Annotated in this window: 98 protein-coding genes, 4 tRNA genes and 1 other RNA gene (2 of these 103 running past the window's edge); 37 read left to right on the top strand and 66 right to left on the bottom strand. The window is 39.5% G+C overall.

Features of this window, described 5'->3' with window-relative positions; genetic code table 11:
- The 4 genes from dapF to E6C50_RS06195 form a co-directional block, all read left to right on the top strand.
- On the top strand, positions 1-632 hold the 3' portion of the coding sequence (gene dapF / locus E6C50_RS06180) for a diaminopimelate epimerase (RefSeq protein ID WP_136402336.1). Its footprint begins 151 nt before the window's first position; the window shows 632 of its 783 coding nt (coding positions 152-783); its start codon lies beyond the left edge, outside the window; it ends in the stop codon at positions 630-632.
- A gap of 3 nt (positions 633-635) precedes the next feature.
- Positions 636-1,166 carry a GNAT family N-acetyltransferase gene (locus E6C50_RS06185; protein ID WP_136402337.1) on the top strand — a complete coding sequence of 177 codons (531 nt, stop codon included), beginning with the start codon at positions 636-638 and terminating at the stop codon, positions 1,164-1,166.
- Positions 1,167-1,179: 13 nt separating this feature from the next.
- Entirely contained in the window at positions 1,180-2,220 is a 1,041-nt protein-coding gene (mltG, locus tag E6C50_RS06190) for an endolytic transglycosylase MltG (protein ID WP_136402338.1), read from the top strand.
- 343 nt (positions 2,221-2,563) lie between these two features.
- Positions 2,564-3,205 (top strand): peptidoglycan-binding protein LysM, encoded by a 642-nt coding sequence (locus tag E6C50_RS06195; RefSeq protein ID WP_211089522.1) that lies wholly within the window; start codon positions 2,564-2,566, stop codon positions 3,203-3,205.
- Here the strand turns inward: E6C50_RS06195 and E6C50_RS06200 are convergent.
- From E6C50_RS06200 to dnaA, 3 genes are read right to left on the bottom strand one after another with little or no spacing between them, the layout of a single operon-like run.
- Positions 3,202-3,927, bottom strand: coding sequence for an SAM-dependent methyltransferase (locus E6C50_RS06200; RefSeq protein WP_136402340.1), 726 nt, complete (start codon positions 3,925-3,927; stop codon positions 3,202-3,204). The two genes, E6C50_RS06195 and E6C50_RS06200, sit on opposite strands and share 4 nt — an antisense overlap.
- On the bottom strand, positions 3,924-4,391 hold the full coding sequence (locus tag E6C50_RS06205; RefSeq protein WP_136402341.1) for a low molecular weight protein-tyrosine-phosphatase: 468 nt from the start codon (positions 4,389-4,391) through the stop codon (positions 3,924-3,926). The genes E6C50_RS06200 and E6C50_RS06205 overlap by 4 nt, the downstream gene beginning before the upstream one ends.
- Before the next feature lie 3 nt (positions 4,392-4,394).
- Complete coding sequence (gene dnaA / locus E6C50_RS06210; RefSeq protein ID WP_136402342.1) at positions 4,395-5,822, bottom strand: chromosomal replication initiator protein DnaA; 1,428 nt, start codon at positions 5,820-5,822, stop codon at positions 4,395-4,397.
- A 192-nt stretch (positions 5,823-6,014) separates the two neighbouring features.
- Between dnaA and E6C50_RS06215 the strand changes: the two genes are divergently transcribed.
- Positions 6,015-6,425 carry an acyl-CoA thioesterase gene (locus E6C50_RS06215; protein WP_136402343.1) on the top strand — a complete coding sequence of 137 codons (411 nt, stop codon included), beginning with the start codon at positions 6,015-6,017 and terminating at the stop codon, positions 6,423-6,425.
- A gap of 5 nt (positions 6,426-6,430) precedes the next feature.
- Here the strand turns inward: E6C50_RS06215 and E6C50_RS06220 are convergent, their stop codons facing one another.
- Genes E6C50_RS06220 through ribD form a run of 3 tightly spaced genes read right to left on the bottom strand, consistent with a single transcriptional unit; the run spans position 6,431 to position 8,684 of the window.
- Positions 6,431-7,039 carry an IMPACT family protein gene (locus tag E6C50_RS06220; protein ID WP_136402344.1) on the bottom strand — a complete coding sequence of 203 codons (609 nt, stop codon included), beginning with the start codon at positions 7,037-7,039 and terminating at the stop codon, positions 6,431-6,433.
- Positions 7,040-7,048: 9 nt separating this feature from the next.
- Positions 7,049-7,648, bottom strand: a complete 600-nt coding sequence (locus tag E6C50_RS06225; protein ID WP_136402345.1) for an HAD family hydrolase — start codon at positions 7,646-7,648, stop codon at positions 7,049-7,051.
- Positions 7,641-8,684, bottom strand: a complete 1,044-nt coding sequence (ribD, locus tag E6C50_RS06230; protein ID WP_136402346.1) for a bifunctional diaminohydroxyphosphoribosylaminopyrimidine deaminase/5-amino-6-(5-phosphoribosylamino)uracil reductase RibD — start codon at positions 8,682-8,684, stop codon at positions 7,641-7,643. The genes E6C50_RS06225 and ribD overlap by 8 nt, the downstream gene beginning before the upstream one ends.
- Before the next feature lie 137 nt (positions 8,685-8,821).
- On the opposite strand from ribD, the gene E6C50_RS06235 reads away from it, so the two are divergent.
- Together E6C50_RS06235 and prmC are read left to right on the top strand one after the other, a co-directional pair.
- Positions 8,822-9,307, top strand: a complete 486-nt coding sequence (locus E6C50_RS06235) for a GNAT family N-acetyltransferase (RefSeq protein WP_136402347.1) — start codon at positions 8,822-8,824, stop codon at positions 9,305-9,307.
- A 1-nt stretch (position 9,308) separates the two neighbouring features.
- Positions 9,309-10,175 carry a peptide chain release factor N(5)-glutamine methyltransferase gene (gene prmC, locus E6C50_RS06240; RefSeq protein WP_136402348.1) on the top strand — a complete coding sequence of 289 codons (867 nt, stop codon included), beginning with the start codon at positions 9,309-9,311 and terminating at the stop codon, positions 10,173-10,175.
- Here the strand turns inward: prmC and E6C50_RS06245 are convergent.
- Positions 10,166-11,407, bottom strand: coding sequence for an ABC transporter permease (locus E6C50_RS06245; protein WP_136402914.1), 1,242 nt, complete (start codon positions 11,405-11,407; stop codon positions 10,166-10,168). The genes prmC and E6C50_RS06245 overlap by 10 nt on opposite strands.
- A 226-nt stretch (positions 11,408-11,633) precedes the next feature.
- On the opposite strand from E6C50_RS06245, the gene hisS reads away from it, so the two are divergent.
- On the top strand, positions 11,634-13,004 hold the full coding sequence (gene hisS, locus E6C50_RS06250; RefSeq protein ID WP_136402349.1) for a histidine--tRNA ligase: 1,371 nt from the start codon (positions 11,634-11,636) through the stop codon (positions 13,002-13,004).
- 100 nt (positions 13,005-13,104) lie between these two features.
- Here the strand turns inward: hisS and E6C50_RS06255 are convergent, their stop codons facing one another.
- The 8 genes from E6C50_RS06255 to E6C50_RS06290 form a co-directional block, all read right to left on the bottom strand.
- The gene (locus E6C50_RS06255) at positions 13,105-13,788 is read right to left on the bottom strand and encodes a carboxylesterase family protein (protein ID WP_136402350.1); all 684 of its coding nucleotides are present in this window, start codon (positions 13,786-13,788) and stop codon (positions 13,105-13,107) included.
- A gap of 84 nt (positions 13,789-13,872) precedes the next feature.
- A complete protein-coding gene (locus tag E6C50_RS06260) occupies positions 13,873-18,396 on the bottom strand; it encodes a LamG-like jellyroll fold domain-containing protein (protein WP_136402351.1) in 4,524 nt (1,507 codons plus the stop codon).
- An 87-nt stretch (positions 18,397-18,483) separates the two neighbouring features.
- Complete coding sequence (locus E6C50_RS06265; RefSeq protein WP_136402352.1) at positions 18,484-22,518, bottom strand: M14 family zinc carboxypeptidase; 4,035 nt, start codon at positions 22,516-22,518, stop codon at positions 18,484-18,486.
- Between the two features lie 314 nt (positions 22,519-22,832).
- Positions 22,833-23,330, bottom strand: coding sequence for a molybdopterin-binding protein (locus tag E6C50_RS06270; protein WP_136402353.1), 498 nt, complete (start codon positions 23,328-23,330; stop codon positions 22,833-22,835).
- Positions 23,331-23,332: 2 nt separating this feature from the next.
- On the bottom strand, positions 23,333-24,067 hold the full coding sequence (locus tag E6C50_RS06275; RefSeq protein WP_136402354.1) for a sulfite exporter TauE/SafE family protein: 735 nt from the start codon (positions 24,065-24,067) through the stop codon (positions 23,333-23,335).
- Positions 24,068-24,224: 157 nt separating this feature from the next.
- Entirely contained in the window at positions 24,225-26,534 is a 2,310-nt protein-coding gene (locus tag E6C50_RS06280; RefSeq protein ID WP_136402355.1) for a leucine-rich repeat domain-containing protein, read from the bottom strand.
- Between the two features lie 303 nt (positions 26,535-26,837).
- A tRNA-Glu gene (locus E6C50_RS06285) sits at positions 26,838-26,909 on the bottom strand.
- A 42-nt stretch (positions 26,910-26,951) separates the two neighbouring features.
- Positions 26,952-27,025 (bottom strand) — tRNA-Met (locus E6C50_RS06290).
- Between the two features lie 147 nt (positions 27,026-27,172).
- On the opposite strand from E6C50_RS06290, the gene E6C50_RS06295 reads away from it, so the two are divergent.
- Both E6C50_RS06295 and E6C50_RS06300 read left to right on the top strand, forming a co-directional pair.
- Positions 27,173-27,565, top strand: coding sequence for an START-like domain-containing protein (locus tag E6C50_RS06295; protein WP_136402356.1), 393 nt, complete (start codon positions 27,173-27,175; stop codon positions 27,563-27,565).
- Between the two features lie 54 nt (positions 27,566-27,619).
- Positions 27,620-28,459 (top strand): aminotransferase class IV, encoded by an 840-nt coding sequence (locus E6C50_RS06300; protein ID WP_136402357.1) that lies wholly within the window; start codon positions 27,620-27,622, stop codon positions 28,457-28,459.
- On the opposite strand, the gene E6C50_RS06305 is transcribed toward E6C50_RS06300, so the two are convergent.
- From E6C50_RS06305 to E6C50_RS06325, 5 genes are all read right to left on the bottom strand, one after another.
- Positions 28,456-29,016 (bottom strand): YqgE/AlgH family protein, encoded by a 561-nt coding sequence (locus E6C50_RS06305; protein WP_136402358.1) that lies wholly within the window; start codon positions 29,014-29,016, stop codon positions 28,456-28,458. The two genes, E6C50_RS06300 and E6C50_RS06305, sit on opposite strands and share 4 nt — an antisense overlap.
- 118 nt (positions 29,017-29,134) lie before the next feature.
- Entirely contained in the window at positions 29,135-29,410 is a 276-nt protein-coding gene (locus tag E6C50_RS06310) for an HU family DNA-binding protein (RefSeq protein WP_136402359.1), read from the bottom strand.
- A 179-nt stretch (positions 29,411-29,589) separates the two neighbouring features.
- On the bottom strand, positions 29,590-30,537 hold the full coding sequence (fmt, locus tag E6C50_RS06315; protein ID WP_136402360.1) for a methionyl-tRNA formyltransferase: 948 nt from the start codon (positions 30,535-30,537) through the stop codon (positions 29,590-29,592).
- On the bottom strand, positions 30,537-32,429 hold the full coding sequence (locus tag E6C50_RS06320; RefSeq protein WP_136402361.1) for a RecQ family ATP-dependent DNA helicase: 1,893 nt from the start codon (positions 32,427-32,429) through the stop codon (positions 30,537-30,539). The genes fmt and E6C50_RS06320 overlap by 1 nt, the downstream gene beginning before the upstream one ends.
- Before the next feature lie 54 nt (positions 32,430-32,483).
- A complete protein-coding gene (locus E6C50_RS06325; RefSeq protein WP_136402362.1) occupies positions 32,484-33,020 on the bottom strand; it encodes an AAA family ATPase in 537 nt (178 codons plus the stop codon).
- 147 nt (positions 33,021-33,167) lie between these two features.
- Here E6C50_RS06325 and E6C50_RS06330 point away from each other — a divergent pair, with 147 nt between their 5' ends.
- The 4 genes from E6C50_RS06330 (at position 33,168) to E6C50_RS06345 (ending at position 36,343) form a co-directional block, all read left to right on the top strand.
- Entirely contained in the window at positions 33,168-33,452 is a 285-nt protein-coding gene (locus tag E6C50_RS06330; RefSeq protein ID WP_136402363.1) for a DUF493 family protein, read from the top strand.
- 12 nt (positions 33,453-33,464) lie between these two features.
- Complete coding sequence (locus tag E6C50_RS06335) at positions 33,465-34,181, top strand: DUF4290 domain-containing protein (protein WP_136402364.1); 717 nt, start codon at positions 33,465-33,467, stop codon at positions 34,179-34,181.
- Positions 34,182-34,195: 14 nt separating this feature from the next.
- On the top strand, positions 34,196-35,503 hold the full coding sequence (gene murA / locus E6C50_RS06340) for a UDP-N-acetylglucosamine 1-carboxyvinyltransferase (protein ID WP_136402365.1): 1,308 nt from the start codon (positions 34,196-34,198) through the stop codon (positions 35,501-35,503).
- 66 nt (positions 35,504-35,569) lie between these two features.
- Positions 35,570-36,343 (top strand): sulfite exporter TauE/SafE family protein, encoded by a 774-nt coding sequence (locus E6C50_RS06345; protein ID WP_136402366.1) that lies wholly within the window; start codon positions 35,570-35,572, stop codon positions 36,341-36,343.
- 41 nt (positions 36,344-36,384) lie between these two features.
- On the opposite strand, the gene E6C50_RS06350 is transcribed toward E6C50_RS06345, so the two are convergent.
- From E6C50_RS06350 to E6C50_RS06360, 3 genes are all read right to left on the bottom strand, one after another.
- The gene (locus tag E6C50_RS06350; protein ID WP_136402367.1) at positions 36,385-38,868 is read right to left on the bottom strand and encodes a DUF5686 and carboxypeptidase regulatory-like domain-containing protein; all 2,484 of its coding nucleotides are present in this window, start codon (positions 38,866-38,868) and stop codon (positions 36,385-36,387) included.
- Positions 38,869-38,934: 66 nt separating this feature from the next.
- The gene (gene aroQ, locus E6C50_RS06355; protein WP_136402368.1) at positions 38,935-39,348 is read right to left on the bottom strand and encodes a type II 3-dehydroquinate dehydratase; all 414 of its coding nucleotides are present in this window, start codon (positions 39,346-39,348) and stop codon (positions 38,935-38,937) included.
- 146 nt (positions 39,349-39,494) lie between these two features.
- Positions 39,495-40,049: a porin family protein gene (locus E6C50_RS06360; RefSeq protein ID WP_136402369.1), complete on the bottom strand. Its 555-nt coding sequence runs from the start codon at positions 40,047-40,049 to the stop codon at positions 39,495-39,497.
- Between the two features lie 173 nt (positions 40,050-40,222).
- Between E6C50_RS06360 and E6C50_RS06365 the strand changes: the two genes are divergently transcribed.
- A complete protein-coding gene (locus E6C50_RS06365; protein ID WP_136402370.1) occupies positions 40,223-40,813 on the top strand; it encodes an outer membrane beta-barrel protein in 591 nt (196 codons plus the stop codon).
- 150 nt (positions 40,814-40,963) lie between these two features.
- Complete coding sequence (locus E6C50_RS06370) at positions 40,964-43,411, top strand: T9SS type A sorting domain-containing protein (RefSeq protein ID WP_136402371.1); 2,448 nt, start codon at positions 40,964-40,966, stop codon at positions 43,409-43,411.
- A 57-nt stretch (positions 43,412-43,468) separates the two neighbouring features.
- Here E6C50_RS06370 and E6C50_RS06375 read toward each other — a convergent pair whose 3' ends face one another.
- Positions 43,469-44,056 (bottom strand): porin family protein, encoded by a 588-nt coding sequence (locus E6C50_RS06375; RefSeq protein ID WP_136402372.1) that lies wholly within the window; start codon positions 44,054-44,056, stop codon positions 43,469-43,471.
- Positions 44,057-44,143: 87 nt separating this feature from the next.
- Between E6C50_RS06375 and xerD the strand changes: the two genes are divergently transcribed.
- Entirely contained in the window at positions 44,144-45,046 is a 903-nt protein-coding gene (gene xerD, locus E6C50_RS06380) for a site-specific tyrosine recombinase XerD (RefSeq protein WP_136402373.1), read from the top strand.
- A 61-nt stretch (positions 45,047-45,107) separates the two neighbouring features.
- Here xerD and rny read toward each other — a convergent pair whose 3' ends face one another.
- The 4 genes from rny to E6C50_RS06400 form a co-directional block, all read right to left on the bottom strand.
- Positions 45,108-46,673, bottom strand: a complete 1,566-nt coding sequence (rny, locus tag E6C50_RS06385; protein WP_136402374.1) for a ribonuclease Y — start codon at positions 46,671-46,673, stop codon at positions 45,108-45,110.
- A 52-nt stretch (positions 46,674-46,725) separates the two neighbouring features.
- A non-coding RNA gene (gene ssrS, locus E6C50_RS06390) (6S RNA) lies at positions 46,726-46,831 on the bottom strand.
- Positions 46,832-46,884: 53 nt separating this feature from the next.
- Positions 46,885-47,178 carry a cell division protein ZapA gene (locus tag E6C50_RS06395; protein WP_136402375.1) on the bottom strand — a complete coding sequence of 98 codons (294 nt, stop codon included), beginning with the start codon at positions 47,176-47,178 and terminating at the stop codon, positions 46,885-46,887.
- 7 nt (positions 47,179-47,185) lie between these two features.
- Entirely contained in the window at positions 47,186-47,476 is a 291-nt protein-coding gene (locus E6C50_RS06400) for a hypothetical protein (protein ID WP_136402376.1), read from the bottom strand.
- A 187-nt stretch (positions 47,477-47,663) separates the two neighbouring features.
- Between E6C50_RS06400 and E6C50_RS06405 the strand changes: the two genes are divergently transcribed.
- From E6C50_RS06405 to E6C50_RS06415, 3 genes are read left to right on the top strand one after another with little or no spacing between them, the layout of a single operon-like run.
- Complete coding sequence (locus E6C50_RS06405; protein WP_136402377.1) at positions 47,664-49,382, top strand: M23 family metallopeptidase; 1,719 nt, start codon at positions 47,664-47,666, stop codon at positions 49,380-49,382.
- Positions 49,366-51,837, top strand: a complete 2,472-nt coding sequence (locus tag E6C50_RS06410; protein ID WP_230978967.1) for a TonB-dependent receptor — start codon at positions 49,366-49,368, stop codon at positions 51,835-51,837. Before E6C50_RS06405 ends, E6C50_RS06410 begins: the two co-directional genes overlap by 17 nt.
- 47 nt (positions 51,838-51,884) lie before the next feature.
- Positions 51,885-52,610: a hypothetical protein gene (locus E6C50_RS06415; protein ID WP_136402378.1), complete on the top strand. Its 726-nt coding sequence runs from the start codon at positions 51,885-51,887 to the stop codon at positions 52,608-52,610.
- Here E6C50_RS06415 and E6C50_RS06420 read toward each other — a convergent pair.
- From E6C50_RS06420 to E6C50_RS06440, 5 genes are read right to left on the bottom strand one after another with little or no spacing between them, the layout of a single operon-like run.
- The gene (locus E6C50_RS06420) at positions 52,607-53,308 is read right to left on the bottom strand and encodes a hypothetical protein (RefSeq protein ID WP_136402379.1); all 702 of its coding nucleotides are present in this window, start codon (positions 53,306-53,308) and stop codon (positions 52,607-52,609) included. The two genes, E6C50_RS06415 and E6C50_RS06420, sit on opposite strands and share 4 nt — an antisense overlap.
- Before the next feature lie 7 nt (positions 53,309-53,315).
- Entirely contained in the window at positions 53,316-55,142 is a 1,827-nt protein-coding gene (locus E6C50_RS06425; protein ID WP_136402380.1) for an ABC transporter ATP-binding protein, read from the bottom strand.
- 1 nt (position 55,143) lies between these two features.
- Positions 55,144-56,874, bottom strand: coding sequence for a phospho-sugar mutase (locus tag E6C50_RS06430; RefSeq protein ID WP_136402381.1), 1,731 nt, complete (start codon positions 56,872-56,874; stop codon positions 55,144-55,146).
- 26 nt (positions 56,875-56,900) lie between these two features.
- Positions 56,901-57,857, bottom strand: a complete 957-nt coding sequence (locus E6C50_RS06435) for a glycosyltransferase family 2 protein (protein WP_136402382.1) — start codon at positions 57,855-57,857, stop codon at positions 56,901-56,903.
- Positions 57,858-57,865: 8 nt separating this feature from the next.
- The gene (locus E6C50_RS06440; protein ID WP_136402383.1) at positions 57,866-58,393 is read right to left on the bottom strand and encodes a DUF4199 domain-containing protein; all 528 of its coding nucleotides are present in this window, start codon (positions 58,391-58,393) and stop codon (positions 57,866-57,868) included.
- 241 nt (positions 58,394-58,634) lie between these two features.
- Here E6C50_RS06440 and E6C50_RS06445 point away from each other — a divergent pair, with 241 nt between their 5' ends.
- The 3 genes from E6C50_RS06445 to aspA all read left to right on the top strand — a co-directional run bounded on the left by E6C50_RS06445 (position 58,635) and on the right by aspA (position 61,704).
- The gene (locus E6C50_RS06445) at positions 58,635-58,886 is read left to right on the top strand and encodes a type B 50S ribosomal protein L31 (protein ID WP_136402384.1); all 252 of its coding nucleotides are present in this window, start codon (positions 58,635-58,637) and stop codon (positions 58,884-58,886) included.
- 107 nt (positions 58,887-58,993) lie between these two features.
- A complete protein-coding gene (locus E6C50_RS06450; protein WP_136402385.1) occupies positions 58,994-60,163 on the top strand; it encodes a GlmU family protein in 1,170 nt (389 codons plus the stop codon).
- A gap of 149 nt (positions 60,164-60,312) precedes the next feature.
- Positions 60,313-61,704, top strand: coding sequence for an aspartate ammonia-lyase (gene aspA, locus E6C50_RS06455; protein ID WP_136402386.1), 1,392 nt, complete (start codon positions 60,313-60,315; stop codon positions 61,702-61,704).
- A gap of 88 nt (positions 61,705-61,792) precedes the next feature.
- Here aspA and gwsS read toward each other — a convergent pair whose 3' ends face one another.
- The 8 genes from gwsS to E6C50_RS06495 all read right to left on the bottom strand — a co-directional run bounded on the left by gwsS (position 61,793) and on the right by E6C50_RS06495 (position 69,695).
- Positions 61,793-62,845, bottom strand: coding sequence for a grasp-with-spasm system SPASM domain peptide maturase (gene gwsS / locus E6C50_RS06460; RefSeq protein ID WP_136402387.1), 1,053 nt, complete (start codon positions 62,843-62,845; stop codon positions 61,793-61,795).
- Between the two features lie 170 nt (positions 62,846-63,015).
- Positions 63,016-63,735, bottom strand: coding sequence for an ATP-grasp domain-containing protein (locus E6C50_RS06465; RefSeq protein ID WP_136402388.1), 720 nt, complete (start codon positions 63,733-63,735; stop codon positions 63,016-63,018).
- A gap of 289 nt (positions 63,736-64,024) precedes the next feature.
- Complete coding sequence (locus E6C50_RS06470; protein ID WP_136402389.1) at positions 64,025-65,020, bottom strand: hypothetical protein; 996 nt, start codon at positions 65,018-65,020, stop codon at positions 64,025-64,027.
- Positions 65,021-65,025: 5 nt separating this feature from the next.
- Entirely contained in the window at positions 65,026-65,289 is a 264-nt protein-coding gene (locus tag E6C50_RS06475; protein WP_136402390.1) for a hypothetical protein, read from the bottom strand.
- Between the two features lie 218 nt (positions 65,290-65,507).
- Complete coding sequence (locus E6C50_RS06480; RefSeq protein WP_230978968.1) at positions 65,508-65,960, bottom strand: PepSY-like domain-containing protein; 453 nt, start codon at positions 65,958-65,960, stop codon at positions 65,508-65,510.
- Positions 65,961-66,042: 82 nt separating this feature from the next.
- Positions 66,043-67,344 carry a sensor histidine kinase gene (locus tag E6C50_RS06485; RefSeq protein WP_136402391.1) on the bottom strand — a complete coding sequence of 434 codons (1,302 nt, stop codon included), beginning with the start codon at positions 67,342-67,344 and terminating at the stop codon, positions 66,043-66,045.
- A 2-nt stretch (positions 67,345-67,346) separates the two neighbouring features.
- Positions 67,347-68,018 carry a response regulator transcription factor gene (locus E6C50_RS06490; protein WP_136402392.1) on the bottom strand — a complete coding sequence of 224 codons (672 nt, stop codon included), beginning with the start codon at positions 68,016-68,018 and terminating at the stop codon, positions 67,347-67,349.
- 60 nt (positions 68,019-68,078) lie between these two features.
- Positions 68,079-69,695, bottom strand: a complete 1,617-nt coding sequence (locus E6C50_RS06495) for an ABC transporter substrate-binding protein (RefSeq protein ID WP_136402393.1) — start codon at positions 69,693-69,695, stop codon at positions 68,079-68,081.
- A 177-nt stretch (positions 69,696-69,872) separates the two neighbouring features.
- Here E6C50_RS06495 and mtaB point away from each other — a divergent pair, with 177 nt between their 5' ends.
- The gene (mtaB, locus tag E6C50_RS06500; protein WP_136402394.1) at positions 69,873-71,201 is read left to right on the top strand and encodes a tRNA (N(6)-L-threonylcarbamoyladenosine(37)-C(2))-methylthiotransferase MtaB; all 1,329 of its coding nucleotides are present in this window, start codon (positions 69,873-69,875) and stop codon (positions 71,199-71,201) included.
- Between the two features lie 70 nt (positions 71,202-71,271).
- Here the strand turns inward: mtaB and E6C50_RS06505 are convergent, their stop codons facing one another.
- Positions 71,272-71,553, bottom strand: a complete 282-nt coding sequence (locus tag E6C50_RS06505; protein WP_136402395.1) for a GNAT family N-acetyltransferase — start codon at positions 71,551-71,553, stop codon at positions 71,272-71,274.
- Positions 71,554-71,699: 146 nt separating this feature from the next.
- Between E6C50_RS06505 and E6C50_RS06510 the strand changes: the two genes are divergently transcribed.
- Together E6C50_RS06510 and E6C50_RS06515 are read left to right on the top strand one after the other, a co-directional pair.
- Entirely contained in the window at positions 71,700-72,386 is a 687-nt protein-coding gene (locus tag E6C50_RS06510; protein ID WP_136402396.1) for an alpha/beta hydrolase, read from the top strand.
- Positions 72,379-73,275 carry a lytic transglycosylase domain-containing protein gene (locus E6C50_RS06515; protein ID WP_136402397.1) on the top strand — a complete coding sequence of 299 codons (897 nt, stop codon included), beginning with the start codon at positions 72,379-72,381 and terminating at the stop codon, positions 73,273-73,275. Before E6C50_RS06510 ends, E6C50_RS06515 begins: the two co-directional genes overlap by 8 nt.
- On the opposite strand, the gene E6C50_RS06520 is transcribed toward E6C50_RS06515, so the two are convergent.
- Together E6C50_RS06520 and E6C50_RS06525 are read right to left on the bottom strand one after the other, a co-directional pair.
- Positions 73,272-73,967 (bottom strand): TlpA family protein disulfide reductase, encoded by a 696-nt coding sequence (locus E6C50_RS06520; RefSeq protein WP_168732763.1) that lies wholly within the window; start codon positions 73,965-73,967, stop codon positions 73,272-73,274. The genes E6C50_RS06515 and E6C50_RS06520 overlap by 4 nt on opposite strands.
- A 138-nt stretch (positions 73,968-74,105) precedes the next feature.
- Entirely contained in the window at positions 74,106-74,621 is a 516-nt protein-coding gene (locus E6C50_RS06525) for a DUF2892 domain-containing protein (RefSeq protein WP_136402399.1), read from the bottom strand.
- Between the two features lie 251 nt (positions 74,622-74,872).
- Here E6C50_RS06525 and rpmH point away from each other — a divergent pair, with 251 nt between their 5' ends.
- The 4 genes from rpmH to E6C50_RS06545 all read left to right on the top strand — a co-directional run bounded on the left by rpmH (position 74,873) and on the right by E6C50_RS06545 (position 81,307).
- On the top strand, positions 74,873-75,034 hold the full coding sequence (gene rpmH / locus E6C50_RS06530) for a 50S ribosomal protein L34 (RefSeq protein ID WP_026979292.1): 162 nt from the start codon (positions 74,873-74,875) through the stop codon (positions 75,032-75,034).
- Positions 75,035-75,133: 99 nt separating this feature from the next.
- On the top strand, positions 75,134-77,986 hold the full coding sequence (gene carB, locus E6C50_RS06535) for a carbamoyl-phosphate synthase large subunit (protein ID WP_136402400.1): 2,853 nt from the start codon (positions 75,134-75,136) through the stop codon (positions 77,984-77,986).
- 99 nt (positions 77,987-78,085) lie between these two features.
- Positions 78,086-79,042, top strand: a complete 957-nt coding sequence (locus E6C50_RS06540; protein WP_136402401.1) for an ion channel — start codon at positions 78,086-78,088, stop codon at positions 79,040-79,042.
- 63 nt (positions 79,043-79,105) lie between these two features.
- Positions 79,106-81,307: a B12-binding domain-containing radical SAM protein gene (locus tag E6C50_RS06545; RefSeq protein ID WP_136402402.1), complete on the top strand. Its 2,202-nt coding sequence runs from the start codon at positions 79,106-79,108 to the stop codon at positions 81,305-81,307.
- 3 nt (positions 81,308-81,310) lie between these two features.
- Here the strand turns inward: E6C50_RS06545 and E6C50_RS06550 are convergent, their stop codons facing one another.
- Together E6C50_RS06550 and E6C50_RS06555 are read right to left on the bottom strand one after the other, a co-directional pair.
- Complete coding sequence (locus tag E6C50_RS06550; protein WP_136402403.1) at positions 81,311-82,000, bottom strand: response regulator transcription factor; 690 nt, start codon at positions 81,998-82,000, stop codon at positions 81,311-81,313.
- Positions 82,000-83,259 carry a sensor histidine kinase gene (locus E6C50_RS06555; protein WP_136402404.1) on the bottom strand — a complete coding sequence of 420 codons (1,260 nt, stop codon included), beginning with the start codon at positions 83,257-83,259 and terminating at the stop codon, positions 82,000-82,002. The genes E6C50_RS06550 and E6C50_RS06555 overlap by 1 nt, the downstream gene beginning before the upstream one ends.
- A 171-nt stretch (positions 83,260-83,430) precedes the next feature.
- Here E6C50_RS06555 and E6C50_RS06560 point away from each other — a divergent pair, with 171 nt between their 5' ends.
- Positions 83,431-83,841, top strand: a complete 411-nt coding sequence (locus E6C50_RS06560) for a DUF1573 domain-containing protein (protein WP_136402405.1) — start codon at positions 83,431-83,433, stop codon at positions 83,839-83,841.
- 338 nt (positions 83,842-84,179) lie between these two features.
- Positions 84,180-85,643 carry an FG-GAP-like repeat-containing protein gene (locus E6C50_RS06565; RefSeq protein WP_136402406.1) on the top strand — a complete coding sequence of 488 codons (1,464 nt, stop codon included), beginning with the start codon at positions 84,180-84,182 and terminating at the stop codon, positions 85,641-85,643.
- Between the two features lie 88 nt (positions 85,644-85,731).
- Here E6C50_RS06565 and rimO read toward each other — a convergent pair whose 3' ends face one another.
- From rimO to E6C50_RS06580, 3 genes are all read right to left on the bottom strand, one after another.
- Positions 85,732-87,051, bottom strand: coding sequence for a 30S ribosomal protein S12 methylthiotransferase RimO (gene rimO / locus E6C50_RS06570; RefSeq protein WP_136402407.1), 1,320 nt, complete (start codon positions 87,049-87,051; stop codon positions 85,732-85,734).
- A 177-nt stretch (positions 87,052-87,228) separates the two neighbouring features.
- Positions 87,229-88,764 (bottom strand): OmpP1/FadL family transporter, encoded by a 1,536-nt coding sequence (locus E6C50_RS06575; RefSeq protein WP_136402408.1) that lies wholly within the window; start codon positions 88,762-88,764, stop codon positions 87,229-87,231.
- A gap of 32 nt (positions 88,765-88,796) precedes the next feature.
- Complete coding sequence (locus E6C50_RS06580; protein ID WP_136402409.1) at positions 88,797-89,876, bottom strand: hypothetical protein; 1,080 nt, start codon at positions 89,874-89,876, stop codon at positions 88,797-88,799.
- 101 nt (positions 89,877-89,977) lie between these two features.
- Here E6C50_RS06580 and proS point away from each other — a divergent pair, with 101 nt between their 5' ends.
- From proS to typA, 5 genes are all read left to right on the top strand, one after another.
- Complete coding sequence (gene proS / locus E6C50_RS06585; RefSeq protein ID WP_136402410.1) at positions 89,978-91,456, top strand: proline--tRNA ligase; 1,479 nt, start codon at positions 89,978-89,980, stop codon at positions 91,454-91,456.
- Positions 91,457-91,536: 80 nt separating this feature from the next.
- Positions 91,537-91,608, top strand: a tRNA-Glu gene (locus E6C50_RS06590).
- Positions 91,609-91,652: 44 nt separating this feature from the next.
- Positions 91,653-91,724 (top strand) — tRNA-Glu (locus E6C50_RS06595).
- A 40-nt stretch (positions 91,725-91,764) separates the two neighbouring features.
- Complete coding sequence (rpsT, locus tag E6C50_RS06600) at positions 91,765-92,019, top strand: 30S ribosomal protein S20 (RefSeq protein WP_136402411.1); 255 nt, start codon at positions 91,765-91,767, stop codon at positions 92,017-92,019.
- 147 nt (positions 92,020-92,166) lie between these two features.
- Positions 92,167-93,966, top strand: a complete 1,800-nt coding sequence (gene typA, locus E6C50_RS06605) for a translational GTPase TypA (RefSeq protein ID WP_136402412.1) — start codon at positions 92,167-92,169, stop codon at positions 93,964-93,966.
- A 78-nt stretch (positions 93,967-94,044) separates the two neighbouring features.
- On the opposite strand, the gene E6C50_RS06610 is transcribed toward typA, so the two are convergent.
- The 17 genes from E6C50_RS06610 to E6C50_RS06690 form a co-directional block, all read right to left on the bottom strand.
- Positions 94,045-95,937, bottom strand: a complete 1,893-nt coding sequence (locus E6C50_RS06610) for a DUF349 domain-containing protein (protein ID WP_136402413.1) — start codon at positions 95,935-95,937, stop codon at positions 94,045-94,047.
- 186 nt (positions 95,938-96,123) lie between these two features.
- Positions 96,124-96,882: a shikimate dehydrogenase family protein gene (locus E6C50_RS06615; RefSeq protein ID WP_136402414.1), complete on the bottom strand. Its 759-nt coding sequence runs from the start codon at positions 96,880-96,882 to the stop codon at positions 96,124-96,126.
- 72 nt (positions 96,883-96,954) lie between these two features.
- Positions 96,955-98,358, bottom strand: a complete 1,404-nt coding sequence (locus E6C50_RS06620; RefSeq protein WP_136402415.1) for a tetratricopeptide repeat protein — start codon at positions 98,356-98,358, stop codon at positions 96,955-96,957.
- A gap of 117 nt (positions 98,359-98,475) precedes the next feature.
- Positions 98,476-99,663 carry an aspartate aminotransferase family protein gene (locus E6C50_RS06625; protein WP_136402416.1) on the bottom strand — a complete coding sequence of 396 codons (1,188 nt, stop codon included), beginning with the start codon at positions 99,661-99,663 and terminating at the stop codon, positions 98,476-98,478.
- On the bottom strand, positions 99,660-101,261 hold the full coding sequence (locus tag E6C50_RS06630; protein ID WP_230978969.1) for an OstA-like protein: 1,602 nt from the start codon (positions 101,259-101,261) through the stop codon (positions 99,660-99,662). The genes E6C50_RS06625 and E6C50_RS06630 overlap by 4 nt, the downstream gene beginning before the upstream one ends.
- Positions 101,262-101,444: 183 nt before the next feature.
- A complete protein-coding gene (locus E6C50_RS06635) occupies positions 101,445-102,716 on the bottom strand; it encodes an adenylosuccinate synthase (protein WP_136402418.1) in 1,272 nt (423 codons plus the stop codon).
- Between the two features lie 55 nt (positions 102,717-102,771).
- Positions 102,772-103,221 (bottom strand): Fur family transcriptional regulator, encoded by a 450-nt coding sequence (locus tag E6C50_RS06640; protein WP_136402419.1) that lies wholly within the window; start codon positions 103,219-103,221, stop codon positions 102,772-102,774.
- A 186-nt stretch (positions 103,222-103,407) separates the two neighbouring features.
- Positions 103,408-105,627 carry a RelA/SpoT family protein gene (locus E6C50_RS06645; protein WP_136402420.1) on the bottom strand — a complete coding sequence of 740 codons (2,220 nt, stop codon included), beginning with the start codon at positions 105,625-105,627 and terminating at the stop codon, positions 103,408-103,410.
- 128 nt (positions 105,628-105,755) lie between these two features.
- Positions 105,756-107,300 (bottom strand): serine hydrolase, encoded by a 1,545-nt coding sequence (locus E6C50_RS06650; RefSeq protein WP_136402421.1) that lies wholly within the window; start codon positions 107,298-107,300, stop codon positions 105,756-105,758.
- Positions 107,301-107,323: 23 nt separating this feature from the next.
- Complete coding sequence (locus E6C50_RS06655; protein WP_136402422.1) at positions 107,324-108,112, bottom strand: TrmH family RNA methyltransferase; 789 nt, start codon at positions 108,110-108,112, stop codon at positions 107,324-107,326.
- Between the two features lie 111 nt (positions 108,113-108,223).
- Positions 108,224-109,435 carry an outer membrane beta-barrel protein gene (locus E6C50_RS06660; RefSeq protein ID WP_136402423.1) on the bottom strand — a complete coding sequence of 404 codons (1,212 nt, stop codon included), beginning with the start codon at positions 109,433-109,435 and terminating at the stop codon, positions 108,224-108,226.
- Positions 109,436-109,467: 32 nt separating this feature from the next.
- A complete protein-coding gene (locus E6C50_RS06665; protein ID WP_136402424.1) occupies positions 109,468-110,799 on the bottom strand; it encodes a DUF58 domain-containing protein in 1,332 nt (443 codons plus the stop codon).
- A gap of 32 nt (positions 110,800-110,831) precedes the next feature.
- Complete coding sequence (locus E6C50_RS06670; protein ID WP_136402425.1) at positions 110,832-111,848, bottom strand: AAA family ATPase; 1,017 nt, start codon at positions 111,846-111,848, stop codon at positions 110,832-110,834.
- A 1-nt stretch (position 111,849) separates the two neighbouring features.
- A complete protein-coding gene (locus E6C50_RS06675) occupies positions 111,850-113,040 on the bottom strand; it encodes a DUF4350 domain-containing protein (RefSeq protein ID WP_136402426.1) in 1,191 nt (396 codons plus the stop codon).
- Entirely contained in the window at positions 113,041-113,799 is a 759-nt protein-coding gene (locus E6C50_RS06680; RefSeq protein WP_136402427.1) for a DUF4129 domain-containing protein, read from the bottom strand.
- Positions 113,792-114,742 (bottom strand): hypothetical protein, encoded by a 951-nt coding sequence (locus E6C50_RS06685; RefSeq protein ID WP_136402428.1) that lies wholly within the window; start codon positions 114,740-114,742, stop codon positions 113,792-113,794. Before E6C50_RS06685 ends, E6C50_RS06680 begins: the two co-directional genes overlap by 8 nt.
- Positions 114,726-115,343, bottom strand: partial view of a stage II sporulation protein M gene (locus E6C50_RS06690; protein WP_136402429.1) — the 3' portion only. The gene runs 363 nt beyond the window's last position; only the last 618 of its 981 coding nucleotides appear in the window; its start codon lies beyond the right edge, outside the window — the gene reads right to left on this strand; its stop codon occupies positions 114,726-114,728. The genes E6C50_RS06685 and E6C50_RS06690 overlap by 17 nt, the downstream gene beginning before the upstream one ends.

A 115,343-nucleotide genomic window follows, 5' to 3' on the forward strand; every position in this document is an offset into this window, starting at 1 on the left:
TGGAGAATGACGAATCGACAGATTTTCGTATGGTGTATTATAATTCCGATGGAAATGAAAGTTCGATGTGTGGAAACGGAGGGCGTTGTCTTGTCGCTTTTGCCCGTCAGTTGGGTGTTATTGATAATCAGGCGACTTTTATTGCGACCGATGGTTTGCATCATGCCACGATTGATGAAAAAGGAATTGTAGCACTGCAAATGAAAGACGTGGATACGGTTGAAGAACATTCGAATCACGTATTTCTAAATACGGGCTCGCCGCATCATGTGGAACTGGTAGATGACCTGAAGATATTTGATGTAAAAAACGAAGGCGCGCGTATCCGGTACAGTGAACTATATGGGAAATCCGGTAGTAATGTAAACTTTGTTTCGCAACTCGGAAACGATCGTTTTGCGGTGCGAACCTATGAAAGAGGTGTGGAAGATGAAACCTTATCCTGCGGAACCGGAGTGACAGCAGTAGCCATCGCCATGAAAGCGACCGGAAAAACCGATAGTTCCGCCATCACGCTTGATGTGGAAGGCGGACAATTGGAAGTGAGTTTTCGCGAAAAGAACGGATTTTATACCGATGTTTTCCTAAAAGGCCCGGCTACATTTGTTTTTAACGGTGAAATAAATCTATAAAACGTGATAACCTTAACCGGCACTACCATTTACCTGCGGGCACTCGAACCGGAGGATCTTGAATTTGTATATGCGATCGAAAATGATGAAAGTATCTGGGAGGTGAGTAATACCCAGACGCCCTATAGTCGTTTCCTGATCCGACAGTATCTGGAAAATGCACAACAGGATATTTATGAGGCCAAACAACTGCGACTGGCGATCTGCCGGAAGGGTTCTTTTGAGGCCATTGGTTTAATCGACCTTTTTGATTTTGATCCGAAGAACCAAAGAGCTGGTGTTGGGATCGTTATAAAAAGAAGCGACGACCGTAACCGCGGAATCGGAAAAGAAGCTTTGCAATTACTTATCGACTACGCATTCAGTCAGTTACAACTGCACCAGTTGTATGCAAATATTAGTCAGGAAAATGTAGCGAGTATCAAGCTTTTTACTACTTTTGGCTTCCAATGTATCGGGGTAAAAAAAGACTGGGTTCGCACAGGGCGTCAGTTTACCGATGAAGGGATATATCAGTTAATTCATCAATCTTAAATCGTATCTTATTTTGAAAGTAAAAAAAATCATCAGCATTTTTTCGGTAGTATTGCTATTCGTTGCTTTGATTTACGGTTATGTACTGTATAACAAAGTATTTTCGGCTAATACAAAATTTTCCGAAAACGAAATATTTGTCTATGTTCCGACCGATGCGACCTATCCGCAAGTGCAAAAAATATTGGAACCTTATATTGAAAACATGGAACATTTTGACTTTGTGGCGTCCAAAAGAGGCTATGAGCAAAATGTGGTTTCGGGAAAATTTCTGCTAACAAAAGGAATGAGTAGTTTTGATATTGTACGTTCCCTTCGCAAAAACGTACCGGTAAAAATGGCGTTTAATAACCAGGAATCGCTGGGGAAACTGGTACAGCGCTTATCGAGTCAGATCGAACCGGATAGTCTTACATTGACCAATACTTTTACCGATTCGACTTTTATGGCTGAAAACGGTTTCAATAAAGAAAACATCCTGAGTATGTTTATTCCAAATACCTATGAGTTTTACTGGAATACAACCGCTATTAAGGTGCGTGATAAGATGATCAAAGAATATCGCAGATTCTGGAATGAGGATCGCTTGCAAAAAGCCAAAGCTTTAGGGTTAACACCAATCGAAGTGTCAACTTTAGCAGCGATTGTGCATAAAGAAACTGCCAAAGTTGATGAACGACCACGCGTGGCCGGAGTGTATCTGAACCGTTTAAAAGTGGATATGCCATTACAAGCGGACCCGACGGTTATTTTTGCGGTAAAAAAAGAATCCAATGATTTTGATCGTGTGATCAAAAGAGTGTTGTATGAAGATCTTAAAATCAATTCTCCGTATAATACCTATATCCATACTGGTTTGCCGCCGGGACCAATTGCAATGCCGGATATCAATGCTATCGATGCGGTTTTAAACGCAGAAAAGCACGATTATATCTATTTCTGTGCGAGCGTGGAGAAGTTTGGATATCACGAATTCGCGTCGACTTTAGCACAGCATGGTGTTAATAAAAAGAAATATGTGGAGTGGTTGGCCAAGCAGGGAATCAACCGATAACCAAAATAGCTAAAGCAAAAAAATAAGGCCTTCTGATTCGTTCGGAAGGCCTTGTTTTTTGGGAAGTTAGCAGTGTTGTATTTATTTAGTCCAAATCTTTATTCCTGCTGTAGTTGCAGGGTAAAACCCATTTTTAGTCGCTGTTTTTGGTTTTTTGGAAAATGTCAAAATGATGGCTCATCCATTGGGAGTCAGCGGTATCAGGGCGTTAAGCAAGCGTTAGCTTGTTGTTAAGTTTGTTTTTGGAAAACTTTAACAGCTTGATTTACAGGTTTCTAAAAAATGTCTTATATTTGCAATCAGAAATTTCAAGATGGTGACAGGGCTTGAGAAATCAAAATTTATGATAAAAAAATGGACGTACTTTTTAGGATTGATACTCCTAATCACCTTAATCAGTTCGGGATTTAAAGTCTTCGAAGTAGAAAAGTTAGAAGGATTCCATATTGAGGATGATGAAGTAATCACGTATTTAGTTCCCACCGAAGAAGAAACCAGCAAAGTATTTTTTAATTTCCCATTTACCGGAAAATCATACGTAGGTTTTAAGCAGGCAATCGCTATTAAAGAATCACTCGGATTATATAACCTGGTGAATCCGTTTGGTTATATGGGGAAATACCAGTTCGGAAAGAGCACTTTAAGAACGGTTGGTATTTATGATGTTGCCGGGTTTCTAAAAAACCCAAGAATGCAGGAAAAAGCTTTTAAAGCACTTTTAGCGCGAAATAAATGGGAACTCCGTAAGGAAATCGACCGTTATGAAGGAAAAGTGATTAAAGGTGTGAAAATAACCGAATCGGGTATTCTTGCTGCGGCTCACTTAGGTGGCGCAGGTTCGGTGAAAAGTTTTCTTAAAAGCAATGGTAATAATGGGTTTACCGATGGTTTCGGAACCTCGTTAAAAAGTTACCTTAGAAAATTCGGAGGGTATGATACCTCAAATATTGTGGCCAATCCTAATGCAAAGGTTAAAATGAATTAATTCATTTTGTGAATAATAAAAATACAAGGTCGATTGTGTAAATCGGCCTTATTTTTTTTCCATTCGTTAACCGTTCGGGTTTTGATAAATTCGGTTGGTAATGTAATGTCGCAGGCGATACACAGGTGCGTGCCGGGTTGTAAGGTCTGTAATAAATCTTCAAAAAGTTTGTTGTTTCGATAGGGTGTTTCGATAAAAAGCTGTGACTGGTTTTTATCGGATGACAGCTTTTCGAAATTTTTCAACGCCTGTTTTTTATCCGATTTATCAATTGGAAGGTAGCCGTTAAAGGCAAAACTCTGTCCGTTCATTCCGGAAGCCATAATGGCCAGTAAAATGGAAGAAGGACCAACAAGTGGTACTACCTGAATTCCTTTTTCGTGCGCCAGTTTTACAATTGCAGCACCGGGATCGGCCACACCGGGACAACCGGCTTCACTCATCAATCCGATATGTTGACCTTCTAAAAGCGGCTGGATAAAAGCATAGTGCTCCGAAGTTTCGGTATGCTTGTTCAGTACAGAAATTTTTAATTCCGGCTGTTTTTTTTCAGGATAGACGCTTTTAATAAAACGACGGGCTGTTTTTTCGTTTTCAACGATATAGTGATCAATAAAGTCGATACTTCTTTTTATGGTTTGCGGCAAAACATCTTCCGGGTTCATTTCGCCCAGAGTGGTAGGGATGAGATACAGTTTGCCGTAAGAAGTAGCAGCTTTCATATGTGATGTGTTTTTAATTTGTTGGCAATAATGTCGCAGGCTTCGTCAAGTAGGTTAAAAACCTGCTCAAAGCCGTTTTGTTCTCCGTAATAAGGGTCGGGAACGGGGATATTCTCGCCGGGATATAATTCGTTTAGGATAAGTCTGACTTTACTTTTGGAAGCTTCGTCCGGTGCCAGTCGGATAATGTCCTTATAATTGGAATTATCCATGGCAAAAATATAGTCAAAATTCTGAAAATCGGCCAGTTTGAATTGTCTGGCGCGTTGATTGGAAATATCAATTCTATGGTTTTTAGCTGTAAGAATCGAACGCTTGTCCGGATGTTCGCCGGCATGCCATCCTCCGGTTCCGGCAGAATCGACCTCAAAAGTATCTGTTGGGAGTTTGCTTTTTAAGATTCCCTCAGCTAAAGGGGATCGGCAAATGTTCCCCAGGCAAACCATCAGAATTTTTGTTGGCATGGGTTATAGGGATAACTTTTTGTGTATATCGTCTACGTATTTTTTAAACTGTTTGTCGGTGGCTACCAGATTGTCAACCGTTTTGCAGGCGTGCAAAACAGTCGCGTGATCTCTATCGCCAATTTGTGATCCAATATTAGCCAAAGAAGCCTTGGTGAATTTTTTAGCAAAAAACATGGCTAGTTGTCGCGCCTGAACCACGTCGCGTTTCCGGGTCTTCGATTGTAAGGTTTCGATATCCAACTGGAAATAGTCGGATACAACTTTTTGAATATAATCGATGGAAACTTCGCGTTTTACATTTTTGACGAATTTTTCCACAACCTGTTTGGCCAGTTCGGTCGTTACTTCCCGTTTGTTAAATGACGATTGTGCGATTAATGAAATAATAGCACCTTCGAGTTCCCGTACGTTGGTTTTGATATTTTTGGCTACATATTCTACGATTTCATCCGGCATTTCAACTCCGTCACGGTATAAGATGTTTTTTAGGATGGCGATTCGGGTGTCATAATCCGGTTGTTGGATTTCGGCCGAAAGTCCCCATTTAAAACGCGAAAGCAAACGCTGTTCGATATCCTGCATATCTACCGGTGCTTTGTCGGAAGTCAGGATTACCTGTTTACCATTTTGGTGTAAATAGTTGAAAATATGGAAAAATACGTCTTGTGTTCCTGCTTTACCGGATAAGAATTGTACGTCATCAATGATTAATACGTCAATTAATTGGTAAAAATGGATAAAGTCGTTACGGGTATTCTTTTTAACGGAATCAATATATTGTTGTGTAAACACTTCTGCCGAAATGTATAGCACGGTTTTTTCCGGGTGTTTTTCTTTGATTTCAACACCAATAGCGTGAGCAAGGTGTGTTTTCCCTAATCCGACACCACCAAAAAGCAATAACGGATTAAAAGAGGTTCCTCCGGGTTTGTTGGCTACGGCCATTCCGGCCGAACGTGCCAAACGGTTGGATTCCCCTTCCAGGAAATTATCAAAGCTGTAATTGGAATTTAACTGGGATTCGATTTTTACATTTCGGATGCCCGGGATAATAAACGGATTTTTAAGCTCCGGGTTTTTATTCTGAATCGGTACGTCAACTTCCTGAGGCTTTACCTGCGGGCGGCTAACACTTGGCAATTGTTCCGTAAACGGTTGTTTGTTGCCATAAGTGTTTTCCATTTTGATTTTATAAAGTAACTTTGCGCTCGCACCAAGTTCTTTTGTCAGGGCAACTTTCAGTAATTTTACGTAATGCTCCTCCAACCATTCATAGAAAAATTTACTAGGTACCTGAATATATAATGCGTTATCAGTAAGCTCGACAGCTTTGATTGGCTCAAACCATGTTTTATATGCTTGGTCCTGAATATTGTCTTTTATGAACGATAGACAGTTATCCCATACCGATTGCGCAGTTTTATTCATATATTCGGGCATAATTAACGTTTTTTTTATGTTGAATGCAAAAAGCAAAAGTCAGATACTTTCGCTGAAATTGGAGAGACAAATATGTGGACAATTTTCCCAAAAAAAAAATATAAGTCATATTGATTTTGTGAAAAAAAAATTGTAAGTACATTTAAAAATCTTTTTAAAATAAATTAACAAAAAATTAATATGAAAGAATATCAATTTCAGGTTCGCGTCCGTTATGCCGAAACGGACCAAATGGGAGTCGTTTATCACGGTAATTATGCGCAGTATTTTGAGATGGGACGTGTGGAATGGCTTAGAAATCTGGGACTTTCTTATAAATGGATGGAAGAAAACGGAATTATGCTTCCGGTGGTTTCGCTAAGTATGAATTATCGGAAACCGGCCCGTTATGATGATGTGCTGACGGTGAAAACAATCTTTAAAAGTCAGACCTCTGTGAAGATTGAATTTGACTACGAAATATACAACGAAGCAGGTGAGTTATTAACAACCGGGAACTCCGTTTTGGTGTTTGTGGACATGAAAACGGGAAGGCCGACTTTGCCTCCGGCCTATGTTACGGAAAAGTTAACCGCCTTTGTTGAAAATTAAAAAACTTATTCTTTTTCGAGAATTTCAACCTCATAAAGATTCGAAAAAATGTCGAAAATCATTTCGGCATTTTTTTTTCGCGTTGCGATTTCGATCTCGCAACTCATCTCCATTTTCTGTGAAATAATGTCCAGGTTTTTTTCTTTGATGACCCGCATGACTTTATTCATGTTTTTATAGTCAAAACGAATCAGATAGTGAATGTCTATTGTTTTTTCGATAATGTCTGAAACTTCCAGAGCCATTTGCGCTGCTGTTTTATAAGCAGCGATTAATCCGCCAACACCCAGTTTGACTCCGCCAAAATAGCGAACAACAATAACCAGTACATTGGTTACCTCAAAGGACTGTATTTGTCCGTAGATAGGCATACCGGCCGAGTTGTTGGGTTCGCCGTCGTCATTGGCGCGAAAATAGACTTTGTCAGTACCGGTTTGAAAGGCATAACACCAATGGCGCGCCGAATGATGCTGCTTTCTAAGATCGTCCAATAGGGGCTTGACGTCGTCTTCCGAAATGATTGGAAAGGCGTAACCAAAAAATTTACTGTTTTTTTCTTTATAAAGAACCGCTTCCGAAGGAGCGGCCAGGGTTTTGTATGTATCTTTTTCCAATGCTAAAAATTACCAATTTTTATCCAGCAAATCAACGACATCTTCTTTGCCTACCTGTAAGTTCCAGATGTTAAGACCCAAATTGGCGGCCACATCGGTATTGTGCTTGTTGTCGTCTACAAAAAGGGTTCGTTTAGGGGATAATTCGTGTTTGTTGATGATGTAATTAAAGATGTCAGGATCGGGCTTTCTAAGGCCGATTTCGAATGAAAAATAGACTTTTTCAAAGCATTGGTAAAACTCGCGACTAAATGTTTCTCCGACCTTATTTTCAAACTTTTCAATATGGGTAGCGTCGGTATTACTCAAAAGGAATAACCGGTATTTGGCCGATAATTGCTGTAAAAACTCCAGTCGGTATAAAGGGAAATCCAGCAAAATGGCATTCCAGGCATCACGGATCTCGATCAGACTTTTGTTCGGGATGTATTTTTGCAATCCACCAAAAAAATCGGATTCTTTTATTTTTCCTTTTTCATAGCGTTTGTTCAGGTTGTCCAGATCTTCATTCCAGCAAACCAGCCCGGCTTTTCGCATATGTTCAAAAGGGGCTTCTTCGGCCAGGTTGATAAAAACATTACCAAAGTCGAATATAATAGTATCAATCATGGGGTCTGAAAATTAGAAGTTCGTCGTTCATAATCTGCTGTCGGTTGCTCATCGTACCTTTTAAAACCGGTGCTTTTATACCTTCGTTTAGCATTATAGCGCCTTTAAAAATGCGTGCTTCATCCCATAATCCGGCATCAATAAACAACTGCAATGTCTTTTGACCGCCTTCTATCAGCAACGACTGAACATTGTGCCGGTATAGTGCTGCCATGATCGTATGGGGAAGTTTTATATCAAAGATACAATTTTCAAAAAAAAGGGAAGCGGTATTTTGCATATTTTCAACCTCGGTAAAGATGATGGTCTTTACAGATCCGTCTTTTACGGCAGCATTGTCAGGAATCCTTCCTGTTCTGTCTAATACGATGCGGATCGGATCGTTACCGGACCAGTCTCTTGTGTTTAATTTCGGATTGTCGTCTATAACTGTTTGTGTACCAATAAGAATAGCCTGTTCTTCGTTACGCCATTTGTGAACCAACTGACGGGAATAGGTATTCGATACCCAAACCGGTTTTTGTTCGTCTTTATATAAAGGTGCAATATAACCGTCCTGACTTTCGGCCCATTTCAGAATAATATACGGGCGTTTTTTCTGATGGAATGTAAAAAAGCGTTTGTTCAGTTCATTGCAATCATTTTCCAATATACCCACTGTGACGTTTTTTCCGGCTTCGACCAGTTTCCGGATACCGTTTCCGGCGACTTTAGCAAACGGATCTACAGTGCCCACCACAACATTCGGGATTTTATGATGAATGATTAAATCACAACACGGTGGTGTTTTTCCAAAATGGCTACACGGTTCCAGGCTTACATAAATAGTGGCTTCCGATAGTAGCGATTTGTCCTGTACTGAATTTACAGCATTGACTTCCGCATGGGGTTCGCCGGCTTTTTGATGCCAGCCTTCTCCGATAATTGTACCGTTGTGTACAATGACACTGCCTACCAGCGGATTCGGATAGGTGGTTCCCAGTCCGTTTCGGGCCAGTTCGATACAACGGTTGATATACTGTTCGTGCGTTTTCAAGAAAATGTCCTGTTACTATTATAATTTTTTTGTAAATGTTTATGAACTGTCAGCCAGGCTGCTTACATTCGCTACGATTTGCAATAGGCAAATGTAATTCCTGTAGACTAATCTGCAAAAAATAAGTTACTCAAAAAATGAATACAATCGAAATACGAGCTATAAAAAAAAGTGATAATGCTACAGTAGCGGCACTAATCCGAAGTGTTTTATTGGAACACGATGTCCCAAAAGTGGGTACAGCCTATGCCGATACGGCTCTGGATTGTATGTTTGAAACCTATGCGGTACCACGTTCGGTTTATTTTGTAGCTTTGGTAAACGGAAAAATCATCGGAACGGCCGGAATAGCGCCTTTGGCAAATGGATCGGCAACTGTTTGCGAATTGCAAAAAATGTATTTCCTTCCGGAATCCAGAGGATTGGGATTGGGAGCTGCGATGATTGAAAAATGCCTCGAACAGGCAAAAGCACTTGGATTTGCGCAATGCTATCTGGAAACGCTGCCCAACATGAAGGCCGCTCAAAAATTATACGAAAAAACAGGATTTTATTATTTGGATGCGCCGTTGGGAAATACCGGGCACAGTTCGTGTCCGATTTGGATGATCAAAGATTTATAAGATGCTGCTAAAAGAATATCGCGATTATTTTAAAACCGAATTAGTATCGATTTACGACGAAAAGGAAATCGATAGTTTTTTTTATATCACGCTGGAAGCCTTTCACCAGATGAAACGCCTCGATCTGGCTTTGCAACCCGCCTTCGAACTGGATGGGATGCAGCTGTTGCAATGGGAAACCGTATTACATCAGTTAAAAGAACAAAGACCAATTCAGTATATTTTTGAAGAAACCGAATTTTTCGGATTGTCATTTTATGTTAATGAAAATGTTCTGATTCCACGGCCGGAAACGGAAGAGTTGGTTGAATGGATTTTGAATTCGGTATCCGGATGGTCCAGGGATCGGAAAATAAGAATATTGGATATCGGAACCGGAAGCGGTTGTATTGCGGTTTCACTGGCTAAAAATCTGCCGGAAGCCGAAGTGTATGCTATCGATGTTTCGGAAAAAGCACTGGAAGTTGCCCGGAGAAATGCCCGACAATTGGAAGCACCGGTAACTTTCTGGCATAAAGATATTCTGGAAACAACAATTCTACCGGAAATGTTCGATATTATTGTGTCGAATCCGCCGTATGTACGCAATCTGGAAAAACAGGAAATTTCGAAAAATGTATTGGAATTTGAACCACATCTCGCTTTGTTTGTGGACGATCACGATCCATTATTGTTTTACCGTAAAATAACCGAACTGGCGACAAAAAACCTGAATCACAACGGATTATTGTTTTTTGAAATCAACCAATATCTCGGGTCGGAAATGCAACATTTATTAGAGTCCAATTCGTTTTTACAAATTGAACTCCGCAAAGATATTTACGAAAACGATCGGATGACCAAAGCCGTTTGGGGTTCTTATTCGTAGCGCAAGGCTTCTACCGGATCCAGCTGAGACGCTTTGATGGCCGGATACAATCCGGAAACGATTGCGACAATAAAGGTTGTAGCAAAAGCAGCAAAAATAGCCATCCATGGAATGACAAAGCTAAACTTGATGGCGACCGATATCAGAAAACCAACGGAAATTCCGAGTAAGATACCAACCAGTCCACCCAATTGACCGATAACGAGTGTTTCGGTAAAAAACTGCCACGCAATCGTACTTTTTTTGGCACCGAGTGATTTACGAACTCCTATTTCACGGGTTCTTTCGGTAACCGATACCAACATGATGTTCATCAAAGCGATAGACGAACCAAAAATGGTAATCACACCAACACCCCATGCGATATAACCTAAGAATTGCGTATTGGATAATAAAGTATTGATCAAATCATCACTGCGTTCGATTCCAAAGTTGTTTTCCTCCACCGGGTTTTGTTTTCGGATTTTACGCATGGTAATAATCGCATCGTCCACAGCCTGATCAATCATTTCTTTCTGACCGATCATAACGCTTAGGTCGTAATTGATATTTGGCGTTGAAAAGATCGAACGGGCAATTTGGTTCGGAATCAGGACTCTTAAATCCTGACTGTTTCCAAAGGTGGATCCTTTTTCTTTTAATACGCCAATCACTTTAAAACGCGCGCCACGAATGGAAATTGTTTTATCGATCGCATTGGTGTCTTTAAAAAGTCCTTTTTCAAAATCGGAACCTAAAATGCAGACAAAATTGTTGTTTTTGATGTCAAAACCGGTAAAATTCCGTCCTTTTGTGGTTTCCAGTCCTTTGTTCGGTAGGAAGTTTTCATCGACGCCCACAATAGTGATTTCCGGATCGGTTTTTTGGGCTTCGTATTTTACTTCGGCTTTACTGGTTGCGGTAAACGAAAGCGAAGTGGTGGATAACGGATAATTGTATTTTTCCTGGAAAGCACGGGCTTCCGGATAACTGATGATCGGGTTGATTTTTCGGTTTGGATCGTTGTTGTTAATCTGCGAAGACATATCGTATTGACTGATCGAAAAGGTATTCGCACCCATTGACGCAAAATCTTTTGCAATTGTATTTTCGAGGGCCGAAACAACCGTTAGGATTCCCACCAAGGCGGTGATTCCGATTGCGATAATCATTACGGTAAGAATGGTACGCAACAACTGACTCTTGATGGCACCTAAGGCGATTTTTGTATTTTCTTTAAATAATCCGAACATCATGCTAATTTGTCACTAAAATACAGATTTTGTTACACACTATCCGTTAAAAAGTGTAGGAATACTATCCGGATCTGAAGTAAGCAGTAAAAGAGCCGGAAATGTGTCGCTTTTTTTTAAAAAGGGAACGGAGATCATTTGAAAAAGTAAGATATTTGCAAAACACGAAAACCGGAAAACATTTGCTGTCTTTCCGATGTTTTCCAATTCAAATTTCAATTCTATAATGGCACAGAAACCAAGTATACCGAAAGGAACCCGGGATTTTTCACCGTTAGAGGTGGCAAAGCGGAATTATATATTCAGCACCATCAAATCCAATTTTGAACGATTCGGATTCCAACCGATCGAAACACCTTCTTTTGAAAATTCCGAAACCCTTATGGGGAAATACGGCGAAGAAGGCGACCGTCTGATTTTTAAAATTCTAAATTCAGGTGATTTTCTGGCTAAGGCTAACGATGCTTTTCTGGAAACAAAAGACAGTTTAAAACTAACGGCTCAGATTTCGGAAAAAGCCCTGCGTTATGACTTGACGGTTCCGTTTGCGCGTTATGTGGTACAACATCAGAATGAAATTGAATTCCCGTTTAAACGCTATCAGATTCAGCCGGTTTGGCGTGCAGATAAACCTCAGAAAGGACGTTTCAGAGAGTTTTACCAATGCGATGCCGATGTGGTCGGATCAAATTCCTTATGGCAGGAAGTGGAACTGGTACAATTGTATGACAGTGTGTTTTCGGCTTTGGGATTGGATGGTGTAACAATCAAAATCAATAATCGTAAGATACTATCGGGTATTGCCGAGGTGATCGGAGCGAAAGACAAGCTAATCGATTTTACCGTTGCGTTGGATAAACTGGATAAAATCGGTGAAGATGGCGTGAAAAAGGAAATGTCCGAAAAAGGGATTTCCGAGGAGGCCATCGCAAAAGTACAGCCGCTGTTCCATTTTACCGGATCGATTTCCGAAAAGATCGAAAAATTATCCACGTTGTTAGCGAGTTCCGAAGAAGGAATAAAAGGAGTGGAAGAGCTGCGGTTTATTTGTGAAAATGTAACGGCTTTAGGTATGGATAAATCCGTGTTGGATTTGGATGTAACGCTGGCTCGTGGTTTAAATTATTATACCGGAGCTATTTTTGAAGTATCGGCGCCTAAAACCGTAAGTATGGGATCTATAGGCGGCGGTGGCCGTTATGACGATCTTACCGGTATCTTCGGATTGAAAAATATGAGTGGTGTTGGAATTTCTTTCGGATTGGATCGTATTTATCTGGTATTGGAAGAATTAAACCTGTTCCCGGAAACGGTTACGGCAACTTCGCGTGCTTTGTTCCTGAATTTTGGAGATGCGGAAGCCTTATATGCAATGCGTGCGATCGGGCAATTGCGTAAAGCGGGAATCAAAGTAGAGTTGTATCCAAGCAATGCGAAAATCGGTAAGCAGTTTCAGTATGCCGATAAACGCGGTATTCCATACGCTGTAATTGTTGGCGCGGAAGAAATTGCAAATAACGAGTTTGCGGTAAAAGATCTGGCTTCGGGCGAACAAAGTAAAGTAAGCCTTGAGGCGTTAAAAAATATGCTACAATAAATAAACACCTAAATAGACACCTGACAGGTTTTGGACACCTGTCAGGTGTGAAAAAATATCAAATAAAAAAGGCTGTCGTAGACAGCCTTTTTTATTTGAGTTATTTCCGGACTTGTTTTAGCATCCAGTCATAAACGGCATCTTTCCGGAATATATTTTCCACGTTACTGTGGTTTCCGCCCGGGATAATCGTAAAAGTAACATCGGCATCAGGTTTACAGGTTTTGATGGCTTTTACAATTTTTTTGGATTCCGATAACGGAACAATAAAATCTTTATTTCCATGCTGAATCCATAACGGGATCGTAGCCAGTTTACAGGCATCGTTTACATTCCCACCGCCACAAATAGCCACGGCAGCGGTAATTTTATCGGCATATTTTCCGGCAAAATGCATGGTTCCGTATCCGCCAAGACTCATTCCGCAGACATATATGCGCGACGGATCGGTGTTATAATTTTGTTGCACATATTCCAATACATTTAAAACTTTATCCGGATCCCAGGGACCGGAAGGCAATTGAGGTGCTACTACGATAGCTGGGATTTTTTTACCATTTTCGATGGCTTTTAATACGCCGTAACGCCGTACTCTTTCGAGATTGGTTCCTGAAAGACTTCGACCATGTAAAAAAATGATAATCGGTGCTTTTTGATCCAGGACTTCCTGTTCCGGCAGGTTGATATAAAACGGATAATCGGTTTTATCGGTAATGGCTTGTAATTGTGCCTGTGTCAGGGTAATGGAAAAAAGGCAAAAGAGGAGTATAAAACAGGTTTTCATGCGAATAGGGGGATTGGAGTGCAAAGGTACTTTATTAGAATTAAAAGTGCGATAAAAAAAGGCCTCAAATGCGAGGCCTTTCTATTATTTAATGATGGTTTTCTTACTGATGGAACCTTTATTGGTGTCGACTTTTATAATGTAAGTTCCGGTGCTGGCATTGCGTACCGGTAACAAAATTTCGGTCTGTTCCATGGTGTTGGTGCGCCATGAACCGATTTGTTGTCCTAAAATAGTATAAAGACTTACCTGTTCTACTACAGTATCGTTCAGGTCATTTTTAATACGAATCTGATTATTCCCCTGTAGATAGGTTACAGTAAGGTTTTCGAGTGTGTTATCGGTTACCGAAAGCTTCTTCATTTCAAAACACAGGGAGAAACGATTTTTATTTTCACCTGCGGGAACGGCTATTTCCAAGGCCGAATTATGAATATCATAGAAATGCCCGGTGCTGTTATCATGAATATAAATCGGTTGATCCGGGTTGAAATTTTCCAAAGCATCGATTTCGAATTTTACAATGCCCGGATTATCCGTTCTTACGTATAACGGGTAAATAGAACCGGGATTAAAATGACCCACACCCTGAATCACCAGTTTTTTGTCACCCAAAAGGAATAACATGTCCTGTGGTAAATCGTCGTCGATTACAACACCATCATAACCATAATCCCAACCATCGGAAGCCTGATTGCCCATAAAAGCCAATAGAATCTGACGGTGGTTACCGGTATTCGACGTAAAGCCTAAACGGATTTTACTGTTTGAAGTCACCGTTACCGGATCGTTGTCGTTATTGTTAAAATGATCTGAAGCCGGCATTGCCGCTACAGCGGTATTGGTGTTTCGGAACATTATGTTCGACGTGGCGGCATCTTCTTTTACGAAGGCACGTTGGTTGTTGTCGAATACAATGGTACCACCCAGTGTACTGGCATGTACAAAGAACCCTTGTCCCACCGGAATAAAACGTCCCGGTATACGGGAACTGGATCCCTGACCACTAATACCCGGAGGCGAAACCGGAGGTGTTCCGCCGGCAAGATTACGGGTAGCATAACCGCCCTGATATTGTTGCAAGATGTGGGTAGCATTGGTTGGATAATGTTCCCAGAAATAAACGGAACCGTTTGTTGCCGCTGCATTGTCTGCAATAAACAATTCGGCATCCAAAGCAGAAGCATATGGATTTCCGCTAAGATTAATATTGTTTGGTGTTACGGTATTGGTAATACGTCCGTTATAGGGTTTGCCTACAAAAACATAATTCTGAGTTGCTGCTCCGGCGCCGCTTCCTTTTAACGTAAACCCGCTGGCTGGCGATAGTATACCGGTTTCAAATATTTGTGTCCAGTTGGCATACAAATCGGAAAGGTTCTGGAATTTATAAATCCAGTATCGCGCCAGGCTGATTGGTGTTGTTGGCGACCCATCATAACCGTTTACCCAGTTGATGGCTGCCGGAGCTGCCGCATTGGTCCCGTCTCGTAGAATACCGTTTACCGTATAATTGTTGTTGTTGGTTGTCGCATTGATTGGTCCAACCGGCGACGACCAGTAGTTGTAATTGTATTTACTGGATTGTCCCTGTTGATCGCGTTCGATTGATCCGGAGCTGGTTGGATCCAGATCGGAATTATAGGTTTGTACCAATTGGGAACGGCCTTGTAGGTCAATTTTACCGTTTAATCGTAAAAAGTGGCTTACCTCGATTTTAGAATCGTTGGTTGCAAAAACAGTATTGGCGTTTACAAAGAAGCCTAGCATGGTTTTATTACCAGAGGATGTTACATCATGAGCTGTTCGCACAATATTCCAGTCAATGGATGTCGTACCATCTACGATTGATAAAGAATACGGTAAATCCTGAGTGGTACCATTTGTCCATATAGCGGTATTGCTCCACAAGCCCGTTGCATTACTGTCGTAAGGCATTGGTGCTGTTTGTGTATTGATATCAATCTTACTTGGATTCACAAGGTTTCCCCGGTTTTTATTTAAAGAATTGTCATTGATATGCGTTCCGATATAGGAATTCATCGAATAGTAGGCGGTTAAGCTGGCCCATGTTAGCGCACTGATATCATTTTTCGTCACGGTCGACGGCATGATTTTACCCAATGTATTGGCACCGGACCTTGAAATTTCCTGATTCATAATATAGCGGATTTCACTTATCGTAAGTCCGCGGTTCCAGATGCGTAGTTCGTCAAGATCACCTTTAAAAATATTGACAATACTGCTTTTGTTTCGGTATTCCGCACCAATAGTGAAAATACTGGTTGTAGCGGTAGGAGCTGCCATGACTCCGGCTCGATCCAATACTCCATCGATATAAATGCTTAAAGTACCGGCCGTATAAACGACAGCAATATTGTGCCAGATGTTATTGGGTAAAGTTGTATTCGATATTAAAGAAGCACCGTTCCATTCCATACGGATTTTGTTATCGTTTTGGATAACCAGTCGGTAACCGGTTGTTCCGTTGTGTTTGGAAACGATTGTTTTGTCGGATGTAGCATTGTTCGATCCGGTTGGACGCGCCCATCCCATGATGGTAAATGCTCCGGTAAGATCATTTTTATTGTCAACGCGAACGGCATCGTCCACGCCATCAATTGTAATATGACGCGATAATGTTACCTCGTGTGCCACACCGAAAGCGATGTATTTGGTTCCGTCGAAATCGTAGAAACACTCCTGATTGGTTCCATTGGTGTTTAGAAAAACCATATCGATACCGGTTGTAAAGGCCGCATCACTTGCGATGATCATCACATAAGCATCATTCCCGGAAAGTGCCGGTAAGCTGGCAAGATCGGTGGTTGCTAAGGATACTTTTACAGTGGCTACATCACCGCCGGTTTCCACGACTTTCCATCGTTTGTTGGTGATATCGGTTGTGGTTGTTACTGTAGAAGGGCCGAATGTATAGGTTAGCGGTGTAGTGCTGGTGGTCATGGCCAGACCATTGCTTCCCCAAACCAGGTGTTTTCGATCGGCATCAAACGTATTGGTATTGGCCGAGTTGGTCGTTAGGATATCGCCCAATCCCATGGTAATTACCGCACCAGAATTGATACTTTTGGATTGTTTTTGGTTGAGCTGTGCTGCATCGTCACGTCCGATTCCGGCAATATCATAGTTAAATCCGGTTGGCGCAATGTTCCAGATTGTGGTTCCGGCAGAGTTTACATAATTCTGACTCACACCGTTTGTTCCCAGGGTAATTCCATATTTTATAGCCAGATAGGATTCGATACGGTTACGCTCGGTCGCATCGTTTTTTCGTGCCGAATAGGAGATTACCTCAGCGATACGACCACCAAAACTACCGTCAAAAACCTGACTTCTTCCCAGCCAGTAACGACGGTTTTGTAAGGTAATCCATTTTGGGACCCCTACTTCGGTATTCGAAATACTCAAAGCATTACTGTATAATTCCTGTTTGGTTGCGGTACTGTTGTGACGGCTGTTGATGATATTCACACCGGAATAGGTACCGTTAAGCTGAGCCAGTCCGTATCCTCTTTCGTTGACATCGGTGGGGGTTGGTTCCGGTGTGCTTCCGATACAATAACTTACGACCTCGTTGTCGAAACGGATGGAATATTTTCCAAAACCAATTCCGGTACCATCTTTTTCGTAAGGATTTGTAGCTGAAGACTGCGCGCAAAATAAATCGACACTGGGTGAATTGGCATCAAGAATGGCCGGATTGTCATTAATAACCACAATAAACAGGTCATGGGAATAAAAACCGGAAGTACTCTGCATTTCGGCTCTGTTCGAAAGATAGGTATAGTTGGAAGCTGAAGTGGCAGGAGTATTTCCAAATTCTACTACCGGATTGAAATTAATGTTTTTGGTTGCATTGTTACGGTAAACCGGACGTACGGTTAGTGCGGCATTAGAGGCATCGATTACTTTGGCATCGTTACCTTTACCGCGATCGGTCCAGATATTAACATTGGCACCATCGGTTCCTACGGTCGATCCATTGACCTGATCGGCCCGTAACCAGGTTTCCAGATTGGCGGTAATTCCGCCCGGACCGGTAGCAATAGTATTGTTAATAGTCCCGGTGATGGTTACATAATCAATAAAGAATTGCCGGGAAGTACTACCGGTAGTCGTTACAAACCGAAACTGACTTGTTGCCGAAAAAGTTGATGAGGTCGAAAAAATGGTTCCGAATAGGGCATGATAATTGGTGTTGTCATTAATGTCCCGAACATTGGTACCACCTCTTTCGACTACTCTCACATCGGTCCAGGCTGCAGTGGCATTGTCGCGGTATTGCAGCGTTATTTTATCTGCGCTATTAAGGTTATTTCCTCGGACAAAGAAACTGACATCTATTTTGTTGTAACCACTGGTACTAATAACCGGAGAGGTAATAGAACTCCCGTTAACCGGGATTTGTGCTTTATAAGTTCCCCGGTAGGCATTAGTAGTCGTTAGGGTTGCTCCGGAGAGCGTCCAGGTAGAAGTTACTTCGAAATTCTCCTGATGGAGTTGCGTGGTTTGTCCCGATAAAAATTTAGGTAAAAGGCTTATTACCAATATCAGTAATTGCCTCGTAATAGATTTTGTTGATCTCATAGGGGTAAGTAGTTTTGTTCATAAGTTTAGATAATTGGGGCTTTAGTTTTGGTTGTTTACAGGCGCCCTTTTGAGAGCGCCATGTTGTTAAAGTACTTTTTTGAAAATTGTCTGGTTGGAAGTGGTAATCACTTTAACCAATAAAACGGTTTCGCTGGTAAATAGGTTGGTTGTAAAAGTCGCCGTACCAATTTTCGGTGACTGATAAATCAGTCTTCCTAATAAATCATATACCGATACCGTGCTTAAATCTTCTTTAGCCGATTGTACCGTTATGGCATTGTTGTTTTTGTAGATGCTGATATGGGCATTATCGGCATCGAAATCCGGGTTGTTTAACATTGTATTTTTGAAAACCAATTCAAAACGGTTGTTCGAGACACCTTCTTCGGCTGAAAAGCTATAATTGTTCAGCTTCAGATCGTGTACGATATTCAACAGCTTGTCTTTTACAAAAATAGTTTGCGAGCCGTTAAATAATCCGTCGAAATGATCAATAGAAAAAGTATAGGTTCCGGAAGCAGGTAGGTTAATTCCTAACGGAACACTGTCGTTGTCGTCAAACGGAACCGGACGGCCCTGGATGGCATAGGCGTCGTTTCCGATTGTACTGTATAAAGCGGCACCACTGGCGCCAAAATCTTTCGCATCGATACCATAATCGGCTTCAAAAGTCGCTCCGGTCATATAACCGACCAAAATCTGACTAAAGGCATCGGAATTACCACTTAAATTTAACCAGATACGGTGTTTTTCAACAGCATCGTGCTCCACCATTGCGAGTGTGTTGTTGCTTTTAAAGAATTGATTTGCATTATTGATCAACCTCATGTTGTTACGGAAAGAAACGCTTCCGTTGGTTACGGCATTCACCAGGAATCCTTGTCCGACCTGAATGATCCCATTTGGAACAGCACCACCGGCCTGAGCCGCAGTTCCGCCCAATTTGGTGTATTTTGCATAATTGTTTAACGGATATAAACCAGTCGATGGGTTGGAAGGTGTCGCATGTGTCCAGAAATATAAACTTCCGTCGATAGAGGTGTTCACTGTTCCGGTACCGCTAATGTTCGCAATGATGAAATCAATCGCGTTAATTGTTGATGGATACGGATTTCCAACCAGATTGTATCCGGTAGTTGCACCGCGTTGTACGGCGATATTGATATTTCCATTGTTTAAAACGCCTGTGAAATGACCCGGATATACGGTTGGAGTAGTAGTACTCCAGGTATTCGGTGTACGGATAAGATAACCTTTGGCCGCAGTAAAGGAATTGGTACTCGGGTTAATGGTCTCATACGCTCCGATTGGTCCGTTTAACGGATTGTAAATGTAAAAACGATTGGTTAGGGTTTGCGGTGAAAAAGCCAGCAAATTCTGAGCCGCCACCGGAGAAGCCCAATTGGTAAAGTCCAAACGAACCATAGGTGAACTGTTTCGGTAGACATTACTCGTACCCGTATTGGTCGCATTTTCGACCTGTACCAGATTGGCATTGTTTTGAATGATTAAATTAGCACCCGGAGCCACGGCAACTTCACGGTTGATGATGAAGTTATGTCCGGACTGAATGGTCACGACAGCCGTACCATTAATGGTAAGTGAACAGGCTTCCAGATTAGCTGTTGAGGTAAAGTTCCCGTTAATGATAGCGTGTACGTCATTATTCGGTGCACTATTACTCCAGCTACTGCCATTCCAGGTAGTGGACGTAGCGCAAGGAACGCCTTGTATGGTAAAGTTGGTGTTTGGCGTTACATAGTTGTTACAAGTATTGATCACACTTACAGTTGCAGTTCCGTCATTGGCAATATCCGCTGCGGTAATGGTAGTTGATAATTGTGTCGCACTGATAAAGGTTGTGGCTTTGTTGACACCGTTCCATCGGATGATCGATTCCCCGCTCACAAAACCGCTTCCGTTTACAGTTAGCGTAAAATTGGCGCCACCTTCCAAAGCGGTATCCGGTGTTAGGGTTGTGATAGCTGGATCCGGTTTTACAGTTACTTGTACTTGTTTTCGGGCACTTTTTAGCGGAGCGAATTTCCAGTTAAAAAATTGGAAGAACGTTCCGGTTCCGCTATTACTTTTAATACTCACGGTATTGTTTGTCATCGGATAGGTAATACCAGACGTAGCCACGAAAAGGCTAAAATTATTGATTTCACGGGAAACCAGTCGTAGGTTGTTTTGTGCCGGTAAATAGAAATCCAAATCGATATCCTGTGGTCCGCTGGCTGTAATACGGATTACTTTCGATTCCAGCATCGCACCGGAATTATCCTGTAATTCAACTAATATTTCACCAGTAGCATTGGGACGGATTGTTACCGACTGTAATTTCGTTGGCGTTGTACAATCGAATACCAGATATCTGTTGGCTACCGCTGCTTTACCCGTTGCAGCACCCGATGGTGCAGCTGGGCCTACATTGGCTAGTGCTACTTCACGTTCTACATAATACGAACGCGTAGTGTTTAGTGCAGGTGTGGTATAAGAAGTTCCTGTCGCAAGCGCGGTTGTACTGGTTGCGGTATCGTACCAACGAATCGTACCACTATCGGCAGTAGACAAGCTGGCGGTTTTTCCTTTACAGATCGTAGGACTGGCAACGGTTGGTTCGGCGGTAGTAGCGACCATCTGTACATTTAAAACCGTAGTCGCATTGTTGGCAACGGTTGCCGCTATCGTCTGCGAAACATAACCCGGTGCTTCAAATGTAATAGAATAATTTCCGGCGATTAGTAATTTGTAGTAGTCACCGTGAAGGGAACCGGTTTTAACCCAGGCCCCTTTTAAATCGTAACCCGGAATATAAACTTTTGCATTGATCGGATTGCCGGAAGCATCGGTTACTTTACCCTGTAGTCCATAATTGGCCTGTTTAATGTGATCTAAAAAAGCCTGTTTGTTATAATTCCAGAAATTAGGAAGCTCAGAAGCGGCCGGGAATTTCGTAGTCGAAATCTCGATCGTCACCTCTTTATTGTGCATATAATAGTTGTTGTAATCCTGACGGCCACCGCTCACAGTATACCATAGCGAACCATTGGTGGTTCCGGGATACTGACCGGCAAATACGTCGTCCATATAGCCATTGTTATTACTGGCGGTCTGGCAGGATTGCGCATAATTTTTAGCGATAAACTTAAAATAATTATCGTGAGGATGCAGATGGTTTGGCGAAGCGTAGGCATCCCAAGGATAATTCACCACCTCAACACCACCGTGGAAATTGGCGGCCATCACAAAATTTCTCGTTTTCTCAAAAGCAAGGAAAGCCAGAGTTTCCGGCTGATAAGCATAAGTGTCCGGATGTAATCCATTTAATGGGTCCGGATAATTTCGGTTTAAATCCCTACCGTTTGCATTGGCTCGGGTAGCGGCGTTCCCGGTTGAATTCATCACATCGTTCCCGGCGGTTTTAAAAGAGCCATCCGGATTGGAAAGCGGACTGATATAAATTTCAGTAGTATTGACCAAATTGGTTACTTCCGGATCGGTTCCGTAACGGGTAACCAGATAATCGATCAGACGCATCATCAATGGAAAACCAGTGATTTCGTCACCATGCATGGACGAAGAATAGAAAAATTCCGGTTCGGCCTCATCGGTCTGACAATTGTCAGATATTTTTAAAATCCACAGATTACGGCCATTAGGAGTGCTACCAATGTTTTCCAGCTTACATAAATTGGGATATGTATCAGCATAATACTGCATTTTTGCGACATACTGAGAATAGGTTGGATAGGCATCCCAGGTAGTATCCCATTGTGCATTGGGAGCCATAGCACTTTTGCTGGCTTCAGCACTTGGGATTTCATTGTCTTCAGTACTAACCTGAAACGGAATATTGTATTTCAGGAATTTTTCAAAATCAAGTTTATCGGCATAAGCCTCAGCTTTCAGATCGTCTTGATTGACCCTTTTGTGACTTAACGACAAAAAAGAAGCCAGCTTTTTAAACTGCTGTTGGTTGGCAGCCTGAAAAGTGAAAATAACTTCTCCTTTGGTTTTTAAATAATGTTGTGCTTTGGCAAGATTTGTTTCTGTTTGGGCAAATACATTAGTTAAGGAGGATAGTAGAAATAAAATAATTAATGTAGTTTTTTTCATATAATTATGCTTTTGGGTTTTCAAAAATAATGAAAAAAAATTAACATAAATTTATATGTAAGTATTGTATATTAAATAAAAAAATACAGATAGTTATGTTATTTTAAATAAATGATGCTTTGTTGTTATCAAAAGGTTATTTTAAGATTCAACAGTATGTATAGTGAAAACAACAAATTGTAACAATGTGTTATTACAAAATGTGATATATTTTTATAAAAATACAAATTTGTTTGATGAAGTGTGCTATGTCTGAGTGTTAAATAGTAACTATTACGGTAAAATGAGAATAAGAAATAGTATGATAATCGGGTTTATTTAACCCGTTCGATTTTGATTCCTTTTAAATTTTTTACATAACGTCTTCCGGTGGCGAAATCGGTCGGTGTAAGAATTACGATGCCCTCTTTTTGAGATGAAGTGGGAATGCCGTTAACTTCGGTTACAACTAAGGTATGTTCTCCGGTAGGACTGTTAAAAAGTTCATTCCAGGAAAAAACGACTTTGTATCCATCGGACGCAATACAAACAATGTAGTATTCACTTAGTGCTTTTGGGGATGGAGTATCAAATGCTGCGTCGCTTAATAGTTCTTTAAGAAGTACACCTTTGCAGTTTCTTAGCGTGCTTTTGTATTGAAGTATATGATTCAGTATTTGAAGGCTGTCTAATGAATGCATAGTATAGGTTTTAAGATGCTCGTAAGTCACAATAACGGGTTTGGTAGTTGGTGTTTCCAGAGTAATGCTGTTGGAATTCTGAGCGATACCGCTAAATCCGAGAAGAAGGAGTAATAGTAGTAGTTTTTTCATTTTTATGCGGTTGTGAATAATAATTTGTAGGAAGCCATTACCAATACTATGGCAAGCAGATATTTTAATGTGTCCTGATTGAATTTTCGGGCACCTAGATAGGCACCCAACATTCCTCCGGCAAAAGCAATAATGATATAAAAAGCCATACCGGAAGTAATAGATAGCCCCTGAGTTAGCATTCCGGCGAGTCCGGCGAGGGAATTTACAAATATAAAAGCAGCACTAATGGCTGCGGTTTGTTTTTGGTTGGTCCACTGTAATAACAGTAAAATAGGAGACAGGATAATTCCACCGCCAATGCCAATCATTCCGGAAAACAAGCCAATACTACCTCCGGTTGCCATGGCTAAAGTCAGATTACAGGGTTTTAAATTTGTGTGGGGAATGTTTTTAAAAAAGAAAAAACGTAGTATTGGAAATAGTAATAAAAAGCCGAGGATGCGTTTATAGATTGTGGCTTCTATATTGATCATCCCGCCAATAAAAGCCATAGGGATAGAAGTGCTGGCAATGGGAAGAAATATTTTTTTTAGAAAATAACCGCGGTTGTAATATTGAATAAAAGAGGTTAGCGAAACAAAGAGGTTCAAAATAAGCGCGGTTGGTTTCATTTCTGCCGGAGTAATGCCATATAACGCCATTAACGCGAGATAGCCACTGGCGCCGCCATGCCCAACCGATGCATATAAAAAGGCAACGAGGAATAGAATAAGATAAAAAACTTCCTGCGGCATGACTGGATTTTAAACGAGTCTGCTAAATTTAATGCTTATTAAAGGCAGGGAAGTAAGAGTGGTTTAAATTGAGCGTAATCTGACCGTAAATGTCTTTTTATGTCCGAATCAAATCTAGTCCCTTTATACTTACCATAGATTGTAAGCTTGCGTTTTTCTAATCAATACGAATGGAAAAAGGAATATAAGGCAAACCATACCAAATCAATATCTCTGGTTTATCAAGTTGTTTTTCGATAACTTCTTTTGTTATTCCATTGCCACAAACGTTAACTTCATGAAGCTTCGGTAGTTTGTTCAAGATGCTGAAATCGGAGATTTCGTTGTCATAGAGGTTTAAACGTTCCAGATTCTTTAGATTTTTCAAACCTTCGATATTTTTAATTTGATTCTCTGACAAATTGAGTATTTTTAAATTGGTAAGCTTGTCCAGCTTGGGTAAAATGGAAATGCCCCGATAACAAAGATCCAGTTCTTCAAGGCTAGGCAGGTTTTCAAAAGCGACGATGTTATCAACATCATAACATTCACATACCAAGACTTTTAATTTTTCTAATCCGCTAATGTCTATTCTTTGTTCTTCCTCTGTGTTGCTTAATTGTAGTTTTTCGAGGTTGGGGAAGTTTTTCAGTGAGGTTACTTCAGAGTCTTCGTCTATTCTTATATCAAGTACTTTAACCTGTTCTAATCGGGGTAATTTATTGATAACGGCACCTCCCTCTATGGATAATTTTTCCAGTAAAGGCAAAGCGTTTAAATTTTCGACATCACCATCCGATTCTATAGAGAGTGTTTTTAAGGATTTTAGATGACCGATTCCTCTAAAAGGTATTTGATCATAGGATTGCAGGCTTAATTTTTCCATGTTTTTTAGCTGCTGTACGTCCAGAATTGCGGTTTCTAAAATTACCGGCGTTTGTTCGTCAATATAGAGATTAAGTTCTTTAAGGAATTTAATTGATAAGATATCCTGAGCAAGTTCAAGAGAATTTACCCAGATGTCAAGTTTTTCCAATGCTGTAAAGTGCTTTAAAACATCGATGTTTTCAATTAGTTCAAAAATATCCGAATCGTTAATAGTAAGCTTTTTTAAATGCGCTTTTAAGGGTAACAGTTTTTTGAAGTCAACAGGTCCGCTGTCAGATGTATTGGTTGTGAATTTTAGGTTTTCTAATGCTGTAAAATACTGAAAAGCTTCCTGATTTTTAATTGCTGTTGTTTTAAAGACAATCTGTTGGATTTGGGGTGCAATTAATGAATAATCATCCAGATCTATAGTGCATTTATCAAATGATAATTTATTTAGTCTGGAAAAGTGTTGTAAGTTATGGATATTGATCAGGTTGTAGCCTTCTATCGTCAAACTTCGTGTGTAGGAAGCAATCGATGCTAGAAATTCGGTGTTAAAATCGGGTAATGGAGAAACCTTGTCCCAGGTATAAATTCTTGGTTGAATGATGCATTCGGTTAATTCAAATTGTTTTGCATTATCCGGGATGTTGCGATCATTTACGTGTATATTAGGGTGTGAATAAAGTTTTTTTAAATCGGTGAACTGACAAATACTTTTTAAACTCTCTATTTCGCAATTGTTCAAACGTAAAACGGCTAAACCGTCCGAAATAGGGGCAAAGAAATCGAAATCCTTCAATTTCATATTTTTAAAATCTAAATGCGTGAATTTTCCTTTAGATTCTCGTTGGTATTGGATGTCGTTTGCCGATGCAATAAAATCAGTGTCATCGATGTTTAGGCTATATAATCGAGGGAAAAGATTTAATTCGTGAATATTGCTAACGGTACATTTGGTAAACGTGACATACTCAAGATGTTTGGAAATCGGTAGGAAAAAACCAGGATGGGGAATGCTCATGTTTTTCAAATACAAATGTTGAAAATTACGATGCGCCGTCTTGGCCTTTGGTACGTCGGGATCAAAAGTTCCTTCGTTAGTCAGAGTAACGCTGTCCATATATAAGTTGTCCGCAAAATCAGTATAAAGGAAAGGAGAAATGTTTTCCAGTGTACAATGATTGATATATACATTTTCTACGGAATAAAATACGGATGTGAGTGCCTTTAAGCTGTCAAATGCTATATCGGTAAGCTTGAGTGATTTTAGGTGATGATCGGGCTTATGATGGATTTTAGAATCAATGGAAATGGAACACTTTTCGAGTGTAAGATAACTTAACTTTATTTGATGTAATTCCCGGGCATTGGCAATCGAGCATTCTGATAAAGTCAGGTCGTAAAGTGTTTCGAAAACAGGTTCGAGAGCAGCGAAATTTTCAAAGTGTAGCTTTGTAAGATGTAAATCGGTCAATTTCTCGTATTGAACAGCGTCCTTTGTATAGCTGGAAGTGGCATAAGTGTTTCCGCTCATTTCGGCTCCTTTTTCCAATTGCTCCAATTTGATGTTAAGAGCGTTCTCCAGTCTGCTGATAATTTTAATACTACTATCCATCTTTTTAAATCAAGGCTTAATGATAATTTCGCTAAAAGTAACTAAATATAGAGTAATAGCAAGTTTTAATTCACGCAAAAGGGAAAAAAGAATATTAAGAATTTACACCGTTAAAATAATTTAGAAATGCTCTTGAAAAATGGTAACGGAAAAGAATAAAACCGGCATTGTAAATTGTAGGAGACGAATAGTATGATTTGATTTTCAAATCGTATGCGGTAGTGTATGCGTTTTTAATGGCATCGGGATTTTATTCCAAATAAAAAGAGCTCACAGTATCACTGTAAGCTCTTTTACTTTTTGTAGTCCGTAGGGGAATCGAACCCCTGTTACCAGGATGAAAACCTGGCGTCCTAACCCCTAGACGAACGGACCGCAATCTCAATAAAAACAGTATTAACGACTTAATACTTTTCGTAGCGAAGACGGGAGTTGAACCCGTGACCTCAGGGTTATGAATCCTGCGCTCTAACCAACTGAGCTACCTCGCCATTTTTGTTAGTGTTACATCCTTGAATGCGGGTGCAAATATAAGACTAAATTTGAACCTTCCAAACATATTTTGAAAAAAAATATTTTTTTTGAAATTCTTTTTTTTTGTATGTATTATTCTATATATTTCCGGAAAATTTTAATATATGGAAGGTAAAATAAAATATGAATTGGAGTTCCCGATAATGTCTTCTCCTCAATTATTGTATCAATATATTTCAACACCTTCCGGTTTATCAGAGTGGTTTGCAGATAATGTGAATTCAAGAGGCGAATTTTTTACATTTATTTGGGACGATTCTGAAGAAAAAGCACGACTGGCTTCTAAAAAGTCAGGCGAAAAAGTAAAGTTCCGTTGGGTGGACGATAATGACAAGGATAGTGAATACTATTTTGAATTGCGAATACTGGAAGATGAAATTACCAAAGATGTTTCGTTAATGGTCGTGGATTTTGCCGAACATGGCGATTTGCACGAAGCCAAACTGTTATGGGAAAATCAGATTTCCGATCTGAAACATGTGATCGGTTCCGCGTAGTTTTTTAAGATATATAAAGTATATTTGCCCTGAAATAAAAATCAGGGCTTTTTTATGGTTAATTATAACGGTGCGATAGTTGAAAATTCCGAAGTACTCATCGAAGGGAACAGAGGATTTCTATATGGAGATGCTATTTTTGAAACGCTAAAAGTATTGGATGGTAAGATCTTGTTTTTGGAAGATCATTATTTCCGATTGATGGCTTCTACGCGAATTGTACGGATGGATCTTCCGATGAATTTTACGATGGAATATTTCGAAGAGCAGGTAAAAACACTATTGCAGTCAAAAGAAGCTGCTGCGGCCTACCGTGTGCGATTTACAGTTTTCAGACAAAACGGAGGGTTTTATTTGCCAAAAACAAACGAAACAGCCTTTCTGGTTACCGCCGAACCATTGGGAAATCCGATGTATGCTATTGCAAACAATACCTATGAAGTGGAATTGTTTAAAGATTTTTATGTCACCAAACAATTGTTGTCTACGCTAAAAAGTACCAATAAAATGGTGCAGATTACCGGCAGTATCTTTGCCGATGAGAACGGTTATGACAATTGTTTGCTGTTAAATGACGAAAAAAATGTAGTGGAGGCTTTGCAGTCCAATCTTTTTATGGTATTAAACGGAAAATTAATTACGCCGCCGGTAACAGACGGATGTTTAAATGGAATCATGCGGAAGCAAATCCTGGCATTAGCCCGTAAAATGGAAGGTATTGAAGTGGTGGAGGAATCCGTTTCGCCGTTCGAGCTGCAAAAAGCAGACGAAATTTTCCTGACAAACGTTATCAAAGGAATTCAGCCGGTTACAAAATACCGTAAAAAAGAGTATAAAACCGATTTGGCAACAGAGCTGCTTAAAAAATTAAATGCCCAGATCCGATTGGGTTAGTTTAATACCGGATTTTCCGGAGCATTCGACCAAATCAGGTAATCGCCACCCTGTTCCATAATTTTTTCTTTCCAGAAATGAGCGGTCGGCTTGCCGATGATTTTGTTTTTATAGCTGTTTTCGCTAACAATCCACGCGTTATCTTCTAGTTCATCTTCCAGTTGATGACTGTTCCATCCGGTATATCCCAAAAAGAAACGGATGTTGTTTTTCTTGATTTTTCCTTCGTTAATCAGTTCTTTGGTTAATTCGAAGTCGCCACCCCAATAAATTCCATTGGAGATTTCGATACTGTTGGTGATCAGTTCCGGGACATTGTGGATAAAATAGAGGTTATCCTGTTCTACCGGTCCGCCGTTGTAAATTTTAAAATTGGCATTGATTTCCGGGATGAGGTCGTGGATCGTATAGCCTAAGGGTTTATTTAGGATAAATCCTACCGATCCTTCGCTGTTGTGATCGGCCAATAGAATAACGGATCTGTTAAAAGACAAATCTCCAATTATCGAAGGTTCTGCAATGAGCAGGTTTCCTTTTTGAGGCTTAATTGAAATCATTTTAGCGATAGTTTAAAATTAAATTTAACAAAAAAAAGGCAATTCTACCAAAAAAAAACGTTGAAGGAATAAAAAAAACCTCTCAAAGAGAGGTTTTCTATTTTTTTTTAAATGTATTTTATTTATTTACAGAACCTTCCAGTTCAGCACCCGCTTTAAATTTTACAACATTTTTAGCGGCAATTTTGATAGTTTTTCCTGTTTGAGGATTTCTTCCTTCTCTTGCAGCTCTCTTAGAAACTGACCAAGAACCAAAACCTACTAAAGATACTCTTCCACCTTTAGCTAAAGTTCCTTCAACATTGTTTAAAAAAGATTCCAAAGCTAATTTGGCGGCTGCTTTAGTGATACCTGCATCAGCAGCAATTGCATCGATTAATTCTGATTTGTTCATAATTCTAGTTATTAATTGTTTGGTTAAAATTAATTAAATGTCTTACAAATTTATGCGGATTTACCAATTACGCAAGTATTTTCGATCTTTTTGCATGAAAATGTTGATAACTAAAGCTGTTTGTTAATAAACTTAGTTGCTTTTTTCATTTTTTGTGCAACTATTAGTGTTTGTGCGGCTTAGAAAGCGATGGCGCTTTCCGAAAGAATAATTCCGTTTAGCAATTCGGAGGCTTTCATTCTTTTCTTGCCCGGGAACTGTAATTGTAGCAAATTGATATAACCGTTTGATACGGCAACTTTAATTTCTTTTTTGGTCGTTTGAATGGTTCCGGATGCCAGCGAATGATTTGCTGCTTCAAAGGCTGTTTCGTAAATTTTGACGTTCCATTCCTGTCCGTTATCTTTAATATAACACCAGGCTGCTGGGTACGGACTAAGACCGCGAACCAGATTGTGAACGGTTGCTCCGTTTTGATTCCAGTCGATTTTGCAATTGTCTTTGTTAAGCTTATAGGCGGTTTTGATTTCCGGGCTATCGGATTGTATCGTTGTAGTGGCTTCTCCTTTTTCGATAAGCTGTAACGTCTTTAAAACAGTATCCTGTCCGAGTACCATCAGGCGATCGTGTAACTCACCGGCGGTTTCGTTGGCTCCGATTTCGGTTTCACCGCGTAAAATCATCGCTCCGGTATCGATTTTATCATCAATAAAGAAAGTGGTTACACCTGTTTTGGTTTCTCCGTTGATCACTGCCCAATTAATAGGTGCCGCCCCACGGTATTCCGGTAATAAGGAGGCGTGAAGGTTAAAAGTACCCAATGATGGCATTTTCCATACGGCTTCCGGTAGCATTCTAAAAGCAACCACAACCTGTAAGTTGGCGTTAAGGCTTTGTAAGTCTGCCAGAAACTGCGGATCTTTTAAGTTGGTAGGTTGTAAAACCGGCAATCCTTTTTCGAGAGCGTATTCTTTTACAGCCGAATATTTGATTTTTTGTCCTCTTCCGGCCGGTTTGTCCGGTGCGGTAATTACGGCTGCAATGTCATAATGGTTCTGATATATGGTGTCGAGAATTCCAACGGCAAATTCGGGAGTTCCCATAAAAACGATACGTAATGCCTTCATTATTTTAGAATGTATTGGTTTTGTTTGTTAATGGTGATGCGGTTGTGTTCCAGTAAAAGCTGGAGTACAAAGATAGTTGCATCCGGACTTATATCCAGTGTGTTTTCGATTTCTCTGGAAGTTAGTCCGCCGTTTTGTAATAGTATGGTGATTTGTTCGGCCAGTGCCGCCGGATTGGCATATTCCTGTTTTTTGCTCATGCACACCGAGCAAATGCCACATTCCGGAATGTCGGTTTCTCCAAAATAATGGAGTAGAAACTGACTTTTACACTGTTTTTTGTCGGATATATACGCGATAACCGAATCAAGCTGTGTTATTTTTAGCTGGTTTTGCTTTTCAAGGAATTTCGCAAGTAGGTTAATAACCCGATCGTCTTCGCGTACTTCGTTAAAGGTAAGCTGACTATCATTGGCCTGACTTTTATAGTTGATGATGGCTTTTTCCTGTAAAATGTTTAAAACATAATGCACCTTATCTTCGGAGGTGTTGGCTTTCCGGGCAATTAAATGGGTGTTGATACCCACTTCCATATCGTATACACCGGGATAATTTCTTAAAATAGACACCATGATGTCTTCATGTGACTTATTTAAACTGATGTACCGGATGATTTCCTTGCTGGGTAATAAAAACTGAATGCTAATCTTTTCGGAGAAATTGGCCGAAAGACTTAAAACGCCCTGTCGGTCTAAAAACTGTAAAGCGTTGAATGTTTTTAAAACCGGAAGTTGGTATTGCGCGCAAAACCGATTGAGGTTAAAAGCGAAGGTCTCGTTATAACCTTCACCATAAGCAATCTGGAAATAATTGTTTAGTTTTCGGTAAACGGTTTTCAGGTAGTCCTTATCGGGAAGTACTTCTATAAACTGACTTTTAGAAGCGGCAATATCCGACGGAGCCACCAATAATATGGCAAAAGCTTTGGCGCCGTTTCGTCCGGCGCGACCGGCTTCCTGATAATAATTTTCAAGATTATCCGGTAATTGGGTGTGGATGACTGTCTTAACGTCGGGTTTGTCAATTCCCATTCCAAAAGCATTGGTGGCAATCATCACCTGAGCGGCATTGTTAAGCCAGCGTTGCATTTGTTGTTCTTTGTCTTTGGAGGGTAAACCACCGTGATAATAGGCGGTTGTAAATCCAAGGCTATTAAGCTGAGAAGCCATATCGTGACAGGCTTTCCGGTTTCGGACATATATAATAGAGGACTCCTGATTTTTGGTCAGGATTTGTTGTACCCGGTATAATTTATCTTCTGTTTCGAATACCATATAAGCGATATTCGGACGGGTAAACGAGCTTTTAAAAATCGCAGGCTGATCCAATCGGAGTTCTTTGCAAATATCCTCCTGTACTTTAAGTGTAGCCGAAGCGGTAAGCGCCAGAAACGGAACTTTTGGAAAAAAATCTTTTAAATCGGAAACCTTTAGATAAGCCGGTCGGAAATCATGTCCCCATTGTGAAATACAATGTGCTTCATCTACGGCAATAAGGCTAATGGGTAAACTTTTAATACGTTCGACAACCCATTCCGATTGCAGGCGTTCGGGCGATACATACAGGAATTTGTAATTTCCGAATTGGCAATTATCCAGTAAATCAATAAGTTCATCGGTTGGGATTCCTCCGGTTAAGGCAATCGCTTTGATGTCTCTTTTTTGCAGATTTTGCACCTGATCTTTCATTAGTGCTACCAAAGGGGAAATTACCAGGCATATTCCCGGCAATACCATAGCCGGAACCTGAAAGCAAATCGATTTTCCGCCACCGGTTGGTAATAGGGCAAAAGTATCCTTCCCGTCGAGAACAGACTGAATAATGGCGTCCTGCGGGATCCGAAAACGATCGTATTTCCAGTATTTCCGGAGTATCTGTAAAGCTTCGGACATCAAATTAAATAGTATGGAAAACCTTTAAACGGATTGGTAAAGGTCCATTGGTTATTATGAAAGTTTGTCTAAGATAAAAAGAATTCTGTTATCTACAGTATCGCGCGGCACTTCAATCAGGTTATAACCGTATTTTTCGTAGGTTTCTACCAAATGCTCGTGAATTAAAACGGCTTGTTCGTAATTCTCGTAACGAGCGTCGTCGCTGATATAAATGTCTTTCCAGGGTGGAAGGATAAAGATTCGGGTGTAAAGGTGTTCGCGACAGGCAGCATCGAAAAAAGCCGGATACGAATCGCCGATATAATGCATGTAAGCCAGAACGTCGGGAATGCCGCGATCCAAAAAAACAATATCGGCTGCTTCTTTGGTGGCGTTGATAAATTGTTTTTTTCGGCCTTCCAGTAATAATTCGCTAAATAAAAGTGGTTTTTCAAGGAAAAGTTGTTCGATTCCTTGCTTGCGGGCTTCCAGGGTTACCTCACGTGAGATCTCGGGATAACAGGTATATCCTTTATCCGTAAGTCCATTAATCAGTGTGGTTTTCCCTGATCCAGGTCCGCCAATTATAACGATGATTTCCTTATCCACTTTTTGAAAATAAGGCGCAAATTTACATTTTTTTGTGGAAACAACAGAAATAGTTTCTAAATTTATGATTTCGATCGGCTTCAAATTATAGGAGCAGACCTTGATTATTCACAACTCTACCGTATATTTGCTTTTATTTTTATGAAGATGGATAAAAAAACCGAGGAATTTTACCACAGACTTAAAGAAGAGTTAACCAACTCGACACTATGGCCTTCCGAATATTTGTTTAAGTTTATAGTGCCAACCGATGCCGAAAAAGTGAGCACTATAGAAAAATCGTTTGACGGGATGGGCGCCGTAATCCAGACCAATCATTCGAAAACCGGGAAATACACCAGTGTTTCGATAAACGTAACGATGCCGAGTGCACAAAGTGTAATCGATAAATATTTAGAACTCACAGCAATCGAAGGCATTATTTCGCTATAAAGACAGGGAATTATGAGATACAATCCAGAAGAGGCAATACATTTTCTTGAATACAATGCCGAAAGGCCCCATTTGATCATTCCGGAATACGGACGTCATTTGCAAAAGCTGATCGATCAGGCTACGGCAATTGAAGATCGCGACGAGCGTAACAAAGCCGCCAAATACATTATCTCGGTTATGGGAAGTTTAAATCCCCATTTACGGGATGTACCCGATTTTCAGCACAAGCTTTGGGATCAGTTGTTTATTATGTCCGATTTTAAATTGGAAGCCGATTCACCGTATCCGATTCCGAATAAAGAAGTATTGAATCAAAAACCGGAAAAACTGGCCTATCCGCAAAATTTTCCAAAATACCGTTTTTATGGGAACAATATCAAATACATGATCGACGTTGCCAATAAATGGGAAGATGGTGAATTAAAAAGTGCCTTGATCATGGTGATTGCGAACCATATGAAAAAATCGTACCTGAGCTGGAATAAAGACACCGTAAAAGACGAGGTGATTTTCGAACACCTGTACGAATTGTCCGGAGGTCAGATCAACCTGCTTAAAACAGATGAGGAGTTGTCCAACACAACCGATCTGATGCGGGTAAACAAAAAACAATCCAATAAAACACAGTTTGGAAGTAAGTCGAATAATAATAACAACAATAACAAAAAGAATTATTCGAACCAGAAAAACAATAATAACAACAAAAACAATAACCGAAAAGCTTAATTTTCTTTCGAAACATGGGAACATTTAAAATAGAAGGGGGAATCAAATTAAAAGGAGAAATTACCCCTCAGGGAGCCAAGAATGAGGCTTTGCAAATATTGTGCGCAGTATTGCTAACGCCGGAAAAAGTGACTATTTCGAATATTCCCGATATCATTGATGTTAATAAATTGATCACCCTATTAGGGAATCTGGGCGTAAAAATCCAGAAAATCGGATCGAATGCCTATACGTTTCAGGCTGATGAAGTGAACCTGAATTACCTGGAATCCATTGATTTTAAAGATGAAGGAAGAGCCCTGCGCGGTTCGATCATGATCGTAGGCCCGTTATTGGCGCGATTCGGAAAAGGATACATTCCGAAACCGGGTGGAGACAAAATCGGACGTCGTCGTTTGGATACCCACTTCGAAGGATTTATCAATTTAGGAGCAAAATTCCGCTATAATAAAGAAGACTATTTCTACGGAGTAGAAGCCAAAAAACTAAAAGGTACCTATATGCTTTTGGATGAAGCTTCTGTGACCGGAACAGCCAACATCGTAATGGCAGCTGTTTTGGCCGAAGGAAAAACGACCATTTATAACGCTGCGTGTGAACCGTATTTACAGCAATTGTGTAAAATGTTAAACGCGATGGGCGCAAAAATCACCGGAGTAGGTTCCAACCTGTTGGAAATCGAAGGTGTGGAGCGTTTGGGCGGATGCGAACACCGAATTCTTCCGGACATGATCGAAATCGGTTCGTGGATTGGTTTGGCAGCGATGACACAAAGTGAAATCACCATTAAAGACGTAAGCTGGGAAAACCTGGGCGTTATTCCAAATACATTCCGCAAATTGGGAATCACCTTAGAACGAAAAGGAGACGATATCTATATTCCGGCTCATGTGGACGGCTATGAAATCAAAACCGACATCGACGGATCGATCCTTACGATTGCCGATGCGCCCTGGCCGGGATTTACACCCGATTTGCTAAGTATCGTTTTGGTTGTGGCAACACAGGCTAAAGGAGAAGTACTGATTCATCAGAAGATGTTCGAAAGCCGTTTGTTCTTCGTGGATAAACTGATCGATATGGGTGCTAAAATTATCCTTTGTGATCCGCACAGAGCGACTATCATCGGACATAACTTTAAATCGCAATTAAAAGCAACTACGATGTCCTCACCGGATATCCGTGCCGGTATTTCATTACTAATCGCGGCATTATCAGCCAAAGGAAGTAGTATAATTCAGAATATCGAGCAAATCGACCGCGGATACGAAAAAATTGACGAAAGATTACGCGCTATCGGAGCCAATATCGTTCGCGTATAATATAATTAAAGCAGTTTAACAAAAGAGCTGAATCCAGATGGGATTTGGCTCTTTTTCTTTTGGAATATGGAAACGATTACTTTAGTATTACTTTGTGTAGCTGCCTTTGCGGCTGGTTTTGTGGATGCCATTGTGGGTGGTGGTGGATTGATACAAACTCCGGCGGCTTTGATTTTGTTACCACATTATGCGGTGTCATCGGTGATTGGTTCGCTCAAAATACCGGCCTTTTGCGGGACATCATCGGCAGCGTACCAATATATTAAAAAGGTAACGGTTAAATGGCGGTTATTGCTCTTAATGGCTGTTTTGGCTTTTGTGTCGGCTTTTGCCGGATCGCAGGTGCTTACAATGGTTAGTAACGATTTTATGAAACCGTTGTTATTGGTGATTCTGATTGCACTGGCGATTTATACCTTTCTTAAAAAAGACTTTGGTCAGCGTAAGGAACAGGTAGCAATCAGCCCTCGGACAATCGTAATACGTGCCGCGATCATTAGCTGCATTGTTGGATTTTATGACGGATTTATCGGCCCCGGAACCGGAAGCTTTTTTGTGGTCGGTTTTATTTCCCTGTTGGGAATGGATTTTTTACAAGCCTCAACCAATGCCAAACTGGTTAATCTGGCAACCAATTTCGGATCGATATGTCTGTTTTTATTAAAAGGAAAAATTATCTGGATGATCGCTTTGCCAATGGCGGCCAGTAATGCTTTGGGCGGATGGGTTGGCGCCAAACTGGCTCTTAATAAAGGAAACGGTTTTATCCGGATCTTCTTTTTGGTTGTTGTTATCGGAACACTGATCCGTTTTGCATATGATATCTTTATAAAAAAATAAAACCTGTCTGATTTATATCCGACAGGTTTTAAATAGCATTGTTATTCGACTATATTAAGGATCTTCAGACCAAAAACAACACCATCGGTTTGGAAACCATTCTGATAGGAGCGTACATAATCCACACGGAACATACGGAATTTACCCCATCCAATATTATCGAAACCGGCTGTAAACTCCTGATACGGTTTGGTATTCGGTACATTAATCTGATGAAATCCAACTACCAGATTCCATTGCAGTTTGTTTAATAATGGAATTTTATTCATGATATACCCTTTAAAATCGTGTTCGATATGTGTTTCTAAATACGCATCGTTCGTACTATTGGAATAATACGGCAACAGATTGAATACATTCAGATAGCGATCGCTGGTTCCGATATGCGTCTGATTTCCGTTAAAATGTTTATAGTCGACAAACGAAATATTATCCGCATTAAAAAACTTACCGGCTTTAAAACGGATTCCTAAATCCCCTTTATTTCCAAGGCGGGTATTGTAATCGAGCGCACCGGAAACAAGATCATAATTATAATTATCGGAACTTCCGGCAAACGCTTTTTCGTAGGCTAGGGATAAAGTCGGATATTTTTCGTTCGGGATATTCACTTTTCGATCGGGTCTGGAGATGTATTTCTGACCAAATCGGATTCGGGTGGCAATACTTGCTTTTACAAGATTGTGCTTTTCCAGTGCTGCGATCGTATTGTCTTCCGGAAGTAACGGATTGTTCGACGTATATGGTTTGTCGCGTTTAAAAATAACATAATCCGTATTGTTGAATAACGGTTTTCGGGCGGAATACTCCAATTTACCATTTAGGGTAATACCATTAACAACCTCTTGTCCGTAATGGATACTGATAAACTCCTTATTATAGAACTTCGCAAAGTTGTTTTTAAAGAATAAGGTTGTCACCGAATTCAGGATATTGCTAATCGGTTGTGCCGCGTTAAACTGCTGGATACTGCTTCCTCCGGAAATATTCAGAGATGCATTATTAATCGAATTAAAACGGTGGTAAATGTTACCCACAACGCGCAAACGGTTTTCGGCAAAGCCATAATTCAGCTTACTGCTAATGGTGGTGGCACTTCCTTTTTCGTCATCCCAGGTGCGGAACGAAAAACCGGAATTCAGATTCCAACCTTGTACGGTATTAAAATTAACAGACGTCGGATCGATGATACCATCGTAGCTGAAAATTTGCTTTTTAAACGAATTGCGATGGGTATAACCAAAAAGAATATCACTCAGGTTGAATTTATTCTTTTTGGCATCAATGGAATCCAGATAAACACGAGAGGTTCTCAAGGTTTGGATACTGTCTTTTTTATGATAATCGGTTACTTCCTCATCGGTTAATGGAACCGGTCGGAATGCATCCCAATAGGAATTGTCTTTTTTGTTGGCTTCTTTCTGAATCGTAACGATTTCGTTTCGGAAGGTTTTCTTTTCAAAGCTATCGCGGAAAACATAATTATTGAATACGTGCGTAAACTTTCCGGTAAATTTAATCCCGAAAATCCCCGCTGTAAAATCCATCGTCTGAATATTTTTGGCCCAGATTCCGGTTCCGGTATTATAGGTGAAATTCTGAGTTAGTTTCATCGTTTCCATCACCGGTTCCTGCATACGATAACCTTTTATGTCCAGATCTACGGCATAAATGGCCCAGGTGTCTTCTACAATATAAATGTAACCTTCAAAAACAGGTTCTTTGTCGCGCTTCGGTGTGATTTTAATTTTATTGATCAAATGATTATAATTATCGAAAAACGTGCCTTCCAGCGTATACTTATAATAGTTAAACGCATTATTCGCGATAGGCGATACCATATTGATTCCGAAATTGACATAATTCTCGTAAAAATCGTAATGCGTACCACGAGCGGTGTTATAGCTAAAACCTTTGTCATTTCCACTCACTTTGGAGGCGATGATTTCCTCGCGAAGGTTATTGGGTTTTTCGAACGCGATTTTCGAAACCGTTTCCGATAAATAGATGATTCCCGATCCGGTTGAATCGATGGAACCATTCATATCGCCAATTTCCTGCCCTAATATTTTTTTCGGCATATCCTTGACACGGAAAATTCCACGGGAATAAAAATCGGCTTCAAACTTATCCGATTTGGCCATGTTCTTTTTCCGACTGGCAATGGCGCTGCGAATAATAGCATTGGCCGGATTTTCTTTATTGTTGATAACGACCTCGTTCAGAATAAAATTTTCATCGGCCAACGTAACATCCTCTACTATATAAGGTAGCCGGTTGGCGTTAACGGTTATTTTTTTGGTTTTAAAACCCAGACATTGGTAAATAAGGGTATAGGTTCCCTGATCTTTTACACTGATTTCGTAGAAACCGTTGTCGTTGGTTGAGGTACCATTATAGGTCTTCTCAATCAGTACGCTGGCATAGGGTAACGGCTGACCGCTACTGGTAACCACTTTTCCGCGGATCTGGGCCATGGAGAGGAACGTACATAAAAGAGTGAGTAGTGTAATTGTTTTTTTCATCGGAATTGGAAATTAAGGCGTTTCATTATACTAATGACGCTTTAAAATCCAAAAAGGTTGCATGGGCTATAAAAAAGATTGCAATGCGAGATCATAGCTCTGCAAACCGAAACCGATAATAACCCCTTTGGCGTTGGGTGAAATATAGGATTGGTGGCGGAAAGACTCTCTGGAAAAAGTATTGGAAATATGAACCTCGATCACTGGAGTCGTCACGGCTTTAATCGCATCGCCAATGCCAATGGAAGTATGGGTATAGGCACCGGCATTCAGGATGATCCCGTCAAAATCAAACCCTTTTTCCTGGATTTTGGAGATCAGTTCGCCTTCGATATTACTCTGATAATACTCCAGATGAATATCGGGAAAGCGATTTTGCAGGATCTTAAAATAATCCTCAAAAGTTTGGGAACCGTATATTTCGGGTTCACGTTTTCCTAAGAGGTTTAAATTCGGGCCGTTAATAATGATAAGTCTCATGAATGCTTTTTTTTTGTAAAAATAACTAAAAATAGCATTTTATAGCATCTGGAAGGGTTTAAAAACCTGTCAGGTGTTGCGAGTAGCGCGATTAAAAAAGGGATTGTCCGAAAGAACAATCCCTTGATCAAATAATATAAGTGATGTTAAAACATATAACCTAAAGAAAACTGGATGGTCGAGTTTTTGACATCCGCATCTTTAGAGACTTCGGTAAGACCGAGGGCATAGCGGCCCTGAATAAAAATACTATTGGTTATTTTGTAACTCAAACCACCGGCAAGGGCAAAATCAAAAGTTTTGGAATCATTTGAACTCACTTTGTTGCGTTCGCTTACGAGGAAGGAAGCCTGCGGTCCTAATTCCAGGCTAAGTTTGTTTGAAGTCAGATAGAATTTGGCTAGTACCGGAATAGAGATGTAGCCTAATTCATTTTTAATCTGGTCGCCTAATCCTTCCAGTTTGGCACCCTGAGTTGAGTATAAAAGCTCTGGTTGGATGGAAAGGTTTTCTAGTAATTTGATCTCCGAAACAATCCCGGCATGATAGCTGGTTATGGTTTTAAAGTCATAACCTTCGACATTGCCACCGGTAAAATTGGCGAAATTCACTCCGGCTTTCACCCCAAATTGGATCATTTGGGCATAAAAAGGAGTACAAAATAAGGTGAATACTACTAAAAAAAACAGATTTTTTTTCATAAAAACAGATTTTAAGGTTTTTTTAATATTCTTGTAAGATATTGTTGATCAAATATATAACGTTTTTTTATGAAAAATAGTATTAAAATTATTTTTCTTTTGGACATATGTCTTGATCAACGAATAGTTTTTTTTATACATTTGCCTCGTTAATTTTAATAAACAAAACAATCATGAAAAAGATTATTTTAACAGTAGCAGCAGTATTCGCTTTCGGATTTGCTAACGCTCAGGAAGAAGCTAAAGGTGAAGGTTTCTCTAAAGGAGATGTATTCATTTCTGGATCTGTAGGTTTTTCTTCAAATGACAACAAAGCAACTGGAGTAAAAACTGACATGTTCAATGTAACTCCAAGAGCTGCATATTTTGTAACTGAGAACATTGCTGTAGGTTTATCTTTAGGATTTGCTCAAACTAAAGAATCTGATGACAAAACAACTGAATTCAAAGTAGGTGCATTTGGAAGATATTACTTCACTCCAGCTTCTAAATTCTCTGTTTTCGGACAATTAGGATTTGATTATTTCAACAATAAAGTTGAAACTTCTACTCCTCTTGGATCAGTTGAAGCTAAATCTAACGGATTTGACGTAGCTGTAGCTCCAGGTGTTAGCTATTTCGTATCTAAAAACTTCGCTTTAGAAGCTACTTTCGGAAGATTAGGTTACAGAACTTCTAAACCAGACGGTGGAGAAGCTACTAATAACTTCGGATTAAACGTAGATTTATCTAACATCAACTTAGGTTTAGTATACAAATTCTAATTTGATTTAGATTTTATAAAAGAAAACCTCCCATTGGGAGGTTTTTTTATATCTTTAATATACGAAAAAAAATCTGACTCCCTTTTCTTTAAGAAAGCGGAGTTTTTTTTAAGATCAATTTGTTTTTTTAACAGTAAAATTATTATTAAAATGAAGTTTAAAATAACAGTACTTTTCTTGTTTGTTACAAAAATAATTTTGGGGCAAAGTTTTTGTCCGCCAAACGGGATTTCAACCAATCCGGGAAATCCGATTAATCCACAACAAACAAATTATCTGAACCATTTTGATTGGACGACAACCAATCCGTTTTATCCGATCAATTCACAGTGTAATCCCAATGCATTTACACCAAATCCATTCCAGTCAAATCAGCTGGAGTTATTACCGCTTTCACTTACTAAAGATATGAAACCGGAAAACGGATGGGAAATGGTGGCGTATAATTTGGGTTTTGATAACAACAACAACCCGCTATTAGGTCGTCCGGAGCATACCTATGTTATGATGTATAATAAATATACCGGCAAGCTGCGTATTTTGGTAAAATGGTGTCGTAATGTAAATTATAACGGAGCAATGCTGACCTTAAAATTCGCACCGGGATTCCAGACGAATCTTCTGGATATGGCCAATGTTGAAAAGGCTTTAAATACGCCACACGTACAAAATCCATCGATGAGTACGGCTTTGAAATTTTATAACGATAATAATTCCTGGGCGTATGCCGAGTTTAAAATGAACTATGATCCTTGTACCTGTAGCTTTCCAGAATCGTCACGATTGTTATTGTATTCGGAATTGATCAGCAATTCATCGGTAGAGCTAACCGGAAAGATAACCGGAACGATTACTTCTATTTCAGGTGGACAAGGAGCGGCATCATCGGATGGTAGTTTCTGGAAGTCGGCGAACAACATCAATGATAAGATGATGAAAGTGCATACTACGACACAAAAATTTATAAATGGCTATGAAAAAATTTATACCGATCTTGCCGATGGAGGGATTACGATAAATGCAATAAAGACCTTAGGGAATTCAATGAAAGAGAGTCAGTTTCTTAAAGCCGGATTAAAAGCATTGCCTTATGTAAGTAAAGCGGTTAATTTTTTAGAAGGTCTGTTTGGAGGTGGTTTAAGCGGAAGTGGTCCTTTGGAAATAGCGCCTTTAAGTGTGAACCTGGATGTGAGGATACAAGGAACCATTGCAACACAGGATCCAATGCACAATCAGACAATTGGTTTGCCGGGTTCGCAAATGCAAGGGTATTTACCGGGAACTACCGGAGGACAACCGTTATATAACGAAGCTATGGGGATTTTTTCATTGATCAATGCTCCTGTAATGTATTATACGGAAACAAGTACAACAAAAGAATTTATAAATAGAGAAAAAGTAGGGCTTTCTAATCCAAAATATTTAGAAATAAAAAGTTTGTATAATTTTGTTGATAGAAATTATAAACTATCTGGAGACGCTCTTAAATATGCAATCAATCCGGCAAGTGGATTGATGTTGCAAGATGCAGAAGTAATGCTAATTACGGAATATGTTAAACCGGCAATTGAATATTCGAAAGCCAATCCAAACTCTACAATTGTTGGTGTTGATGTCGATATGAATAATGGTTTGGAGATAGCTGGGACTACAAAAGGACCATTAGTTGATGAAGCTGCATCTGTTTTTCAAAATGCATTTAAGCCAATAGGAATAAAAAATTATAAAAATGACTATTCATTTACCTATACATATAGTGTAACTCCTAAGTTAGGTAGTGCAAGGAGATTGGATTACTACCCGAATGCAACGCCAAAATTCTCGTGCTATGGAGGTGTATCTGAATTTTCATGTAATTGGTTAACAGGCTATATGCGACTATTTAGTTATAATCAAAAAATGCCTATTGCAAATAGTTTTTCGTTCTTGGACCTCAGTCATTTTAGAGATAATTATAATGTAGAATCTATAAATCCTAATTTAATCACACCAAAAGACGAATTCCTTGCACCTCGAATCAAAGGATTTAAACTAAAATTTGTCTTAAATCTTAAACGTACGGATAACCCGGATGCGCAAAATGTATTATACGTCGTAACGTATCCGGTTGAATTAAAACCAGCTCCGGTTGGTTATAATATGACAGGATCAAACTATATTACCGATGCGCAGGCTTATGCCGCTCAGGGTGGATTTAATCCGGCGGTACCAACTAACAAAGTTATTCCGGTTACGCAGGCAGAATTGGCTACAATATGTGCGGCTACAGCCTATAAAAACAACAGAATGTCGACCAGCGGTAAAATGGCTCGTGAGGCATTAGGTTTAGAGATGGCTAAAGAAAATAATACGGATGTAAAACCGTTATTGTATCCGGTTCCGGTTAAAGAGCGATTGAATATCGAGTCGAATGATAACGAATTGCTTTCAATTGTCGATTTTTACGGAAAAACGGTATATACTTTTGAATCCAATACCAATCAGGATAAAGGGCAAACGCTATCGGTAGATGTGTCCCGATTTGCCGCAGGGGTCTATATGATGACCTATAGAAATCAATCCGGAGAATTAAAGAGTATCAAGTTTACAATCGAATAAAGATTGATCTCGCATAAAAAAAAACGCCTCCCAAATGAGAGGCGTTTTTTATATATTTTAGAATTTGAATCCAAGTCCGACCTGGAAGACTTTGTTTTTGGCATCGGTATCTTTTACAACCTCATTTAAACTATAAGTATAACGACCGGTTAAAAATAAACCGTTATCAAAGTTAAAGGATGCGCCTATCGCCAAAGCGGTGTCGAATTTGTTGACTTCATTGGTTTCAATCGAGCTGTTATTGGTATCATGGCTTTCGTTTAGTTTGAACCCGAATTGTGGACCTGCTTCCACACTAAGTTGTTTGATGATATACAATTTGGCTAAAACCGGGATATTCAGGTAATCGATTTTGTGTTTGGTGGTATAGGACGTTCCGAGTAGGTTGTAATTGCTCTCAAAACCCTGTTGGGAATACAAAACTTCCGGCTGAATGGAAAATACGTTGGAAACGATTGGAACTTCACCGACGACACCAATATGGAAACCGGTACGATTGTCCGGACCATCTTCGAATTTACCTTGAGTTACAGTGGAAAAGTTCATCCCACCTTTAATACCAAAACTTGCTTTTTCCTGTGCATTAGCGGTTGTGATTGCGGCTAAAAATAACAGGCTGGCTGATAAAAATTTTGTAAATTTCATAGTGTTGAATTTTAAGTTTTTTAACTTTATCCAGAAATCATGCCAAAATTACTTACAGATTGTTTTTGATGCAAACACTACTTGTGAATGACTAGCTGGGAATCGTATATAAAAGAATATAAATCGTATCTGAAACTCGAAAGAGGATTGTCGGAAAATACGATTGCCAATTATGCTTTCGATGTCGAAAAACTTGTCACGCACCTTGAAAACACTAAGCAGGAGGTGTCGCCCTTAAAAATTGATGAGCAGGCTTTACAGGGCTTTATTTATGCGATTTCGGGCGTGGTTAATGCACGATCGCAAACCCGGATTATTTCGGGACTAAAAAGTTTTTTTAAATTTTTGATTTTTGAAGGCTATCGGGAAACGACACCGCTGGAACTGATCGAAATACCCAAAGTGGGGCGAAAGTTACCGGACACTTTATCGACAGAAGAAATTGATACACTTATCGGAGCGATCGATTTGTCTAAAAACGAAGGTGAGCGGAATAGAGCGATGCTGGAAACACTTTACAGTTGCGGATTACGGGTTTCGGAATTGGTGACGTTAAAGCTGTCGGATTTGTTTTTTGAAGAAGGTTTTATTAAAGTAACCGGAAAGGGAAATAAACAACGTTTTGTGCCGATTGGTACGGCGACTCAAAACTATATTGTACTGTATAAAGACAGTGTTCGGAATCATCAGGCGATAAAGAAAGGATTTGAGGATACGTTATTTTTAAACCGTAGGGGAAGCGGATTGACCCGGGCGATGGTTTTTACGATTATCAAAGATCTGGCGGTTAAAATTAACCTGCAAAAAACGATTAGTCCGCATACGTTCCGGCATTCTTTTGCGACGCATTTGCTGGAAAACGGTGCTGACTTACGGGCGATTCAGATGATGCTTGGTCACGAGTCGATAACGACAACCGAAGTTTATATGCATCTGGATCGCAAACATCTTTCAAAAGTTTTAAATGCCTATCATCCACGGAATCATTAGAGAGTTAAATAAAAAAAAGCATTTCCATTGGAAATGCTTTTGTCTTTTTATGCAGGTGAATTTATTTGGCAATATTAACCGCTCTGGTTTCACGGATTACGGTAATTTTTACCTGACCCGGATAGGTCATTTCCGTTTGGATTTTCTGTGAAATGTCGAATGAAAGGGTAGAAGCCATTTCGTCGCTCACTTTTTCACTTTCTACGATGACACGTAGTTCACGTCCGGCCTGAATTGCATAAGCGTTTTTAACACCGTTAAATCCGTAGGCGATTTCTTCAAGATCTTTCAGACGTTGGATGTACGAATCTAATACCTGACGTCGTGCTCCTGGTCGTGCTCCCGAAATAGCATCACAAACCTGAATAATCGGTGCGATAAGCGATTTCATTTCGATCTCGTCGTGGTGTGCTCCAATAGCGTTGCAAACCTCTTCTTTTTCGCCGTATTTCTCCGCCCACTGCATACCTAAAATAGCGTGTGGCAGTTCGCTTTCGGTTTCCGGTACTTTTCCGATATCGTGTAATAAACCGGCTCTTTTGGCTAGTTTTACGTTTAATCCTAATTCAGCAGCCATAACACCACAAAGTTTGGCAACTTCTCTCGAGTGTTGTAACAGGTTTTGTCCGTAAGACGAACGGTATTTCATACGTCCAACGATTTTGATAAGCTCCGGATGTAAACCGTGGATACCTAAATCGATAACGGTACGTTTACCCACTTCGATAATCTCGTCGTCAATTTGTTTCGCCGTTTTAGCGACTACTTCTTCGATACGTGCCGGGTGAATACGACCGTCGGTTACCAGTTTGTGTAACGCAAGACGGGCAATTTCACGGCGAACCGGATCAAAACAGGAAAGGATAATCGCTTCAGGAGTATCATCTACAATGATTTCCACTCCGGTAGCGGCTTCCAGGGCGCGGATATTACGACCTTCACGTCCGATAATACGACCTTTAACATCGTCGGATTCAATGTTGAATACTGAAACGCAGTTTTCCACAGCTTCTTCCGTACCAATACGCTGAATCGTGTTGATGATAATTTTTCTCGCTTCCTGATGTGCGGTTAATTTCGCTTCTTCAATTGTTTCCTGAATATGCGACATCGCGCTCGATTTTGCATCTGCACGCAGGCTTTCTACCAATTGATTTTTAGCTTCCTCGGCAGAAAGACCGGAAATGACTTCCAGTTGTTCTACCTGGCTTTTATGAAGCTTTTCGATTTCAGCTTGCTTTTTATCAAGAACGTCAATACGGTTGTTGTAATCGGCAATTTTGTTTTCCAGTTCATCGTTGCTTTTTTTGGCTTTAGCCAACTCGTTCGATACCTGTGATTCTTTGTCGCGGGTTCTTTTCTCAGCTTCGGCAATTTTTTTGTCGCGACCTAAAATTACCTGTTCGTGTTCTGCTTTTAATTCAATGAATTTTTCCTTCGCCTGAAGAATTTTATCTTTTTTGATCGCTTCACCTTCTGTTTTAGCGTCTTTTATCAGGGAAGCTGCTTCACTTTTTGCATTTTTAATCAATGCGGAAGCATTGATTTTTTCTAAATACTTAGCAATTCCAAAACCGATTCCTGTTCCTGCAATACAGCAAATAATTATTATAAGTGTTGTGCTCATGGTGTGTTTGAAAGTTATATATAAAAAAAAGCCTACATTAGGGTTATTGCATAAACTCGTAAAGACAAGTTTTGAGCTAACTCGTTGTTCAAGGATCTGTTCAGGACAGCTTGCTTTAGAAACGATGATTCGCTCATTTTAATTTGTTAGTGTTGAGTTTATCAAATAGGTACTAATGTAGGCAGTATCTTAATCTATTTAAAGAACGTGTTTATTTTGATAGAATCGAATTCAGATGGTCATCCATTTTTTTTAAGCGATCAAAAGCATCTTGAAAATCGGTGGATTTATCAATTTGTTTTTGTTCTAATTGAGAGGCAAACTGTAAAGCGCACATGGCTAAAACGTCCTGTTTGTCGCGCACGGCATAGTTTTCCTCGAATTGTTTAATCATTGTATCAATCTTTTTGGAAGCACTTCGGAGTCCTTCTTCCTGAGTGTAATCCACAGTTAGCGGGTAAACCCTGTCGGCGATAGATATCTTTATTTTGAGCTTGTCATCCATAAGCTTTCTATTCCGATAGCTGTGCTATACAATAATCAATTTCGCGTATTAATGAATTTATTTTGAGTTTCGTTTCTCTCTTGTTATCTTCACTGCCTAATAATGAATTCGCCATTTTCAGGTTTTCATACTGCGCCTGTAGGGCGGTAATTTCCTCTTTTTGACGGTTTATTGCTGCTGTTGATCTCGATAATTCATTTCGCAATTCCTGATTCTGTTTTTCAAGGCTATCCATTTTTAGGAGGAGCCTGGAAAACTTATGTTCAAGAGAATCAATGATTTCCGATAATCCATTCATTGCAGACTGATTTCATTATATGATTTTACAAAGTTAGCATTCCTGATGAGAAATACCAATAGTTTTGCTAAAAAAAAGGAAAATCTTTGGCTGTATTTGGTAATAATTTGTCTTATAGTTAGTTAAGTTTTTGCAGTATTTTTAGTTTGTTTTATATTTGTTTTTTATATTAGCCTAAATTCGTTTTATGAGACTGTTGTTGTTTTTCTGCTTCTCTTTTTTGTGTTGTTTTTCGCAAAATCAATATCCAAAGGATTATTTCCGATCACCACTTGATATTCCATTACAATCGTCCGGAACTTTCGGAGAATTGCGTGGCAATCATTTTCATTCGGGACTGGATTATAAAACACAACAGCGTACCGGTTTGCCGGTTTTTGCTGTAGCCGACGGCTATGTTTCCCGAATAAAAGTTTCTACGTTTGGTTATGGACATGCATTATACATCACACATCCCAATGGAGTGACTACGGTATATGGCCATCTAAAGGCATATTCCGGTAAAATCGGGGAGTATGTGCGTAAAAAGCAATATGCTCAGAAAAAATTTGAAATCGAATTGTTTCCATTGGCTTCGGAATTGCCGGTTGCCAAAAGCGAGTTAATTGCATTATCGGGAAATACCGGTGGATCGGGTGGCCCGCACCTTCATTTTGAATATCGGGATACCAAAACGGAAAAAACACTCAATCCGTTACTGTTTGGTATGGATAAGGAGACAACCGATACCAAAGCGCCGACCGTAAATGGGATCGTCGTTTATCCGATCAGTGATGACGCCGTGGTAAATCAGTCGCAAAACCCGATATTGGTAAACTTGTCGCTTCAAAAAGACGGTTCTTATATGGGAAGTAAAGTCATGGGAAAAGGTGCTATAGGCTTTTCTCTGGATGCGTATGATACGTCCGATAATAACTATAGTAAAAACGGAATTTATAAAGTGGAAACCTTTTTAAACGGTACCAAACTTTATGGCTATCAGTTTGATGCTTTTTCGTTTGACGAATCGCGTTATATCAATAATTTTATCGATTTCGAACGTTATAAAAAAACAAAACTCCGCTATCAAAAGCTGTTTTACAAAAAGAGCTATCCGTTTTCGATTATCAGTGATAATGCTAAAAACGGACAGATTACGGTAAAAGAAAAAGATACATTTTCCTACCGTATCGAAGTGTCCGATTTTCACAATAACAAAACGATCATTAATATTCCGGTAGTTTATGCGGATCAGCCGGTAAAATTCCCGCGTAAAGAAGTTACCACACCCTATTTTATCAAAGCGAGCAACGATCATAATTTTACAAAAGACAATATTTCGGTATTTGTACCGGCAAATGCTTTCTACGAAGATTTTTACCTGCGTTTTGACGTGAAAAACAACGTGCTGGATTTGCATGATGATACCGTTCCGGCACATAACAATATTACAATCACGTTCGATGTTAAAGGAATACCGAATCTGGATTATAAAAAAAGTTTTATCGGGCGGATGGATGGTAGTAAGCCCGAATATTTTACGACAACCAAAAAAGGAGATTTGTTTTCCATCCGTACCAAAGACCTGGGGAAATTTATGCTGATGCAGGACAGTGTCGGACCGAGAATATACAAACCGAATTTTACCACCGGCAGTACGATCGATAAACTGGATACGATTAGCGTGCACATTCAGGACGATTTATCCGGAATTAAAGAATACAACGGTTACCTGAATGGGAAGTGGATTTTAATGAAATACGACTATAAAACCAAATTACTGGTACACGATCTGAACGATATGATTTATGACGACGGAAGGAATGATTTGAAAATTATTGTGTCCGATAATATAGGAAATTCCACTACCTTTGAAACGCACTTTTTTAAAACCTTAAAACCAACCTCTCTTGAAAAGAATAATTGATTTTATTGCGATTTGTATTTTATTTATTGGTTTTGGCGCTTATGCACAAACGGCTCGGGTAAAAGGGATTCTTTTGGACGAGTCTAATAAACCAATAGCAAAAGCATCTGTTAAAACCAATACCGCTTCCGTTATATCAAATGAAAACGGTTTTTTTCAAATCACAGTACCGGCCAATCAGAAGATAACGATCGAGATTACACACGTTAGTTACAAAAAAGTAGCGACGGTTCTGTCGTTAAAACCCAATGAAGATTATGAACTAAACGTGGTGTTAAACCAGCGTGCGGAACAATTGGGGGAAGTGGTTGTGTCGAAAGGAGGACGTAAAAGAGTAGAAGGAATTACAACCATCGCGCCGGAAGTGATCCGGACAATTCCGGGAGCCAATGCCGGAGTAGAAAATATATTAAAAACCCTTCCGGGGGTTTATTCCAACAACGAATTGAGTACGCAATATGCCGTTCGGGGAGGAAATTACGACGAAAACCTGGTGTATGTCAACGAAATTGAAGTATACCGCCCGTTTTTGATTCGTTCCGGTCAGCAGGAAGGATTGAGTTTTACCAATACGGAAATGGTTCAGAATGTTGATTTTTCTGCCGGAGGATTTCAGGCCAAATACGGCGATAAATTATCATCGGTATTGGATATTACCTATCGTCGTCCAACGAAATTCCAGGCGGCTTTCGATGCCAGTTTATTAGGCGGAAGTGCTACGGTGGATCTGGTTTCCAAAAATCAGAAATGGACTAATATCACCGGAGTGCGTTACCGCGATAACAGTCTTTTGGTAAAAAGTCAGGAAACCGAAACAAACTTCCGACCAACATTTGTTGACGTACAAACATTGATCAATTTTGATGCATCCACCAAATGGCAATGGAGCTTTTTGGGGAACATCTCACAAAACCGCTATAACTACCAACCCATATCGCGTCAGACAAATTTTGGAACGATCGATAATCCGATCGCTTTACAAGTTTTCTATAACGGACAAGAAAAAGACCGCTATCTGACTTTATTTGGGGCGTTGAAATCCGTATATCAGGTAAGCGACGATTTTAAACTGAAGTTTATCGGATCGGCTTATCATACGCAGGAACAGGAACATTTCGATATCCAGGCGCAATATGCTTTGGGCGAAGTGGATAGTAATATCGGATCGGAAACCTTTGGTGACGTCGTGTATTCCCGTGGTGTAGGATCGCAATTAAGTCATGCCCGTAACAATCTGGATGCGCTTATTTTTAACGGAGAAGTAAAAGGATTTCATTCGTCTAAAACCAGTGAACATCAGGTGGAATGGGGCTTGAAATTTACAAAAGAAGATATTCGCGACCGTATTGTAGAATGGGAAGCGATCGACTCGGCCGGGTTTTCATTACCGGCACCGATTTTGGATATTCCACATGATCAACCTTATACGCCGTATACCGGACCTTTGGCACCGTATCAGAATGTACGGGCGACCAATTTTGTACAGATCAACCGTTTTTCGGGTTATGCCCAATGGAATTACCGCGGGGAAATCGGAACAGCCGAATATTGGGTGAATGCCGGAGTTCGGGCGCATCAATGGCAGGTGAGTGGGGATAATATTACGACCGGCGACAGTCAGTTTGTGATTAGTCCGAGAGTGCAGTTTGCTATAAAACCGGCCTGGGTAATGGATATGTTGTTCCGTTTGTCAGGAGGAGTCTATCATCAACCGCCATTTTATCGTGAGCTACGTGACGCTGATGGGGTTGTGCAGCCTAATGTAAAAGCGCAACAATCCGTTCATATTGTATTGGGGAACGACTATAGTTTTAAAATGTGGGGAAGGCCGTTTAAGTTGATATCAGAAGCCTATTATAAAAACCTGTCGGATGTGAATACCTATACGATTGACAATGTGCGCATTCGTTATAGCGCCAATAATGATGCTACGGCCTATGTATATGGAGCTGATTTCCGTTTAAACGGGGAATTTGTTCCCGGAACGGAATCCTGGTTTAGTTTTGGTTATCTGAAAACGGAAGAAAATCAGGACGGCCGTGGTTATATCGCCCGACCAACTGATCAGCGTTTAAAATTCGGATTGTTGTTTCAGGACTATATGCCGAACATTCCGAACCTGAAAATGTACCTGAATGTAGTGTATAATACCGGATTACCCGGTGGTTCGCCTTCGTATGCTGATCCGTATGATTACCAGTTGCGACTAAAAGACTACCGCAGAGCCGATGCCGGTTTTTCCTATGTTTTTAAAGATACAACAATCAAATCGACTAAAAACTGGTTAAAACCGTTTCAGGAAGTGGCTTTGGGATTTGAAATTTTTAACCTTTTCAACAACCAGAATGCTATTACCAATACCTGGGTGCGCGATGTTTATACGAAGAGCCAATACGGAATTCCGAATTATATGACAACCCGTACGTTCAATTTAAAATTGAATGTAAGATTGTAGTTCCAGTGTAAAAGTTATATATTTGAAATACCATTTAATTCCCGAAGATGAAAAAGATTGTAACCTGTACCACTTTACTTCTGACATTTCTTTTTATTGGATGTAAAGAGCCGGAAAGTAATAAGCCAAAGGTAATTTACGATGCCACGAAAAATGCGGTAAACAATCCGGTAAAAAGAGATTCTTCACAAATTAAGATCGCCGATTTACCGATCTATATGGAAGGAACCAAATACCTGATTCACGCTATCGGGGATATTCGGGTGTACGACGGTCCGGGAAGCAGCTACGGATCCAGTAAAACCAACTCGGTGAGTTATGCGATTTCCAATTACAACCGCTTTGAAGTTACCGGGTATTTTCAGAATTTAAAATTCCAGCATGTTGATTCGACTGCTATGCGAAGTCTTACGGATAAAGCCATTCAGATTCAAACGGCGACTTACCTGAATACGATTGCCGATAAAACCAAAAGACAAATTCTGGTATATTCGTTAGTCGATTCGGATACCAATCGCGATGGAAAAATTGATTCCAACGATATTAAATCGCTATACCTAAGCAATTTTAACGGAACCCATTTTACCAAATTATCGGATGATTTACAGGAATTATTGGATTGGAATGTGGTAGAAGTACAAAACCGATTATATTTCCGTACGATTGAAGATATCAATAAAAACGGAGCGTTCGATAAAAAAGATCAGGTGCATTATTTCTTCGTAAATCTGATGGATAAAGAATGGAAGGCAGAAGAATATATGCCGATCTAAATCAAGATATCGCTTTCTAAATCCGATTTTTCAATCTTAAAATCAAAACCTAATTTCGCGACCAGTTCGGTTACCAGTTTTTTATACCAGTTTTCCGATTTCGGATGGATATAAATGGTTTCGATCAGCTTGTTAATATCTACATTGATTTTTAAGCCATCGTTAATAGAAAGCTTTTGGGAAGTCACATCCGAAATAATCCGGATTTCTTTTTCATACTGAAAGCTTTTTCGTTTGAACAGAAACGGGAAAAAGGCATCATCAAACGGGATATACTCCTTTTTATAATCGATATAATGGACTTCACCGATGTATTGTTCAAAATGTTTTTCCAGCGCCAGAGCCTCTTTTAAGCGGCCTATGGTCGACTGGATTGCCAGGCCTTCATTGTTTTTGGTGAAAATTTGCCACATCGCGAAAGATTCGTATTCGTTGGCATGCCAGCTACTGATTACGACATTTTCGCGATGTGACTTATAATAATGCAGGAATTTGGGGTTGTTCTCTGCTATTTTTTTTATATCTTCAAAAGTAGGCTCACTAAACGTACCTTCGTATTGGTCTTCGAACTTATCCGACCGCGACATAAACATTTTCTGATATAACAGCAAATCCAAAAACTTCGACAAGTCGAGATACTTCCAGATAATGGTATCCGGGTTTTCAGGAAGTGTGATATTCGGATTCTGTCTGTACATAGGCTGTTTATTCGAACGATTGCATCATCACCAGTTTAGAATAGGTTCCGTTTAGGACTAATAATTCGTCGTGCGTACCTTGTTCTACAATTTCCCCTTTTTGCATTACCACGATCTTATCGGCTTTTTGAATGGTCGAAAGGCGGTGGGCAATCACGACTGAAGTCCGGTTTTGCATCATGTTTTCCAACGCCTGTTGTACCAAACGCTCGCTTTCGGTGTCCAGGGCTGAAGTTGCTTCATCCAGAATCATAATCGGCGGATTTTTCAAAACAGCTCTCGCAATAGACAAACGTTGCTTCTGACCACCGGATAGTTTATTTCCGCTATCTCCGATATTGGTATCGATACCATTTGGCAGGTCTTTTACAAACTCGTAGGCATTGGCCACTTTTAAGGCAGCAATGATCTCGTCGTCGGTAGCATCCTGTTTGCCTAAAAGGATGTTGTTTTTAATCGTATCGTTAAATAGAATACTGTCTTGTGTTACAAGTCCCATGAGTCCACGTAAGGCGTGTAGGTCGTAATCTTTAATATTGATATTGTCGATTTTGATTTCACCTTCCTGAACATCGTAAAAACGCGTCAGCAAATTGGCAATAGTACTTTTTCCGCTACCGGATTGTCCTACTAAAGCGACGGTTTTACCTTTTGGTACGTCCAGTGAAAAGTTTTTCAGAACATTTTCATCTTCATAACGGAAATTGATATTCTCAATCTTGATTAAATCGTCAAAAGTTGTTTTCTGTATTGCATCCGGCTTACTGGTAATTGGATTTTCTTCTTCCAGAATTTCCAGAACCCGTTCGGCAGCGGCATTTCCTCTTTTAATGTCGTATGACGCTTTGGAAATCGCTTTGGCCGGTGTAAGGATGTTATAAGCCAATCCCATATAGGCGATAAATTGGGCGCCCAATAAGGTTTTCTCAACCAATACCATATGACCGCCAAACCATAATAAAATAGCGATAACCATGATTCCCATAAATTCACTCACCGGAGATGCCATGTTCTGACGGTTCATGATTTTGTTGGAAAGGTTAAAATAACGATCGGTAGATGAACTGAATTTTTTATTGAAATACGCTTCCGATGTAAACCCTTTGATCACTTTTAAACCACCAAGGGTTTCCTCAACGATCGATAAAAACATGCCCTGTTCCTGTTGTGCTACAGTTGACTGCTTTTTTAATCGCTTACCGATTAATGAGATCACAAAACCCGAAACCGGAATAAAAATAAAAACGAAAATGGTCAGTTTTACACTAATGATTAGCATTCCCACAATGGTAAAGATAATCGTTAGCGGTTCTTTGATGATCAGCTCCAATATTGAAAGGTAGGAACTTTGTACTTCTCCTACGTCCCAGGTGATACGGGAAATGGTGTCACCTTTTCGTTTTTCGGAAAAGAACGAAAGCGGTAATTCCACGGCTTTTTTATACATCGCATTTCGAAGATCGCGCAGCATTCCGTTTCGAAGGAAGGTAGCGAAAAACAAGGCCAGGTAGTTAAAAAGATTCTTTAATAAGAAAATGGAAATAATGATCACAACTAATATGCCGAGAGTATAATCGATACCTTTAGCTTCGGAAGTAGTTGTCACAAAAAAATTAAAATAATCTTCTGCAAAAGCTTTGATGTTTCCGATACCGGTATATTGTGGTGCTTCGGTGATTTTTTTGGTTTCTCCAAATAAGACCGACAACATCGGGATCAGCGCCATAAACGAAATAGTACTGAATAAAGCATAGAGGATATTGAACGCAATATTCAGGTAAGCGTATTTTAAATAAGGGATCGCAAAGCGAAAAATTTGTTTAAAGTAGGTCATTTTATGATAAATTCATTCCTGTAATAATGTTCTCGATTTTAGCGTTCAGGAATTCTTCCGCAGCAGCGATTTCGTCGAGACTTTCTATTCTTGCATTTACGCTAAAATAGAATTTGATTTTGGGCTCCGTACCACTTGGGCGGGCGCATATTTTACTACCGTCTTCCAGATAGTAAATCAGTACATTCGATTTTGGAATATCCAGTGTTCCGGTTTCTCCGGTAAACATGTTTCGGGTAGTCGAATTTTGATAATCCTCTACAAAAATTACCCGTTCGCCATTGATTTCTTCCAATGGATTATTTCTTAAATCAGACATCATCTGTTTGATTTCGTTCGCACCGTCGATTCCTTTTTTGGTAATGGAGATCAAATGTTCTTTATAAAAACCAAAATCCACATACATTTGTAGTAATTCCTCGTATAACGAACTTCCGTTGGCTTTCGCCTGAGCCGCGATTTCGCAGACTAATAGGGTAGCGGTAACAGCGTCTTTATCGCGAACGGCATCACCGGCCATAAAACCAAAGCTTTCTTCGCCACCACCAATAAATTTCTGTTGCGGGAAATCTTTGATCATTTTAGCGATCCATTTAAAACCGGTCAATCCGACTTTGCATTCGATTCCGTAAACGTCGGCCAATTCCAACATCATTGGTGTCGATACAATCGTCGATCCGATAAATTCGGTTCCGGTAATGCGACCTTGTTTTTTCCATTGTTCCAGTAAGAAATGTGTCATCAGTACCATGGTCTGGTTACCGTTTAACAATACTAATTGTCCTTCGGCATTGCGAACGGCCACGCCAAGTCGGTCGCTATCCGGGTCGGTTCCGATTACGATATCGGCTCCGGTTTTTTCGGCCAGTGCCAACGCCATAGTCAACGCTTCCGGTTCTTCCGGGTTAGGCGATTTTACTGTTGGGAAATCGCCGTTTGGTTCAGCTTGTTCTTTAACAATGGCTACATTGGTGTAGCCGGCTTTTTCCAATACATCCGGAACCAGTTTAATAGACGTTCCGTGTAGCGATGTAAAAACGATTTTTAGGTTTTCTTTTGCCGAGGCCGAAGTGTTAAAACTTCCGTTTTCGATAGCCGAATTAATAAAGGCCTCGTCTACGGCTGTATCGATATATTCGATCAGGTCGTTATTCGCTTCAAATCGGATTTGATCGTATTGTAGCGCTTCGATGGTTTGTATGATTTCATGATCTTGCGGCGGAACCAATTGGCCGCCATCCTGCCAGTACACTTTATAACCGTTGTATTCCGGCGGATTGTGTGAAGCCGTTAATACAATTCCGGCATGACACTCCAGATGTTTTACGGTAAACGATAACTCTGGTGTTGGACGCATATCCGAAAATAAAAACACCTTAATCCCATTGGCCGAAAATAAATCGGCAACCACTTTAGCCAGTGTGTCGCTGTTGTGACGGCAATCGTAAGCAATAGCAACTTTAAGTGCTTCGCCCGGGAATGATTTTTTTAAATAATCTGAAATTCCCTGAGTATTTTTTCCTAAAGTATATTTGTTGATTCTATTGGTGCCAACACCCATTATGCCGCGCATTCCTCCGGTACCAAATTCCAGGTTTTTATAAAAACTATCTTCCAGTTCTTTTGGGGAAGACGTCATCATTTCCTTGATTTTTTCCTGAGTTTCCGAATCAAATACCGGACTGTTAAGCCAGATATTGACTTTATCGAGTAGCTGCTGTTCGATGTGCATGTTACATTTTTTTACGTTGTTATAAACTAAATATTAACCTTTTCGGCAATTTTATAGCGTTCTTCATTGTTTTTGGTGCGAAGAATAATTTCGCCTAAAAAGCCGGCTAAAAATAGTTGTGTTCCAATGATCATGGTAGTTAGCGCAATATAAAACCACGGATTGCTGGTCACTAAAATAGTGTGCTGGTGGTGGTAAAGTCGGAACAGTTTACTAAAACCGATATATCCGGCAGACAGAAAACCGATGCTAAACATCAGTACGCCCAGGGCGCCAAAGAGGTGCATGGGTCTTTTTCCGAACCGGGACAAAAACCAGATGGTAATCAGATCGAGAAAACCGTTGATAAAACGCTCCATTCCGAATTTGGTTGTGCCATATTTTCGGGCCTGATGAATGACCACCTTTTCGCCAATTTTAGCAAAGCCTGCGTTTTTCGCCAGTACCGGGATATAACGGTGCATTTCACCGGAAACCTCGATATTTTTGATTACGATATTTTTATACGCCTTTAGTCCGCAGTTAAAATCATTTAACTGGACACCCGATGTTTTACGAGCAGCCCAGTTAAACAATTTTGAAGGTAAATTTTTGGCTACGACTGAATCGTAACGCTTTTTTTTCCAACCCGACACCAGATCGTATTGTTGGTCGGTAATCATATGATATAACTCCGGAATTTCGTCAGGACTGTCCTGTAAATCGGCATCCATAGTAATGATAACATCACCCTGGGCCTTTGCAAAACCGGCATGGAGCGCCTGTGATTTTCCGTAATTCCTTAAAAAGCGGATTCCTTTTACATTGGGATCCTGAGCCGATAGTGTTTCAATCAGCTTCCAGGAATTATCGGTACTGCCATCGTCAATAAAAATCACTTCGTAGGAGAAGTGGTTGGCTGTCATGACACGGACAATCCAGGAATGCAGTTCCGGGAGCGATTCGCTCTCGTTTAATAAAGGAATTATTATGGATAGATTCATTTAATTTTTTATTCTAATGTGTTGGTTTTGTTTTTGAAAATCAACGCCAGGATAGCACCGAAAATAGCACTGAAAACAAAACTGAAAACCAATCCTTTTAATTGATTAGCGATACTGTAATTATCAGTCTCTTTCATTTTTTCAACCGTCTCTTTGATAGCAGCAGTAGGCGTGTTGAATTTTTTAAGCATATCGACGGTATATTCGATAGACATTTGGCTGATGGTTTCTTTTACTGACGGATCGATAAAATTAAACAAAATGATGTTGAAAACCACCCCTAAAACAGCACCGATAGCCGCAGCAATAAAGTAAACGGTAAAAGCTTCCTTAAACGTGATACCGCCCAGTGCTTTTTTGGTTTTGGAAAGTAGTATAACTCCTAAAACGATATAAATGATAATGCTTGCAATTCCGATCCAGGGATTAACAAATAGCGATACGTCAATGGCATAAATTAAAGTAGTGACTAAAATGGAAAATACACCCATTATGATACCAAAATTAATCCCGTTTTTTTTGATTGTAGCATTCATAAAAATTTAGTTTTTGGTTAATTAATTTACAAATATAAGAATTACCTTTATAGGAGCGTTAAAAAATATAAACGGTAAGGATTCAAAAAAATAGAGGGAAAGATTTGATATTTCAAAATTAATTGTAAATTTGCAGCCTTAAATAAAAAGATTATAAACAAAAAGTTGTAGACCGTTTATACCTTTTGAAAAACAAAAGCTTCAAAACGGGTTACAGCCACAAATAAAAAAGATTTACATCATGAAAAAAGGAATTCACCCGGAAAATTACAGATTGGTAGCATTTAAAGATATGTCAAACGAAGACGTATTCATCACTAAATCTACTGTAGATACGAAAGAAACAATTGAAGTTGATGGTGTTGAATATCCAGTGTTTAAAATGGAGATTTCAAGAACATCTCACCCATTCTACACAGGTAAATCAAAACTTATCGATACTGCTGGACGTATTGATAAATTCAAAAACAAATACGCTAAATTTAGTAAGTAATAAGTGTTCAAAATTTATAAGAAGCTTCCCATTCGGGAAGCTTTTTTTATTTTTATATCTGACGGAAAACTTTGTAACTTTGGTAACGAATCATACGGCACTAACAGATGAACTACATCCTTTTTGACGGAGCAGTCCGACAGGCACTGCTACCGTTTACGTTTACCCGACCTGTAGCGGACATCCGGATCGGAATATTAACCATCCGCGAAAAATGGGAAAAATACCTGGGGTATACAACCACAACAATCACCGAGGAATACCTGATGGAAAAATTCCCAATGGTCGAAATGCAGGAAAACATTATGATTAATGCTTCGTTCCTTCCGAATGAAATACTGACGGAGATGATTGCGAATCTGGAACCCAATCAGGCAATTTTTCATCATGAGGATGTGATCGCGTTCTATACACAGGATTCGCAGGAAGAAGTGGATTTTGATACCTATGAGATTATAGACTATACGGACGATTGTATCAAAATTGAACATACGTGGGACATTTTCAAAAAAAATGACAGCGCTTTACGCGAAGATTTCGAATTGCTCACCGAAGGGCGTACGTCGCAACCGATTCCGAAGAGTGTAAATGTAATCGCACCGGAAAATATTTTTATCGAAGAAGGAGCCAAACTGGAGTTTGTTACCTTAAATGCGGCTACCGGTCCGATCTATATCGGGAAAAATGCGGAGATCATGGAAGGAACCGTAATCCGCGGGCCATTTGCATTATGTGAAGAAGCGGTGGTAAAACTGGCTGCCAAAATATATGGCGCGACAACCGTTGGTCCGCATTGTAGAGTAGGTGGTGAAATTAGCAATTCGGTATTGTTTGCCTATTCGAATAAAGGACATGATGGCTTTTTAGGGAACTCCGTTTTGGGTGAATGGTGTAATATGGGAGCGGATAGTAATAATTCCAACCTGAAAAACAACTATGAAGAAGTAAAATTATGGAGCTATGAAACCGAAGCCATGGAAAAAACCGGCTTACAGTTTTGTGGTTTGATGATGGGCGATCATAGTAAATGCGGCATCAACACAATGTTTAATACCGGTACGGTAGTAGGTGTATGTGCAAATATTTATGGAGGCGGATTTCCGAAAAACTTCATACCGAGTTTTTCATGGGGTGGTGCCGATGGGTTTACGGAATACATTCCGGAAAAAGCATTTGCTACAGCCGAAAACGTAATGTCGCGACGTCATGTGAGTTTTACGGAACAGGATAAAGCGATACTGGAACATGTATTTGAAGAAACGGCAAAATGGCGTTAAACCATTTTTTTATATAAATCAGAAACCACAATCGTGTGAAACGGTTGTGGTTTTTTGTTGGTTGTTGTTGCAAATTTAACATGGCAGTATGGCAAATCTTTAAAATAAGCCTTACCTTTAAAGTGAAGTAACTCAAAAATAATCTTACAATGTATAGAGTTGAAAACGACCTGTTAGGGGATTTGAATGTTCCAGAAAAGGCATATTATGGGATTCAAACCCAACGTGCAATTGATAATTTCCATATTTCCGGAGTGCGGTTATACCAATATCCCGAGTTTATAAAAGGACTGGCCTATGTAAAATGGGCGGCTGCCGAAACCAATTTTACATTAGGATTATTGGACGAAAAACTAAAAAATGCGATTGTTGCGGCGGCTAAAGAAGTGATCGAAGGGAAATTCGATAAAGAATTTCCGATCGACATGATACAAGGAGGTGCCGGAACATCGACCAATATGAATATCAATGAAGTATTGGCCAACAGAGCGTTGGAAATTATGGGATATCAGAAAGGGGAATACCAATATTGTTCGCCAAACGACCATGTCAATTTATCACAGTCGACCAACGATGCGTATCCGACTTCGATAAAACTAGCGGCGATTAACTCGAACATCAAACTGATAGGTCATTTAAAATTATTGATTGCCTCGTTTCGCAAAAAAGGAGAGGAATTTAAATCGGTATTAAAAATGGGGCGGACCCAATTGCAGGATGCGGTACCCATGACATTAGGACAGGAGTTTGAAGCGTTTGCAGCCAACCTGGAAGAAGAAATCGACCGACTTAACCAAAATTCGGCCTTGTTTTTTGAAATCAATATGGGTGCTACGGCCATCGGAACCGGATTAAACGCTGTTCCGGGTTATGCGAAGTTATGTGCCGAAAATCTGGCAAAAGTATCGGGACATCCGTTTGTATCGGCACCCAACCTGATCGAAGCGACTCCGGATACGGGATCGTATGTGATTTATTCGTCTGCTTTAAAACGAATGGCAATCAAGATATCTAAAATATGTAACGATTTGCGACTGCTTTCATCCGGTCCGCGTTGTGGTTTAAACGAAATTAATTTGCCACCAATGCAACCGGGATCTTCCATTATGCCGGGGAAAGTAAATCCGGTCATTCCCGAAGTAATGAATCAGGTGTGCTACCGTGTAATCGGTAATGACCTTACGGTGACAATGGCGGCCGAAGCCGGACAATTGCAGCTAAACGTAATGGAACCGGTGCTGACCTATGCGATTATGGAATCGATGGAGTTGCTGGCAAACGGTATGGATACGTTACGGCTAAAATGTGTTGACGGTATCACGGCTAATGTCGAACATTGTCGTGAAATGGTATTGCACAGTATCGGTATCGTAACAGCGCTAAATCCGTATATAGGATATAAAAACAGTACCAAAATTGCCAAAGAAGCTTTGGAAAGCGGTAAGAGTGTGTACAACCTTGTTTTGGAGCACAATATATTGTCCAAAGAACAACTGGACGATATTCTAAATCCGGAAAATATGTTGGCACCAAAAGGATAAGCGAATTAAATATTTAGGTGTTTGATTATCTTTTTTGAAAACCTATTAAAGAAGCGGATTTTTAGGAATAGTATAAAAATCCGCTCTTTTATTTTGTGAAGGATTCATAGTCCCATTTCCATTTGTTGGTAAATGGATCATAACCACATTTTTGTGGTTTGGAATAGATATTTTCGGGAGTCTCCAAATAGGCTCTGCAATCAATACATATATAACGAAATTCGCAATACATACAGGTTTCTATTTTATCTTTTGAGATAGTCCAATATTTATTAAAATCAGGATTTTCGATAATTGAGTCGAGTGTTTTTATGGATTTAATATTTCCAAAGCTTTGTTTCATTGAGGGACAGTTTTTAATGTTTCCGGATTTGTCGATACTTATTTTACGATTCAGACAGGAATTATAGCATAAAGATTCGGTATAACTTTCGATAGTAATATTGAAATAATCAGGGTGAATGATGCCACAATGGCTTTCTGAAGTTATTTTTTGTCGGGTTGTCACCACAATGCCAAAACCGTAATTTTCCTTTTGGATTACTTTGTTTTCTTGGGAAGAATGTAAGACCAGACTTTTGATTTTACGATTATTCTCAACCCATTTCATTATTTGGGTATAGTCTTGTTCAAAAGAGTCTTTTATAATAAATTCGACTGATTTTATAAAACAATGGTTAATTTCTGTTATTAGAGTATCGAAAAAGATACTATCCATATCTTCAAAACAACGTATCTGAATGTGTCTGCAATTATATGGAATAAGGAAGTACTGAATAATATCTTTGATAGTAGTATTGGAGTTTTTGTCAAAATCGATAATGGCATTCGTGATTTTGGCGGGATATTCAAATTTCAGCTGTAATTGTGGGAATCTTTTTAGTTCTTTTTTAGAACAGGAAAAAATGAAATTATGATCTTTTAATACGGCTACGTACTCATGAAAAATGCTTAGATTTTCTTGGTCAAATATTCTTGGAGCTTCCTTTAAATTGTAGTAACGTTGTTTTGAAAATAAATCGGCAAAACTATTTGGAATTAGAACATACTTACTGCGTTGTAAATCACAGATCACAGATCGAGAGATCCCTTTTGTGATCAGACAGTTTGCAAAAAGATGGATGTAATTTCTATTCTTCATTTAGGATTGACAAGATTACAATTTTAGAAATAGGTTTGTAAAAAGGGATCGCATATGCACCTTCCGTTTTAAAATGACCGTATGTTATTGGATTTATCGGATTTGAAGACTTCGTAGGAATCACCTCTATATCCCAAAACCGCGCTATAAATGGCAAATCCTTTAGATTGTCATTTATATAGTGCTGAATATAAATTTTTATCTTTTTTTCCATTTTTTAAAATCGTTTTAGCGATTGTTTTTTCTATCGAATAGTTGCAATTTCTACTAAGCCATTGAAATTGACCAACAGGATTGATCTCCAGAAAATAATACTCACCTTCGGGAGTGTAGATAATGTCAAACGAGCCGCAATTCAATTTTAATCGCAACATTAATTGATGTAGTTTTTTTTCTAATTTTTTAGGTAATATATAAGGAACACAACGATTTGGATTTTTATGGTCGTAATTTCTGTAATCGATTTTTGTTTTTTCGTTTTGTTGACTAAAAATGACCATGCTTTTGAAAATACCGTTCAGGTAAAAACTTCTAATTTCAAATTGTTTAGGGATATACTTTTGAAAAAAAGAAGGCGAAAACGAACAACTACTTTTAGGGATATCTTTTAGTGTTACTAATTGGGTCGGAGTCGAAAAATAAGCTTTGTAGTTTTGGTTTATATTCAAGGAAAAAAACGGATTCTGAATCGATTTTGTAATTATCATTTTATTTTCGGAAAGAAATACATTCAATTCATCACTATTAGTTGTGATCAAAGTGTTTGGAATTTTTATGTTTAAATCCAGACAATGTTCCAAAACGGTAACCTTATTTATGAAATTGTCATTAAATCGATTTATAAGGTTGAAGTGAAAAAAACTATTTAAATATGAAATTAATGGAACCAAAGCGACCTTTTCCAGATTTTTTCGAAACGATTTGTTTCGGTGATTAGATGTTATTTTGTATTCACCTCTCCGATACCAAAAAGAACATTTATTTATCGGGATATTGTTAATTTTTACTGCCTTCTTTTTTTGATCGGAAAAAAGTAATGAAAAATTTTCTATGGCATAATCATTAAAAAATAAATGAATTTTGTTGAAGTTCCCATAATAGTATAGCCACATTAAAACCGTGTCGGTACTGCTGTCAAAAGATTGTGATTGTATGATTATAGAAGCTTTTTTCATAAGATTATCGGCAATTCCAGAAACCCCAAAAGAGTTTAAAACCGTGTTTTTTTTCGTATTCTTTCTTTTTTTCATCTACTTCCATAGCAACCATAAATAAATCATGTCTCATTTTATTAATATCCTTGCGTTTCCATTTTTCACCATAGCTAACAAACGGATTAGTATGATAAACACCCTTAAGTGTTGAAAAACCAGGATTCGTAGAAGATCTATAGGTGTTGTCATGTAGCAATGCCACATCCCGAGGATGTATATTCCCTTTTTTTATTTCGGTTAACCAATACTCTTTCAATTTATAATAAGACGAAAAATTATTAATTAAAACCAGAACCATCATTTTTTCGGTTAATTCCTGTTCGTTGCAGGAAAAATAATCCCATAATTCTTTATGAGGTTTAACCCTATCGTAAAAATTGGGCTTTTTGCTTCCTAGTTGTCTGAAAATTGTCGAATCGGCAATACCAATTAATCGATCACCTGGAAATCCTTTTTTAACGATCGAATCGGTTAAGGTTATTAAAATTGATTTTTTTCTTTTTTCATATACCTTTCGATCTAAAAATCGTCCCCTTTGATCCCAAAAACCTACTGTATAAACATAATCCAAATAATTTACATCGATACGGGATAGATAATCCCGACGTTTAATAGAATATATTTTTTTTAGTTTAGTATCGGCACTTAATTGTTTATAGATTGTTTTGAAAAGGGGAATGTAACGAATATGGTCAATTTTAAGGCCATATTCAAAACCTTGTTCAAGGTATTGCCGATAAGGTTTCTTGCAGAAATAGGCTATTTGTGCAGCATTTACGAGATCTTTGACAAAGACAAAATTATAGGATGTAAATACTTTATTATAAAAATAAAAAGTACTGTCAATATCACTTTTTATAAAATACTGTTCTTCAGCTTTGTTAATCAGTTTGTGATATTCAAAATAATTGCCTTGAGAAAAACAATTAAAAGATATCAGTAAACCAATGCACCATCGCATCCATTTTAATACCAATCTGTTCTCGGATCCCATGATGTCAATTTAAAGTCAATATCTGCACCACCATCTATCGGAGCTGTGTTAGGATGTAAAGGTTCGGCGGTGGGACAGGTTTCGGAATCATAGCTATCTGTACCAGTGTATCGGGCATTTCTATAGCAGGTGGCTTCTGGTTCGATAAGCCCTCCTAAAATTTGCAATGGATTTTTAACTGTATTACCTTTGAATTTTTCAAACGTGTCATTTTTTAAACTTTCTAACTTTTTCATTTTTAAATAGTTTAGTGTTAATAATTATGATTAAAGTCGAAAAGGCAAATGAAATACTAGGGCTTATGCAGAGAGAGATAGTAGTTCCACCTTTTATAGGGAGAATGAATTTTTACTTTTTGATTGAGGAACTACAATTTACAAGCTTTGTTTTTAAAACCAAAATTCGGATAAAATAAAAAACCGAACATTTAGTTCGGTTTTTTTATGATTTTTGATTAATCATCTACTCTTAAAAATTCGCCTTTGGAATTGAATTTTAATTCCAGACCATTGTTTAGATCTACTTCATAATCCCAGGCTCCTTTGTCGATTTTTACGATTGCGGCACCTTTATAATGCGTTTGAACATAGGTCAGAATGGGGGCCGGAACAACGCTATTCGGAATGGTGTTTTTGTTACCATCCACTTCTTCCCAGTTTCCTTTACGGTCAAATTCAATTTCGGTACCGTCGGCCAATTGTACCTTATAGTCCAGAGAAAAGGTTTCTTCGTCCTTTAGAATGTAATTGGGCGTTTGTTTTGGAAAATGTTTTTTCAGGAAATTCTGTGCATTAGCTGGTAATTGCGCCATAGTAATACTGCTTTTTTGTGCCTGAGCGGTAAAGCCGGTTAAAAAGATCATAAAAAGCGCGATAGCGGTTAATCGGAAATTCAATATTGTTTTCATAGTCGAATTGATTTTAAAATTTGATACAAGATTACAACCTGAATTAGGAAACAATTGGGAAAAAATAAAAAGCGCTTATTTTTTATGGGAAAGTGATGTTAAATACATGTTCCCCGTCGAAAGCGTATCCAATATACAAATTATAATTGGAACTAATCGATTTTACGATCGCTAATCCGAGTCCGGTAGAGTTTTCGTTCGTGCTATGTCGTGCAAAGCGGTTAAAAACAAAATCGGGATTCAAAGGTTTTTCGGAACCGGAATTTCGGATTGTCAGTTGTTTTTCAGACAAAGCTATAGTAACCGTACCGTCGGGACGATTGTGCAGAATCGCATTTTTGATCAAATTGCTTAACAAAGTCAAGGCGAGTCCTTTGTTCATGTTAAAAACCAACGGTTCATTTTGGATAACCTGTAGTGAAACCGATTTAAAAGCGGCAAAATCTTCAAAATCGGATAAAACCTGCGCGGTCAGTTCGTTAAAGTCGACAGCCGTTTCGTCCGGGAATTGCTTGTTTTCGATTTTGGAAAGCATTAAAAGCGACTTGTTTAATTTTACAAGTCGCGAAAGCGTATCGGTTATTTTTCCAACCGCATCCATTTGTTCTTCCGTTAAAGTGTTGTTTTCGGCAAATAACTCCAGTCGGTTAATACTAATAGCCAAAGGTGTTTGTAGTTCGTGCGACGCATTTTCGATAAACTGTTTCTGACTCGCATAGGTGGCTTCATTTCGTTTTAATAAGGCTTCCAGTTCTTTTCCCAGAGCTTTAAACTCATCGATAGGAGAAGGTGGTGCTGTAAATGCGGTACCGGTTCCGAGTTTAAAATGACGCAGTTTGTCCAACAAAGAATAAAACGAACGCCATACTTTTTTTAGAATAAAATAATTGATGATCACAATGCTCACGACCAACATAATGTAGAGCGCGATTAAGGCAGTCATCAGATCTTCCAACAACTCGTCTTCTTCCACCATCGAGGCGGTGATCGTCAGTTCATACGGATTACCGTCCGAGGCCATAAAAACCGTTTTTAGTACGCGTACCGGTTCGTAATCATCGTCGTATTCCATGTATTTATGATCATTGTAGATCACATTCTGATGATCGTCATCATCGTCATCGTCGCGATTATTTCGGGCAATATAGCGTCCCATCGAAACCGGTTTTATCGTAAACTGGTTGATTTCCGATTCGTGATTGGTGAGTAACTCCGGACTTTGTTGGGCTTTTCGGATGATCAGTAATTTGGAATTTTTTAAGCCGTCGTCAATATTATCGTAGACTTCCTCCAGAATGACCATATAAAATAGACTCGCCCATAGCGCGATAACGCCCAATAAGGCGATAAGCAGGTAGCGTAATGTATAAACCTGGAGTTTCATAATCAGCTCATTCGGTAACCAATGCCATAAACCGCTTGAATGTCGATTTCGGCTGCGGCATCTTTTAGTTTTTTGCGTAAATTTTTAATCTGAGAATAGACAAAATCGAGATTATCCGCCTGATCAATATAGTCGCCCCATACATATTCGGCTAAAGCAGTTTTGTTGATCAATCGGTTTGGATTTGTGATAAAATAGTATAACAAATCGAATTCCTTACGGTTGAGCGTCAGTTCGTTATTGTTTACGCTAACGGTGCGCTGTTCGGGCGAAAGGGTGATGTTGTTCCAGTGAATCAGGTTATCACCGTTATGGCTTTTTCTCCGGATTGCCGATTTGATTCGGGCATGGAGTTCGGCCAGATGGAACGGTTTACTCAAATAATCATCGGCACCGATATCCAAGCCTTTGACTTTATCGTCTACCGAATCTTTGGCCGATATAATGATAATCGCCTCTTTTTTATGTAATGCTTTGATTTCCGAAATCAAATCGAGTCCGTTTCCATCCGGTAGCATAATATCTACGACTACGCAATCGTACGCATAACAACCCAGTTTATCGAGTCCGTCGTTAAAACTGGCGGCCGTTTCTACGATAAATTTTTCTTTTTCCAGCGATTGTTGGATGACTTCACGAAGTCCTTTTTCGTCTTCTATTATCAGGATTTTCATTCGTTTCAAAGGTAATGATTACATAAATGGACGCAATTTAATCCGTGATTTGGGAAAGAATTAGGAATGATCCGGTAGCTTTTTTACTTTTTTTAGTTGTAGCAGGTTTAACGGATTGATTCCCAGGTTGACTACATTTTTACGGGTGAATCGCGCGACTCTGTCATAAAATAAAGGGATTATTGGCGCTTCATCGATGATAAGAGCATCCATTTCCCGGTACAGTTCATTTCGTTTGGTTATATCATTTTCCAAAAATGCCTTTTCATACAAAGCGTCGAAAGTAGCATTTTTGAAATGCGTATAATTCGGACCGTTTGGCGCAAAGTTCTTACTGTAAAACAACGAAAGGTAATTTTCGGCATCAGGATAATCGGCAATCCAGCTCGCACGGAAAAACGAAACTTTTCCAGTCGCAATTGCCTGTCGTAACGTAGCCGGAGGCGTTACATCGACCTGAACATTCAGACCAATTTTTTGCCATTCCCGTTGTAAATATTCCGTGATATCAATATAGGTAGCGTTGGTCGACAAATAGACAGTTGGATTCGGATTGCCGGTCGCTTTTTTATACTCGGCAATTAATTTCCGGGCTTTTTGCAGATCGTAATCATAGCCTTTCAGATTGGCATAACCGGGTAATCCGGCCGGAATAATACCACTGGTAGCCGGTGTTCCCATTCCGTTACGCAGGTAAAGGATCATTTTTTTTCGGTCGAAACCATAATTCATCGCCTGGCGGATTCGTTTGTCCAGTATGGTTTTATCGGTGCCATCCATACGGAATCCAAGGTATTCGGTGTTTAGATAAGCGCCGGTTATCAGGTTAATATCGTTTTGGTATTTGGACTGTAAATCGCCTTTTTGAGTCAGAATTTCGTCTTTATAGGAAGGATCCAGTCCGGAAACAAAATCCAGCTTACCTTGTACAAATTGTAGAAAACCGCTTTGTTTGTCCGGTAAAAAGGTAATGGCAACGGCTTCCAGATAGGGAAGTTGCACACCTTGTTCGTCTTTTTCAAAATACAACGGATTTTTACGCAACACCAGTTTGACGTTTTCTTCCCATAATTTGAACTGAAAAGGACCGGTTCCTACGGGTTTAGCCCGAAAATCATAACCCGGCGTTTCGACGATTTCTTTTGGAACCACCGAAGCATATTTCATTGATAGTAACCCTAAAAAGGCCGGAAACGGTTTTTGTAAGGTGATTTCGAAAATACTGTCGTTTTTAGCCTTCATGTTGGCCACAGTTTGTAAAATCCAACCACCGGGTGACGCGACTTTTTCATCGCGCAATCGTTTTAAACTGTATTCGAAATCAGTAGCGGTAACGGTTCGGGTGCTGTCTTTCCCGAAAAGCGCATTTTTATGAAAATAAACATCCTTGCGAAGCGTAAACGTATAGGTTTTTCCATCGGACGAAATCGTCCAGCTTTTGGCAATATCCGGCTGAATATGCAGACTGTCGTCCAGTTGTACCAATCCGTTAAAAATAAGATTGCAGGGCCAGATTATCGCCTGACTCTTGGAAAAAGCCGGATCAAGAGAGCTGATATTAGCACTTTCGTTATAACGGAAAACCAGATGATCCTTGTCTTCGGTACTGTTTTTACCACAGGAAACCATTAAAAGTAAAAGACAAAAGGCTGATATGGAAAAGATTATTGATCGCATTGAGAAAAATAGGTTTCTGTTTAACCGGTTGTTGTAAAGTCTTAATATAATGTGAATTAGGAATATAAATCTCCCAATGGATTTTACCAAACCGAATTTTGTATGTAACTTTGCAAACTCTTTTTTAAAAAGATGTAAATATAACTAAAGTTACTACTTTATAGGTAGCTTATCATTATGGAAAACAGAAAAAAAGTTGCTTTTTATACACTGGGATGTAAGCTGAATTTTTCAGAGACATCGACCATTGCGCGCAGTTTTCAGGACGAAGGCTTCGACCGTGTGGATTTTGAGGAAATAGCCGACATATATGTTATCAACACTTGTTCGGTAACGGAAAATGCGGACAAACAGTTCAAGCAGATTGTAAAGAAGGCGCTAAAGCATAATGATAAGGCATTTGTGGCGGCTGTGGGATGTTATGCGCAGTTAAAACCGGAAGAACTGGCAGCAGTGGATGGTGTGGATCTGGTTTTGGGAGCTACCGAAAAATTTAAAATTACCGATTATATCAACGACTTGTCGAAAAACGATATGGGCGAGGTGCATTCCTGCGAAATTGAAGAAGCCGATTTTTATGTCGGAAGTTATTCGATTGGTGACCGAACCCGTGCTTTTTTAAAAGTTCAGGACGGATGTGATTATAAGTGCACGTATTGTACGATTCCGTTGGCAAGAGGTATTTCCCGTAGTGATACGATGGAAAATGTAATGAAAAATGCAAAGGAAATTTCGCAACAGGGCATCAAGGAAATTGTATTAACCGGTGTTAATATTGGTGACTATGGAAAAGGAGAATTCGGAAATAAAAAACACGAACATACCTTTTTCGAACTGGTTCAGGCTTTGGATCAGGTAGACGGAATCGAACGTTTGCGAATCTCATCGATCGAGCCGAATTTGTTAAAAAACGAAACCATCGAGTTCGTGTCGCAAAGCCGTACGTTTGTTCCGCATTTCCATATCCCGTTACAATCCGGAAGCAATACGATTCTGAAAAAAATGAAACGTCGTTATTTACGCGAATTATATGCCGACAGAGTGGCTAAAATCCGCGAAGTAATGCCGCATGCCTGTATTGGAGTGGATGTAATTGTTGGATTTCCGGGCGAAACCGACGAATTGTTCCTGGAAACCTATAACTTTCTGAATGAACTGGATATTTCATACCTGCACGTGTTTACCTATTCGGAAAGAGATAATACCGAAGCAGCGGATATGGAAGGTGTGGTGCCAATGAATGTGCGTAGTAAAAGAAGTAAAATGCTACGTGGACTTTCGGTTAAAAAACGAAGAGCTTTTTACGAAAGTCAGTTGGGAACCCATAGAACGGTATTGTTTGAGGGTGAAAACAAAGAAGGTTATATTCATGGGTTTACCGAAAATTACGTAAAAGTTAAAACGCCGTGGAATCCGGAGTTGGTAAATACCTTACACGATATTCAACTTACAAAAATAGACGAGGACGGAATTGTTCGTATGGACTTTGTAAACGTTCCGGGATAAAATATAAACACCTGTTTCCGGTGTAATGATATAAAAAATGGCTGCCTTATAGACAGCCATTTTTTATGGATTATATTTTGATTCCCGGTGGCAATAATTCCTTATAAACGGGATTTTTTCTAAAAAAAGAAGCGATTTTAGGATGCGTCGGTACGACGCGTAATCGTTTTTCTTCGGCGTTGTTCATGATGGCTTTTAAAAAAGCATCGATAGTTTCAGGGTCTTCCTTTTCGGTATGGTTCAGTTTGGTTAGGAAAAGCTTGCGTTCCTGAAGGGAATACTCCACTGTTAATAACCCGTTTTCAGTTTGATTTTCGAATTGACGTAATAATTCGTTGTCTTTAATTTCCATGATATAGCGTATTCATAGGGGAGAAATAATTGATTATAATTTAACCCGGAATGTGATTGTAAAATCATCCGGAATGAATTATTTTTATGCAAATTTCGGAAAAAAACATAAGATTCTACGTTAGTGAAGCGTTAAAACAGCAGATAATGAGCAAAATACCCGTTTATTTAATGCCGGGAATGGCAGCCAATCCTACCATTTTTGAGAATATAAAACTACCGGAAGACCAATTTGAGGTCCATTGGCTGGAATGGTTTTTGCCGGAATCAAAAGAAAGTTTGGAAACGTATGCGAAAAGAATGGCCGAAAAAATAACGGATGAAAACCCGGTTTTGATTGGTGTTTCTTTTGGAGGCATATTGGTTCAGGAAATTGCCCGGATTATTCCGGTTCGGAAAACCATCATTATTTCCAGTGTTAAAACAAACGTGGAATTTCCGAAACGAATGAAATTTGCCAAAACAACCAAAGCTTATAAATTGATCCCGACGGGTATGTTTGCGAACATAGAAGTGCTGGCTAAATATGCTTTCGGTGAAACAGCCAAAAGTCGGATTAAATTATATGAAAAGTTTTTATCGATGCGCGACAAACGCTATCTGGATTGGGCGTTGGAAACAATAATCTCCTGGGATCGTAAAGTAGCCGATGATAAAATTGTCCACATTCATGGGGATGCCGATGAGGTGTTTCCGATAAAATATATCCATGATGCCATCATTATAAAAGGCGGCACTCATGTGATGATTATAAATAAATACCGCTGGCTGAATAGTCATTTGCCGGCTATAATTTTAGGAGAAAATACAATAAAAAATACGGAAGATGAATAAAGTGAAAAGAATGGCTATTGTAGCTGCTGTGATACTAACAAGTGGTGTTTTGGTTTATTGGACCAACGCCGGAACCGGAACGGATGTAGATGTAAAAAACCATGTGTATTTGCCGATGAATATCGATTTTGCAGGTGAAAGAGTACCTATGACGCTTTCGGATGTCAAAGAAAGAATGGATCGGGAACTGTTGGTCAATATAAATCTGCATGCGACTACAGCGTTGATCATCAAAAGAGCCAATCGCGCTTTTCCTGTAATTGAACCCATTTTACGACAGTATGGTGTTCCGGATGATTTTAAATACCTGGCCGTTATCGAAAGCGGATTAATAAATGCAGTGTCTTCGGCCGGAGCAAGAGGTGTATGGCAGTTTATGCCGGAAACAGCGAAGGAAAAAGGTATGGAAGTAACCGAAACGGTAGACGAACGCTATCATTTGGAAAAATCGACCGAAGCAGCTTGTAAATATTTGTTGGCAGCGAAAGAAAAGTTTGGAAACTGGACTTTGGCAGCGGCTTCTTATAACGGCGGGATGAACGGTGTAAACAAGCAAATCGACAGTCAGAAAGTAAGTGATTATTACGATTTGTTGCTTAATGATGAAACGGCGCGTTATGTTTTCCGAATTCTGGCTTTAAAAGAAATTATGACGAATCAGGCGAAATACGGCTATGATCTGCCTAAAGACGTGTTGTACCAGCAAATTCCGGTACGAAAAGTAGAAGTAACGGCTAATATCGACGATCTGGCTGCTTTTGCCATAGAACAGGGGATTAATTACAAGATTCTAAAAGTTCACAACCCGTGGTTACGCGATAAAAAACTGGTGATCACGCCAAATAAAAAATATACAATCGATATTCCGTTAGAAGGTTATAAGCGTTAATTTTTGGCTAGTATCGGTGAATCGTTAGTGTTTAAAAGGCAGCTGAGGTTGTCTTTAAATACCTTATAGTTGGCATCAAGTGCTTTGCTATATGTCGCTCTCGGAATGTGTAGGGCTGTATTGCGCTTGATGGCAACAACGGTTCGGTTTTTATCCAAATAGTATAAGATCGGAAATCCCAGGCTGTGTTTTAAGGTAGAAACCAGATACGCATCTTTATTGTAAGTTTCGTGAGCGTAGCAAATCGCGATATGATGATCAAATTTTTTTGACCACTTTTTTAAATTCGATTTTCGATCCCAGTATAATACTATAAATTGGATATCGTTTCCATATTGTCGGGCCAGTTTGTTTAGTGCCGGGATTTCCCCTTTGTTAGGAACACACCAGGACGCATAAGTGATCAGGAAAATAGGTTTTTCAAAAGCGCTGATCCGTTTTCGACCTTTATGGAACCGCTTTAAGTTAAAATCGTCGAAAGTGGTACCTATGAGTTGGTGCCGAACCAGGGAATCAAATAAAAAATCAGCACGATCTATATTGTTGTTTCGATAGGCTATATCCGACTTTTTGGAGTAATTTTTTAAGTTCCGGTGTAGGGTGTTTGAAAACAAAAAACTAGTGTTATCTTGAGCAGTAACTGTAGAAGATAGCAGGATCAGGATGATAATTGTAAAGTAGAAGTCTCTCATAGGCAAATACATTTTTAGGGTACTTGTTGGGGAAAACATTCTATTACAAAGATACAGTCAATATGGTAAGGTTGCGTAAAAAGCACAAAAAAAACGCCTTTTTGGGCGTTTTTTCATGATATTTTAGTTTTTTTTGGATTACATTTTCTTCATCTGATCTTTCATCATCTTGATCTGATCTTTCAGCATATTCTGTTTGTCCAGCTTTTTAGCCTCGTTTAAAAGATTGGTTGCTTCCAGTTTTCTTCTGCGTGTCATCGCGATACCGGCAAGATTTAATTTTGCCAAAGCCAAATCCTGATCCATATTTAAACCTAATTCAATCGCTTTTTTGAAATATTTTTCAGCCGCTGATAAATTAGTTTGGGAAACCATTAATCCGTTTAAGTAGTTATAATATCCCTGTTGTTTGCGAACCAAAGCCGTTTCCGGGTTTTTGATATAAGCAAGCCATTTTTGAGCACCGGGAAAATCCTGTTTACGAAGTTTTAAAAACGCTAATAAAATAAACTCGTTTTTGAAATACAATAAAATAAAAATAGATGAAAGCAGTAGTAAGAAAATCCCGTTTCCGATGTTACTTTCGGTGAATTGCCAGATACCAAGCGCAATGATTAAAGCGGCTATAATCAGTTTAATATTTCTGTGAAACATAATTGTTTTTGTTTTAAGTTTGCAAATGTAATAAAATGAAACGAGCGGGCGAAATTAAGTTTTCTGAAGCCGGTTTACAAGTAAAAGCTGCTCGCGGTAACTACTAAAGGGCAAAGCAGTTAACAGAAATAAAAATATTTTTTTAAAAGGGCTTGCCAGAAATAAAAGTCTTTGTATATTTGCACTCGGTTTTGAAGCGAGAGAATTTCAAAGCTGATCCTATTTAAAAACACGATTTAAAGATAAAAGCAATGAGTAAGAGAACGTTTCAACCATCAAAAAGAAAAAGAAGAAACAAGCACGGTTTCATGGAAAGAATGGCTTCTGCTAACGGAAGAAAAGTATTAGCACGCAGAAGAGCTAAAGGAAGACATAAGTTAACGGTTTCATCAGAGCCAAGACATAAAAAATAATGATTTTTAAAATCATAAATAAAGGTGTTACTTATTTAAGGTAACGCCTTTTTTTATATCTTTTCGTTAAAAATAAATAACTACATACTACACAACACAATGCCTAAAGACAATTCAATAAAATCGGTTTTAATTATTGGTTCAGGGCCTATCGTAATCGGACAGGCCTGTGAGTTCGACTACTCCGGATCGCAATCGGCACGATCGCTGCGCGAAGAAGGAATTGAAGTCATTCTGATCAACTCCAATCCGGCAACCATTATGACGGATCCATCCATGGCCGATCATATTTATTTAAAACCTTTAACTACAAAATCCATTATCGAAATCCTAAAAGCACACCCGCAAATTGATGCGGTTTTGCCAACTATGGGAGGACAAACTGCCTTAAATCTATGTCTGGAAGCAGACGAAAAAGGAATCTGGCAGGATTTTAACGTACGATTGATCGGTGTTGATGTAAATGCCATTAATGTAACCGAAGATCGCGAGCAGTTTAAACAATTGCTGGCGAAAATCGATATCCCGGTAGCACCGGCAAAAACAGCCAATTCTTTCCTGAAAGGTAAAGAAATTGCACAGGAATTCGGTTTCCCGTTAGTAATCCGTCCGTCATTTACATTAGGTGGAACCGGAGCAGCTTTTGTACATAAAAAAGAAGATTTCGACGATTTATTAACTCGTGGACTGGAAGCTTCTCCAATCCATGAGGTGTTAATCGATAAAGCGTTATTAGGCTGGAAAGAATACGAGTTGGAATTATTGCGTGATAAAAACGATAACGTAGTGATTATCTGTACCATCGAAAACATGGATCCGATGGGAATCCATACCGGAGACAGTATCACGGTAGCACCGGCGATGACTTTATCCGACAGAACATTCCAGAGAATGCGAGATATGGCCATCCTGATGATGCGAAGCATCGGTAACTTTGCCGGCGGATGTAACGTACAGTTTGCTGTTTCTCCGGATGAAAAAGAAGACATTGTAGCCATCGAGATCAACCCGCGTGTATCGCGTTCTTCGGCATTGGCTTCGAAAGCAACGGGATATCCAATCGCAAAAATTGCCACCAAACTGGCTTTAGGGTACAGTCTGGACGAATTGCAAAATCAAATTACAAAATCCACTTCGGCCTTATTTGAACCGACTTTGGACTATGTAATTGTAAAAATACCACGTTGGAACTTCGACAAATTTGAAGGAGCCGACAGAACACTCGGATTGCAGATGAAATCCGTAGGGGAAGTAATGGGAATCGGACGTTCGTTCCAGGAAGCGTTACACAAAGCAACGCAATCGTTGGAAATTAAACGTAACGGATTAGGAGCTGATGGTAAGGGATATACCAATTACGATCAGATTATTGACAAACTGACCTATGCGAGTTGGGATCGTGTATTCGTAATTTATGATGCGATTGCAATGGGAATTCCGTTGAGCCGTATCCACGAAATCACTAAAATCGACATGTGGTTCTTAAAACAATACGAAGAACTATATGCACTGGAAAAAGAAATTTCCAAACACAATATCGACACCCTGACTAAAGAATTGTTACTGGAGGCGAAACAAAAAGGATTTGCCGACAGACAAATTGCCCATATGTTAGGATGTCTGGAAAGTCAGATTTACAAATTGCGTGAAGATTTAGGGGTAAAACGGGTTTACAAACTGGTAGATACCTGTGCCGCCGAATTTAAAGCGCAAACACCATACTATTATTCCACTTTTGAAGCAGAAATCGAAAAAGCCGACGGAACCCGTTATGTGGATAACGAAAGCGTGGTATCCGACCGTAAAAAAGTGATCGTTTTAGGTTCCGGACCCAACCGTATCGGGCAAGGTATCGAATTCGATTATTCTTGTGTTCACGGGGTATTGGCGGCATCGGAATGCGGTTACGAGACAATTATGATCAACTGTAACCCGGAAACGGTTTCCACCGATTTCGACACGGCTGATAAATTGTATTTTGAGCCGGTTTTCTGGGAGCATATTTACGACATTATCCGTCATGAAAAACCGGAAGGTGTAATCGTACAATTAGGAGGACAAACTGCCTTAAAGCTAGCAGAAAAACTGTCAAAATACGGTGTTAAAATCATTGGAACCAGTTTTGATGCTTTGGATTTAGCAGAAGATCGTGGACGTTTCTCGGAATTGCTGGAAGAATTAAAAATTCCTTTCCCTAAATTCGGAGTAGCTGAAAGCGCCGAGGAAGCTTCAAAACTAGCGGATCAACTGGACTTTCCGTTATTAGTACGTCCTTCTTATGTATTGGGTGGACAGGGAATGAAAATTGTGATCAACAAACAGGAACTGGAAGAGCATGTGGTAGACTTACTACGTAAGATCCCGAATAACAAACTATTACTGGATCACTACCTGGACGGGGCGATTGAGGCGGAAGCCGATGCGATTTGCGACGGTGAAAATGTATACATTATCGGTATCATGGAGCATATCGAACCGTGTGGGATCCACTCCGGAGATAGTAATGCAACCTTGCCACCGTTTAATCTGGGTGAATTCGTAATGCAACAAATTAAAGATCATACGAAGAAAATCGCACTGGCTTTAAAAACGGTAGGACTTATCAATATACAGTTTGCGATTAAAGACGATACGGTTTATATCATCGAAGCCAATCCAAGAGCTTCACGTACGGTGCCATTTATTGCAAAAGCTTATGGCGAACCGTATGTAAACTATGCAACTAAAGTAATGTTAGGTGTGAATAAAGTAACCGATTTTGATTTTAATCCACATTTAAAAGGATATGCAATCAAGCAACCGGTATTCTCATTCAGCAAGTTTAAAAATGTAAACAAGGCATTAGGTCCCGAAATGAAATCAACAGGAGAAAGTATCTTGTTTATCGACGACCTAAAAGACGATCAATTCTACGAATTGTACTCCAGACGAAAAATGTATCTGAGTAAATAATAACATTATATTTTATAGAAAGCCTCACTGCTACAGTGGGGCTTTTTTATTGAAGTAGCTTTCAAAGTGATTTTTTATTAGCTTTACTTAAAAATTACTATGGCATTCCTAAAGCGCATCAGTTCCAGAGCTAAGGCAGACGAAAATACCGGTTTTGGAAGTAATGCTTCCATTTATGGGGCACGATTTGTAAACAAAGATGGAAATGCCAATGTCCGGAAAGTGGGAATCGGTATAACTGAGCGTATCAGTTGGTACCATGCGATGATCGATGTACCACGCTGGAAATTTATGTTTATCATTTTTGCCTTTTACCTGATCGTAAATTTTATTTTTGCCTGTATTTATTTTTTACTTGGTGTACAACATTTACAAGGAATCAATGCAAAAACAGCGGTTGATCAGTTTGGACAGGCTTTCTTTTTTAGTGCACAGACCTTTACTACTGTAGGCTACGGACATATTAGTCCGACCGGTTTTATGACCAGTTTTGTCGCTTCGGTAGAAGCGTTATTCGGATTATTGAGCTTCGCAATTGCGACCGGTTTATTTTACGGAAGGTTTAGTAAGCCCAAAGCGCTGATCCGCTTTTCGGATAATGCGGTCATTGCGCCTTATAAAGAAGGAAAAGCCCTGATGCTACGAATGACACCTTATAAGAATACCAACCTGATGGAAGCCGAAGCTAAGGCAACAATTGGATTAAGTCTGGAAGAAGATGGTAAAAAAGTCAATAAGTTTTTTTCGCTCGATCTCGAACTGGACAAAATTAATATGCTAACGTTAAGCTGGACGTTGGTACATCCCATTACCGAAAATAGTCCATTATATACCTTTACCGAAGCGGATTATAAAAATCAGAAAGGCGAAATTCTGATTTTTGTAAAAGTTTTTGACGATATGTTTAGTACTACCGTCGTAAAACGAACTTCTTATACCTTACGCGAAGTAATTTATGGGGCACGTTTTTTACCGATGTTTGAAGCCGACCGTGATAGTGATGAGACAATACTGTATGTGGATAAACTGAACGCCATCGAAAAGATACAGTTGTAGGGCGCAATCCGTATTTATTTCTTCAAAATATAATACTTTTGCAGTCTCAATGATGTATCGCCAATGAAGCCGACAACAATTTTTCTGATCACGCCACCTTTTACGCAGCTCAATACCCCATATCCGGGCACGGCCTATGTAAAGGGATTCCTGAATACCAAAAATATTTCCTCCTTTCAGGCGGATTTGGGTATTGAAGTTATCTTAAAATTGTTTTCAAAAGAAGGATTAATCCAAATGTTTGCCGAAAGCGAACAAAAAACGGAAACGCTATCGGATAACTGTCAGCGGATTATAGCGTTACAGGATGAATATATCAAAACGATTGATTCGGTTATTTTATTTCTTCAGGGGAAAAATCCGACGTTGGCGCATTTGATATGTCAGGAAGATTTCCTGCCGGAAGCATCTCGTTTTGCACAATTGGAAGAATTGGATTGGGCTTTTGGTACGATGGGAACACAAGATAAAGCCAAACATTTGGCAACGCTTTATCTGGAAGATATTTCCGATCTGATCGTAGAATGTATTGATCCTAATTTTGGTTTTAGTCGTTATGCGGAGCGATTAGGCCGTTCGGCCAATTCTTTTGACGAATTGTACAACCATCTTCATCAGGAATACACTTATATCGATAAAATCACCTTACAGTTATTGGAAGAAAGGTTGAACGTAATAAATCCGAAAATTGTAGCTTTTTCAGTTCCTTTTCCGGGTAATTTGTACAGTGCCTTCCGATGTGCCCAATGGATTAAAAAACACCGACCGGAAATTAAAGTAGCGATGGGAGGTGGTTTTCCCAATACGGAATTACGATCGTTAACGGATGTCAGGGTAATGGAATTCTTTGATTTTATTACACTCGACGACGGAGAAGCGCCGGTAGAAAACATGATTGCTTATGTGGAAGGTACTATCAGTAAAGAAGAACTGAAACGGACCTTTATACTGGACGAAGGTAAGGTAGTTTATATTAATAACCCAGCCTGTAGGGACTACAAACAATCGGAAGTGGGAACACCGGATTATACCGATCTGTTGCTGGATCGTTATATTTCGGTTATTGAAATTGTAAATCCAATGCACCGAATGTGGAGTGACGGGCGCTGGAATAAACTCACGATGGCGCATGGATGCTATTGGGGGAAATGTACTTTTTGCGATATTTCATTGGACTATATTAAAGTTTACGAACCTGTCGCGGCCAAAATGTTAGTGGATAGAATGGAGGAGCTGATTGCGCAAACCGGGCAAAATGGCTTCCATTTTGTAGACGAAGCAGCACCACCTGCCTTGATGCGCGCGGTAGCACTGGAAATAGTAAAACGAAAACTGGCGGTGACCTGGTGGACCAATATCCGGTTTGAAAAAAGTTTTACAAAAGATCTGTGTTTATTGTTAAAAGCGTCCGGTTGTATTGCTGTTTCCGGCGGATTGGAAGTGGCCTCCGACCGTTTACTGGAATTGATCCAAAAAGGAGTGACGGTAGCACAGGTTGCCCGGGTAAATCGCAATTTTACCGAAGCCGGAATTATGGTACATGCGTACCTGATGTATGGCTTTCCGACGCAAACGGCACAGGAAACTATCGATAGTCTGGAAATGGTACGACAATTATTCGAACTCGGAATTCTACAATCCGGATTTTGGCATCAATTTGCGATGACGGCACATAGTCCGGTAGGAATGTATCCCGAAAAATTTGGCGTACTAAAAGAAACGGAAGCTATTGGAACTTTTGCGAATAATGATATTGTTCATATTGATAAAACCGGTACAAATCACGATAAGTTCAGTTTTGGATTAAAAAAATCCTTGTTTAACTATATGCATGGAATCTGTTTTGATTACCCTTTGCAGGATTGGTTTGATTTTAAAGTACCGCGAACAAAAGTTTCGCCGGATTATATTTACAATGCTTTACAGGATGCGGATACTTTTACCGTAAAACCAACGGCTAAAATTGTCTGGACAGGGGGTAAACCGGTCGTGTCGTATTTTACCAAAAACAAAAAAGGAAGGCAGTTCGAAATGGCGAGTCTGACTTTTCACGATAAAAAAGAAAGTTTTGCGATTCAGGTTAATAAAGATGATGCCGATTGGCTAACTGCCGTTTTGCCAAAAATTTCGGTTACTCAAAATAAAATACTGACCTTTAATGAGGTAAAAGCCGATTATGAAGCTGCGGATCGTGAAGATTTTGAATTATTCTGGTATTCAAAACCAATTAATACCTTACGAAGCTCCGGTCTTCTGGTATTGTGATATTTAGGCTTTGAGATTAAATTTAAAACCGATACCATGCAGGTTTTCTATTTGTATACCGTCTTCTTCCGAAAGCAATTTGCGAAGTCTGGATATAAAAACATCAAGGCTTCGCCCCATAAAATAATCATCGGTACCCCACAAGGCCGTAAGTATCTGTTCCCGTTTCAGTACGGTATTTTTATTATCCAGGAATAATTTTAAAAGCTCCGCTTCGCGTTGTGTCAATACTGTTTTTGATGAACCCTTACTCAAGGTGTAATTTTCAGCATCAAACTGAAAGGCGCCAACAGTATAGCTGTTTTTTTCAGGTAAGACTTTCTTTTGTGAGCGTTTTAGAAAAATCTCAATTTTTAGCAACAATTCCTCGATGCTAAAAGGCTTTACAAGATAATCATCGGCACCCAGACGTAATCCTTTAATCCGATCTTCTTTTAAGGTTTTAGCCGAAAGGAAGATGATCGGGATTTCTGTATCGATTTGCCGAATGGCAGAAGCCAGTTCAAAACCGTCGATTTTTGGCATCATAATATCCAAAATACAAATGTCAAAAGAACCTGATTTGAATTGTTCCAGACAATTTTCTCCGTTTGGACAATGAAAAACGTCATAACCATTCAGTTCCAAATTATCTTTGGTCAGAAAAGCCAGGGTTTCATCGTCTTCAGCGTATAGGATTTTATATTTTGACATTATTTTTTAGGTATTAACAGGGTTATGGTTGTTCCTTTTCCTAGGTGACTTTTGGCGGTTATTTTCCAGTTATGAAGCTTGCAGATTTTATGTACATAGTACAATCCTAATCCGAAACCGGTCACTTCATTACTTTTTGTACCCGGAATCCGGTAGAACTTGTCAAATATAAAAGAAATATTTTTTTGAGAAATACCAATTCCGTTATCGGTAAACACCAGTCGGACGCGATGTGCTTCCCGGCTAACAGTAATATGAATTTCCGGGGCGATTTCGCAATATTTTACCGCGTTATCGATCAGATTGTACACAATATTGGTAAAATGGAATTCATCTCCGTAAATCTGCAGGGATTCATCCGGATTTGTGACGGTAATATGTGCTTCCGGATAACGTAACTGTATATTTTCGGTGACATCCTGTAATACGGTAGCTAACAAGATGTCATTTTTTTGTAGTTTTAATGCTGTGTCGTCCGACTTCGCAATATTTAATATTTTCTCAATATGATGGTTCAGTTTTTTACTTTGTTCGATAATGATAGCAGCATATTTATCCAGTTTTGGGTCCTTTTGTATCGGTTCCTGTTTGCTGAGGTAATTTGAGGCAATCAAAATCGAAGAAAGTGGCGTTTTAAACTCATGCGTCATATTATTAATAAAATCGCGTTGTAACTCCGAATATTTTTTCTGCTGTAATAAAGTGAAAATGGAATATACATAGACAATCAGGATCACAATCAGGGCAAAAGAAAGTATAAACCAAAATTTCAGGGAACTGAAAAGATAGGACGTTTCATTGGGAAAGCGAACGGCAAAATAATAGACCAGGTTTTTGTGTTTTGGGAAATAAACTGAATTCTCCTTTTTAGAAGTGTCGCTAATTGCGACATAATTTCCATAAACCATCTCATCACTTTCGCAATTGTACATGGCATATTCGAAATCGGTGGTAATATTAAACTTTTTAAAAACCGTTTTTAAATAATATTCGAGTATTTCCGGTTCAAAATCATTGTCGACATTAACGATATAGTAGTCGTTAGATACTTTATTAATCGGACTGTTGGCCGGAAGTTCATGATTCTTACCTTCGTAAAGTTTTTTAGCGACTTCGAGTAAAGCGATATGTACTTTTTGAGTGAACTTCTTTTCTTCCAGATTAAAAGCCTCTTTGGTCCAAAGCAATTGTGCGATGATAATCCCCACAATGGCTATCAATCCGAGAATAATGATACTGTTAAGTCGGTTAATTTTCAAAATCTGTACTGTTGAGTAGTGTAATATTACTGAAAAATATACTTTTTTCGGCCTGTTAACAAGTCATTAACAAACTTTTAAAAACGGTTAACAGCAATCTTGGCAAGACTGGGATACTTTTGAACTATCACAATGAACCAACAAAATAATAATAATTTAAAAAGCAAAATTATGAAAATGATCAAACTTTCAGTTTTAGCCTTGGCATTAGGATTAATGTCATTTGCTGGAAACCCGGTAAAAACAAACGAAACTGTAGCTGTTGCTGTAAATGGTACTTCACCGATTCAATGGAAAAGTGAGACTATCGATTTAGGAGAAATTCCGCAAGGAAAACCAGCTAAAATCGACTTCGAATTTAAAAACACTGGAAAAACTGCTGTGATCATTACAAATGTAAAAGCGTCTTGTGGATGTACGGCAACGGATTATACAAAAACGCCAATCGCACCAAACGGGAACGCAAAAATCACTGCTACTTTTAACGCTGCTGCAAAAGGGGTGTTTACCAAAACGGTAACGGTAACAACCAATGCAGAAGAAGCACCAAAAGTACTTGTATTCAAAGGAACAGTTATTTAGTTCATAATTATTAGATTGAAATGCGAAAACCGCCTTGGAATTCCAAGGCGGTTTTTTTATACCCGATTGTTTTTTTAATTTATTTTCTCGGTATTGTGATATAATGGGGTCGTGTTGATTTTTTATTAATTATTTTTTTGTTTTTGTTGTAATTAAAGTGTTTTAATTGTTAAAAAAATGTATATAGTTTAGTTTTTGACTTTTTTGGTTACATTTGAAGCCTACGCATGATTGTTTTTAAACGTTGGGTACGAAATAGTAGAGGTGGAAGTAAGGCAATTATAGCGGTCTGGCGGAATATCCAATTTTGAATGACGAACGGCTAACTAAAAAACTATATGAAAAAAACACTACTTGCTTTTACGCTATTAAGTTCTCTTAGCGCATTTACTCAAAATTTCACCCTGGTTTCCAATTCCGGAATTGTTCCGGTTCAATATAGTACCTGTAAGTTTGCTGATATTGATGGCGATGGCGATCTGGATTTATTCGCCATGGGTGGAAGTCCGAATGCCGGTAGTAGCCGGATGTATAAAAACGACGGAACCGGTCATTTTACCTTACACGATGATCAAACATTTATTAAAAGTCGTGAAGGCGGTAGTGCTTTTGGCGATGTGAATGGTGATGGCTTTCCGGATTTAATAGTTTCGGGAAATGCCAACGGAGTAAATACAAAATTATATTTAAATGACGGAGCCGGCAACTTTAGTTTGTCGCCAAATTCGAACTTTATCGGGACAATGAATGGTGATGTGAATATGGCCGATTTTGATAACGATGGCGATCAGGATATTCTGATAACCGGAATGTACACCAGTAATGGTTTTGCGATGGCGTTATATACCAATGACGGGACTGGAGTATTTACGCGTAATCTTCAAAGCGGATTGGAATCCTACGGTATGTATCTGGCTTCTGTAGTAGTGGCCGATGTCAATGGCGATGGGAAACCGGATATTGTAACATCGGGAAAAGTTGGTATTAATGCTACGGCTACTAATATCAGAATATTTCTAAATCAGGGAGATGGCGTTTTTGCACATCATCCGCAACCGGCTATAACGGCTTTATTGGGAAAAGTAGCTTTGGCGGATGTAGATAACGATGGCGATCAGGATTTACTGATAGCCGGGAATATGCCTTCGTCGTCCGGTAATCCGGCACTTTGGTTCCGTATGCAATTGTATTATAATGACGGGACTGCGAATTTTACAATGGCGGAAGGAATACCATTTGTAGGGATAGGCGATAATTTGGCGATCGCTTTTGCGGATGTCAATAATGATGGTTACCAGGATATTCTTTCGATGGGGCGGAAATATTCCGAAACGACGGTTGGAAACAATATACAGGAGGCGAATTTATATCTGAATGATGGAACGGGTGGTTATATAAAAATGGAAGATATGCCGTTTACCTCGCATTCCACCGGAAATATTGTATTTGCCGATGTGGATAATGATGGTGATCAGGATGTTTTGATCACCGGTATTGGTACGGGTACGACAGCTGTCGCTAAATTATACCGAAATGGACAGGTTTTAAATGTTGATGATCATAATGCAAAAACGATAGTGGTTTATCCGAATCCGGTTCAGGATAAAGTATATTTGACATTGCCGGATCAGGTTATTCAGGATATCCAGATTTATACGCTTGGTGGTGTCTTGGTAGGAACCGAAAAGCCAAATACAACAATGATTTCTTTAGATTGTAGCCGTTTGAATAGTGGAGTGTATCTGGTAGCGGTAACGACTGTCGATGGAAACAAAAGCTGGACTAAAATCGTAAAGCAATAAAAAAAACACACCTGACAGGTTTCTAAAACCTGTCAGGTGTTATAGATATAAAAACAAAAGCTGCCTAAAATTAGACAGCTTTTTGTTTTTATGCTTGTACCGGTTCCCCGTATAAGTCGAATTCTGTGGCATCCGTGATTTTGATCATCGTAAAATCACCGGTTTTTAAATAATGTTGCGTCGCATCGATCAACACTTCGTTATCTACGTCCGGACTGTCAAATTCGGTACGTCCGATAAAATATCCACCTTCTTTACGATCGATGATACAACGGTATATTTGTCCGATTTTTTCCTGGTTCAGATCCCATGAAATTTGCGCCTGAATATCCATGATTTCTGCGGCACGTTGTTGTTTTACTTCTTCCGGTACATCGTCTTCCAGCAAATAGGCATGGGTATTTTCTTCGTGCGAATACGCAAAACAACCCAAACGCTCAAAACGCATTTCTTCTACCCAGTTTTTCAGGATTTGGAAGTCTTCTTCGGTTTCTCCCGGATAACCTACGATTAGCGTAGTACGGATAGCCATTCCCGGAACGGCTTCGCGGAAATCTTTTAGCAGTTTGGTCGTTTTTTCATACGTTGTTCCACGACGCATCGATTTTAGAATATTGTCGGAAATATGCTGTAATGGAATGTCGATATAATTACAGATTTTAGGCTCGCGTTTCATTAAGTCCAATACGTCCATCGGGAATCCGGAAGGGAAGGCATAATGCAAACGAATCCATTCGATTCCTTCTACTTGTACCAGATTTTCCAATAACTCGGCTAAATTTCGTTTTTTATATAAATCCAGTCCGTAATAGGTTAAATCCTGAGCGATTAAAATCAGTTCTTTTACACCTTTGGCGGCTAAACCTTCGGCTTCTTTTACCAGTTTTTCAATCGGTTGTGAAACGTGTTTTCCGCGCATTAGCGGAATCGCGCAAAAACTACACGGACGGTCACAACCTTCGGCAATTTTCAGATAAGCATAGTTTTTAGGTGTTGTCGTTAGACGTTCTCCTAAAAGTTCGTGTTTGTAATCGGCTCCCAAAGCTTTTAAAAGCAATGGTAATTCGGTAGTACCGAAATAACGGTCCACATCCGGAATTTCTTTTTCAAGATCCGGGCGGTATCGTTCCGACAAACATCCGGTTACAAAAACCTTATCTACGATACCCTGTTCTTTTTTGTCGACATATTCCAGAATCGTATTAACAGATTCTTCTTTGGCATTATTGATAAACCCACAAGTGTTGATCACAATAATGTTTCCTTCATCATTTTTAGGTGCTTCGTGTTGCACGTCCTTACCGCTGGCTTTTAACTGACCCATCAGTACTTCGCTGTCGTAAACATTTTTAGAACAACCTAAAGTGATGACATTGATTTTGTTTTTCTTTAAAGACTTGGTTCTCATAGAATTGAAAAATTGGAGTGCAAAATTACGTTTTTTATAATTAGCATCATCATCGTTAGGTGAAATTTATGATGTTTTACTATTTCTTATGGCTTTCGGGGACTGTAATTTCCAGGTGATTTGATACAAAAAAGGCGACTTCTCATGGAAACCGCCCTTTTTCTTGTGTTTTTAATTTTAGAAACCAACCGTATAGGTAAGTGTAAAGGAGTCTATTTTACTATTAATTCTGGCAGAATCGGTCATGCTGGATAATAATGGAACGTCCATTTCTCTTTGGGAATGACCATAGGCAAAATCCAATCGGGCAGAACCAAAGTTATAACCAATACCGGCAGAATAGCCTTTTAAGTCGCCTACGATTTTTTCGTCTTTATACGGACTTTCTTCAAAACGGTATCCGCCGCGAAGGCTCACCTGTTTGATTTTGTATTCGGCACCCACACGGAATTCCTGTGCGGTGGTTAGTGTATTTTTATAAATATCGTTTAAAGAGTTGTTGTACGAGTTGTTTGGTTTAAATTTGATGTTGCTGTAATCTTTTACTCCGTAATCGAAGCTGATCAAACCTGACTTGCCAAAGATATAGGCTAAACTTCCTGTGAATTTACCAGGTGTTTGAAGGGTATACGTTGGGTATACGTTTATGATATTCGGATTAAGTGAAGCCGAACGCGTAGCACCCGGACTTGTTGGTGAATTGGCTGGAGCAACATAAGTAGTGTATAAACTTTGCGACAATTCGTCTGTTAAACGGTACCATGTTGGCGATTCGTAAGCCGCACCTAAACGCAATTCATCGGTAATTTTAGCGATAGCACCAATGTTAAACGAGAAACCACTTCCATAAGTGTGCGTATCGTTGTTAAACTGAATCTGGCGAATCGTAGCGTAATTCGGATCGGTGTTTACCGGGCCGTTATTGGATTCATAAACTGTTGAATTTTTGGTATAATCGGTAAAGTGGGCATTCAAATTAAGTCCGATGTAAAGACGATCTTTGTAAGAGCTGGCAAAGTTAAAAGCCAGTTTGCCATTATAACCCTTTGTAGTAACGTAATTCTGATGGGCATAACTTCCGGTTTGCGGAACATTGGAAACATAGTTTGGATTATCCGGATTAAACGGATAGGTGCTGGTGTCGATAAGATACGTCTGATAAGCTAAATAAGCCTGTTGGTCCTGGAAACTCAACTCGTCATATCGGTAATTGTTGTCGATCACACCAACCGGTAAGCCATTGGCCTGATTCAAGAAAAACTGATCGATTGAACGGGTGCCGGTTCCTCTGTAATTAAAACTATTGTCAAAATTATTAGTATTGTCATAGGCGATACCAAAGGTGAATTTGGTCCAGCCACTGCTAAGATCCTGATTGTGGAAAACAAAGATACCACCGGCCTGATTCAGGTCGAATGAAGTATCACTATCATTTGTAGTGGTTCCGAAATAACGGGAATTACTTTTGGTGCTTAACAAATTTAGAGTAGCCGCAGCAGTGTTGTAGTTAAAGATAGCACCACCGGCCGGATTAACATGTATGGCAGACATATCGCCACCAACGGCTCCGAAAGCACCGCTCATACCGCGGAATCGGGCAGTTCCGTTTAAATTGTCCATAGCATACCGCAGTCCGTCAGATGGAGCCAGCTCCTGTGCGGAGGCTATTACTGCTGATAGAGCAGTAATAGCTGTAAATATATATTTTTTCATGAGGATGTACTTTTAAAACTTAGAGGATTTGATTAACGTCTTCCGCCACCGCCGGATCTTCCACCTCCGCCGCCACCGCCGAAGCTTCCGCCACCACGGGAACCGCCAAAGTTACCTCCGGAATTATAGCTTCGTGAAGGAGCAGAGTAGTTACTGTTGCTGCGGGTTCCGCTATTGTTGGAGTTATTGTAATTGTAATTACGGGTTCCTGAGCTATTATTGTTGTAATTATAATTGCGGGTTCCGGAACTGTTTGTGTTGTTGTAATCCCGTGTAGCGCCATTGTTGTAATTTCGCGTTCCGTTATTATAGTTACGGGTTCCGTTGTTGTAATTGTTGTAATCTCTTGTTCCGGTACCGTAAGTTCGGTTAAAGTCTATATCCCTACGGCTGTTGTAATTGCGGGTTCCGGCATTATTATATCCGTATATGGAATTGTTGTAGCGTCCGTTATAGTAGGCCGATCCGCCTCTTGTTCCGCCATAATAAACACGGTTGTTGTAGTAGCCATTGTACCATCCCGGTCCATACCAACTGTTCCAGCCCCATCCCGGTCCGTACCAGTTATTCCAACCCCATCCGTAGTTTGGACCATACCAGGAATTCCAACCCCATCCAAGACCGATGCTCCATCCGGAACCGTAGTAACCGCCATTCCATCCCCATCCGTAATAAGGAGTGTACCAGGAATTCCAGTAACCTCTGTTCCAGTACCAGGGATCATTGTTGTATACGTTAACGGTAACATTGCTTGAATTGTCACCCCATCCGGCATATCCGGTAGCACCGGCATACTGATCGCGGTTTGTGGTTGCACTTGAGATAGAGTCCTGCTGACCTTGAGAAGCGTAATTGTCCACATCTGTAAAAATACCGTTGTTAGCATCTTTCTGAAGGTCGCTGAAGTAGTCTTTGTAATTATTGGCCTGCGCCATGTTCTGTTCGCTGTATCTGTTGTTGTAATCACTTCGCGGTCTTTCAGAACCGTAAACACCGTCATGATCGTAATAAGACGCGTTTTGGTAAGAACCACAGGAGGATACCACAAGTCCGAAGAATCCAATTACGGCGTAAATGGATAGTTTTCTGCTGGAGAGGTAATAAGTTTTCATATCTCTGGGTATTTTTATTGTTGGACAACACAAAAATAGTTAGTTTTGTCAAACTATTTAGTTAAAATAAGTAAAACAATATTTGTGCCAAACTAATCAAAATGAGTAAGAACTTAACAAAACGATCAGAGGATTATTCGAAATGGTATAACGAACTGGTTGTCAAAGCAGACCTGGCTGAGAATTCAGGAGTTAGAGGTTGTATGGTTATCAAGCCATATGGTTATGCTATTTGGGAAAAAATGCAAGCCGAATTGGATAGAATGTTTAAAGAAACAGGGCATCAGAACGCATATTTTCCGTTGTTTGTTCCTAAAAGCATGTTTGAGGCGGAAGAAAAAAATGCAGAAGGATTTGCGAAAGAGTGTGCGATTGTAACGCATTACAGACTGACAAATGATCCTGAGAATAAAGGAAAATTAATAGTAGATCCAAATGCAAAACTGGAAGAAGAATTAATTGTTCGTCCAACCAGTGAAGCAATTATTTGGAGTACCTATAAAGGATGGGTGCAATCCTATCGTGATTTACCATTGTTAATCAATCAATGGGCGAATGTAGTGCGTTGGGAAATGAGAACGCGTTTGTTTTTGAGAACGGCCGAATTTTTATGGCAGGAAGGACATACGGCGCATGCTACCAAACAGGAAGCATTGTCAGAGTCGGTACAAATGATGAATGTATATGCTGATTTTGTAGAAAACTTTATGGCTATTCCGGTAGTAAAAGGAATTAAAACGGAAACGGAGCGTTTTGCAGGAGCAGATGAGACTTATTGTATCGAAGCGTTAATGCAGGATGGAAAAGCATTACAGGCCGGTACGTCACACTTTTTAGGGCAAAACTTTGCCAAAGCGTTTGATGTAAAATTCTCGAATGCCGAAGGAAAACTGGAACATGTATGGGGAACGTCATGGGGAGTATCTACTCGTTTGATGGGAGCCTTGGTAATGACACATTCCGATGATAATGGTCTGGTGTTACCGCCAAACTTAGCGCCAATTCAGGTGGTTATTGTTCCGATTCATAGAAATGACGAGCAATTGGAAGCAATTTCGGCTCAGGTAAACGAATTGGTAAAACAATTGCGTAAACTGAAAATTGCTGTAAAATACGACGACCGTACAACGCATAAGCCAGGATGGAAATTCAATGAATATGAGTTGAAAGGAGTGCCGGTGCGAATTGCTATAGGTCCGAACGATTTGGAGAATGGAACTTATGAAATTGCCCGACGTGATACGTTGACAAAAGAAGTGGTTGCGAAAGACGGTGTTGTGACGTATATTCAGGACTTGTTGGAGACGATCCAGGAAGAAATGTTTACACGTTCCTTAGAATTCCGAAACGAGCATATAACTGAGGTAAATACGTTTGAAGAGTTTAAAGACGTGCTTGAAAATAAAACCGGATTTGTTTCGGCGCATTGGGATGGAACAGTAGAAACCGAAGAAAAGATTAAAGAGCTTACCAAAGCTACGATTCGTTGTATTCCTTTGGATAGAAAAGAAGAAGAAGGTCAGTGTGTGCTAACTGGTTCTTTATCAAAAGGTAGGGTACTTTTTGCGAAAGCGTACTAAAAAAAAATCGAAAAAAAATAGAGTTGTTCTTGCGAGATTGAAAAAATGTTGTACTTTTGCATCCGCAATAAAGCAATAAAGGTCCGTTCGTCTAGGGGTTAGGACGCCAGGTTTTCATCCTGGTAACAGGGGTTCGATTCCCCTACGGACTACGAAAAAAGTATTACACGGATAATACGAAATTTATTGGAATAATGGTCCGTTCGTCTAGGGGTTAGGACGCCAGGTTTTCATCCTGGTAACAGGGGTTCGATTCCCCTACGGACTACGAAAAAAAAATGTAAAAAGACTTAATCAATTTTAAGAAAATGGCAAATCATAAGTCGGCTTTAAAAAGAATCAGAAGCAACGAAAAGAAAAGAGTATTAAATAGATACCAACATAAAACTACACGTAACGCGATCAAAGCTTTACGTTTAGCAACTGATAAGGCAGAAGCGTCAGCTAAATTATCTGCTGTTATCTCAATGATTGATAAGTTAGCTAAGAAAAATGTTATCCATGATAACAAAGCTTCTAACTTGAAATCTAAATTAACGAAGCACGTTGCTAAATTAGCTTAAGCTAATTGAAACACGATATAAAAACCAAGCTCTCTTTGACGAGAGCTTTTTTTGTTGTTATTATTTTGTTATTTTTTGCTAACTACTTAAAAATTAGCGTGTTTATATAAAAAATAAATTGTAATTTCGCACCCTCAAAAATTATTTATGACTTCTATCAGAAACATTGCGATTATCGCTCACGTTGACCACGGTAAGACAACTTTGGTTGACAAAATCATGTATCACTGTCAGTTATTCCGTGAAAACGAGAATACCGGAGACTTAATTCTTGACAACAACGATTTGGAACGTGAAAGAGGGATCACAATTACCTCTAAAAACGTATCGGTGACCTACAAAGGGACAAAGATTAACATTATCGATACTCCGGGCCACGCCGATTTTGGTGGAGAAGTAGAACGAGTATTAAACATGGCTGATGGTGTGTTGTTGTTGGTGGATGCCTTCGAAGGACCAATGCCGCAAACACGTTTCGTATTACAGAAAGCAATCGACTTAGGGTTAAAGCCATGTGTGGTTGTAAACAAAGTGGATAAAGAAAACTGTACTCCGGAAGAAGTTCATGAAAAAGTATTTGATTTAATGTTTGAATTAGGAGCAGAAGAATGGCAGTTGGATTTCCCAACGGTTTATGGTTCTGCTAAAAATAACTGGATGTCGACCGACTGGAAAAATCAGACGGAAAACATCGAGCCTTTATTGGATATGGTGTTGGAACACATTCCGGCTCCAAAAGTATCAGAAGGAACGCCGCAGATGTTGATCACTTCTTTGGATTTCTCAAGCTTTACCGGACGTATCGCTATCGGACGTTTACAAAGAGGAGAATTAAGAGAAGGAATGAACGTGTCTTTGGTAAAGCGTGATGGAAAAGTAATCAAATCTAAGATTAAAGAATTACACGTTTTTGAAGGAATCGGAAGACGTAAAATCGATCAGGTTGTAGCAGGTGATATTTGTGCGATCGTAGGATTGGAAGGATTTGAAATCGGAGATACTGTTGCTGATTTTGAAAATCCGGAAGCATTGGCAACTATCGCAATCGATGAGCCAACAATGAGTATGTTGTTTACGATTAACGATTCGCCATTCTTTGGTAAAGAAGGGAAATTTGTAACTTCCCGTCACATTAAAGACAGATTGACTAAAGAGTTAGAGAAAAACTTAGCATTACGTGTTAATGAAACCAATAGTGCTGATAAATTTTTGGTTTTCGGACGTGGTGTACTACACTTATCGGTATTAATCGAAACAATGCGTCGTGAAGGATACGAATTGCAAATCGGACAGCCACAGGTAATCATCAAAGAAATTGATGGTGTAAAATGTGAACCGGTTGAAGAATTAACAATCGACTTGCCGGAAAACCTTTCAGGAAGAGCGGTAGAATTCGTAACCTTACGTAAAGGAGAAATGTTGAGTATGGAGCCAAAAGGTGACCGTATGATCATTAAATTCTATATTCCATCACGAGGAATTATCGGATTGCGTAACCAATTGCTAACGGCTACGGCTGGTGAAGCAATTATGGCGCACCGATTCCTGGAATACCAACCGTTTAAAGGTGAAATCGCAGGACGTATCAATGGATCGTTAATTTCGATGGAAAACGGTAAAGCAATTCCATATTCAATCGATAAATTGCAGGATCGTGGTAAATTCTTCGTTGATCCAAACGAGGATATCTATGAAGGTCAGGTGATCGGTGAGAACTCTCGTGGTGATGATATGGTGGTAAACGTAACCAAAACGAAAAAATTAACCAACGTGCGTTCTTCCGGAGCAGATGATAAAGCCCGAATTATTCCGGCAATTAAATTCTCTTTAGAAGAAGCGTTAGAATACATCCAAAAAGATGAGTATGTAGAGGTAACACCAAAATCATTACGTCTTCGTAAGATCTATTTGAACGAAAATGATAGAAAACGATTTAAAATCGACTAATCATAAAAATATAAAACCGCTTTTAAAGCGGTTTTTTTATAGCTATAAAAAAGACCGGATTTCCGGTCTTTTTTGTATTTATTCCTGTTGTTTTAAACTGCGAATTTGTTTTAACTTATCTTTCCAGGTTTTTAATTCTTCTTTATGGCGATCAATGTTTTTGTTGATCTCTTTGATAAACGGATTGTCGGCCTTGGCATTGGAAATAAACTGAATGTTGTTTTCCAATTGGAAGATTTCGCCTTGAACTTCGTCAATCTTACGCATGATAAAGATTTGCTCGTTTTCCAGTTTTCGGGAGTCATCACTATCGGCCAATTGCTCCAAACGGTTGTTGAATTTCACCATTTCGGCTTCTTTTTTCGATAAGCTTAACTTGTCAAACAAAGCATCCAGTATTTTGTTGAATTTGCCTTCGATATGTCGACGGGCGTGTGGTACGCGTCCAAAGCCTTTCCAGTTCTCGATATGTAGTTTAATCGCATCAAGATCGGCTTTGTGTTCACCGCTCAACTGGAAATCTTTTAATTGCTCCAGATAGTCCTTTTTCTTTTCAAAGGCTTCGATTTCTTCCGAATTGGCTTCGTTGCGTTTGGCATGCAATCGGTCGAAATAATGATTACAAGCGTCTTTAAAGTCTTTCCAGATGCTGTCTGAGTATTTGCGCGGTACATGTCCGATCTTCTTCCATTCTTCCTGTATTTGCTTCATGATCGGGGTTGTAACATTAAAATCTTCGTTGTCTTTTAACGAATTGGCTTTTTCGACCAAAGCCAGTTTTTTATTCAGGTTATCCTGTTGGTCTTTTTTGATGTCTTTATAGAACGAGTTCTTCTGAGCGTTAAAATTGCGAACAGCATTTTTAAAAGCGGTCCAGGTGTCTTCGTTTACTTCCTGAGGCACTTTTCCGGTTTGGAAAAAAGCCGTTCGTAAAGCTTCGATTTTTTCAATCTGACCTTGCCATGCACTGTGAGCGGTAATAGTTTCGTTGGAAACAGCTTCAATTTGTGCGATGATTTCCTTTTTCTTAGCCAGATTTTCTTCTTCTTTTTCTTTGGCTTTGGCTACCAGTGCTTCCCGTTTGTCGTGTAACTGACGGGTTAGTTCGCTAAATTTATTCCATAATTCCTCACGGTGTTCGCGGGATACGGGGCCAATTTCTTCTTTCCAGATTTTATGTAGCGATTGTAATTCGCGGAAAGCTTTGGTTACATCGCTTTCGTTTACCAATTCTTCAACGCGTGCAATGATTTTTTGTTTTTGTTCCAGATTGTGTTTGAAATCCAAGTCACGTGCTTCACGATCCAAATGCAGGTGGTCGTAAAAACGCTCGATATGGAAATGGAAATTATTCCATACGTGGTTGTATTTGTCACGCGGGATCGGGCCGGCATTTTTCCAACGCTCACGCAATTCATTTACACTTTTTAGCGTATCCTGAATACTTTCTCCCGGGTTGTCGATCAGACTTTTCAGTTCTTCAATAATCGCCTGACGAACATCCAGATTGTGTTTCAGGTTGTTTTGAAGCTGTTTGAAGTGCTGATTTTTTAAGTCTTTATAGTGATTGTAAATAGAGTCGAATTTGTTTTTTAACGGATAGTGATAGTCAAAACCGGTCACATCAGCGTTATTTTCATGGCTGTATTCATCTCTTTTCTCATCGATAAAGTGATGGTATTTGTCCATAAAATCTTTTCTGATTTCCTCTACGTGGTTTCGGATGGATACCACCTTCTGATTGGCAACCAGTTTTTCAAGTTCGGCAACCAATTCCTCCATAGACATGGCTTCATAGTGAAGCATCGGGATATCATGACCTTCGGAAATGGCATCGTCTTCGCCTTCCTCGGCATTGGAATTCTCGATGGCTTCTATGGCAGATTGTTCTGCAGTTGGAACGGTTTCTTCGCCTTTAATTTGTTCCTGTCCGTCTGCCTCTGGCAGGTTATCATTCTTTTCTTCTAACATTGTTGAAATGCTTAAGTTTAACATTAATTGAGTGGAAAGATACTAAAAGCATACGGAAAAGGCAAAAGAAAAATGGGATAAAGTGCGTATTTTTTGCTGTAAACCGATAATTGATGTCAGTTTTTTTGCACTTTTGGAAGTGCTGTAATCAAAAGCAAAAAAATAAAGACGGTTAAAAAGCCGTCTTTATTTTTGTTTTTCTGTCCAGATCTCCCAGGCTTTTTCCGCCTGAAAAACGAGCATTTCGTAGCCATTTTTAATTTTGGCTCCATGAGATCGCGCTCGTTTTAAGAATTCGGTTTCTTCGGGATTATAAACCAGATCAAACGCAATGTGTTTGTCGGTAAAAAGGGAGTAATCCAGTTCCGGACAATCCTGTATATTCGGAAATGTGCCTAGTGGCGTGGTGTTGATAATGATTTGATATTCGTTAAAAAGAGTATCGTTCAGTTCGCTATACGAATATTCACATTCGGTGGCATTCCGTGAAACGAAGTCGTATTCAATTTTTAATTTCTGTAACGCGTAGGCTACGGCTTTACTGGCACCGCCTGTTCCCAGAATAAGGGCTTTTTGGTGGTGTTTTTTAAGCATCGGTTTTAAGGCTTTTTTAAAACCGTAAAAATCGGTGTTATAGCCTTTCGTTTCGCCTTTTTTGGTAATACGAATGGTATTTACGGCACCAATTACGGCTGCATTTTTAGAAAGTTTGCCTAAAAACGGAATTACAGCCTCTTTATACGGAATGGTAACGTTCATTCCTTTCAGGTTTTTAGTTTCGGAAAGGATAGTGGGAAATGCTTCGATAGTAGCGATATCAAAATTGACATAACTATGGTTGTTAAGTCCGAGGTTCTCGAATTTTTCGGTAAAATATTTTTTAGAAAATGAATAACTGATGTTTTTTCCGACTAAGCCGAATTTCCTTTTCTTAACTTTTTTCATAATAAAAAACGGTTAATTAAATGAATCAATTAACCGTAAAGATACTGGTAAAATATGGTATTTGGATGCGTCTTATTCGTTTAATTTCTGATACTTTTCGATCTGCGTACGAATCGCTTTCTGATTCCAGATTACCGGGAATAATTCTTCCAATAGTGTATGATTTTTAAAGTTTAATCGCAACCCGTTACTTAGGTGGACTTTTCCTTTTTCTTCGTCGTGAAGCATATAGTACAATCCGGCCAATCGGTATTCGATTTCGTATTCTTCCGGGAAAAACTCTGATGCCTGTAATAAGGTCTGTACGGCACTGTCGAATTCGCCTAAAAATTGCAGCAAATCAACCCAGAACAACCAGGTATCCAGTTGGTAATCGCCAAACTCTACGGCTTTACGGTAACCATATTCGGCTTCTTCAAAAAAGCTCAGCTGTTTGTTGATCGCGCCATAGCGTTTCCAATACAGTTTGTTTTCGTTGTCAATACCAATTGCTTTGTTAACATAGTACAGGGCTTTCTGGAAATTGCGCTGACGGATATAAAAATCGGTAATGGCAATCCAGGCTTTGTCCAATAATGGATCTTCGTGCACCGTTTTTAGATAAAACTGTAAGGCAACATCGGTTCTTCCAAGGCGTTCGTGGCATTTTCCGATGCGTAATAGGGCAAAAGACGTCGGATCGTCCAACTCCATCGTGATGTTGTAACAATTGATCGCTTCCTGGTATTTTTTTAGTTTTTCCAGTGCTTTTGCTTTTTCGAGATACGCACCTAAAAAACTTTCGTCAATCAGCGTAGCATAATCGAAAGCGCGAACCGCCTGTTCGTAGTTTTTTACCGTATAATACTGGCGACCTAATTGATGCCAGGCGACTTCGCTATACGGATTACGGTCGATAAAACTGTTTAAGAAAAGAATCGCATCGTCGTTCTGATCCAGAAAATCGAAACAATAGACTACGTTGTATAAAGCGGAATGATCTTCGGTGTCGTTTTCCAGACACTTGATAAAGTTTTCCTTGGCCAGTTCCAGATTGTCCATAAAAAGGTACTCCATACCGATAAGCGAATATACATCGGCATAATCGTCGGTATAGCGTAAGGCAATCTGTAAAAGTTCCACCGCTTTGTCGTGCTGATCTTTTTTGGAATAAATATTGGCTTTCTGAATATAGATTTCTTCGTTGGTTGGTTCGATAGCGTATAAATCATTTAATAATTTTTCGGCTATGTCCAGTTTGTCGTCAAAAACCAGAAGCTCCACCTGAACCAGTTTTAAACCGGTTGATTTAGGGTGTTGTTCCAGTCCCAGTTTCAGGGCTTTTTTGGCTAAATTGATTTTACCCGTATCGAGATAATGAAGAATGATATCTTCAAACTCTTCGGAGTCAAAGAAGAATACCTTGTTGGTTTTCAACATTGATTCGAACTTTGATAAGGATAAACTATTATCTTCTTCCTCGTGACTCAAATTCATACTCCAGTTGTTTAAAATTATCCTTATTAAAATTAGGAAAGGTTTGTTGTTTTTTCAGAAATCAGGATGATATGTTGTAAACAATTTAATTAACAATTCTTGTTTGTTTACAAGGGATTACATCTCGTTCATGACTTCATTCATAGCTTCAATAATAATGCCACATCCTTCTTCGATTTCTGCGTTGGAAAGCGTCAGGGGAGGCGTAATGCGTATCGCACGGCCTTCAAACAGTAACCAAAATAAAATCAATCCTTTTTCCTGACATTTAAAAATGACTTTATTGGTAATTTCAGGACTTTCTGTCATGGGTGCCAGCATTAAGCCTTCCCCACGGATTTCGGTGATCAACGGATGTACCAGTAATTTACGGAATAATTTTTCTTTTTCCAACGCCTGTTCCATTAAATCCGTTTCGACTAATTCCTGTAAGGTTGCCAGACACGCAGCTGCGATCACCGGATGACCTCCAAAAGTCGTAATATGTCCTAGTTTTGGATCGTGGCTTAAAAGATCCATATGCTTTTCGTTGGCTGTAAAAGCACCAACCGGCATGCCACCACCCATTCCTTTACCCATAACTACTATATCCGGAACGACATCGTAATTCTGGAAGCCGAATAATTTTCCGGTTCTTCCGAAACCGGGCTGGATTTCGTCTAAAATCATCATAGCACCCACTTCGTCGCAGCGTTGGCGTACCTTGGAAAGAAAGCCGTCAAACGGTTGAACAAAACCGGCACCGCCCTGAATGGTTTCCAGAATAATTCCGGCGGTTTTGGATGTTATTTTTTGTAAGTCTTCTTCGTTATTAAAGGTGATAAAATCCACATCAGGAATCAAAGGACGGAAGACCTGTTTGCGTTCTTCAAAACCCATTACGCTCATTGATCCCATAGTATTGCCGTGATAGGCATTGAAACAGGAAATCAGCTGACTTCTGCCGGTTACGCGGCGAGCTAATTTCAGTGCGCCTTCGGTGGCTTCCGTTCCGGAATTAACCAGGTAGGTTTTGTTTAGTTTAGCGGGCATATTTTCAGCCAACAATTTACAAAGAAGTACCGACGGATCCTGCGCATATTCGCCATATACCATTACATGGGCATATTTGTCCAGTTGGTCTTTAATAGCATTGGTGACGCGCGGATGCTGGTGGCCTAGAGTACAAGCCGAAACTCCGGCAACAAAATCGAGGTATTTTTTTCCTGTAGTATCGTAAATATAAGAACCTTTAGCATGCGAAACTTCCATGGCTAACGGGTGCGGGGAAGTTTGCGCCTGGTATTTATAGAAATCCTGAATCATTTTTTCTTGGTGTTTTTTGCTTTCGCTTTTTCTTTTTTTGGAGGCTTACCGTATTCTAGTGTTTCTTTTGTGGCTTCCATTGGTTTTTCATTTTCCAGATCTTTCGCGACGCTTTCCTTTAGAATTTTTGCTTCCAGCGCGAGTTCTTCCGGTGGAAAGATGTCGTCTTTGGATTTGATACGTTCGTCGCCACGCCAGACAAAACCACGTAGTTTTCGTGCGTTTTCCGGAAACTGATCGGGTGGATAACTGTCGCTTTTTGGGTCGACAAAAGCGGTCATGGTCTGAATTTTGTTGTCTTCCAGTTCAAGATGTATGCGACTGCTAACGCCTTTATCGATCATTTCCAGCTCGTTTTTGTCGTTATACATATAGTAGATTTTTTCGGTATTTTTGACCAAATCGACGGTGGAAAGTTTATTGTCTTTGAATTTACCGAATAAATCTTGTCCTTTTACTTGGTTAAAACCGGTTCCTAATGTATCTTTCTGTACGATAAAAGCATTGTTGAGTACTTTTAAAGAATCCAGTTTTTCAGTTTTATTATTACCGATAAGATGAATAACATCGCCGGTCATTTGGCTTTCGTTGTTCCAAAGTACCGGTTTTCCGATAAGTTGCGTTAAGCCTTTTTTCTGATCGGAATGAATCGAATCGCATTTTCCGCTCATATCGATTTTGTAGATACGGGCGTTGTTAAAACCACGGATAATCCGTTCCCCCTGTTTTCCGGTGACCAGTAATTTTTTGGCATGGATATACACCGAATCGTTTTCGACCAGACTGGAAAGTAAGGCCTTTTTGGTGATAAACATGGAGTCCTGTTTTTTATACACTTCGGCATAATGCCCGCGGACAATCATTTTGTTGATGGTGTCGGTGATTTTGACATTGTCTGTGGCGGAGGAAAAATCCCGCTTCCGATCGTAAAATATCTTATCGCCTTTAATAAGCCTGTTATCGTATTTAATCGTGGAATTTTTGGTTAGTGTTGCCAGATCCTTTTTGGTGTCATAAAACCCTCTTTCGGTGTAAATCACATTGTCTTTACTCGTAATTGTAGACGGACCGAAAACATAGGCATGCCCGGAATTGTCGTAAAAATCCAGGTGATTGGATTTGATCACGCACTGTGGATTGGTTACGGTTACCGCGGTAAGGAACTGGTATTTTTTTTCGTTCAGATAATAACGTCCGGATTTGCTTTTTAGCGTATTGTCTTTGTTGATAATGGTACCGTAGGAATTGTAGTAAGCCTGTTGAATATTCCGATCAAAATTTAACGTATCGGTGGTTAAGGTCGATTCGGGTGAACGCAAGACAACCTCGCCGGAGGCATAGGCGAACTTTTCATTGCCGTTGTATTCGGCATAACGGCTGTTCATGAAAATGCTATCCCCTTGATTCATAATTACATTACCAAAGGCCTTGGCATAATTTTCTTTTTCGAAAAAGTACAGTTTATTGCAGTTGATCAATACGCCATCATGTTCGATCTGGACATTACCGGTAAGAATAGAAGCTCCCGGGATTTCATTTTGATTGCTGTCGGTGAAATCCGTATGAATGATCTGGATTGTTTTTTTTGGTTGTGCCACTGCCGAAGTAGTACACCAAATACTGAAACTTATAAGAAAAAGAAAGAATTGCTTCAAAGTCTGAAATTTTGTGCCAAATTTAAGTAAAATCTACGAACGGGATTTTTAATTAAGAATAATTTATTAAATAATTAAAATAGTCAAAAAATAAAAAAAACGCCTCCGTTTGGAAGCGTTTTCAGATTATTTCAGAATCGTTTGTGTTCTGTCGGGACCAACCGAAATCACTTTGATTGGTACTTCGACTTCATTTTCGATAAATTCGATATATTCTTTTAATTCGGCCGGAAGTTGTTCGTAAGTGGTCATTCCGGTTAGGTCGGCTTTCCATCCTTTTTTCTCTACATAAACCGGAGTTACGTTTTCCGGTTCGATGTTATAGGGTAAATGGTTGATGGTTTCGCCTTTGTAAGTGTAACCGGTGCATACTTTTAAGGTATCGAAACCGGAAAGTACGTCGCCTTTCATCATATACAATTGTGTAACACCATTCACCTGAATTGCATATTTCAAGGCTACAAGATCCAACCATCCGCAACGGCGGGCTCTTCCGGTAACCGATCCGAATTCGTTTCCAACGCGTGCCATTGTTTGTCCGATCTCATCGTGAAGTTCGGTTGGAAATGGTCCGCTTCCTACACGGGTTGTATAGGCTTTAAAAATACCGAAAACATCTTTTACCTTGTTCGGAGCGATACCCAAACCGGTACAAGCTCCGGCAGCTGTGGTGTTGGAAGACGTTACAAACGGATAGGTTCCGAAATCGATATCAAGAAGGGAACCCTGAGCACCTTCCGCAAGGATCGATTTTCCATTTTTCATCGCTTGATTTAAGAATGCTTCGCTATCGATAAACGTAAGTGTTTTTAGAACTTCGATGGCAGCAAAAAACTCATCTTCCAGTTCTTTCAGGTTGTATTGCATGTCTACGTCATAAAACGAGATCATGGCCTCGTGTTTGTCGGCCAAAGTGCGGTAGCGTTCTTTGAAATCGGCAAGTTCGATATCACCTACACGCAAACCGTTTCTTCCGGTTTTGTCCATGTAGGTTGGTCCGATTCCTTTAAGGGTAGATCCGATTTTGGCTTTCCCTTTGGAAGCTTCCGAAGCAGCGTCCAATAAACGGTGTGTTGGTAAAATCAAATGTGCTTTTCTGGAAATAAGCAAACGGGATTTGATATCCATGTTAAATTTTTCCAGGCCTTCCAGTTCTTTCTGGAAAACCACCGGGTCGATCACGACACCGTTTCCAATGATATTAACGGAGTTTTTGTGGAAAATACCGGAAGGAATGGTTCGCAGTACGTGTTTGATTCCATCAAATTCTAAAGTGTGTCCGGCGTTTGGTCCGCCTTGAAAACGAGCAATAATGTCGTATTTTGAAGTGAGTACGTCAACGATTTTTCCTTTTCCTTCGTCTCCCCACTGTAATCCTAGTAGCAAATCTACGGTCATTCTGTTGTTGTTTGTTGTTTTGTGTTTATATAGTTATTTGTCGTATGCGTAGTTGTTAATTGTCTTTGTGTTGTTTTTTTTGTCCGTATAGGTATAATGAATGGTTGTGAATTTCGATATCGAAAATTTCCTCAATCGTTTTTTTAATAGTCTGTATTCTCGGATCGCAAAATTCGATCACTTCGCCGGTATCGGTCATGATAATGTGATCGTGTTGTTTGTCAAAATAAGACTTTTCATAATGTGCCTGATTTTGTCCAAACTGATGTCTTCTAACCAAACCGCATTCCAATAATAATTCTATCGTGTTGTAAAGCGTTGCACGGCTCACACGATAGTTTTTGTTTTTCATTTTGATATATAGGGATTCGATGTCGAAATGCTCAGAGCTATCGTAAATCTCCTGAAGAATTGCATAACGTTCCGGTGTTTTACGGTGGCCTTTTTCTTCCAGATATTTAGTGAATACACTTTTTACAATTTCTTGATTCTTATTATTTTCCATAGTAGGTTTGGTATGAAATACCCGCAAAGATAAGCTTTATTTTTTGGAGTGTAAAGTTTTCATCTGCTAATGTTCCGGAATCGGAAAATTTTAGTTTTTTATTAACGAAAAGCGGTAACTTCTTAAAAACAAATAAGTACTTAACAGGAATTAAGTACTTATTTGAAGTATAAATAAAAAGCTTTTTTAGTTTTTATGAACTCGGGTAACTTTGTCGATACCGTCAATTTTTTTGATGTTGTCGATCAGTTTTTTCAGGATCGTATTGTTTTGAACGATCACGGTTACCTGCCCGTTAAAAATTCCGGCTTCTCCACTAAGAGCGATGCTCTGAATGTTTACGTGCATCTGATTGGAAATAACCTTGGTTAGCTCGTTGGTTAAACCTAAGGTGTCCATTCCGGTGATTTTAAGGATGGCTTTAAATTCTTCCTGAGACGAATCAATCCATTTGGCCGGAATGATCCGGTAGGCATAATTTGACTGTAGACTAATGGCATTCGGACAGTCTTTACGGTGTACTTTAATCCCTTCGTTGATCGTGATAAACCCGAAAACATCATCACCCGGAATCGGATTACAGCAACTGGATAGTTTGTAATCCAGTTTTTCCTGTTCTTTACCGAAAACGAGTAAGTCATAATTTTTTATAATCTCATTACGGTGGAGCTGTTCCGGCGTGACATTAGGGGAACGCTTGATCTTGTTCTTAAAGAAGTTGATCAATGTATTGTTTTTCTGCGCGGCAAAATCTTTTAATTGTTGGTTATCGATCAGACCGGCTCCGACACGGTAAAACAAATCCAGACTGGTTTGCAGTTTGAAATAGTTGACCAATTCGTTAACGGTTGTTTCGTTAAGCGTAATTTTTAAATGTTTTAATTTACGGGTTAACAACTCTTTACCATCTTCGGCAATTTTTTTGGTACTTTCGTTAAGCACGCTTTTGATTTTATTGCGTGCACGGGATGTAGTTACATAATCCAGCCAGCTTGCCGTAGGCTTTTGATTTTGTGAGGTGATGATTTCAACCTGATCACCGCTATTCAGGACATGATTAAGCGGTACGAGTTTTCCGTTAACGCGCGTTCCGCGGGTATGCATTCCGATTTCGGAGTGAATACTAAAAGCGAAATCCAGCGAAGTGGCACCTTTTGGAAGTGATTTGATTTCACCTTTTGGCGTAAACACATAGATTTCTTTGGAATATAGGTTTAATTTGAAATCCTCTACAAAATCCACGGCATTGGTTTCGGCATTTTCCAAGGCTTCGCGTAATTGGTTTAGCCACACATCAAGACCATTTTCTTCTGTAGCACCTTGTTTGTATTTGTAGTGAGCGGCATATCCTTTTTCGGCAATTTCATCCATACGTTCGCTACGCACCTGAATTTCCACCCAACGTCCTTTAGGTCCCATAACGGTAATGTGCAGGGCTTCATAACCGGTTGATTTCGGCGATGAAATCCAGTCGCGCAAACGGCTCGGACTCGGACGGTAGTGATCGGTTACGATCGAATAGATTTTCCAGGCCAGGAATTTTTCTTCCTGAGGTTTGGATTTATAGATAATCCGCAGGGCGAATTTGTCGTAAACTTCATCAAAGGTCACCCCTTGTACCAGCATTTTACGTCGGATGGAATAGATCGATTTAGGGCGTCCTTTCATCGTATACTCAATACCTTCTTCGTCCAGGGAATTTTTGAGTACATCGGAAATGGATTTAATGTAAGCTTCCTGTTCTTCTTTGGTTTCTTTCATTTTGCTTACAATATCCTGGTATACATCCGGTTCGGTATATTTTAGTCCAAGATCCTCCAGTTGTGTTTTGATATTGTACAATCCTAAACGATGCGCCAGCGGAGCATAAATATAGAGGGTTTCCGAGGCGATTTTAGCCTGCTTGTAGTCAGCCATGCTTTCCATGGTCTGCATATTGTGTAAACGGTCTGCAATTTTGATTAAAATTACACGCACGTCGTCATTTAATGTTAATAACATTTTACGGAAATTCTCGGCTTGCATCGAGATTTCCTGATCGGTTTTTACCTTGGCTATTTTGGTTAACCCATCGACAATTTGCGCGATTTTAGGATTGAACATTTTTTCGATGTCTTCAATCGTGATATCGGTATCTTCGACTACATCGTGCATTAGTGCTGCGGCAATGGAAGTAGCGCCAAGTCCGATTTCGGAGGCGACAATTTTAGCCACGGCAATAGGATGGAAGATATAGGCTTCTCCGGATTTACGACGTTGATCTTTGTGTGCATCGACAGCAACATCAAAAGCTTTACGGATCAGTTTTTTATCTTCTTCGGTAAGGGTTTGGTAACTAATGCGAAGTAGTTCTTTGTATTCTCGCGCAATTGCTTTGTTTTCTTGTTCTAAATCAATCTCAGTCATAACAATTCATTCAATTCCTAAATTTAGTGTAAAGAAATAACTTTTGCAAGTGCAGCACCTCGAATCGCTACTAAATAATGTTAAAATTTGAGCCATAAAAAAAACGCTCTATAGAGCGTTTTGAGAATTTATTTGATACGATTGAAATCCAGATCCTGGAAATCATAACTAAAATCCGTTAATGGTGAAATGGCATCCATTTTAATATTCTGTAAGTTGCCGTCATTATCATAGGTCAGGTACATAAAAGCATCGGCATTAAAATAACGGTTAAACCATTTTACGGCGTAGATGTTGTCTTTATAAAAGAATATTTCTCCGGATAACTGCGGCGACCGTTTGGAAATAAAATGCAGTTTTTTTCCTTTTGCTACAATGGACACTTCGCCCAGCCAGTTGTCTTTAAAAACACCGGTCAGCTTGTCGTAATTGTGTTTGAACTTGCGATTCCTCAAATTCGAAGCGACAGTTTCCCATACTTCCTTGGTTACTTTATCGGCTTCGGCTTCCCGTGATATTTTTTGATGGCTGTATTTGGATACATAATCAGTATACGGGATATTCAGATAACTATCTTTTATGGTATTGGTGATGGCATTAAAAGCGGCACCCGACTGTTGGTTGGTAAAAACAATAATACCCAGTTCCAGTTCCGGAAGCAGGGTTACCTGTGTCACAATACCTTCCAGTCCGCCGGTATGCGATACCTGTAGTTTTCCTTTCACATCGTTTAACTGCCATCCGAGACCGTAGGCTGTAAATAATGTATAATAAGGAGGCGTGGTGCTGTTTGGTAAAATGGTCTGTGGTGTCCACATTTCGTCGTGTTGCTGTTCGCTAAACAATTGTTTTTCCTTGTTTGGACCATACTTTCCCTGTTGTAACTGTACCAAAGCCCATTTACTCATGTCGTTAACACTGGAGTAAATGCCTCCGGCAGCATCGAGAATGGTACTTTTATATCGTTTGATAACCTGTAGTTTACCGTCTATAGGGACATGCGGAACGATGGTGTTGGTCGTGTCTTTTAAACGCGACCAGGTACCTACACTATTATTCATTTCCAGCGGTTTCATAATACGTTGTTCGATAAAGGCTGCCCAACTTTGTCCGCTGACTTTTTCGATCACTTCTCCGGCAATTACATAAAGCAGGTTGTCATAATCGTATTTGGTTCGGAACCCGGAAACCGGTTTGAGATACTGAATGTTTTTTACAATATCCTTGGCGGTAAAATCATGACCGTCCGGCCAGATCATTAAATCGCCGGCACCAAGACCCAATCCGCTACGGTGTGTTAGTAAATCCAGAATGGTAAATTCGTTGGTAACATAGTCGTTATACATCCGGAATTCCGGGATATACTTTTTGACCTTATCATTCCAGTCAAGTTTGTGCTCGTCCACGAGTATGGCCAATGCGGCTGTGGTAAAAGCTTTACTATTGGAAGCAATTCCGAATAACGTATTTTCGTCTACTTTTTCTTTTGTTTTGATCGATTTTACTCCATAACCTTTGGAATGAATCACTTTTCCGTTTTTAACAACGGCAACAGCAATTCCCGGAACGTCAAAAGTCGTCAGAGTTTTTTCCACCAGTTCGTCTATTTCGGGCGAACTGATCTGGGCATAAATTGAAAAACTGGATAAGAATAAAAAGAAAAACTTTTTCATAATCATGCAATAATTAATTTGGGTTATGGGAGTCGTTGTCTTTTGGCTTCAAAGATTAGAATTGCAGCGGCAACGGAAACATTCATGGAATCGATTTCCCCTTCCATAGGGATGATAATATTTTGCTTACTGGCGGTACGCCATGCCTTAGTAAGTCCGGTGGCTTCTGTACCTACTACAAGCGCAGTGGCACCGGTATAGTCTTGTGTATGATAGTGTGTCGAATCTTGTAATGTCGCACAGTAAATAGCGATCCCCTGATCTTTAAGATAGGCGATAACGTCTTCGGTCGATCCGGTTGCTATAGGTCTGGTAAAAAGACAGCCCACGCTGGAACGGATGATGTTTGGATTGTAAAGGTCGCTTTTGGGATTGGCAATAATAACGGCATCCAGATTGGCCGCATCGGCAGTTCGTAATAAAGCACCAATATTTCCGGGTTTTTCCGGAGCTTCGGCTACCAGAATAAGTGGATTTTTCCGTAGTTTTAAATCGGATAACAACAAGGATTTCGATTCGGCTATGGCCAGAATACCTTCCGTCGTATCACGGTAGGCCAGTTTTTGGTAGACTTCTTTACTGATTTCGATAATTTCAGTATCTGATGTCGTTATTTGATTAACAGCTGAAAGTGAAATTATTTCCGGAGAAAATAAAACAGTAATAAGTCGGTAACCACCTTTTTGTGCCAGCATTATTTCCCGCTGACCTTCAATAAGGAAAGTGCCGGATTGTTTCCGGTTTTTGGCTTTGTCCTGTAACTGGAGCAACGATTTAATAAAAGGATTCTGTACACTACTAATCTGCTTCATTGTTGTAAAATGATGTATGCGTTATTTTTTACGGGTAAAAATAAACTTAAATTTATAAATATAACAAGGATAGCCGGAGGAATAACAGCTGTCCTTACTATTTTTATTTTTTTAGAATAATCGATATCCTAAGATAAATGAAGTGGTATTGTATTTACTGTCGTATTGTGTTTGGGTATTAACAAGGCTACGGTTTGTTGCATAACGCAATTCAAAACTGAAACGCTCTAAGAAACGGAAACCGGCACCGATACCAAAATTATAAACAGGATCTACATTGACTTCTGTAGGTTGCTTGTAAACGGTGTAAACAAGTTTGGAACCCAAATCAATATTATAGCTAAAGATACCGTTGATAAATAAAGCGGATTTGTCGTTTAAGTGCATATAGTAACGAACACCAACCGGAATATCAAGCGATTTATAATCAAGCGAATGTGTGTAACCATCCTGAATGATTTCTGATTTGTAAGACTGGAAACTTGGTTCCAGAATCAGACTCCATTTGTTTCCGTATAACGGTAAAATATACTCTAATTCGGCACCAATTCGGAATGTCATTTTGTTACCAAAATCAACATACGGTTCGCCAAAGTTTTTAGAATTACTGTCAAAAGAAGCTGAAGTCGTGTTTAAGCCGATTCGCGCACTAAGGTGTAAAGCGCTTTTTCGAACAATCTCCTGTTTAAAAGCAGTAGCGGTTCCGGATGGATTTTTACACGTATTGTATTTTTCAAAAAGGGCAATCAGGTCGTTATCACGGTAACGAGTGGCACGCAGCAAATCACGGGTGATGGCTTCACATTTTAAATTGGTATAGAGTTGGTTTTTATATTCCTCATTGGCTCTGATTTCAGTACCTTCAAGATACGATTTGAAAATAAGCGGTTCAATTTCGGAGCCATTATGCGAATAGAAAAACTTATACGAATTTTCATCTTCAAATAAATAAAGAGAAGCATCCCCCTGAACTAAAACTCTTAGGAATTGTCCTTCTTCATTAAAAACAGGTTCCGGACTTTTACTTAAAGAATTTTGTTTTTCGGACGAACGATCCAGTTTGATCCAGGCACTGATAAATTTAACTTTTTGATTGATAAACCCAAATTCTTTAGTATTGGACCAATTGGCAGTTTCCACCACGCCGTTTTGGTCTCGTTTGTATTCGATTTCTTTAGGATTGTTACGCCAGTCAAGATTTTTAATCCAGCAGCTCATCCGTTCATTGCCGTTTTTAATAATGTATCCTTCTTCAAATTTGATTTGCGCCTGGACGGAAAGGGAGGTAATAAGTAATAAGGCAAATAGTAAAATTTTTCTCATGATTTTGTTTAAATGTTTGTTTGAATGTTAAATTAAAGTATTCCTCTTGATTTAATTTCTAAATATTTATTGATAGTGTCGAGTGTTAAGTGTTCCGGTTGGGTTAATACGGAATAGATACCGTATTTTTTAAGTTCGTTTACAATCAGGCGTTTTTCAAAGGCAAATTTTTCGGCGATAGTCTGGTCGTATACATCCTGTACGGTGGTTATTTTTTTATCGATCAGTTGGTTGAGTTCGGTGTTGTTAAAAAAGATCACAACCAGTAAATGGTTTTTGGCAATACCTTTTAAATACGGAAGCTGTCTGTAAAGTCCGTCGAGTGTCTCAAAATTGGTATACAAAAGAATAAGACTACGTTGATTGATATTCTTTTTGACATCGACATACAACCGACCGAAGTCACTTTCGAAAAAATCCGTTCGGATATTATAAAGGGCTTCCATGATGAGGTGCATCTGCGATTGACGTCGTTCGGCCACCACGCGGTTTTCAATTTTTTTGGAAAATGTCATCATACCGGCTTTGTCCTGTTTTTTTAGAATTACATTCGATAAGGCGAGTGAAGCATTAATCGAATAATCCAGCAGACTTAATCCGTTAAAAGGCATTTTCATCGTACGCCCTTTATCGATGATCATATAGACATTCTGTGATTTTTCGTCCTGATATTGGTTGACCATCAGCTGATTCCTTTTGGCTGTGGCCTTCCAGTTTAGCGTACGAATATCGTCGCCCGGCACATATTCTTTGATTTGTTCAAATTCCATCGTATGACCGATCCGTCTTATTTTTTTTACCCCATATTGAAACAGGTTATTCGAAAAAGCCATCAAATCGTATTTGCGCAACTGTATAAACGACGGATAGGTGGGAAGGGTTTGATTGTGATCAAAAGTAAAACGTCTGGCGACAAGACGTAATGGTGAGGCAACATAGACATTCAGATTGCCAAAGGAATATTCGCCCCGTTCGGTTGGACGGAGGAAATATTGGAAATGGTCTTTTTCGTGTCGGTTAAGCTTACGGTTCACTTCGAAATTACGTACCTGAAACTGGAATGGAATTTCATCGATAATCTTTAGCCAGATATCAAAAGAATACACGCTTTTTAGTTTTACCGTAACGGGATTTTCATCGCCATTGGATAATTTTTCCGGCAGCACGCGCGAGGCTTTTATCCCTTCTTTTGCGGTGAAAAGCAATAGGATGTCAATGCCCGTAAAGGCGAGTAACAACCAGAACAACAACCAGCTCACGCGATAGAGTTCCTCGAAAAAATAGGCCAGCACAAAGCTTACTATAATCCCGAGTAGGCTATAGAAAAAGAAGTTGTTGAGGTATAGTTTTTTAAAAAAGTTCAAAGCTATAGTGATAAAAAATGAACAGTAACGACCTATCTTGGGATTTCAACCGTGTCGACGATCTGTTTGATGATTTCCGCACTGGTGATGCCTTCCATTTCGCGCTCCGGACTCACCACCACACGGTGTTGTAATACCGGTATTGCGGCTTCTTTGATATCTTCCGGACTTACGAAATCGCGTCCGCGTAAAGCTGCAAATGCTTTGGATGCGTTTAGAATGGCGATCGAGGCCCTTGGTGAAGCGCCCAAATAGAGGAATGCATTTTCACGGGAATTCAACACGATTTTGGCAATATATTCAATCAGATTCGGTTCAATACGGATTTGTTTGATCAGACTTTGATAGTTTAGAATATCGCTTTGCGTAATGATTTGCTGAATTGATTCTAATTTGTTTCGGTCTTGTAAGGCATTTTCACGCTGAATAATCGCGATTTCCTCTTCCAGATTCGGATAGTTGATGTTGATCTTAAAAAGGAAACGATCGAGTTGTGCTTCCGGTAAGCGATACGTACCTTCCTGTTCGATTGGATTTTGAGTCGCGATTACCAGAAAAGGGGTGTCTAACAGATAGGTTTTACCGTCAATAGTGATTTGGCGTTCTTCCATCACCTCAAAAAGTGCCGCCTGTGTTTTGGCCGGGGCGCGGTTGATTTCATCGATTAATATAAAATTGGAAAAAATAGGCCCTTTTTTAAACTCAAAAGCCGATTTGGATAAATCGAAAACGGAAGTTCCCAGAATATCCGAAGGCATCAAATCGGGTGTAAACTGAATTCGGTTAAACTGCAAAGCCAGTGTTTTCGAAAGGAGTTTGGCGGTAATGGTTTTGGCAACACCGGGAACACCTTCCAGTAATACGTGACCGTTGGAAAGAATGGCCGCCAAAAGCTGATCAATCATTTTTTCCTGACCTACGATAACGGTTGCCAGTTCCTGTTTGATTCGGGTTACACTTTCTAAAAGTGCCGAAAGATCCAGTCGGGTTTCAAAATTTACATTTTCGGTTTGTGTTTGCTCGGTTGGGGTATTTTCAAAAGTATCCATATTACTTTAATTTTTCTATTGCTTTACTAATTTCAATGACATCGGCTTGGGTGCTCACAAGCTCATTTCGGTGTTTTTGGATCAGACGTACAACTTTTTCGATTAGTACGGGATCTTTTCCGGTTTTCTGATGTAGCCTTTTAACAAAGGTTTCGTCCAGTTGGAACGTATCGATCAGGTATTCCGATCGTATTTTTTCGAGAAAATAAATGATCTTTTTTTCAATAATCAAATGGTGACTACCTTCCTGAAGGTAAAGATTTCCGATTGTCTTGGTAAAATCGACCGTGGTATTCGGTACCGGTTCTTTTATCGGAATCACCCGTTGGCGTCGTTTGGCATTAAAGAGCATAAATACAAACATTCCGATCAGGAAAAGATACCAGGCCCATTTTAAGGCCGGCTGACTCAGGATATAGCGCATTGGTGAACCGGAAATATGCTGATCATTATAACTAAACGATTGCCAAAACAGTTCCCCTTTTGGGATGTACGATAAAATGGCACTGCAATATTCGGCATTTTTGTCTTTCAACAATACATAATTCGAAAAAGCGGCCGGTTGCGTATGCAGCAGAAAATAGCCCATGCCGTAAGGAACCCGGATAAAGTTCGCATTTTTAACGGTATCCGTTTGCTGATAGCCCAAAACATCGGTTGTAGTAGAATCGATCGAACTGAAACTCACATTTCCGCTACCTCTGTGGAAATTATAGGTTTGATCCTTAAGGTTATTTGCACTTAGTTTTTGCAGCATTTTATTTTCCAATGACATGCCTGTACTGTAATCAAATTTTAAGGAATCCATTAATTTTTTAGGAAACGACTGCATACTTAAAAAAGCCGTATTACCATGATCAACGAAATACAACAGCTCGTCGGCCGAGGTGTCGTCGATCGTATTTTGGTCGGAAATCATCAGGATGGTTCCTTTAGCGGTATAGGTCGAATCGGCATAACTGTATTTTGGATCCAGAAATTCATAAACCGTAGTCCCGAAACGTACTATTTTTTGCTTCGGAAAAAGGCTTGGGATTTCCTTGTTAAATACATACAAACCAAACGGAATCTTGTCCTGGATCGTATAACTTGGCGTCCAGTTAATCGGTTTTGGTCGGCCGGAATCAATAACAATAATTCCAACAATTATCAAAACCAGAAAAGCGATATATAGTTTTAAAGTCCGGTTCATTTATAAGGAATTAAAGGTGTTGAGAAACGTTTTTTCCGATTGGATAAAAGCCGTTTCGTTTAGTTCAAATTCACCATACCAGCTATAATCGTAGATATAGGAAAGATAGGCAAAGTCGTGTCGTAATTTAGGATTGCTAATTTCATACAAATAATCGGAATTGGTTTTTTCAATATCCCATTCGATAAGTGATTTATCGGATAGACGTTTGAGTAACCACAGATAATAATAACGGATCGCTAGTCGGTAATCGTTATTGTTTTTGGAATCCCGTATTGCCTTTTCAAAATTAATGGAATGAATGTCTTCGTCGATCGCATCGGAAGTCGCGATTTTCTTTTGTGATGATTTCCCAAAAATCCAATTGCCTTCCTTATTAAGGATCGTTTTTACAATCATATAAACCACAAAGAGTACGATCAATATCGCTATAACTTTTAAAACAATTTCCAATGCGGTTGGATTGGCACCGTCCAGTCCAAAGGAAAAAATACGGCCCAGCCAATATTGTAACCAGGCTTTGAAATTATTCCAGGCACTGGTGTCGGGCGCTACGGTTTCATATTGGAAATCCGTTCCGGAATAGTTTTCTTTAAAATTAGACTGAAAGGGCAACGGTTGTATTGCCGTGGTATCCGACCATTTTTGAACGTCCAGATTTTTTTGGGCAACAGCAGGTGGATCCTCGAGTTCGACCACTTGTGAAAAAGTCGTAAAAGAGGAAAAAAACAGGATAATATAAAGGAGAAATTTATTCACTTTGTGTACCAATCAAATCAATATCATTTTTAGACGTGTTGTTTTCCGATTCTTCGCGGATGCTGTAATAGATCACGCCGTTGTTGACCAATAACAGATTCTGCATAAAGAAATTTAAAAGTACCGACAGTACAAATACCAACAACATCATGATCACAAAAAACGAAAACGGATTGGAAGACTCCGGATCAAAAGAACCCGGATTGTCAAGGGTAGTAAATACCGAAGCCACTCCGATAATATACGGAATCATCGAGATCGTTCCTACAATAGCCTGTACGATAAGATACATGACAAATGTAGAACCAATGATAGGCCAGAATTTGCTTTTCATCATTCGGAACGCTTTGCTTAGCGAGGCGAAATAATCATCATCGGTCGAAATATAATTATAGAAACTCAGCGATAACCAGGAACCTGCCGCCGGAATCAGAAGCAGTATTATCGGGATTCCGATTAGGATAAAGGCCAAAGCAAACGACAATATAAAAGTCAGCGCGATTAGCGGGATAGCAGTGAACATTGAAAGGATGAAAAAAAGAAGCACCTTTCCAATTTTAGATTTGACCATTCGGGTGATTTCCGCCGTGTCAAAATCTTTTTTTCGGGATAACAAGTCCAGATAAACTACCGGATAGAGATAGCTGATCAAGCTGATAATGAGCATTAGAATAGCCGACAATCCGCCGAAGCCAAGAAACAGTAAAAAGTTTTCTGCGATAAAACTGTCAAATTGATTTCCGGGTGCGCCATTATTCAAACCGGAAAGGGTTCCTTCGTAAAATACTTTAAAAAGGAAAAACACCAGCACTAGTAAAATAAGCACAAAACCACCGTTTACAATCAGGTAGTTTCGGAAATAATGTCTTCCATATAATTTAAAAAAGCTAAAAGTATCGCCGACTAATTCGTTGAAATTTCTTTTTTTATAAAGTTGAAACATGTTTTCGGGTTAATTTTTTATGGAGAATATAAGGATAAATCAGGTAATAAAAAGAAATAAGAGCCAGTGTGCCCAAAATGATCAATACGTTTAAGGCTCTCGGCATATCGATCGAATATCGGGTGATAAAACCTTCGAGAAAGCCAGCTGCGATAGTAAACGGCATCGTACTTAAAAATATTTTAAGACTGTTTTTGAGTCCGGTTTTAAACGATGTAAGTCTTGAAAATGTTTTCGGAAACAAGATGCTGGCGCCAAGGATAAAACCGGCCGCCGATTCGATAACGATACCAAAGATTTCCATAGCGCCGTGAATCCAGATACCGCGAACACTTTCCCAAAATACCTTTTCCTGATAGAAAAAGTATTGGAACGATCCAAGCATAATCGAATTCTGAATCAGTACAAAAAAAGTACCGATCCCGGCAAAGATGCCGTAGATATAACAACGCATACCCACCATCAGGTTGTTAATCGTGATGCCGATAAAACTGCCCCAGTTGCTTCCGCTTTTATAAATCGCGACGGGATTACCTTCCTTAATGTTTTCGAGTGTCTGGTTTACATAACCGTCTCCCAAAATAAGCCGTACAAAAGTAGC

This window comes from Flavobacterium supellecticarium (genome assembly GCF_004801375.1).
In the GTDB taxonomy this organism is placed as follows: Bacteria; Bacteroidota; Bacteroidia; order Flavobacteriales; family Flavobacteriaceae; genus Flavobacterium; species Flavobacterium supellecticarium.

Excerpts from the sequence above, each read along its gene's own strand:
- E6C50_RS06195 (WP_211089522.1), top strand. The coding sequence starts at position 2,564 with ATGATAAAAAAATGGACGTACTTTTTAGGATTGATACTCCTAATCACC.
- E6C50_RS06200 (WP_136402340.1), bottom strand. The coding sequence starts at position 3,927 with ATGAAAGCTGCTACTTCTTACGGCAAACTGTATCTCATCCCTACCACT.
- E6C50_RS06205 (WP_136402341.1), bottom strand. The coding sequence starts at position 4,391 with ATGCCAACAAAAATTCTGATGGTTTGCCTGGGGAACATTTGCCGATCC.
- dnaA (WP_136402342.1), bottom strand. The coding sequence starts at position 5,822 with ATGAATAAAACTGCGCAATCGGTATGGGATAACTGTCTATCGTTCATA.
- E6C50_RS06215 (WP_136402343.1), top strand. The coding sequence starts at position 6,015 with ATGAAAGAATATCAATTTCAGGTTCGCGTCCGTTATGCCGAAACGGAC.
- E6C50_RS06225 (WP_136402345.1), bottom strand. The coding sequence starts at position 7,648 with ATGATTGATACTATTATATTCGACTTTGGTAATGTTTTTATCAACCTG.
- E6C50_RS06235 (WP_136402347.1), top strand. The coding sequence starts at position 8,822 with ATGAATACAATCGAAATACGAGCTATAAAAAAAAGTGATAATGCTACA.
- prmC (WP_136402348.1), top strand. The coding sequence starts at position 9,309 with ATGCTGCTAAAAGAATATCGCGATTATTTTAAAACCGAATTAGTATCG.
- E6C50_RS06245 (WP_136402914.1), bottom strand. The coding sequence starts at position 11,407 with ATGTTCGGATTATTTAAAGAAAATACAAAAATCGCCTTAGGTGCCATC.
- hisS (WP_136402349.1), top strand. The coding sequence starts at position 11,634 with ATGGCACAGAAACCAAGTATACCGAAAGGAACCCGGGATTTTTCACCG.
- E6C50_RS06255 (WP_136402350.1), bottom strand. The coding sequence starts at position 13,788 with ATGAAAACCTGTTTTATACTCCTCTTTTGCCTTTTTTCCATTACCCTG.
- E6C50_RS06260 (WP_136402351.1), bottom strand. The coding sequence starts at position 18,396 with ATGAGATCAACAAAATCTATTACGAGGCAATTACTGATATTGGTAATA.
- E6C50_RS06265 (WP_136402352.1), bottom strand. The coding sequence starts at position 22,518 with ATGAAAAAAACTACATTAATTATTTTATTTCTACTATCCTCCTTAACT.
- E6C50_RS06270 (WP_136402353.1), bottom strand. The coding sequence starts at position 23,330 with ATGAAAAAACTACTACTATTACTCCTTCTTCTCGGATTTAGCGGTATC.
- E6C50_RS06275 (WP_136402354.1), bottom strand. The coding sequence starts at position 24,067 with ATGCCGCAGGAAGTTTTTTATCTTATTCTATTCCTCGTTGCCTTTTTA.
- E6C50_RS06280 (WP_136402355.1), bottom strand. The coding sequence starts at position 26,534 with ATGGATAGTAGTATTAAAATTATCAGCAGACTGGAGAACGCTCTTAAC.
- E6C50_RS06295 (WP_136402356.1), top strand. The coding sequence starts at position 27,173 with ATGGAAGGTAAAATAAAATATGAATTGGAGTTCCCGATAATGTCTTCT.
- E6C50_RS06300 (WP_136402357.1), top strand. The coding sequence starts at position 27,620 with ATGGTTAATTATAACGGTGCGATAGTTGAAAATTCCGAAGTACTCATC.
- E6C50_RS06305 (WP_136402358.1), bottom strand. The coding sequence starts at position 29,016 with ATGATTTCAATTAAGCCTCAAAAAGGAAACCTGCTCATTGCAGAACCT.
- E6C50_RS06310 (WP_136402359.1), bottom strand. The coding sequence starts at position 29,410 with ATGAACAAATCAGAATTAATCGATGCAATTGCTGCTGATGCAGGTATC.
- fmt (WP_136402360.1), bottom strand. The coding sequence starts at position 30,537 with ATGAAGGCATTACGTATCGTTTTTATGGGAACTCCCGAATTTGCCGTT.
- E6C50_RS06320 (WP_136402361.1), bottom strand. The coding sequence starts at position 32,429 with ATGTCCGAAGCTTTACAGATACTCCGGAAATACTGGAAATACGATCGT.
- E6C50_RS06330 (WP_136402363.1), top strand. The coding sequence starts at position 33,168 with ATGGATAAAAAAACCGAGGAATTTTACCACAGACTTAAAGAAGAGTTA.
- E6C50_RS06335 (WP_136402364.1), top strand. The coding sequence starts at position 33,465 with ATGAGATACAATCCAGAAGAGGCAATACATTTTCTTGAATACAATGCC.
- murA (WP_136402365.1), top strand. The coding sequence starts at position 34,196 with ATGGGAACATTTAAAATAGAAGGGGGAATCAAATTAAAAGGAGAAATT.
- E6C50_RS06345 (WP_136402366.1), top strand. The coding sequence starts at position 35,570 with ATGGAAACGATTACTTTAGTATTACTTTGTGTAGCTGCCTTTGCGGCT.
- E6C50_RS06350 (WP_136402367.1), bottom strand. The coding sequence starts at position 38,868 with ATGAAAAAAACAATTACACTACTCACTCTTTTATGTACGTTCCTCTCC.
- aroQ (WP_136402368.1), bottom strand. The coding sequence starts at position 39,348 with ATGAGACTTATCATTATTAACGGCCCGAATTTAAACCTCTTAGGAAAA.
- E6C50_RS06360 (WP_136402369.1), bottom strand. The coding sequence starts at position 40,049 with ATGAAAAAAAATCTGTTTTTTTTAGTAGTATTCACCTTATTTTGTACT.
- E6C50_RS06365 (WP_136402370.1), top strand. The coding sequence starts at position 40,223 with ATGAAAAAGATTATTTTAACAGTAGCAGCAGTATTCGCTTTCGGATTT.
- E6C50_RS06370 (WP_136402371.1), top strand. The coding sequence starts at position 40,964 with ATGAAGTTTAAAATAACAGTACTTTTCTTGTTTGTTACAAAAATAATT.
- E6C50_RS06375 (WP_136402372.1), bottom strand. The coding sequence starts at position 44,056 with ATGAAATTTACAAAATTTTTATCAGCCAGCCTGTTATTTTTAGCCGCA.
- xerD (WP_136402373.1), top strand. The coding sequence starts at position 44,144 with ATGACTAGCTGGGAATCGTATATAAAAGAATATAAATCGTATCTGAAA.
- rny (WP_136402374.1), bottom strand. The coding sequence starts at position 46,673 with ATGAGCACAACACTTATAATAATTATTTGCTGTATTGCAGGAACAGGA.
- E6C50_RS06395 (WP_136402375.1), bottom strand. The coding sequence starts at position 47,178 with ATGGATGACAAGCTCAAAATAAAGATATCTATCGCCGACAGGGTTTAC.
- E6C50_RS06400 (WP_136402376.1), bottom strand. The coding sequence starts at position 47,476 with ATGAATGGATTATCGGAAATCATTGATTCTCTTGAACATAAGTTTTCC.
- E6C50_RS06405 (WP_136402377.1), top strand. The coding sequence starts at position 47,664 with ATGAGACTGTTGTTGTTTTTCTGCTTCTCTTTTTTGTGTTGTTTTTCG.
- E6C50_RS06415 (WP_136402378.1), top strand. The coding sequence starts at position 51,885 with ATGAAAAAGATTGTAACCTGTACCACTTTACTTCTGACATTTCTTTTT.
- E6C50_RS06420 (WP_136402379.1), bottom strand. The coding sequence starts at position 53,308 with ATGTACAGACAGAATCCGAATATCACACTTCCTGAAAACCCGGATACC.
- E6C50_RS06425 (WP_136402380.1), bottom strand. The coding sequence starts at position 55,142 with ATGACCTACTTTAAACAAATTTTTCGCTTTGCGATCCCTTATTTAAAA.
- E6C50_RS06430 (WP_136402381.1), bottom strand. The coding sequence starts at position 56,874 with ATGCACATCGAACAGCAGCTACTCGATAAAGTCAATATCTGGCTTAAC.
- E6C50_RS06435 (WP_136402382.1), bottom strand. The coding sequence starts at position 57,857 with ATGAATCTATCCATAATAATTCCTTTATTAAACGAGAGCGAATCGCTC.
- E6C50_RS06440 (WP_136402383.1), bottom strand. The coding sequence starts at position 58,393 with ATGAATGCTACAATCAAAAAAAACGGGATTAATTTTGGTATCATAATG.
- E6C50_RS06445 (WP_136402384.1), top strand. The coding sequence starts at position 58,635 with ATGAAAAAAGGAATTCACCCGGAAAATTACAGATTGGTAGCATTTAAA.
- E6C50_RS06450 (WP_136402385.1), top strand. The coding sequence starts at position 58,994 with ATGAACTACATCCTTTTTGACGGAGCAGTCCGACAGGCACTGCTACCG.
- aspA (WP_136402386.1), top strand. The coding sequence starts at position 60,313 with ATGTATAGAGTTGAAAACGACCTGTTAGGGGATTTGAATGTTCCAGAA.
- gwsS (WP_136402387.1), bottom strand. The coding sequence starts at position 62,845 with ATGAAGAATAGAAATTACATCCATCTTTTTGCAAACTGTCTGATCACA.
- E6C50_RS06470 (WP_136402389.1), bottom strand. The coding sequence starts at position 65,020 with ATGCGATGGTGCATTGGTTTACTGATATCTTTTAATTGTTTTTCTCAA.
- E6C50_RS06475 (WP_136402390.1), bottom strand. The coding sequence starts at position 65,289 with ATGAAAAAGTTAGAAAGTTTAAAAAATGACACGTTTGAAAAATTCAAA.
- E6C50_RS06480 (WP_230978968.1), bottom strand. The coding sequence starts at position 65,960 with ATGAAAACAATATTGAATTTCCGATTAACCGCTATCGCGCTTTTTATG.
- E6C50_RS06485 (WP_136402391.1), bottom strand. The coding sequence starts at position 67,344 with ATGAAACTCCAGGTTTATACATTACGCTACCTGCTTATCGCCTTATTG.
- E6C50_RS06490 (WP_136402392.1), bottom strand. The coding sequence starts at position 68,018 with ATGAAAATCCTGATAATAGAAGACGAAAAAGGACTTCGTGAAGTCATC.
- E6C50_RS06495 (WP_136402393.1), bottom strand. The coding sequence starts at position 69,695 with ATGCGATCAATAATCTTTTCCATATCAGCCTTTTGTCTTTTACTTTTA.
- mtaB (WP_136402394.1), top strand. The coding sequence starts at position 69,873 with ATGGAAAACAGAAAAAAAGTTGCTTTTTATACACTGGGATGTAAGCTG.
- E6C50_RS06505 (WP_136402395.1), bottom strand. The coding sequence starts at position 71,553 with ATGGAAATTAAAGACAACGAATTATTACGTCAATTCGAAAATCAAACT.
- E6C50_RS06510 (WP_136402396.1), top strand. The coding sequence starts at position 71,700 with ATGAGCAAAATACCCGTTTATTTAATGCCGGGAATGGCAGCCAATCCT.
- E6C50_RS06515 (WP_136402397.1), top strand. The coding sequence starts at position 72,379 with ATGAATAAAGTGAAAAGAATGGCTATTGTAGCTGCTGTGATACTAACA.
- E6C50_RS06520 (WP_168732763.1), bottom strand. The coding sequence starts at position 73,967 with ATGAGAGACTTCTACTTTACAATTATCATCCTGATCCTGCTATCTTCT.
- E6C50_RS06525 (WP_136402399.1), bottom strand. The coding sequence starts at position 74,621 with ATGTTTCACAGAAATATTAAACTGATTATAGCCGCTTTAATCATTGCG.
- rpmH (WP_026979292.1), top strand. The coding sequence starts at position 74,873 with ATGAGTAAGAGAACGTTTCAACCATCAAAAAGAAAAAGAAGAAACAAG.
- carB (WP_136402400.1), top strand. The coding sequence starts at position 75,134 with ATGCCTAAAGACAATTCAATAAAATCGGTTTTAATTATTGGTTCAGGG.
- E6C50_RS06540 (WP_136402401.1), top strand. The coding sequence starts at position 78,086 with ATGGCATTCCTAAAGCGCATCAGTTCCAGAGCTAAGGCAGACGAAAAT.
- E6C50_RS06545 (WP_136402402.1), top strand. The coding sequence starts at position 79,106 with ATGAAGCCGACAACAATTTTTCTGATCACGCCACCTTTTACGCAGCTC.
- E6C50_RS06550 (WP_136402403.1), bottom strand. The coding sequence starts at position 82,000 with ATGTCAAAATATAAAATCCTATACGCTGAAGACGATGAAACCCTGGCT.
- E6C50_RS06560 (WP_136402405.1), top strand. The coding sequence starts at position 83,431 with ATGAAAATGATCAAACTTTCAGTTTTAGCCTTGGCATTAGGATTAATG.
- E6C50_RS06565 (WP_136402406.1), top strand. The coding sequence starts at position 84,180 with ATGAAAAAAACACTACTTGCTTTTACGCTATTAAGTTCTCTTAGCGCA.
- rimO (WP_136402407.1), bottom strand. The coding sequence starts at position 87,051 with ATGAGAACCAAGTCTTTAAAGAAAAACAAAATCAATGTCATCACTTTA.
- E6C50_RS06575 (WP_136402408.1), bottom strand. The coding sequence starts at position 88,764 with ATGAAAAAATATATATTTACAGCTATTACTGCTCTATCAGCAGTAATA.
- E6C50_RS06580 (WP_136402409.1), bottom strand. The coding sequence starts at position 89,876 with ATGAAAACTTATTACCTCTCCAGCAGAAAACTATCCATTTACGCCGTA.
- proS (WP_136402410.1), top strand. The coding sequence starts at position 89,978 with ATGAGTAAGAACTTAACAAAACGATCAGAGGATTATTCGAAATGGTAT.
- rpsT (WP_136402411.1), top strand. The coding sequence starts at position 91,765 with ATGGCAAATCATAAGTCGGCTTTAAAAAGAATCAGAAGCAACGAAAAG.
- typA (WP_136402412.1), top strand. The coding sequence starts at position 92,167 with ATGACTTCTATCAGAAACATTGCGATTATCGCTCACGTTGACCACGGT.
- E6C50_RS06610 (WP_136402413.1), bottom strand. The coding sequence starts at position 95,937 with ATGTTAGAAGAAAAGAATGATAACCTGCCAGAGGCAGACGGACAGGAA.
- E6C50_RS06615 (WP_136402414.1), bottom strand. The coding sequence starts at position 96,882 with ATGAAAAAAGTTAAGAAAAGGAAATTCGGCTTAGTCGGAAAAAACATC.
- E6C50_RS06620 (WP_136402415.1), bottom strand. The coding sequence starts at position 98,358 with ATGAATTTGAGTCACGAGGAAGAAGATAATAGTTTATCCTTATCAAAG.
- E6C50_RS06625 (WP_136402416.1), bottom strand. The coding sequence starts at position 99,663 with ATGATTCAGGATTTCTATAAATACCAGGCGCAAACTTCCCCGCACCCG.
- E6C50_RS06635 (WP_136402418.1), bottom strand. The coding sequence starts at position 102,716 with ATGACCGTAGATTTGCTACTAGGATTACAGTGGGGAGACGAAGGAAAA.
- E6C50_RS06640 (WP_136402419.1), bottom strand. The coding sequence starts at position 103,221 with ATGGAAAATAATAAGAATCAAGAAATTGTAAAAAGTGTATTCACTAAA.
- E6C50_RS06645 (WP_136402420.1), bottom strand. The coding sequence starts at position 105,627 with ATGACTGAGATTGATTTAGAACAAGAAAACAAAGCAATTGCGCGAGAA.
- E6C50_RS06650 (WP_136402421.1), bottom strand. The coding sequence starts at position 107,300 with ATGAAAAAGTTTTTCTTTTTATTCTTATCCAGTTTTTCAATTTATGCC.
- E6C50_RS06655 (WP_136402422.1), bottom strand. The coding sequence starts at position 108,112 with ATGAAGCAGATTAGTAGTGTACAGAATCCTTTTATTAAATCGTTGCTC.
- E6C50_RS06660 (WP_136402423.1), bottom strand. The coding sequence starts at position 109,435 with ATGAGAAAAATTTTACTATTTGCCTTATTACTTATTACCTCCCTTTCC.
- E6C50_RS06670 (WP_136402425.1), bottom strand. The coding sequence starts at position 111,848 with ATGGATACTTTTGAAAATACCCCAACCGAGCAAACACAAACCGAAAAT.
- E6C50_RS06675 (WP_136402426.1), bottom strand. The coding sequence starts at position 113,040 with ATGAACCGGACTTTAAAACTATATATCGCTTTTCTGGTTTTGATAATT.
- E6C50_RS06685 (WP_136402428.1), bottom strand. The coding sequence starts at position 114,742 with ATGTTTCAACTTTATAAAAAAAGAAATTTCAACGAATTAGTCGGCGAT.